Annotated in this window: 108 protein-coding genes (2 of these 108 cut by a window edge); 58 read left to right on the top strand and 50 right to left on the bottom strand. The window is 49.3% G+C overall.

All coding sequences use genetic code 11. The features are described 5' to 3' along the window. From Pan54_RS18465 to Pan54_RS18335, 27 genes are all read left to right on the top strand, one after another. Positions 1-546: the 3' portion of a DUF6807 domain-containing protein gene (locus Pan54_RS18465; protein WP_165441848.1), read on the top strand. Its footprint begins 381 nt before the window's first position; the window shows 546 of its 927 coding nt (coding positions 382-927); the start codon falls outside the window, past its left edge; its stop codon occupies positions 544-546. Between the two features lie 328 nt (positions 547-874). Beyond that, positions 875-1198: a 30S ribosomal protein S10 gene (gene rpsJ / locus Pan54_RS18460; protein ID WP_146504883.1), complete on the top strand. Its 324-nt coding sequence runs from the start codon at positions 875-877 to the stop codon at positions 1196-1198. A gap of 175 nt (positions 1199-1373) precedes the next feature. Further along, positions 1374-2069 carry a 50S ribosomal protein L3 gene (rplC, locus tag Pan54_RS18455; protein ID WP_146504882.1) on the top strand — a complete coding sequence of 232 codons (696 nt, stop codon included), beginning with the start codon at positions 1374-1376 and terminating at the stop codon, positions 2067-2069. Between the two features lie 68 nt (positions 2070-2137). Beyond that, positions 2138-2770 carry a 50S ribosomal protein L4 gene (rplD, locus tag Pan54_RS18450; RefSeq protein WP_146504881.1) on the top strand — a complete coding sequence of 211 codons (633 nt, stop codon included), beginning with the start codon at positions 2138-2140 and terminating at the stop codon, positions 2768-2770. 74 nt (positions 2771-2844) lie between these two features. Continuing rightward, on the top strand, positions 2845-3153 hold the full coding sequence (gene rplW, locus Pan54_RS18445) for a 50S ribosomal protein L23 (RefSeq protein ID WP_146504880.1): 309 nt from the start codon (positions 2845-2847) through the stop codon (positions 3151-3153). A gap of 62 nt (positions 3154-3215) precedes the next feature. Then, positions 3216-4070, top strand: coding sequence for a 50S ribosomal protein L2 (gene rplB / locus Pan54_RS18440; RefSeq protein WP_146504879.1), 855 nt, complete (start codon positions 3216-3218; stop codon positions 4068-4070). 61 nt (positions 4071-4131) lie between these two features. Beyond that, the gene (gene rpsS, locus Pan54_RS18435; protein ID WP_146504878.1) at positions 4132-4401 is read left to right on the top strand and encodes a 30S ribosomal protein S19; all 270 of its coding nucleotides are present in this window, start codon (positions 4132-4134) and stop codon (positions 4399-4401) included. Between the two features lie 88 nt (positions 4402-4489). After that, complete coding sequence (gene rplV / locus Pan54_RS18430) at positions 4490-4834, top strand: 50S ribosomal protein L22 (protein WP_146504877.1); 345 nt, start codon at positions 4490-4492, stop codon at positions 4832-4834. Between the two features lie 52 nt (positions 4835-4886). Next, the gene (rpsC, locus tag Pan54_RS18425) at positions 4887-5588 is read left to right on the top strand and encodes a 30S ribosomal protein S3 (RefSeq protein WP_146504876.1); all 702 of its coding nucleotides are present in this window, start codon (positions 4887-4889) and stop codon (positions 5586-5588) included. Continuing rightward, complete coding sequence (rplP, locus tag Pan54_RS18420; RefSeq protein WP_146504875.1) at positions 5527-5949, top strand: 50S ribosomal protein L16; 423 nt, start codon at positions 5527-5529, stop codon at positions 5947-5949. The genes rpsC and rplP overlap by 62 nt, the downstream gene beginning before the upstream one ends. 58 nt (positions 5950-6007) lie before the next feature. After that, a complete protein-coding gene (gene rpmC / locus Pan54_RS18415; RefSeq protein WP_146504874.1) occupies positions 6008-6220 on the top strand; it encodes a 50S ribosomal protein L29 in 213 nt (70 codons plus the stop codon). Positions 6221-6277: 57 nt separating this feature from the next. Further along, positions 6278-6577 (top strand): 30S ribosomal protein S17, encoded by a 300-nt coding sequence (gene rpsQ / locus Pan54_RS18410; protein WP_146504873.1) that lies wholly within the window; start codon positions 6278-6280, stop codon positions 6575-6577. Positions 6578-6632: 55 nt separating this feature from the next. Continuing rightward, complete coding sequence (gene rplN / locus Pan54_RS18405; protein WP_146504872.1) at positions 6633-7001, top strand: 50S ribosomal protein L14; 369 nt, start codon at positions 6633-6635, stop codon at positions 6999-7001. Positions 7002-7155: 154 nt separating this feature from the next. Beyond that, positions 7156-7512, top strand: coding sequence for a 50S ribosomal protein L24 (gene rplX / locus Pan54_RS18400; RefSeq protein ID WP_146504871.1), 357 nt, complete (start codon positions 7156-7158; stop codon positions 7510-7512). Positions 7513-7563: 51 nt separating this feature from the next. Further along, positions 7564-8121, top strand: a complete 558-nt coding sequence (gene rplE, locus Pan54_RS18395) for a 50S ribosomal protein L5 (protein ID WP_165441994.1) — start codon at positions 7564-7566, stop codon at positions 8119-8121. Positions 8122-8238: 117 nt separating this feature from the next. Further along, the gene (gene rpsH, locus Pan54_RS18390) at positions 8239-8634 is read left to right on the top strand and encodes a 30S ribosomal protein S8 (RefSeq protein WP_146504869.1); all 396 of its coding nucleotides are present in this window, start codon (positions 8239-8241) and stop codon (positions 8632-8634) included. A 51-nt stretch (positions 8635-8685) separates the two neighbouring features. Then, positions 8686-9231 carry a 50S ribosomal protein L6 gene (gene rplF / locus Pan54_RS18385; protein ID WP_146504868.1) on the top strand — a complete coding sequence of 182 codons (546 nt, stop codon included), beginning with the start codon at positions 8686-8688 and terminating at the stop codon, positions 9229-9231. Between the two features lie 201 nt (positions 9232-9432). Next, complete coding sequence (rplR, locus tag Pan54_RS18380; RefSeq protein ID WP_146504867.1) at positions 9433-9798, top strand: 50S ribosomal protein L18; 366 nt, start codon at positions 9433-9435, stop codon at positions 9796-9798. A gap of 78 nt (positions 9799-9876) precedes the next feature. Further along, positions 9877-10356: a 30S ribosomal protein S5 gene (gene rpsE / locus Pan54_RS18375; RefSeq protein ID WP_146504866.1), complete on the top strand. Its 480-nt coding sequence runs from the start codon at positions 9877-9879 to the stop codon at positions 10354-10356. A gap of 145 nt (positions 10357-10501) precedes the next feature. Further along, positions 10502-10951 carry a 50S ribosomal protein L15 gene (rplO, locus tag Pan54_RS18370; protein ID WP_146506490.1) on the top strand — a complete coding sequence of 150 codons (450 nt, stop codon included), beginning with the start codon at positions 10502-10504 and terminating at the stop codon, positions 10949-10951. Positions 10952-11311: 360 nt separating this feature from the next. Continuing rightward, positions 11312-12679, top strand: a complete 1368-nt coding sequence (secY, locus tag Pan54_RS18365) for a preprotein translocase subunit SecY (protein ID WP_146504865.1) — start codon at positions 11312-11314, stop codon at positions 12677-12679. A gap of 196 nt (positions 12680-12875) precedes the next feature. After that, positions 12876-13652, top strand: a complete 777-nt coding sequence (gene map, locus Pan54_RS18360; RefSeq protein WP_146504864.1) for a type I methionyl aminopeptidase — start codon at positions 12876-12878, stop codon at positions 13650-13652. Between the two features lie 984 nt (positions 13653-14636). Further along, entirely contained in the window at positions 14637-14753 is a 117-nt protein-coding gene (rpmJ, locus tag Pan54_RS18355; RefSeq protein WP_146504863.1) for a 50S ribosomal protein L36, read from the top strand. 96 nt (positions 14754-14849) lie between these two features. Further along, on the top strand, positions 14850-15236 hold the full coding sequence (gene rpsM, locus Pan54_RS18350; RefSeq protein WP_146504862.1) for a 30S ribosomal protein S13: 387 nt from the start codon (positions 14850-14852) through the stop codon (positions 15234-15236). A gap of 168 nt (positions 15237-15404) precedes the next feature. Then, entirely contained in the window at positions 15405-15785 is a 381-nt protein-coding gene (gene rpsK, locus Pan54_RS18345) for a 30S ribosomal protein S11 (RefSeq protein ID WP_146504861.1), read from the top strand. Between the two features lie 130 nt (positions 15786-15915). Beyond that, complete coding sequence (locus tag Pan54_RS18340) at positions 15916-16935, top strand: DNA-directed RNA polymerase subunit alpha (protein WP_146504860.1); 1020 nt, start codon at positions 15916-15918, stop codon at positions 16933-16935. 94 nt (positions 16936-17029) lie between these two features. After that, entirely contained in the window at positions 17030-17719 is a 690-nt protein-coding gene (locus tag Pan54_RS18335; RefSeq protein ID WP_146504859.1) for a bL17 family ribosomal protein, read from the top strand. Between the two features lie 59 nt (positions 17720-17778). Here the strand turns inward: Pan54_RS18335 and cobA are convergent, their stop codons facing one another. Beyond that, entirely contained in the window at positions 17779-19302 is a 1524-nt protein-coding gene (gene cobA / locus Pan54_RS18330; RefSeq protein WP_146504858.1) for a uroporphyrinogen-III C-methyltransferase, read from the bottom strand. Positions 19303-19677: 375 nt separating this feature from the next. Between cobA and ilvB the strand changes: the two genes are divergently transcribed. Beyond that, positions 19678-21465 (top strand): biosynthetic-type acetolactate synthase large subunit, encoded by a 1788-nt coding sequence (gene ilvB / locus Pan54_RS18325; RefSeq protein ID WP_207310176.1) that lies wholly within the window; start codon positions 19678-19680, stop codon positions 21463-21465. A 558-nt stretch (positions 21466-22023) separates the two neighbouring features. Here the strand turns inward: ilvB and Pan54_RS18320 are convergent. Further along, the gene (locus Pan54_RS18320) at positions 22024-22368 is read right to left on the bottom strand and encodes a hypothetical protein (protein WP_146504857.1); all 345 of its coding nucleotides are present in this window, start codon (positions 22366-22368) and stop codon (positions 22024-22026) included. 276 nt (positions 22369-22644) lie between these two features. Between Pan54_RS18320 and Pan54_RS26135 the strand changes: the two genes are divergently transcribed. Then, on the top strand, positions 22645-23637 hold the full coding sequence (locus tag Pan54_RS26135) for a hypothetical protein (protein WP_207310175.1): 993 nt from the start codon (positions 22645-22647) through the stop codon (positions 23635-23637). Positions 23638-24175: 538 nt separating this feature from the next. Next, positions 24176-24379 (top strand): carbon storage regulator, encoded by a 204-nt coding sequence (locus Pan54_RS18310; protein ID WP_146504856.1) that lies wholly within the window; start codon positions 24176-24178, stop codon positions 24377-24379. A 372-nt stretch (positions 24380-24751) separates the two neighbouring features. Here the strand turns inward: Pan54_RS18310 and Pan54_RS18305 are convergent, their stop codons facing one another. Together Pan54_RS18305 and Pan54_RS18300 are read right to left on the bottom strand one after the other, a co-directional pair. Beyond that, positions 24752-26722, bottom strand: coding sequence for a tetratricopeptide repeat protein (locus Pan54_RS18305; protein WP_165441846.1), 1971 nt, complete (start codon positions 26720-26722; stop codon positions 24752-24754). Positions 26723-26919: 197 nt separating this feature from the next. Further along, a complete protein-coding gene (locus tag Pan54_RS18300; protein ID WP_146504854.1) occupies positions 26920-28209 on the bottom strand; it encodes a DUF1559 family PulG-like putative transporter in 1290 nt (429 codons plus the stop codon). Between the two features lie 960 nt (positions 28210-29169). Between Pan54_RS18300 and Pan54_RS18295 the strand changes: the two genes are divergently transcribed. Then, positions 29170-30429 (top strand): NAD(P)/FAD-dependent oxidoreductase, encoded by a 1260-nt coding sequence (locus Pan54_RS18295; protein WP_261343205.1) that lies wholly within the window; start codon positions 29170-29172, stop codon positions 30427-30429. A gap of 72 nt (positions 30430-30501) precedes the next feature. Beyond that, positions 30502-31245, top strand: coding sequence for a DUF1365 domain-containing protein (locus Pan54_RS18290; RefSeq protein WP_165441845.1), 744 nt, complete (start codon positions 30502-30504; stop codon positions 31243-31245). Positions 31246-31342: 97 nt separating this feature from the next. On the opposite strand, the gene Pan54_RS18285 is transcribed toward Pan54_RS18290, so the two are convergent. The 11 genes from Pan54_RS18285 to Pan54_RS18235 all read right to left on the bottom strand — a co-directional run bounded on the left by Pan54_RS18285 (position 31343) and on the right by Pan54_RS18235 (position 42252). Further along, on the bottom strand, positions 31343-31795 hold the full coding sequence (locus Pan54_RS18285) for a FoF1 ATP synthase subunit delta/epsilon (RefSeq protein ID WP_165441844.1): 453 nt from the start codon (positions 31793-31795) through the stop codon (positions 31343-31345). Positions 31796-31880: 85 nt separating this feature from the next. Further along, positions 31881-33329, bottom strand: a complete 1449-nt coding sequence (gene atpD / locus Pan54_RS18280) for a F0F1 ATP synthase subunit beta (protein ID WP_146504850.1) — start codon at positions 33327-33329, stop codon at positions 31881-31883. Between the two features lie 101 nt (positions 33330-33430). Then, entirely contained in the window at positions 33431-34309 is an 879-nt protein-coding gene (gene atpG / locus Pan54_RS18275) for an ATP synthase F1 subunit gamma (protein ID WP_146504849.1), read from the bottom strand. 180 nt (positions 34310-34489) lie between these two features. After that, positions 34490-36040 (bottom strand): F0F1 ATP synthase subunit alpha, encoded by a 1551-nt coding sequence (gene atpA, locus Pan54_RS18270; RefSeq protein ID WP_146504848.1) that lies wholly within the window; start codon positions 36038-36040, stop codon positions 34490-34492. Beyond that, positions 35991-36635: an ATP synthase F1 subunit delta gene (gene atpH, locus Pan54_RS18265; protein ID WP_146504847.1), complete on the bottom strand. Its 645-nt coding sequence runs from the start codon at positions 36633-36635 to the stop codon at positions 35991-35993. The genes atpA and atpH overlap by 50 nt, the downstream gene beginning before the upstream one ends. A 69-nt stretch (positions 36636-36704) precedes the next feature. Beyond that, positions 36705-37403, bottom strand: coding sequence for a F0F1 ATP synthase subunit B (gene atpF, locus Pan54_RS18260; RefSeq protein ID WP_165441843.1), 699 nt, complete (start codon positions 37401-37403; stop codon positions 36705-36707). 78 nt (positions 37404-37481) lie between these two features. Beyond that, a complete protein-coding gene (gene atpE / locus Pan54_RS18255) occupies positions 37482-37673 on the bottom strand; it encodes an ATP synthase F0 subunit C (protein ID WP_146506488.1) in 192 nt (63 codons plus the stop codon). Positions 37674-37861: 188 nt separating this feature from the next. Then, entirely contained in the window at positions 37862-38794 is a 933-nt protein-coding gene (gene atpB / locus Pan54_RS18250) for a F0F1 ATP synthase subunit A (protein ID WP_146504845.1), read from the bottom strand. 64 nt (positions 38795-38858) lie between these two features. Beyond that, entirely contained in the window at positions 38859-39257 is a 399-nt protein-coding gene (locus Pan54_RS18245) for a hypothetical protein (protein ID WP_146504844.1), read from the bottom strand. 172 nt (positions 39258-39429) lie between these two features. Beyond that, complete coding sequence (locus Pan54_RS18240; RefSeq protein WP_146504843.1) at positions 39430-40524, bottom strand: hypothetical protein; 1095 nt, start codon at positions 40522-40524, stop codon at positions 39430-39432. Between the two features lie 6 nt (positions 40525-40530). Then, positions 40531-42252: a sigma-70 family RNA polymerase sigma factor gene (locus Pan54_RS18235; RefSeq protein ID WP_207310174.1), complete on the bottom strand. Its 1722-nt coding sequence runs from the start codon at positions 42250-42252 to the stop codon at positions 40531-40533. 1066 nt (positions 42253-43318) lie between these two features. On the opposite strand from Pan54_RS18235, the gene rpsP reads away from it, so the two are divergent. The 6 genes from rpsP to Pan54_RS18205 all read left to right on the top strand — a co-directional run bounded on the left by rpsP (position 43319) and on the right by Pan54_RS18205 (position 47215). Further along, the gene (rpsP, locus tag Pan54_RS18230) at positions 43319-43690 is read left to right on the top strand and encodes a 30S ribosomal protein S16 (protein WP_146504842.1); all 372 of its coding nucleotides are present in this window, start codon (positions 43319-43321) and stop codon (positions 43688-43690) included. Positions 43691-43744: 54 nt separating this feature from the next. Further along, on the top strand, positions 43745-44431 hold the full coding sequence (gene trmD / locus Pan54_RS18225; RefSeq protein ID WP_146504841.1) for a tRNA (guanosine(37)-N1)-methyltransferase TrmD: 687 nt from the start codon (positions 43745-43747) through the stop codon (positions 44429-44431). An 87-nt stretch (positions 44432-44518) separates the two neighbouring features. Continuing rightward, positions 44519-44908, top strand: coding sequence for a 50S ribosomal protein L19 (gene rplS / locus Pan54_RS18220; protein ID WP_146504840.1), 390 nt, complete (start codon positions 44519-44521; stop codon positions 44906-44908). A gap of 16 nt (positions 44909-44924) precedes the next feature. Beyond that, positions 44925-45326, top strand: coding sequence for a YraN family protein (locus tag Pan54_RS18215; protein ID WP_207310173.1), 402 nt, complete (start codon positions 44925-44927; stop codon positions 45324-45326). A 185-nt stretch (positions 45327-45511) separates the two neighbouring features. Beyond that, on the top strand, positions 45512-45970 hold the full coding sequence (gene hisI / locus Pan54_RS18210; RefSeq protein WP_146504839.1) for a phosphoribosyl-AMP cyclohydrolase: 459 nt from the start codon (positions 45512-45514) through the stop codon (positions 45968-45970). Positions 45971-46105: 135 nt separating this feature from the next. After that, the gene (locus tag Pan54_RS18205; protein ID WP_146504838.1) at positions 46106-47215 is read left to right on the top strand and encodes a hypothetical protein; all 1110 of its coding nucleotides are present in this window, start codon (positions 46106-46108) and stop codon (positions 47213-47215) included. Position 47216: 1 nt separating this feature from the next. Here the strand turns inward: Pan54_RS18205 and Pan54_RS18200 are convergent, their stop codons facing one another. Beyond that, a complete protein-coding gene (locus Pan54_RS18200) occupies positions 47217-48665 on the bottom strand; it encodes a sulfatase-like hydrolase/transferase (RefSeq protein ID WP_146506485.1) in 1449 nt (482 codons plus the stop codon). A 289-nt stretch (positions 48666-48954) separates the two neighbouring features. On the opposite strand from Pan54_RS18200, the gene Pan54_RS18195 reads away from it, so the two are divergent. Next, on the top strand, positions 48955-49533 hold the full coding sequence (locus Pan54_RS18195) for a Uma2 family endonuclease (protein ID WP_146504837.1): 579 nt from the start codon (positions 48955-48957) through the stop codon (positions 49531-49533). A gap of 238 nt (positions 49534-49771) precedes the next feature. Here the strand turns inward: Pan54_RS18195 and Pan54_RS18190 are convergent, their stop codons facing one another. After that, a complete protein-coding gene (locus Pan54_RS18190; RefSeq protein ID WP_146504836.1) occupies positions 49772-51310 on the bottom strand; it encodes a hypothetical protein in 1539 nt (512 codons plus the stop codon). A gap of 352 nt (positions 51311-51662) precedes the next feature. Between Pan54_RS18190 and Pan54_RS18185 the strand changes: the two genes are divergently transcribed. Beyond that, positions 51663-54764, top strand: coding sequence for a DUF1553 domain-containing protein (locus Pan54_RS18185; RefSeq protein ID WP_146504835.1), 3102 nt, complete (start codon positions 51663-51665; stop codon positions 54762-54764). Between the two features lie 122 nt (positions 54765-54886). Here the strand turns inward: Pan54_RS18185 and Pan54_RS18180 are convergent, their stop codons facing one another. The 3 genes from Pan54_RS18180 to Pan54_RS18170 form a co-directional block, all read right to left on the bottom strand. Then, the gene (locus tag Pan54_RS18180; RefSeq protein WP_390621952.1) at positions 54887-55975 is read right to left on the bottom strand and encodes an aldose epimerase family protein; all 1089 of its coding nucleotides are present in this window, start codon (positions 55973-55975) and stop codon (positions 54887-54889) included. A 43-nt stretch (positions 55976-56018) separates the two neighbouring features. Next, positions 56019-57659 (bottom strand): solute:sodium symporter family transporter, encoded by a 1641-nt coding sequence (locus Pan54_RS18175; protein ID WP_146504833.1) that lies wholly within the window; start codon positions 57657-57659, stop codon positions 56019-56021. Between the two features lie 231 nt (positions 57660-57890). After that, positions 57891-58844, bottom strand: a complete 954-nt coding sequence (locus tag Pan54_RS18170; protein ID WP_146504832.1) for a universal stress protein — start codon at positions 58842-58844, stop codon at positions 57891-57893. A 672-nt stretch (positions 58845-59516) separates the two neighbouring features. Here Pan54_RS18170 and Pan54_RS18165 point away from each other — a divergent pair. Beyond that, positions 59517-60905: a sigma-54-dependent transcriptional regulator gene (locus Pan54_RS18165; RefSeq protein ID WP_146504831.1), complete on the top strand. Its 1389-nt coding sequence runs from the start codon at positions 59517-59519 to the stop codon at positions 60903-60905. A 294-nt stretch (positions 60906-61199) separates the two neighbouring features. Here the strand turns inward: Pan54_RS18165 and Pan54_RS18160 are convergent, their stop codons facing one another. After that, positions 61200-61592, bottom strand: a complete 393-nt coding sequence (locus Pan54_RS18160; RefSeq protein WP_146504830.1) for a hypothetical protein — start codon at positions 61590-61592, stop codon at positions 61200-61202. Between the two features lie 288 nt (positions 61593-61880). Between Pan54_RS18160 and Pan54_RS18155 the strand changes: the two genes are divergently transcribed. After that, the gene (locus Pan54_RS18155) at positions 61881-62948 is read left to right on the top strand and encodes a hypothetical protein (RefSeq protein ID WP_146504829.1); all 1068 of its coding nucleotides are present in this window, start codon (positions 61881-61883) and stop codon (positions 62946-62948) included. 275 nt (positions 62949-63223) lie between these two features. Here the strand turns inward: Pan54_RS18155 and Pan54_RS18150 are convergent, their stop codons facing one another. The 6 genes from Pan54_RS18150 to Pan54_RS18125 form a co-directional block, all read right to left on the bottom strand. Further along, positions 63224-64210: an IS30 family transposase gene (locus tag Pan54_RS18150; protein WP_165441826.1), complete on the bottom strand. Its 987-nt coding sequence runs from the start codon at positions 64208-64210 to the stop codon at positions 63224-63226. 75 nt (positions 64211-64285) lie between these two features. Continuing rightward, positions 64286-65236 carry an HD domain-containing protein gene (locus tag Pan54_RS18145; RefSeq protein ID WP_146504828.1) on the bottom strand — a complete coding sequence of 317 codons (951 nt, stop codon included), beginning with the start codon at positions 65234-65236 and terminating at the stop codon, positions 64286-64288. An 18-nt stretch (positions 65237-65254) separates the two neighbouring features. Then, positions 65255-65770, bottom strand: coding sequence for a hypothetical protein (locus tag Pan54_RS18140; RefSeq protein ID WP_146504827.1), 516 nt, complete (start codon positions 65768-65770; stop codon positions 65255-65257). A 307-nt stretch (positions 65771-66077) separates the two neighbouring features. Next, positions 66078-66287, bottom strand: coding sequence for a hypothetical protein (locus Pan54_RS26925; RefSeq protein WP_146504826.1), 210 nt, complete (start codon positions 66285-66287; stop codon positions 66078-66080). Positions 66288-66425: 138 nt separating this feature from the next. Continuing rightward, a complete protein-coding gene (locus Pan54_RS18130; RefSeq protein ID WP_207310172.1) occupies positions 66426-66842 on the bottom strand; it encodes a hypothetical protein in 417 nt (138 codons plus the stop codon). Between the two features lie 117 nt (positions 66843-66959). After that, positions 66960-67892: a DUF1559 domain-containing protein gene (locus tag Pan54_RS18125; RefSeq protein ID WP_146504824.1), complete on the bottom strand. Its 933-nt coding sequence runs from the start codon at positions 67890-67892 to the stop codon at positions 66960-66962. Between the two features lie 536 nt (positions 67893-68428). Between Pan54_RS18125 and Pan54_RS18120 the strand changes: the two genes are divergently transcribed. Then, on the top strand, positions 68429-70258 hold the full coding sequence (locus tag Pan54_RS18120; RefSeq protein WP_165441842.1) for an arylsulfatase: 1830 nt from the start codon (positions 68429-68431) through the stop codon (positions 70256-70258). Between the two features lie 201 nt (positions 70259-70459). After that, positions 70460-71494 (top strand): DUF1559 domain-containing protein, encoded by a 1035-nt coding sequence (locus tag Pan54_RS18115; RefSeq protein ID WP_146504822.1) that lies wholly within the window; start codon positions 70460-70462, stop codon positions 71492-71494. 72 nt (positions 71495-71566) lie between these two features. On the opposite strand, the gene Pan54_RS18110 is transcribed toward Pan54_RS18115, so the two are convergent. Then, entirely contained in the window at positions 71567-72004 is a 438-nt protein-coding gene (locus Pan54_RS18110) for a carboxypeptidase-like regulatory domain-containing protein (protein WP_146504821.1), read from the bottom strand. A 347-nt stretch (positions 72005-72351) separates the two neighbouring features. Beyond that, positions 72352-73839 (bottom strand): hypothetical protein, encoded by a 1488-nt coding sequence (locus Pan54_RS18105; protein ID WP_146504820.1) that lies wholly within the window; start codon positions 73837-73839, stop codon positions 72352-72354. 410 nt (positions 73840-74249) lie between these two features. Between Pan54_RS18105 and Pan54_RS18100 the strand changes: the two genes are divergently transcribed. Next, positions 74250-75413 carry a hypothetical protein gene (locus tag Pan54_RS18100; protein ID WP_146504819.1) on the top strand — a complete coding sequence of 388 codons (1164 nt, stop codon included), beginning with the start codon at positions 74250-74252 and terminating at the stop codon, positions 75411-75413. A 19-nt stretch (positions 75414-75432) separates the two neighbouring features. Here Pan54_RS18100 and Pan54_RS18095 read toward each other — a convergent pair whose 3' ends face one another. From Pan54_RS18095 to Pan54_RS18080, 4 genes are all read right to left on the bottom strand, one after another. Continuing rightward, positions 75433-77043 (bottom strand): hypothetical protein, encoded by a 1611-nt coding sequence (locus Pan54_RS18095; protein WP_146504818.1) that lies wholly within the window; start codon positions 77041-77043, stop codon positions 75433-75435. A 62-nt stretch (positions 77044-77105) separates the two neighbouring features. Further along, positions 77106-77420, bottom strand: a complete 315-nt coding sequence (locus Pan54_RS18090; RefSeq protein ID WP_146504817.1) for a hypothetical protein — start codon at positions 77418-77420, stop codon at positions 77106-77108. A 212-nt stretch (positions 77421-77632) separates the two neighbouring features. After that, positions 77633-79126 (bottom strand): sulfatase family protein, encoded by a 1494-nt coding sequence (locus Pan54_RS18085; protein ID WP_146504816.1) that lies wholly within the window; start codon positions 79124-79126, stop codon positions 77633-77635. Positions 79127-79263: 137 nt separating this feature from the next. Beyond that, positions 79264-80223 (bottom strand): FAD:protein FMN transferase, encoded by a 960-nt coding sequence (locus tag Pan54_RS18080; protein ID WP_165441841.1) that lies wholly within the window; start codon positions 80221-80223, stop codon positions 79264-79266. A gap of 183 nt (positions 80224-80406) precedes the next feature. On the opposite strand from Pan54_RS18080, the gene Pan54_RS18075 reads away from it, so the two are divergent. The 4 genes from Pan54_RS18075 to Pan54_RS18060 all read left to right on the top strand — a co-directional run bounded on the left by Pan54_RS18075 (position 80407) and on the right by Pan54_RS18060 (position 85068). Further along, the gene (locus Pan54_RS18075) at positions 80407-81453 is read left to right on the top strand and encodes a formylglycine-generating enzyme family protein (RefSeq protein ID WP_146504814.1); all 1047 of its coding nucleotides are present in this window, start codon (positions 80407-80409) and stop codon (positions 81451-81453) included. A gap of 602 nt (positions 81454-82055) precedes the next feature. Next, positions 82056-82694 (top strand): OmpH family outer membrane protein, encoded by a 639-nt coding sequence (locus Pan54_RS18070; RefSeq protein ID WP_165441840.1) that lies wholly within the window; start codon positions 82056-82058, stop codon positions 82692-82694. 345 nt (positions 82695-83039) lie between these two features. Beyond that, complete coding sequence (lpxC, locus tag Pan54_RS18065; RefSeq protein ID WP_146504812.1) at positions 83040-83915, top strand: UDP-3-O-acyl-N-acetylglucosamine deacetylase; 876 nt, start codon at positions 83040-83042, stop codon at positions 83913-83915. 97 nt (positions 83916-84012) lie between these two features. After that, positions 84013-85068 (top strand): Gfo/Idh/MocA family protein, encoded by a 1056-nt coding sequence (locus tag Pan54_RS18060; RefSeq protein WP_146504811.1) that lies wholly within the window; start codon positions 84013-84015, stop codon positions 85066-85068. 128 nt (positions 85069-85196) lie between these two features. On the opposite strand, the gene Pan54_RS18055 is transcribed toward Pan54_RS18060, so the two are convergent. Then, positions 85197-86332 (bottom strand): IS630 family transposase gene (locus tag Pan54_RS18055; RefSeq protein ID WP_449314306.1). Its coding sequence is split into 2 segments (ribosomal slippage): positions 85197-85894 and positions 85894-86332, totalling 1137 coding nucleotides; the frame shifts between segments, so codons are not numbered across the junction. 459 nt (positions 86333-86791) lie between these two features. Between Pan54_RS18055 and Pan54_RS18050 the strand changes: the two genes are divergently transcribed. Both Pan54_RS18050 and Pan54_RS18045 read left to right on the top strand, forming a co-directional pair. Then, positions 86792-87313 (top strand): RNA polymerase sigma factor, encoded by a 522-nt coding sequence (locus tag Pan54_RS18050; RefSeq protein WP_146504810.1) that lies wholly within the window; start codon positions 86792-86794, stop codon positions 87311-87313. Then, a complete protein-coding gene (locus Pan54_RS18045; RefSeq protein ID WP_146504809.1) occupies positions 87303-88481 on the top strand; it encodes a hypothetical protein in 1179 nt (392 codons plus the stop codon). Before Pan54_RS18050 ends, Pan54_RS18045 begins: the two co-directional genes overlap by 11 nt. 13 nt (positions 88482-88494) lie before the next feature. Here the strand turns inward: Pan54_RS18045 and Pan54_RS18040 are convergent, their stop codons facing one another. After that, the gene (locus tag Pan54_RS18040) at positions 88495-88767 is read right to left on the bottom strand and encodes a hypothetical protein (RefSeq protein ID WP_146504808.1); all 273 of its coding nucleotides are present in this window, start codon (positions 88765-88767) and stop codon (positions 88495-88497) included. Here Pan54_RS18040 and Pan54_RS18035 point away from each other — a divergent pair. Both Pan54_RS18035 and Pan54_RS18030 read left to right on the top strand, forming a co-directional pair. Continuing rightward, positions 88766-90766 (top strand): prolyl oligopeptidase family serine peptidase, encoded by a 2001-nt coding sequence (locus tag Pan54_RS18035; protein ID WP_146504807.1) that lies wholly within the window; start codon positions 88766-88768, stop codon positions 90764-90766. The two genes, Pan54_RS18040 and Pan54_RS18035, sit on opposite strands and share 2 nt — an antisense overlap. Before the next feature lie 161 nt (positions 90767-90927). After that, positions 90928-92085 carry a hypothetical protein gene (locus tag Pan54_RS18030; RefSeq protein ID WP_146504806.1) on the top strand — a complete coding sequence of 386 codons (1158 nt, stop codon included), beginning with the start codon at positions 90928-90930 and terminating at the stop codon, positions 92083-92085. A 20-nt stretch (positions 92086-92105) separates the two neighbouring features. Here Pan54_RS18030 and Pan54_RS18025 read toward each other — a convergent pair whose 3' ends face one another. Further along, positions 92106-92642 carry a PspA/IM30 family protein gene (locus Pan54_RS18025; RefSeq protein ID WP_146504805.1) on the bottom strand — a complete coding sequence of 179 codons (537 nt, stop codon included), beginning with the start codon at positions 92640-92642 and terminating at the stop codon, positions 92106-92108. 274 nt (positions 92643-92916) lie between these two features. Between Pan54_RS18025 and Pan54_RS18020 the strand changes: the two genes are divergently transcribed. Then, entirely contained in the window at positions 92917-93591 is a 675-nt protein-coding gene (locus Pan54_RS18020) for an HAD family hydrolase (protein WP_165441839.1), read from the top strand. Positions 93592-93812: 221 nt separating this feature from the next. Here the strand turns inward: Pan54_RS18020 and Pan54_RS18015 are convergent, their stop codons facing one another. Both Pan54_RS18015 and bfr read right to left on the bottom strand, forming a co-directional pair. After that, positions 93813-95600: an ABC-F family ATP-binding cassette domain-containing protein gene (locus Pan54_RS18015; protein ID WP_146504803.1), complete on the bottom strand. Its 1788-nt coding sequence runs from the start codon at positions 95598-95600 to the stop codon at positions 93813-93815. Between the two features lie 160 nt (positions 95601-95760). Then, complete coding sequence (gene bfr, locus Pan54_RS18010; RefSeq protein ID WP_146504802.1) at positions 95761-96249, bottom strand: bacterioferritin; 489 nt, start codon at positions 96247-96249, stop codon at positions 95761-95763. A gap of 665 nt (positions 96250-96914) precedes the next feature. Here bfr and Pan54_RS18005 point away from each other — a divergent pair. Next, positions 96915-97757, top strand: coding sequence for an OmpA/MotB family protein (locus Pan54_RS18005; protein WP_146504801.1), 843 nt, complete (start codon positions 96915-96917; stop codon positions 97755-97757). 173 nt (positions 97758-97930) lie between these two features. On the opposite strand, the gene Pan54_RS18000 is transcribed toward Pan54_RS18005, so the two are convergent. The 9 genes from Pan54_RS18000 to Pan54_RS17960 all read right to left on the bottom strand — a co-directional run bounded on the left by Pan54_RS18000 (position 97931) and on the right by Pan54_RS17960 (position 109046). Then, on the bottom strand, positions 97931-100066 hold the full coding sequence (locus Pan54_RS18000; RefSeq protein ID WP_146504800.1) for an ABC transporter permease subunit/CPBP intramembrane protease: 2136 nt from the start codon (positions 100064-100066) through the stop codon (positions 97931-97933). Further along, positions 100063-100806, bottom strand: coding sequence for an ABC transporter ATP-binding protein (locus tag Pan54_RS17995; protein ID WP_146504799.1), 744 nt, complete (start codon positions 100804-100806; stop codon positions 100063-100065). Before Pan54_RS17995 ends, Pan54_RS18000 begins: the two co-directional genes overlap by 4 nt. A 727-nt stretch (positions 100807-101533) precedes the next feature. Next, a complete protein-coding gene (locus Pan54_RS17990; RefSeq protein WP_146504798.1) occupies positions 101534-102184 on the bottom strand; it encodes a hypothetical protein in 651 nt (216 codons plus the stop codon). Beyond that, complete coding sequence (locus tag Pan54_RS17985; protein ID WP_146504797.1) at positions 102181-102570, bottom strand: hypothetical protein; 390 nt, start codon at positions 102568-102570, stop codon at positions 102181-102183. The genes Pan54_RS17990 and Pan54_RS17985 overlap by 4 nt, the downstream gene beginning before the upstream one ends. Next, positions 102563-103339 carry a TIGR04255 family protein gene (locus Pan54_RS17980; RefSeq protein WP_146504796.1) on the bottom strand — a complete coding sequence of 259 codons (777 nt, stop codon included), beginning with the start codon at positions 103337-103339 and terminating at the stop codon, positions 102563-102565. Before Pan54_RS17980 ends, Pan54_RS17985 begins: the two co-directional genes overlap by 8 nt. Positions 103340-103668: 329 nt before the next feature. Further along, the gene (locus Pan54_RS17975; protein WP_146504795.1) at positions 103669-106185 is read right to left on the bottom strand and encodes a tetratricopeptide repeat protein; all 2517 of its coding nucleotides are present in this window, start codon (positions 106183-106185) and stop codon (positions 103669-103671) included. Between the two features lie 26 nt (positions 106186-106211). Next, complete coding sequence (locus Pan54_RS17970; RefSeq protein ID WP_146504794.1) at positions 106212-107450, bottom strand: aminotransferase class I/II-fold pyridoxal phosphate-dependent enzyme; 1239 nt, start codon at positions 107448-107450, stop codon at positions 106212-106214. 201 nt (positions 107451-107651) lie between these two features. After that, entirely contained in the window at positions 107652-108326 is a 675-nt protein-coding gene (locus Pan54_RS17965) for a hypothetical protein (RefSeq protein WP_146504793.1), read from the bottom strand. A 132-nt stretch (positions 108327-108458) separates the two neighbouring features. Then, complete coding sequence (locus tag Pan54_RS17960) at positions 108459-109046, bottom strand: thioredoxin family protein (protein WP_146504792.1); 588 nt, start codon at positions 109044-109046, stop codon at positions 108459-108461. Positions 109047-109733: 687 nt separating this feature from the next. On the opposite strand from Pan54_RS17960, the gene recO reads away from it, so the two are divergent. The 3 genes from recO to lptE all read left to right on the top strand — a co-directional run bounded on the left by recO (position 109734) and on the right by lptE (position 112884). Then, positions 109734-110486 (top strand): DNA repair protein RecO, encoded by a 753-nt coding sequence (recO, locus tag Pan54_RS17955; RefSeq protein ID WP_146504791.1) that lies wholly within the window; start codon positions 109734-109736, stop codon positions 110484-110486. Between the two features lie 178 nt (positions 110487-110664). After that, entirely contained in the window at positions 110665-112260 is a 1596-nt protein-coding gene (locus Pan54_RS17950; protein WP_146504790.1) for a tetratricopeptide repeat protein, read from the top strand. Continuing rightward, entirely contained in the window at positions 112261-112884 is a 624-nt protein-coding gene (gene lptE / locus Pan54_RS17945) for an LPS assembly lipoprotein LptE (protein ID WP_146504789.1), read from the top strand. A 7-nt stretch (positions 112885-112891) separates the two neighbouring features. On the opposite strand, the gene Pan54_RS17940 is transcribed toward lptE, so the two are convergent. The 3 genes from Pan54_RS17940 to Pan54_RS17930 form a co-directional block, all read right to left on the bottom strand. Continuing rightward, the gene (locus Pan54_RS17940; protein ID WP_146504788.1) at positions 112892-113416 is read right to left on the bottom strand and encodes a hypothetical protein; all 525 of its coding nucleotides are present in this window, start codon (positions 113414-113416) and stop codon (positions 112892-112894) included. A gap of 180 nt (positions 113417-113596) precedes the next feature. Continuing rightward, positions 113597-114646 carry a hypothetical protein gene (locus Pan54_RS17935; protein WP_146504787.1) on the bottom strand — a complete coding sequence of 350 codons (1050 nt, stop codon included), beginning with the start codon at positions 114644-114646 and terminating at the stop codon, positions 113597-113599. Between the two features lie 96 nt (positions 114647-114742). Then, positions 114743-115343, bottom strand: the 3' portion of a protein-coding gene (locus Pan54_RS17930) for a cytochrome-c peroxidase (protein WP_146504786.1). The gene runs 473 nt beyond the window's last position; the window shows 601 of its 1074 coding nt (coding positions 474-1074); the start codon falls outside the window, past its right edge; it ends in the stop codon at positions 114743-114745.

The following is a 115343-nucleotide window of genomic DNA, read 5'->3' as shown; positions in this document are numbered from 1 at the left end:
GGATTTCGATTGCATGAGTCGGGTGGGACAATTCTCGAACTGCAATCGACATTCACCCCGACCTCAAAAGAATTGGAACTGGGGCAGACGAACTTCGGGTTTCTCGCCATCAGGCTGGCGAAAACCATCTCGGCTTACTTTGGGAATGGTTTAATCACGGATAATCAGGGCCGCTCAGGCGAGCCAGCCATATTTGGGCAGTCGAATCAGTGGGTCGACTATTCCGGGAGTGTTTTAACGGGACTCGGAAAAAGTCGTCGAGAAATTCAAGAAGGGATCACCTGTATCAATCATCAAGCCAATCCCAACTCGCCACCTGGCTGGCATGTTCGGGAAGATGGCTGGATGGGGCCATCGGCCTGTCGAGAGCAATCGTTACTCATTTCCCAGGAAAAGCCGTTACGGCTGAGATACTTGTTGTTCGGGCATGCCGGTCTGGTTGACATTTCCGTGAATAATGAATTGGCAGATAAATTTAATCGTCTTCCTGACTGGATTGTGAGGCGTTCGTCTGTTAAACATCAGGAATGGGAAGTGTTCCGTTAAACATTTTGAGGGTCGTGCAGCCGATAGTGTTGTGTACTTGACTCGCAAAACCGCTTTGAATTCAATAACGGACTGGGTCATAAACGTCGAAAAGTGTTTTTGAAGTTTGATCTAAGATTTGTTTAAGAAAAAACAGGCCTGTTTCGTTGACAAGGTTTAGCGAGACTAGTACTATCCCCGCTTCCCCATTCGGGAAGACGTGGGAAACTGCTTAAGTTGATCGATTTTTCGATGGACAGCGGTAGCGTTCCCTCCGCACGGCATCTGGTTGCTCGTGTGTTGATATGATTTTTTACATTCGCGTTCATGGCAAAAAAGGGGTGGCGGAGTGTCCGCAGGATCTCAGGAAAAAATCCGTATTCGGATGGAGGCTTACGATCATTCAGTGCTGGATCAGTCCGCATCGGATATTGTAGATACAGCCAAGCGTACAGGTGCGATCGTTCACGGTCCAATTCCATTGCCAACGCGAATTGAGCGGTATACGGTCTTGCGTAGCCCGCACATCGATAAAAAGTCTCGTGAGCAGTTCGAGATTCGAACTCACAAGCGAGTGATTGATATCGTGCAGCCGACGGGTAAAACTATTGACGCTTTGAATAAGTTGTCGTTGCCTGCTGGCGTGGATATCAAGATTAAAGCGACTGCCTAGTGGCAAGGGCCCTTTCGGGTTGTGTTGCCCGGGAAAAGTGGGGTTGGCGAATCTGTTTTCGTTAATTTCTATTGGCTCGCAGTGGCCGTGCAGGTCATCGAACTATTTGTTGGTAATTATTGTGATTTCGGTTCGCGCTCGTTTTTCGGGCGTACTGATTCGGGGAAGATGAGACATGCCAGTAGGGCTGCTCGGACGAAAAATCGGAATGACTCAGGTCTATATAGAGGCTGGCGTGGTTGTGCCTGTCACTGTGTTGGAGTTGGGTCCATGTCCTGTGATGCAGGTTCGTACTGTTGAGCGGGATGGTTATGAGGCAGTGCAACTTGGCTTTGGCGATAAGCCTCGTCGCTTGGCGACGAAAGCTGAGCGTGGTCATGTTGCGGAGATTAACAGCAAGCGTCGTCGGTCTCGGACAGAGGCTGGTGTTGAGTTGTTGGCCAAGGCGGATTGCGAGCCTCAGCGGTATGTTCGCGAGTTTCGCACAGAGGGTGAAGATCACGGGTTGGATGTTGGTCAGGTTTTGACAGTATCTCATTTCGCAGAGATTTCGCACGTAGATGTCATTGGTACATCAAAGGGTCGCGGTACTGCGGGTGTGATGAAGCGTCATAACTTTGCTGGTCAGCGAGCTACTCACGGGGTGAAAAAGGTTCACCGTCATGGTGGGTCCATTGGTCAGAGTGCTGATCCAAGTCGAGTTCTTAAGGGGACGAAGATGGCTGGTCAGTATGGTAACTGCCAGATCACAATGCGAAATTTGAAAGTGGTTCGTGTTATTGAGGAAGAGGGCTTGCTGCTCGTTAAGGGTGCGGTGCCTGGTGTGACGGGCGGTTATGTGATTGTTCGCCAAACAAACAAGATGGGTTAATTCTGGGCTTTGTTCTCGGAAGTTATTAATACAGCGGTGCTGCCGTAGGGTGGTCGGAGTTAGTGGAAATGATTTCATTACCAATTTATAATCAGCAAGGTTCAGAGGTTGGGACTTACGAGTTCGATCCTGCAGAGCTTGCTGCCGGTGTGAATAAGCAATTGCTTCACGATGTTGTCGTGATGTATGAGGCAAATCGCCGCGTCGGAACTTCCGCTACGAAATCTCGCGGGATGGTCAGCGGCTCGACGAAGAAAATGTATCGCCAGAAGGGGACTGGTAATGCCCGTGCGGGTAGCAAGCGGTCTCCAATTCGGCGAGGTGGTGGGCACACATTTGCCAAGACAACTCGCGACTGGAGCTATCGTCTTCCTAAGAAGGCGATACGTCTGGCGACTCGAATGGCACTGTTGAGTAAATTTGAAGACGAGCAGGTTCGTCTGGTTGATGATATTCAGTTTGATTCTCCGAAGACGAAGTCGGTCGTGACGATGCTCTCCGGATTAGGTCTGGATCCATCGAAAACACTTGTGACGACACAGGATTACAATGTGAATTTCTGGAAGTCGGCTCGGAATATTGCTGGTCTTCGGGTCAGTCCGGCTGCGGGGTTGAATGCCTATGATTTGCTGCATCAGCGTATGTTGGTGGTGACGAAGTCGGCGTTGGATTCCTTGCGAAGTGTAGAGTCAGAGAAGTAGTTAACGAGTCAGGTTGAGTCCTTTCGTTGTTTTGTATCGAGTTTTAGATTGTTTGTGAGTTTAAGGGGTTGGGTATGTCTGTGGAGTCAGGTTCGGGCTTGAATCTCGAGCCCTATCAGATTGTTCTCAAGCCGTTGGTGACGGAAAAAAGTACGCACTTTGCGGAGCGAGACAATGTCTACGCCTTCAAGGTTCATGCACAGTCCAATAAAACTCAGATCCGCAAGGCGGTTGAGTCGCTTTGGGATGTTAAAGTGACTAAGGTTCGAACTCAGAATCGTAAGGGCAAGCCTCGTCGAACAAAATCGGGGATGGTTCATACGCAAAACTGGAAGAAGGCGATTGTTGAGCTCGATTCAGAGCATCGAATTTCTTTCTTCTAGGTAAGCCTTCCATTTTGTTTGTTCAGCTGTGTGTTTGAGATATTGAATTCAGAAAGTCGATCATGGGTATTCGACAATATAAACCGACAAGTCCAGGCCGCCGAAATGCGTCCGTTAGTGACTTTGCGGATATTACGGACAAAAAGAAGAAGCCAGAGAAGTCTCTGCTCAAGCGGCTGAAAAAGCACTCGGGTCGAAACAATCAGGGCAAAATTACAGTTCGTCACCGTGGTGGCGGGCATCGTAAGATGTATCGTGTGATTGACTTCAAGCGACGCACTGATGGTGTGACTGCTGAAGTGATTTCAGTCGAGTATGATCCCAATCGAACCTGCCGTATTGCGTTATTGCAGTATGAGGGCGGAGAAAAGGCATATATTCTGGCTCCTGTTGGCCTTAAGGCTGGTGATAAGCTGGAAAACGGCCCAAAGGCTGATCCTAAGATGGGAAACTGTCTGCCATTGGCAAACATTCCTGCGGGTTCAGAAATTCATGCTATCGAGATGCAGCCAGGTCGCGGGGCACAATTATGCCGAAGTGCTGGTGGTGTTGCGGTGATGAATGCGACTGAAGGCGGATGGGCACAGATTACTTTGCCATCCGGTGAAGTTCGTCGCTTACCAAGTTCCTGCCGTGCAACAATTGGTCAACTTGGCAATACAGAGCACAGTAAGGTCAGGTTGGGGAAAGCTGGTCGTAAGCGTTGGAAGGGGCGTCGTCCTCATGTTCGCGGTACGGTCATGAATCCAGTTGCTCACCCGATGGGTGGTGGTGAAGGTCGAAACTCTGGAGGACGTCATCCTTGTAGTCCAACTGGAAAGTTGGCAAAGGGAGGTCGTACCAGGAAGCGTAAAAAGGCATCAACGAAGGCGATTATTCGTCGGCGTAAGTCAAGACGTTATGGTCAGCTGAAGTAAGCAATCGGTCGTTGGGACTGGTTATTGAAGTTAAGAGATTATTCGGAGTTAGGGTTAAGTTATGGGGCGTTCCCTCAAAAAGGGTCCTTATGTGGATCATAACCTGTTGGACAAAATTGCACGTCTGGATGAGGCCGGCAAGAAGACGCCGATCAAAACCTGGGCGCGTAATTCAACGATTGCTCCCGAGTTTATCGGTCATACTTTTCTCGTCCATAATGGTCGTGCCCATCTGAATGTCTATGTGACAGAAGAGATGGTTGGTCACAAATTGGGTGAGTTTTCATTGACGCGAACGTTCCGAGGCCATGGGGCTAAGGGTAAGCGATAATTTCAACTTCCACTGCGGTCGTTGAAGGTTATGAAAGACATTATTTGGCTGGCGCTCTGAGTGAGTGCAACAGGTATTGAGAATAGTTATGTCTAAAGTCAAAGCATCACATATGTACGCTCGGATCTCGCCGACCAAGGTCCGACATTTTACGGCCTTAGTCAAAGGGATGACGGCTAGCCAGGGTTTGGAGCAACTGCGTTTCCTTCCGAATCGTGGCGCTAAAATGCTGGAAAAAGTCCTGCAGAGTGCTGTCGCCAACGCAGAAGATCGTGGGGCACGCAGCCCGGCTACTTTGAAGATTACAGAAGCTCGTGTCGATATGGGGCCTAGTTTTAAGCGAGTCTGGCCTCGTGGTCGCGGTCGGGCAGATATGTTGCAGAAGAAGTTTGCCCACATTCATGTGGCATTGGATGCACCTGAATTATCATAAATAGAAGCCGACTGAACATCGGCTAGAGACGTATTCAAGACAGGTCACAGTTATGGGACAAAAAACACGGCCAACAGGATTTCGAGTCGGTATTGTGGAAGACTGGCGTAGTCGCTGGTATGCTTCCAAGCGAGAATTCGGTACTCTGCTGGTGGAAGATGTTAAAATTCGCAACTTTGTGAAAACCCGCTATGGATTTGCCGGGATCGCAAAGGTTGAAATTGAACGTACACGAGATCATGTGAACGTCAATCTGCACTCGGCTCGGCCAGGTGTAATCATTGGGCGTAAAGGCCAGGAAATCGATCGCCTTAAGGCGGAGCTCGAAGAGTTGACCGGTCGCCGGATGGAAATCAAGATTGTCGAAGTGAATAATGCCTCCAAGAGCGCCATCCTCGTTGCAGAAGATATTGCTCAGCAATTGCAAAAGCGAGGAAGCTTCCGCAGAGCCCTCAAGCGTCAGCTTGATCAGGTGATGGAAGCAGGAGCTTACGGAGTAAAAATCGAACTAGCTGGTCGCTTGGGCGGCGCAGAAATGTCACGTAAGGAAAAAGGAATCCGCGGATCGATTCCACTTTCCACTCTCCAGCGGCACGTTGATTACGGTCATACGACTGCTAAGACTGCCCAGGGGATTATTGGCATTAAGGTATGGGTTGACCGCGGTAACTATTCAGACGAGGAGTCTAACAATGGCGCTGATGCCCAAGCGGGTCAAGCATCGAAAAAGCCAAAGAGGTCGCATAAAAGGTAATGCGACTCGCGGCAATACACTGGCATTCGGTGACTGGGGATTACAGTCACTTGAGCCAGGGACGATCACCGGAAAAACAATTGAAGCGTGCCGAATTGCGGCTATGCAGTACATTCGCGGTGAAGGAAAGCTCTACATTCGAGTCTTCCCTCACAAGCCAGTCACCGCCCGCCCACTCGAAACGCGAATGGGTAAGGGTAAAGGGGAACCGGATCGCTGGGTTGCTGTGATTAAGCCAGGTACGGTTTTATTTGAAATTGCAGGAGCATCTCACGATGCTGCCCGAGACTGTTTTGCACGTGTTGCACATAAACTGCCAATGAAGGTTCGTTTATTGCAGCGTACGCATGGAACACATTAATAACCGAATATGTCAGCGGAGGTGGTCGAATTGTTGGCCACTGTAGAGAGATTTGACAATGTCAAAAGCTTCTGAATTACGCGAACAGAACGATGAGCAATTAGGCTTTTCGTTGAAAGAAACGCAGAAAGAGTTTTTTCAATTACAGTTTAAGGCTGTAACTGAGAAGCTCGATACTCCTAGCCGTAAAAAAGAGTTACGCCGTGAGATTGCACGGATCAAAACGATTCAAAACGAGCGACTCGCTGCAGTCGAATCAAGTGATTCATAATTGTTGAGAACAACCAAAGCGGCTAAATCCGCTACCCTGTGACGGACAGAATCTGGAATGAAGAAGAAACTGATCGGCATTGTTGCCAGTGACAAAATGAACAAGACGCGCCGCGTCGAAGTGAAACGACTGTTTCAGCATCCACGATATGGCAAAATTGTCAGTCGAAAGACAGTCTGTCATGTTCACGATGAGAACAACGAATCTAAAGAAGGGGATAAGGTTGAGATTATTGAATCTCGCCCTCTCTCCCGCTTGAAGCGTTGGGATCTGGTGCGGATTGTTGAAGTCATGACTGATCCCATGGCTGCTCGTATTGATGATCCCGTAACTGCGGAAAATGTGTCGGACGAGTAAGTATTCTCCGCGTTAGTATTCAAATAAGCTGCGAATTGATTGAAGAGTCGATCCCATGATTCAGATGCAAACCGTTGTGGAAGTCGCTGATAATACCGGTGCAAAAATTGCCCGTTGTATTCGCGTCTTAGGTGGCACAGGCCGACGTACTGCTAAAATTGGTGATGTGATCATCGTCAGTATTCAAAAGACACTGCCCGGTAGCCCTGTCAAAAAAGGCCAGGTTGCCCGAGCAGTTATTGTCCGAACACGACAGAAAACTCGCCGTGATGATGGCAGTTATGTTCGTTTCGATAAAAATGCAGTCGTTCTTGTTGACAAGGATGGCAATCCACGAGGCACTCGTATCTTCGGAGCAGTTGCTCGTGAGTTGCGGGAAGCTCGTTTTATGAAAATTGTTTCCCTGGCTCGAGACGTATTTTAGCCAGTCGAGGCTAATTCCATTGGAGGCGAGTGGGTCTCAAAGATATTACAAATATTGTCACAGTAATGTGATTTCAGATACTGGATGTGCATCGTCTTCCCTGGTGAAGATGATCAACTGCGAAGACTATTAGTTGTAAGACTGTGCAGAAGCCATGAAAATAAAAAAGGGTGACCAAGTCGTTGTAATCACTGGAGAGAATGCCTCAAGCACTCCTCATCTGGTTACACAAGTGCTCAAAGGCGGCCAGAAAATGGTTGTTCAGGGAGTCAATCAGGTCTATAAGCATGTCAAGCGGGGACACCCCAAGTCACCTTCGGGTGGACGACTCCAGATGGAAATGCCCATCCAGAGCAGTAATGTGATGTACTATTGCGAGTCCTGTTCAAAGCCTGCTCGGCTGGGGCTTCGATATACAGAAGAGGGTTCGAAAGAGCGGTTCTGCAAAAAGTGCGGGACTGCCTGTGGGACGATCAGCCCACCACGTGAAAAATACGCGACAAGCAAATAATCCAATTCAATACCGTGATCCTGACAGTATGGTCAGAATGAGGAGTGGTCAATCGTGACCCGGTTATTAGAGAAATACAACACTGAAATTGTTCCTGCGATGCAGGAAGAGTTTGGACGTAAGAATGTTCACTCACTTCCCAAGCTTCAGAAAATTGTTCTGAATATGGGACTTGGAAAAGCGATTCAAGATCGGAAACGTCTTGAAGAAGCTGTGCAGCATTTGACCGTTATTGCAGGGCAGAAGCCACAAATTACTCGTGCGAAAAAGTCGGTTGCCGGCTTTAAGTTGCGTGAGGGGATGGAAATCGGCTGCTGTGTGACATTGCGTGGACAACGCATGTACGAATTCCTGGATCGTCTGATTACGTTGGCTTTACCACGAGTTCGTGACTTTCGCGGAGTCAAAGCCAATGCATTTGACGGCAATGGAAATTATTCTCTCGGACTTTCTGAGCAGATGGTTTTTCCAGAAGTTGATGCCGACAATGCCAAGTACATTCAAGGTTTGAATGTTACTATTGTCACCTCTGCGACAAACAATGATGAAGCGAAAGTCATGCTGACTAAGTTTGGATTTCCATTCCGTAAGCCTGGCACAAATAACTAAAAATAAGTTTCGAGTCATAGAATACCTTCATGGTAGACTGTGGCTCACCAAATCGTGAGAACACGATTTGCGTATTTACGATCCCTGTTAAGATTCAGTTTTGGGAACAATGCAACCATGATGACCGACCCGGTTGCCGATATGTTGACACGAATTCGCAATTCCGTTGCGATCGAACGTCCAATTGTTGATATTCCAGATTCTAAGCTCAAGCGAGGCATAGCCGACGTTTTGAAGCGTGAAGGATATATCTGGAATTACGAAATCATCGAGCAGGTTCCTCAAGGAATCTTGCGCGTTCAACTCAAGTATGGTCCGAATGGCGAACAAGTCATTCAGAAAATTGTGCGATCCAGCAAGCCAGGACGCCGTCGCTATTCAGGAGTCAAAGAGACTCCTGAGGTGATGCAGGGCATGGGGATTTGCATCCTGACTACGAGCCAGGGCGTGTTGAGTAATCGAGAAGCCAAAGCCAAGGGTATTGGCGGCGAAATTCTCTGCACAGTATGGTAACATTTCGAGCTGACATGGTTTCATGCAGCTTCAGTTGAAAGTTTTGGCAGAATGTCTCGAATTGGCAGAAAACCTGTTCCAATCCCGGCCAACGTGGAAGTGAGCCTCTCCGGTCGCACTTTGACGGTTAAAGGCCCTGTGGGTACTTTAACCCTGGAACATCATCCGGGCGTTTCCATTGAAATCGGAACTGATCCGGCTCAAATTGTTGTAAATCGTCCAGATGATGCCCGTCAAAGTCGTGCTCTGCATGGTCTGACACGCAGTCTGGTCAACAACATGGCTCTGGGTGTTGTGACTCCATTCGAAAAACGCCTGGAAGTGGTTGGTGTTGGATATCAAGCCTCCATGAATGGGAAAGAGCTTTCTCTTCAGGTTGGATTTGCGAATACGATTAAATTGAAAATTCCCGATGGAGTGACTTGCGAGTTGCCATCTGGTACTCTGATTATTCTTAAGAGTGCGGACAAGCATGCCGTGGGGCAGTTTGCCGCAAATATTCGCCAGGTACGACCACCAGAGCCTTATAAAGGTAAGGGTGTGCGTTATCAGGGTGAGCAAATTCGCCGTAAAGCTGGTAAAGCTTTCGCGAAATAACGGGATTAAATTCGGCTTAAGCCGATTATTTCGAGCCGTGTCCTAATGCCTGAAGTCATTAGGTTCACATGCTTTGGAAAATAAATGAATTTCTCTGGCTTCCAGCAAGAAATCATTCAGCAATCACGATACTATCTGGCGTCACTGGCACAGATATTTTGGCACAGTTAATATAAGCTTTGAGGAAGTTGGCGATCGGCCATGAAAGTTCAAAAACGAGTCACAAATCGACGGAATCGTCGTGCTTTCCGCGTCCGTAATCGAGTTCGCTCAATTGGGAAACTGCGATTGTCAGTCTTTCGCAGCAACTGCCATATGTACGCTCAGATCATTGATGATGCCGCAGGGAACACTGTTGTTTCTGCAAGTACCATCGAGCCTGCAATTGCAGGCCCCAGCAAGTATGCCGGTAATGTTGAAGGCGCTACAAAAGTGGGACAACTGCTTGCAGAACGAGCAAAAGAAAAAGGGATCGACGCGGTTGCGTTTGATCGCGGCAGTTATAAGTACCATGGTCGCGTAAAAGCACTTGCTGATGCGGCCCGTGAAGGCGGATTGAACTTCTAAGGTATTTCTGCTCGTCGATAACAAGATGGGCTTTTGAAGACAACTAATTGATCATATTGAAGAATTGGGAGTGAAGCGTTGGCTACGGAAACCAAATCAGACTCACAGGAACAAGTCGTACAAATCCGACGTTGTGCCTGCGTAGTCAAAGGAGGACGGCGGTTCAGCTTTGCAGCCATGGTCGTTGTCGGAAATCATAAAGGCGAGGTTGGCTGGGGATACGGTAAAGGGAACGAAGTTCCTACCTCCGTAGAAAAAGCGGTCAAGGATTGCAATCACCATAAGATTCGCGTGAATCTGAATGGCGATACGATTCCTCATCAGATTGAAGGTCGATTCGGTTCTGCCCGTGTTCTGCTCCTGCCTGCCAATCCTGGTACAGGTATTATTGCGGGAGCCAGTGTGCGTGCGGTTGTTGAATCCGTCGGTATTAAAGACATCCTGACCAAGGTTCGCGGATCCACCAATCCGATCAATGTGGTTAAGGCAACTTTTGATGCTTTGTCTAAGTTGCGTAACCGGGATGATTTTGCTCGCTTACGTGGTGTAGACGTTTAATTTTGTCAGAGACTCCGGTATTGGATTTCGTTACCGGTTATAAATGAGCCAAATGTTTCGCAGTTTTTGCGATTGAAGATAAATAGACACTGAGAGACGAGACCGTATGTTACGAGTCGTCTCGACATACGGGAAAGTTACTCCCATGATTATCGATGATGTCCATCGCGGCATACATAAGCGTAAAAAACGTAAACGAATTGGTCGTGGCGTAGGTTCAGGACATGGCAAGACTTCAGGTCGTGGCCATAAAGGTTATGGATCTCGTGCTGGCTCCAGTACTCGCCGTGGGTTTGAAGGTGGTCAGACGCCAATCTTCATGCGAGTTGCCAAACGTGGTTTTAACAACCGCGCCTTTGCCGATGTCGTCGCGATTATCAATCTTTACGATCTGGAGAAGCATTTCCAGGACGGCGAAGATGTGACACCTGAAGCATTGAAGAAAAAAGGTTTGGTTCACGGCAATTTCGATGCTGTGAAACTGCTGGGGAATGGTGAGTTGACGAAGAAGTTGAACGTCAAATTACACCGGTTCTCTGCCTCAGCGGAAGATAAAGTGACTTCGATTGGCGGAAAAGTGGAACCGATTGTTTAGTCACAATCAGTATGAGATTAAGTACATGCCTTTCCAGTTCGGGAAGGCATTTTTTTTGAACTGATAACGTTCGATTTCGTTTTGATGGCTTAAGACAGGCCCGTTTTGGGCCTATTCGGCGCTACTTTTAGAAAGAGCATTCGTTTCATCCCATTTCTTTAGGTGATGGGCTTGCGAAAATAGCAAAGATGAACGAAAACTCTCATACCCATAATTAGCGGGACTTGCTAAAACTCCCAATTGGAGTCTTCAGCAATCAGGCCGATCTGATTTAAAATGAATACTATGCGTGGATTGGATCCACGTGAAGTTCCTACTCTCAATTTGTATAAGCTCTCGTAAGACTCAGGATTATCGTCGATGTTTGGAAAGCTGATCACGATGTTTCGCATTCCCGAATTGCGAAACAAAATTTTGCTGACTGTCGGATTGCTGGCGGTTTACCGGCTTGGTTTTTGGATTCCACTGCCGTTCATCGATCAGGAATTATTCCGCATGCAGATGGAAAAGCTGCAGCAGGGTGGTTCCGGGTTTGGCCAAGTGATTCAAATGGTTTCTCTGTTCTCAGCATCTAACCTGGGGAACTCGACCATCTTCGGTCTGGGAATCATGCCATACATTTCTGCCTCGATTATCTTCCAGCTGATGGGGTCGGTGTATCCGCCGCTTGAGGCACTTCAGAAAGAAGGGGAGTCTGGTCGTAAGAAAATCAATGAATACACCCGTTACGCGACGGTCGTGATTTGTCTGCTGCAAAGTTTCTTCTGGATTCGGGCGATCTCGGCCGGTTTTGGAGCAGACGAAGCGGGCTTGATTATGAAAGAGTATGACTGGTGGCTCGTGCACATCATGGGTGCTCTGATTATGACTGCAGGGACAATTTTCCTGATGTGGCTGGGTGAGCAGATTGATGAATACGGAATTGGTAACGGGATCAGTTTGCTGATCATGGCGGGGATTCTGGCACAGATGCCGACCTCGATGTGGGAGTTTCTGCAGCCAGCCTTTGAGAATGGGATTCGAGCCGGTTCCGAGACGGGAATCGATCGTTTGATTCTGTTGCTGGCCTTGTTCATTGGTGTCGTTGTCGGAGTGATTGCGATGACGCAGGGGCAGCGTAAAATTCCGATTCAAAGTGCGAAGCATGTGCGTGGCCGCCGTGTGATGGGTGGGCAGCGACAGTATCTGCCACTCAAAGTGAATCAGGCTGGTGTGATGCCCATCATTTTCGCATCGAGCCTGCTGATGTTCCCTTACTTCCTGTTTTCGCAGGCGGCGAATATCTTTACGGATTCGCTGACATTGAAAACTCTGGCCAATGCATTCGGGCAGGGTCGCGGTTTCCTTTATAATCTGTGCTATGTCGCTCTGATTTACTTCTTCTGTTACTTCTGGACCGCCATTACGTTCAACCCGAAAGATATGGCCAATAACCTGAAAGATTACGGCAGCTTCATTCCTGGGTATCGTCCGGGCACACGAACGGCGACTTATCTTGAGCAGGTGATGGTGCGAATCACTTTTGTCGGAGCTGGATTCCTGGCAGTTGTGGCGATCATCCCGACGATTGTTGCTCGCTGGATGAATATCCCGTTTATGCTGGCCAGCTTCTACGGGGGGACAGGTCTGTTGATTGTGGTTTCAGTTGCCCTGGATCTGGTTCAGAAAATTGACAGTCATCTGGTCATGAGAAACTACACCGGGATGCTGGAGTCAGACGATAATTAGGCTTTGAGTCTGCGTAAGTATTACTTTGAATGGGTGAGGGCTATTATTGGCCTTCACCCTTTTCTTATTTGTGTGAAATGAAACAATGGGCCTGAGGCAAGTCTTCATGATATTGTAGGTTGGGTTACGCTTCGCTATCCCAACCTGCTTTGATGAGTTCAATAATTTTGTGCTGTTTGTTAGCGGGATAGTCTGAGTGATAATATTAAAAAGTCGTCGTGAAATTGAGAAAATGCGAGAAGCGGGGCACCTCGTTTCTGAAGCTCATCAGTTAATTTCTTCTATGATCATGCCGGGAATCAGCACCGCTGAGATCGACCAGGCGGTTGAGCAGTTGTTTGCTGAGCGAGATGCCATCCCCCTGTTCAAAGGTGTTCCCGGGCCGGTTCCGTTTCCGTCCGTGTGCTGCATGTCCGTTAATGAAGAAATCGTCCATGGAATTCCCAGCACCAGGAAACTGGTGGAGGGGGATATCATCAGCGTCGATACCGGTTGCAAAGTTAAAGGCTGGTGCGGTGACTCGGCCTGGACTTATGCAGTTGGTCAAGTTGATGAGCAAAAACAGTTGTTATTGCAGGTTGGCGAGCAGACACTCGATTTAGCGGTCGAGCAAATGGGCAAATGCCGCTGGTGGAGCGAAGTGGCGCGCCAGATGGAAGAGTTTGTTGATCAGCACGGATTCAGTTCTGTTGAGGACTTTGTTGGCCACGGCATTGGCCGGGATATGCATGAGGATCCTCAGGTGCCGCATTATGTCGATAAAGAAACCCTCGAAAAAGATTTTGAATTGAAGCCAGGTCTGGTGATTGCCGTCGAGCCGATGGTCAATGCAGGCACAAATCAATTGTATATACGGAATGATCACTGGACAGTCTCGACGAAAGATGGTTTACCAAGTGTTCACTTTGAGCACACCATTGCAATGACGAAAGACGGTCCGGAAATTCTCACTCCCAGGCTTGAAAAAGTCTGAAGCAAGCGATTGATACCGCGTTCCTAATGAAAACCGGGATATCATCAGACCCGGTTGGCTGGGTCGCCCCGGAAGAAAAGCCCCCGGATCGTTGAACTTCCGGGGGCTTCCGTTAAAGCGGAACACCCCCCCCCGCCACCCAGAAGCGGAGTGCCACCCGAAGTGGAGAAACATCTCTCGTTCCGCCTCGCTGACCAGTTTTTTGCATAAAATGGCATAGAAGATTTGACGATGAGAGTTTAACCAAATTGCTAATCGTTAGTCGTCCCCTCGCTGACGTTTCGGGTTAAGATGCGGAGGCGATGGCGCACTGTCGAGCATATCCAAAAATTACCTGCAGCGTTCAGCAGGAGCAAATGCATCGTTTCTAGGATATTTGATGTCCATGCGACTGCAGAGACCATTTAAAAATGGTCTAGTAATTGCTATTTTTGTATCTGGCGTTATGCAAAACTTCAGATTTAACTCAAAATGACAGCAGGTCGCCCGGAAATTGTCTTGATTGGAGTGATTCGGCACAGCAAATTTCGATTTTCCTGATCTCAGTCCGCTGTTTGGGTTGTCAGAGTGAAACTCAGATGTCTATAATTCGCGATTCAAACTTCAACGGTCTGCCGAATCAGGGCTTCAGGGTCACGGTTTGCTCGCAGTTAACGGACAAGCTGTTCGTTCATGAGGGGTTCAGTGCAATAAAATAAGCCTGAAATCACTCATGCAAACCGGCAGGTGTAAAATCGGTGCGTGTTTTTTGGAAGCTAATCACTGGCAAGAGCTTTCAATTTCCAGTAAGCCCCTTAGAAGGGTTACAGGCAGACGGCATTAATTGATTTGAACAGGTGGTTTGAGCTTTGGGATCACACTTCAAGGGGCTCCAGTGGGGTTCGGTGATTTCGGAGGTTTTTAGGTGTCAAGAGAACTGCAGCCAGTAGAGCGATCTACCCGGTTGTATTTAGTGTGGAATATCAGGTCGAAAGTGTTGGAATCATGAAGGTCAGGGCGAGCGTTAAGAGAATTTGCGAGAACTGCAAGGTCGTCCGTCGTAAAGGGCGTGTGTATGTGATTTGTTCTTCGAATCCGAAGCACAAGCAGCGCCAGGGTTAAAGCGGGCCGGAGTTGAGGTGGGTTTTGGCCACATTTGACAATCAGAGACAATTTCTCCGCATGATCTGCGGGTTTCCAAATGGAAGTGAGTGAGTTATGCCACGTGTTCAGGGTGTTGATATTCCGAACAACAAAGCGTTTTATATCTCGTTGACCTATCTTTACGGGATTGGTCGACATACTGCGATTGAAATTTGCCGTCGTATGGGTGTGGAGCCCACGACTAAGGCAAAAGACTTGAGCGATGATGATATTGCTCAGTTGAACAATCTGCTCGATACCGATTATGTGATCGAAGGTCAATTGCGACGTCAGACTCAGCAGCACATTGCCCGTTTGCGGGAGATTCAGTGCTATCGTGGGTCCCGTCACCGTCGCGGGCTGCCTGTGCGTGGTCAACGAACCAGTACCAATGCTCGTACTCGCAAAGGTGTACGTAAGACGGTTGCCGGTAAAAAGGGTGTTAAGGATATGCGACACTAAAATCGTCTGGCTTTGCAGCAGATTGTCTGTTGCTGAGGACTGGCGTTGGGAATGCCTAAAGAGAAAAGCACTGGTTGTCTGTCATTGGGCAGGGCCGGTTGGAGATAATTCTGGCAGCCGCGGAATGGGGCGGGTGTCAAGTTCAGTCAAATCTGTCGGGAGAAGTTCGTGGCGAAGCAGAAGAAGAAAAAGATCCGTCGTAATGTGACTAAGGCGATTGCCCACATTAAGGCGACATTCAATAACACATTGGTGACGATTACCGACACTAATGGTGAAGTCCTTTGCTGGGCCGCGGCTGGCACAGTCGGGTTCAAGGGCAGTCGAAAAAGTACACCTTTTGCTGCTCAGCGAGCGGCAGAAGTCTGTGCAGACCGCGCCAAAAAGTTTGGCGTCCGAGAAATGGAAGTCCGTGTGAAGGGGCCAGGTTCAGGCCGTGAAAGTGCAATCACTGGTTTGCAGACGCCGGGCATTGCTGTTCGTCTGATTGAAGATGTTACCCCATTGCCACATAATGGTTGCCGCCCTCCGAAGAAGCGACGCGTCTGATTGATGCGTCAGTCTGACTTTTTTGGGGCTGACATTTTTTTTGAGCTGACTTCCTACATTCCGCTATGGTTTCTCTGCATGATACCAGCGGTTTTGAGAACTGATAAAATCGAGATCGGGAGAGATTTGAATGCGAATTCGATGGCGCGGACTGGAATTGCCGAATCGACTGGTTATTGACCGGGCGACCGCGACACCCACTTACGGTAAATTTACCGCTGAGCCGTTCGAGCGAGGTTTTGGCTCGACAATTGGTAACAGCTTACGACGAATTCTGCTTTCTTCTTTGGAAGGAAGTTCAGTTACACGAGTGAAAATTCAAGGGGCTCAGCACGAGTTTACGACCATTCCGGGTGTCGTGGAAGACGTGACTGATATCTGTCTGAACTTGAAGTCACTGATCGTGAAAAGCCATGCTGCTGGTCCGAAAATTATTCGGATTGAAAAGCATACTCGCGGAGTTGTGACCGGTGCTGACATCATCACGGACGATCAAGTTGAGGTATACAACAAGGACCTCATCATTGCGACGATGACAGACGACGTTCCGTTGTCAATGGAATTGACGATTGAAAACGGACGAGGTTACATTCCGGCTAACGAGCACTTCGAGCGTGATCCGGAAGTAGGAGTCATCCCTTTGGATGCTTTGTACTCACCTGTTGAACGCGTTCGATTTTCCGTTGAAGAAACTCGTGTTGGTCAGCGTACCAACTACGACAAGCTGATTCTGGAAATTTGGTCGAATGGGACCGTTTCACCGGAAATGGCATTGGTTGAGTCTTCAAAGATTATGCGAAAGCATCTCAACCCGTTCATTACCTATCGCGAACCGGGTCCAGAAGTTTCTCCAGAAGGCGGCCTGCATGGCATGTCCGAAGTGACTGGCCATTCGCCAATCGATCTGGAACTTGAAGAAAAATTGAATCAGTCACTGGCCGAACTGAATCTGTCTGTCCGAGCAACCAATTGCCTGGAATCAGAAGGGATTGTGACGGTTCGCGATCTGGTGACAAAGAACGAAGATCAACTGCTGCAGGTTCGCAACTTTGGTGAAACGACACTCGTCGAAGTCCGTGAACGTCTCAGCAGCATTAATCTGCGAATGGGCATGAAACTGCCTCGTCGTCAGACTTCTCCACAAGATTAGAGCCTCTGGCTCAGTGGATTTTGTGTCACAATCTTGTGAACTATCAATTTCAAGCCCATTAGGGCATCAGTCAGTTTTTTTGAATTAAATTATCATGAGACATCGCGTACGTGGACGCCATTTGGGGCGAACTTCATCTCATCGCAAGGCTATGTTCCGTAATATGGCATGCAGCCTGATCCGATCTGTCCGTGCCGATCCGGAAGAATATGGTTCACCAAAAGTTGCAGGTCGTATTATTACGACTGTTGCCAAGGCAAAAGAACTTCGCCCGCAGGTTGAAAAGCTGATCACATTGGCTCGTAAGTCTTTGCCGATACAGCGTAAAGCAGACGAGCTGGGAACTTCAGCAGAACGCAATTCCGAACAATGGCGCAACTGGCGGAAGTCTGAAGGCTGGCAGGAATGGAACCAGGCACAGGCGCCTGTCCTGGCCATGCGGCGTAAAGCTTATTCGGTTCTGCGAGACAACGAAGCTGTCGATATTCTGTTCAGCGATCTGGCTGAAACATTTGAAGAACGACAAGGCGGATACACCCGCATCGTCAAGCTGGCCAAACCTCGTCTGGGTGACGCTGGTCCACAGGCGTTGATTGAGTTTGTTGGCGTTCGCGATCGGGTTTCCACAAAAGGTTCAGCTCCTGTAGTCGTGACAGATGACGAAGAAGCTGTTGCAGAAGAGCAGACCGAAGAACCAGCCAGCGAGGAAGCAGTGGCTGAAGAAACGGCGACAGCTGAATCCGAAGAGTCAACCGAAGAAAGTTCGGAAGAGAAGCCCGAGTAGTCGGCTCGATTTCGGATGAAGATACAAAAGCTCCTGTTTTGCAGGAGCTTTTTTTACGTCTATTGTCTTTCTGCAATTTGAATTGCATCGAAGATGCCATCCCAGGTGAACTTGGTGGCTATGGCATTTATCGGCAGGCCAGCTCCTTCTGCTGCTTGAGCAGTGATGGGGCTGATGGCGGCGAGTTTGATTTTCTTTCCGAGATGCTCCCGTGCTTTTTCTGGTATCAATTTTGCCAGTTGGCGGGCAATAGCCGGGCTGCTCAGGCCGATCCAGTCGAGTTGGCCAGTTTCGATCAGTAGCTGAGTTTGTTCTGAAAACGCTGTTGTATCCTGATGGTGGTAAGCGACGACTTCATCAAGTTGAATCCCCGCTGATTTGAGTTCTTCAGAGATGACGTCCCGCCCGCGATTGGCCCGAGCCCATAAGACGGGCTTCTCAGGAGTTGTCTGGATTAATGCTTTTGCTAGCGATTCTGAGCAATAATCGTCAGGAATGAGGTCGGCTCGTAGTCGGTAGGCCCCTAAGGATTCTGCAGTTGATGAGCCGATGCAGGCAATTTTAGTCCGGTAGAGCAGTCGGGAGTCTAACCCGAGTTCCCAGACGCGTTCAAAAAAGTGCTGCACGCCGTTTGCGGAAGTGAAAAGAATCCATTCGTAGTGATTCAGCGACTGGATTTTTTGATCCAGTTCGGCATTGCTTTCCGGTTTTGTGATTTCAATGAGAGGCATTAAAACAGGATCGGCACCAAGAGAAACCGTCTTTTGAATTTGTGGCTCGGCTTGTCCTGAGGGGCGGGTAATACCGATCCGTTTTCCGAGTAATGGCTTGTTTTCAAACCAGTGAATCCGTTCTCGCATCCGAACGCATTCCCCAACAATAATCAGAGAAGGGGGGCTCAATTCTTCTTCGAGTACACGTTGGGGGAGCTTGGTTAGTTCATCGGTTACGACTCTCTGAAACGGAGTCGAGGCTTTGGTAATAATCGCAGCGGGAATACTGGCTGACATTCCTTCGCGAATCAATGCCTCTGCGATTTCCGGCAGGCGATGAAGACCCATGTAAAAAACGAGTGTGCCGGGAAACTTTGCGAGTAGATTGTAATCCAGTGCAGTCGATGGCTTTGTGGGGTCTTCGTGCCCGGTAATCAGACAGACTGCTGAGGCGTAATCGCGATGTGTCAGCGAAAAACCGGCATACTCAGCAGCTGCAGTTGCCGCTGTGATTCCGGGGACAACTTCAAACTCTATGTTCTCGGCTGCCAACGCTTCGGCTTCTTCGCTACCTCGACCAAAGATATAGGGATCGCCCCCTTTGAGGCGGACAACGATTTTGCCGAGTTTGGCCTCTTCGATGAGTCGCTGATTAATCTGTTCCTGTTGGAGTGTCCGTTTTCCCGAGCTATCGGCTCGAGCCGTTCGCTCGGCTTGAGCAGAGGTGTGCCTGAGGAGCAGTGGATTGACGAGTCCATCATAAAGTATGAAATCCGCTTTTCGCAGACATTCCAATCCTTTGAGCGAAATCAATCCGGGATCCCCTGGTCCTCCTCCAACTAAATAGACCTTTCCTGTCTTTGGTGGCATGAGCGAAAACATCCTGTCGGCGATAGCTGGGATTGAGTCAATAAAAGGCAAGAAATATCGATTGTAAAGGTTGTGCAGTTCGATCGAAACAGATTGGAGTCGAATAGAAAATAGATTTGATAATGAAATGGAGATCAATTTCAGGGTCAGATAGGAATTGATGGTCTGGATAATTTTAACTGAGATTTCCACGCCAGTTTTCTGGATTATTGCCTCGATAGTTGAACCTTTTCCGGGTACAATTGCTCTACCATTTGCAGGGCACACCGATCGCGGTGCGCACGCTTATCCAACCGCACATAAGTGTTCGGCGTTCCATTTCTTTTTGTGGGAATGAACGGGCGAATAGAGTTCAATGATCGAAAGTTAAAGATCGTGGCAATTGCAGAAGAAAAATCGACCAAACAGGCCCAGATGAATGGGGCCGAAATCATGATTCAGGCATTGATTCACCAGCAGACCAAATACGTATTCGCCTATCCGGGCGGGGCCAGCATGCCCTTGCATCAGGCTTTACGGAAGTATCGCGATGAAATTCGCACGATTCTTCCCCGCCACGAACAGGGTGGGGCTTTTGCGGCTCAAGGTGTGTCCCGTTCGACCGATAACGAGATCGGCGTTTGCATGGCAACCAGTGGTCCCGGGGCAACAAACCTCGTGACGTCCATTGCCGATGCCAAGCTCGATAGCGTCCCGCTGATCGCAATTACGGGTCAGGTTCCTCAAAGCGTCATCGGGAGCGATGCGTTCCAGGAAACGCCGATGGTGGAGGTTTGTCGGGCGATCACGAAGCATCATTATATGATTACGAACATCAATGATGTGGCTCGCATCGTCAAAGAAGCTTTTCACGTGGCCAGTACCGGCCGGCCCGGTCCTGTACTGATTGACTTCCCGAAAGATGTTCAGCTCGATTCGATTCCAGCTGATGAAGTTGATTTCGATCCGCCAATGAATTTGCCTGGTTACAAACCGGAAGTGCCCGATGTGGCGACCGAGCAGATCAATCAGATCATTGCCGCGATTCGCCGCTCTAAGAAGCCAATCCTGTATGTTGGTGGTGGCTGTATTCTATCTGGAGCAGCCGACGAGTTGCTGAAATTTGCCGAGAAGGCACAAATTCCTGTCACTATGACTGTTATGGGCCTGGGAACATTTCCGGGAACTCACGATCTTTCCCTGCACATGCTCGGAATGCACGGCACCGTGTATGCCAATCTGGCCATCGATGAAGCCGACTTGTTACTGGCGTTCGGCGTTCGGTTTGATGATCGCGTGACCGGGAAACTCGACGAGTTTGCCAAGCACGGTAAAATCGTGCATGTCGATGTCGACCCTTCCGAGATCCACAAAAACAAAGAAGCTCACATTCCTGTTGTTGGCGATGTTAAGCAGGTCCTGCACAGCCTGAATGCTTCGTTGAAGGATTCGGATATTCCAGACACTGCGGAATGGCACAAAAAGATTAAGGGCTGGAAAGAACAGTACCCACTAGCCTATGCCGATTACGATACCGAAATTCCGCAGCAGTATGCGATTGAAACATTGTGGAAGATGACTCGGGATCGAAGCCCTTATCTGAGCGTTGGTGTTGGCCAGCATCAGATGTGGTCTGCTCAATACTTCAAGTTCGACAAGCCTAAGCACTGGCTCTGCTCCTCAGGATTGGGAACGATGGGTTTCGGCCTGCCTTCAGCCATGGGGGTTGCTGCTGCTCATCCGGATGAACTTGTTATCGATATTGATGGCGATGGCTCCTTCCAAATGAATATCCAGGAACTCGCGACCCTGGTATGTGAAGATCTGCCTGTCAAAATGCTGTTGCTCAATAATCAGCATCTCGGCATGGTGGTGCAGTGGGAGGACCGCTTTATGGAAGGGCGTCGAGCTCACACCTATCTGGGGCCAGTCCACAAGCCCGAAGCACTGGGTGATGGTGATGGAATTGTCGGCGAAGAAATCTATCCCGACTTCATTACTATTGCCAAAGGTTACGGCATAGCCGGGCAACGCGTTCGTGAAAAGAAAGATCTCGAAGCCGCGATTACTGAGATGATCAATTACGATGGTCCTTATCTCCTCGAAGTCATTTGTCCTTACCAGGAACATGTACTGCCAATGATTCCGGGCGGAAAAACTGTTCGCGATATTATTATCAAGTAGTCCAGGGTCGTGAGGCTTGAGTCCAGAGCTGAAGGTTTTGGATTTCGCTTCAAGACAATTGAAATCGTTAATGTCCCGGCCAGTTTTGGTCGGGGCTTTTTTTGTGAATCATCCTGGCCAGAAGCGTCGACGAGGGGACGGCTATCGATTAACAATACGGTTAAACACTGGTCTCAAAAACGCATATGCTTTATTGCAAAGCACATAGCGCGTAGAACACGAGCCAATGAAAAAATATTGGCTGGTTTGAAGTGAAAGTATTGCAACTCAGTATTGACTCAATTTCAGATGCGAAGTCGTCCCCACACCGACGCTTCGGGTTAAGATCTCTTGATCAATGCAACCTCGCATGTGCCTACAACCTTCAAATAAAAAACGCCCCGCGTAAAACCGCGGGGCGTTTGTGTGCGAGCTTCAACAGGTTTGCGAAGGATGAAGCTTGCGGTTGGATTTAGTCCATTGCCGATTTGATATCAGGCAATGACATTCGTGTCATCAGTTAAAGAGTGTTCTGTCGGAAAGGCTTCGCATTTTCCTTTCAGCAGTATTCTCTCGGGTTCAACCGAGATAGAGCTCTGTGTGTACTTTCTGAGGCGTGCTCTGGTAAAACTTAGGGCCTTTGAGTTCGGTGTGCCTTGGGTCCCGTCGATAACGTCCAGTTTCTGTTGGGGGAAGCGGGACATATCGAATTTGCTGCTGCAGGCCTGCATCCAGCTCCGTCATGCAGTGAATCCCCAGATATTCTCTTGTGGTGCTGTTCTCGTCTGTCGTGAAATCTTTCATAGCGATTTCCTCCAACACAATTGGATGCCAGTTCAGATAGCGTGGAGCGAAGCTACGTTCGTATCGTTCGCTCCAGAGTTCTGAATTAATGCTTGCTTCAATAATCGCATCCAGAATCATCGTAAGCACCGGTCCCTTGGTTTACAGGTTTCCCTTCTTCTCTAATTGACAGGATCGGCAAGGTTGTGGTTCATGCGCCAACGGAACGTACAAGTTTTCACTTTCGCTTCTGAATAATCAACGCGTTACCGCTGCGAATGACAGGATTGATTCGACTGAAATAATATTGCTGGACGTTATAATCGGATTAATGAGATCGCCATTGAAGAAGGTGGCCAGTTCCGGCAAGGCTTTTGTAGCGATGAATGAATCAGATCTGCGTATGAGGAGAACGATATGGTATTAAACCAGGCTGGTTCTTCGAGGCGAATCATTATCGGCATGGATGAAGCCGGCTACGGTCCCAAGTTAGGTCCACTTGTCATCGCGGTCTCAGTCTGGTCGATGCCTGAAACATTGACCGTTGAGGATCTGTGGTCCCAGTTAGATGGTGTACTAACAAATGCTCCGGTCAGTCGAGATAAAAGACTGCATGTTGCGGACTCCAAGCAGGTGTATTCATCGACGAAAGGTATTGCTTCGCTGGAGCGATCTGTGCTTTCGCTGATGGCCGCCTGCCAGGGGAGTTCTCTCAATCTGACTGATTCTGCAGACTTCCTGGCTCTGCTTCTCAAGTTACTGGGTGAGGGGTTGCCGGCTTCATTTTCAAGGCAACCCTGGTACAACTCCTGTTTGCTTTCACTCCCCTTGAAGGCCAGGCTGGATGAGTGTTCAGAAGTTCTGAAAAAGGTAGACCGTTCGTTTCAGAAGTGTGAACTCCAGCTCGAACAGTTGCAGGTTGATGTGGTTTGTCCTGAGCGATTCAACGCTCTCATTAAAGAGTACGATAACAAAGGGGAAGTGTTGACCCGTCTCTCGTTGGCATTGGTCAAGGATTTTATTCCCCTGAACTCTGTTGCCTGTCAGGTTCTGGCTGACAAGCATGGGGGCCGCAGTCGCTATCTTCCGTATTTGATGGATGCTTTCCCGGATCGCTTTTTCCTGACGGAGAAAGAATCCCAGGAGCAAAGTCGTTATTGGAGCGACTCTCTTTCGCTGGCATTTTCCGTCAAAAGCGAGCGATATCTGCCTGTCGCAGTCGCTTCCATGGCCGCCAAGTATATACGTGAACTTTGTATGGAGGCATTCAATCGATACTGGAAAGAGCGTTGTCCAGCGGTGAAGCCAACCAAGGGTTATCCGGTTGATGCCGCGAGATTCCGTAAGCAAATTGATCGTTCCTGGGAAGAACTGCAGCTCCCGGAATCAATTTTGTGGCGAAATCGATAGCTTCCGCAGCGATTAGAATTCGAATCGATCAGGCTAGATGGCATGAAATAATCCAGCCTCCCGGAATGACTTGGAAGCCGGAATACTGCTTCATTACATAATTCTCCTGAGTCTCAAAATAAACGTCATATTCAGCTGCCTAAACCGTAGGCAGCTGAATTCCCGGCAACATGTGCCTGCTTCCTGTGCATTGACGAGCCACTGCAGGCCGTGGAAGCCGTGCGCGGCGGCGTTTTTGTGCAATATCTTCCCTTGGCGGCTATTTTGCTGATAATGCAAGCTGTCCATGGTGTTTGTGCACTATTATTGCGCAGTGTTCCGGTTATTCCATGCATGCGAATTAACACGGTTTTCCCATTCTTCTGCTGGATTCTTCATCTGGGATTCTGTAATCTAATTGATGATATCATCATGTTGATCTCGTGTGGCGATAAATATCTTACGGTACGTTCACGAAATTGATGATATTGAACGAGCGGAGACAGCCGTTCCATTCGACCATTCATAGCCATATCAGGCGTTAGCTGGAGGAAGAGCAATGCTAGTACTCTCAAGGAAGTCAGGCGAGAAAATCCGTATTGGTGACGATGTTGCAATCACTGTTGTTCGCATCGGTCCCAACACAGTTCGCCTCGGGATTGAAGCACCACGTGACATGAGCATCCTGCGCGAAGAACTCTGCGAAGCCGACGCTCAAAAGCGAGATGATGAACAGAAAGACTCGTCCGCTATTGCCGGTTAATTCGAATCGGAATAACAACGTGGAGAAGTTCTGGTGAGACTTATTTCAACCAGGAATTGCATAGGCTTCTGAGACGCAATTCCTGGGACGCACAATCAAGCACTATGTCTCAATCTGCTAAGGTGCCATTCTCAGAGCGAGTCCTCTGAGATCTTGCCTTACCACTAATCGTCGGGTGCTATATCCATACATGTCGTGGACTTGCTTAATGCAACATAAGAAAAAAATACCAGCATTGACTTCTATTCAATTCAGCTGACTTATGCTTGTCCAACCCCTCGAAATCAAGACTTCCAAATTGAATATCAACACACTTTGCATACTCACACAAGCATGAGCATGGCGGCCCGGTTCTGAGCTCTACTCAGATTGCTAAGGATTCGGCTGGGTCAACTTCTGTTGACAGAATTTGATCAGCTCGATTGCTGACTGGTGCGTTGGGTTGATGATTAGAACCTTTTCTCCCCAGCCAATTCCTTCGCGATACCGGCCCTGATTGGCATAATACAAGCCGAGGTTGAGCCGAGAGTCGATATGCGTGGGGCGACTGCCTGCAAGATCAATCAGCATTTGTTCTGCTTTCGCGACCTCTACGTTGTTAAACAACATGGTCGTTGCGTAATTCGTCTGCACGGCTGGGTCGTCTGGGGCCAGCTTCATTGCTTCCGTATAATAGTCCAGAGCTTTTTGGGGATCGGTTTTGCTGTAAATATTGCCCAGATTCAGATACGGATGCATCAGCTTAGGCTCCAGGGCGATCGCTTTCTGATAAGGCTCGATCGCTTTTTCTGCTTGTCCTGTCCGCTGTAGAGCCAGGCCATAAATATTAAACGCCTTCCCCGAACCAGAGTTTAATCGAATCGCTTTTTCTCCGATGGAAACCGCTTTAAGCTCATCCTCCGGTTGATGAGTCAGTAGCAACGCCCGCGTCAAATTTGTGTAGGCCCGACCACATTCAGGAGCCTTGGCAACGGTATCGCTCCAGAGCAAAACAGGGTCCGAAAAAATCCTGTTCCTCAAGTGTGTCACTGCCATCAATGGGACTGCAGTCACTACCAGGAAAAGTGACAATATTGTTCCTCGGGAAAGATTTCGGTTTTGAAGTTTTCCCGCCAGACAAAACAGCCCAAGTGCCAGTGGGATAAGTATTGACAATATTGGCAGATACATCCGGTATTCAAAATAAGGATTCTCCAAGGCAATGAAACTGCTGCGCGGTCCCAGATTGATATAGAACCAGGCTCCCAGAAATCCCCAGATCGGGGCTTTGAAGATCGCAACTAAAAACAGCAGAAAGACCACGGTCAGTACTCCTGCACAACTCCAGAAAATCCAGGGCGCAGGCGGCTGAAGATGTCCGCGGTCAAAACAAAGATCACTCGGCCAAAAAACGAGCCTGACATAGGTGAGGATTATTGGAGGCTGGGTTTGGAAATATTCCCAGCGACTCAGGCGGGCTCCTCTTTGCACGAACAGATCCTGGCTGGAATCGCCTGAGGAGTTTGCCACTGAGATTGAGTTTTCGGAACTCTCTGCCGAACTGCTGGTCGCTTGTGAAAATTGGGTTGTCGGTGAATCCAGAGAGGGCAGCATCGCTTGCCAGCTGCTATTGAAAATTAAGGTTGACCACAGGATGGCATAATAAAAGCCATGGCTTTTGCAGAGAGATTTCCAGTTATCATTCAGAAAAATCCGGTCGTACCACAGCACGAGCAAAGGAGCCACGACCATTGCTTCTTTGGATCGCATGCCGAGCAGGCAGCAGAGGAGCGAAAGGGTGAGCCAGAACCATTTCCATTCAATCTGATCGCGACTTTGATAGGCTTGAATCAAAGTCGCGATTGTCCCCAGAAACAGCAAGCCCATCAGTGCTTCGCTACGTTGAGAAAGATAAGTGACAGCCTGGATGTGAATGGGATGTACTGCGAATAGTACCGAGGCAATCAATGCCGTCCAGGCTGATTTCTCCTCCACCTTTGCAGTCGAGGTTGGGTCAGCAGTTTTGGAATTTTTTCGCGCACAGTAAAGAGTCATGCTCTGGCGAACGACCCAATAAACCAGCAGGCTGCTCAGAAGGTGGATGAGCACATTTCCGATGTGAAAACTGAAAGCGGTTGAGCCAGACAGGGCATCATTGACGGCAAACGTCCACATGGTGAAGCCGCGGGTATTGAGATTGTCTGTAAAAACATTGCTCGGCGGCCAGAGATAGAGGTGAAGTGAGTAGTCCCCCAGAAGCGTGTGGAAGTCATCCTGGAAAAACTCACCGGAAAAGGCATTTGCGTAAACGATGAGTGTGCAGGTCGTGATGAACAAAATTGCCAGAAGCGAAGAGCGAATCATGGAAGGTTTCCGCATGTCTCAGGTTGAATCAACTGATTCTCAGATTGGAGAGGGCATGGATACTCTCAAAAAAAGTTATTTGAGTAATCAGGCCCCAGGCAGACGATGCAGGATGCCAGCCTTTAAACTACAAAAACCCGAGAGAGTAAGATACTCTCCCGGGCTGTTTCGTCACAGTCAGCTAAGATCAGATTCGATTACTCGAATTTGGTTTTATTGACAAAGCTTGTGTACAGAGAAGCTCCATTGAAGCATTCGAAGTGAGGCAATTCGATCTGGTTTGAAGTGTAACCATCAGCTTCTTCTGTTCCACCAATCATGCCGAAACCTGGGTTGAAGAAGTGGTCATTATCCAGGTCTTTGAATGTTTTGACAGAACCATCAGCCATCAGGAGGTTAACACTTCCGCTGTGAATGGCGTACCAGTCACGAGTGTCTTGCAACCAGAGCAGGCCATCGTCTCCACCATAAGTGGTGTTCCAGACCGCTGGAGTAGTATTTCCGTCAATCAGTGATCCGAAATCGTTTGGTGAAGGGTAAGTGTCGCCGCCCAAAGCAGTTGTTCCGTTCTGACCATACCAGTTGACAGCTGCAGATGCTTTAACAACATTGTCGAGGTAGTCAACATCTGGACCAGAATCATCAATTTTAGCAGGACCATCGTTGGCTGCTTCGCAGAGGCGATCGCCAGAGGAAACGAATCCTGGGAGTTCGACAGTCAGGATCGCTTCACCAGAGTCACCAGGAGAAGAATCTCCGAGCAGGGGAATGTTGCTTGATGGAGGATCAGCAGAGTCCATTTTTGCGATTGTCAGAGGGCCAATCGCATTGCCCAGGCCTTTGCAGGTCCCATCAGCTGGGAACCAGGTGTTTGTTCCACCAGAGCCAGTTGTAATCACAGCTGTTCCGTCACCGGGAACACCAGCGATGTCAGTACGTCCGAGGTACCAAGATGCGGCGTAGTTTGTGGCGTATCCCTTTTCAATGAAGTTGCGCACGATGTATTCACCGCGAGCAGCAGAGAAAGAAGCTCCACCAGTACCGGAAGTTGTGAATTCGACACAGGCACCTTCAGACAGTCGGTAGGCGAGAGTTGTTCCGAGTTTACCAGTTCCTGAAGTGTCTCCACCGAGCAGTTCATTGAACTTTTCAGAAACGCCGAATGGGCTGGAAGGACAACGCAAAGCAGTACCAGAACCGGAACCCTGGTTAACAAGGTCGGCGACGAAACCGTAAGTATCGGGGCAGCCATCTCGGTTGTAGTCGAAGGTACCTGTGCAGAGTCGACCTTTCGGGTCAGCATCAGCGAAGGTGTACATAGAAATTCCGAACTGACGCAAGTTGTTTTTGCACTGTGTGCTACGAGCCGCTTCGCGGGCACGTTGAACCGCTGGAAGCAGCAGAGCTGCCAGGATGGCGATGATCGCGATGACGACCAACAGTTCGATCAGGGTGAAGCCGGCACGCTTCATGGAACGAGTCTTCATTAAGTTTCTCCAACAATTAGAGAGTGACAATGTGTGCTACCGTGACCCTCACGGCAACGTATAAGAATAGAGCTGAGCGCTGGACCTCTGCACCGGTTTCTATAACCTGCAATCATCCATAACACTCGGGCGTAAATCGAAAATATTTCGACTCACAAAATTTTCCAACATGAAGCAACCGATGAGCGTAATCCTTACTACACGAGTTGTTCGATGTTGATGTGAGCAGTTGCCTGCTCGGCATTGAAACAGGCAGTAAACTGCCTCGTACTCAAATGGGCAACGGATGCCTGGTGCGTCCCTGCAAACTAATATTCTCAGAAGAAGGCTTAGAGAATGAATTGTGAAGATTGTCCAAATTTTTGAACTGACCTGTGCACAATTTTGATTCAAGCCTTAATCGCTGACAGAGATTTCTTATTCAGTTTTCTGTCGGCTGGTCCTCTTCCTGTCTTGCATGATTCCAATTCAATGCAACCAGGACTGCTATGCACATTTGATGGCGGTGTGCTAACCGCTCGTTTTCAGTCGGCTATTCGAGGGTGAATTCTTATAGCCGCCTGCTGACCGTCTGAGATGTTTTGTTTATAAATTCCGTATGTTTATGCTTTGTGAAGTCATCGAGAAGATCTCAAAAAACTGAAAAAAGATCAGTTGGGATGCTTCCTGTTGAATGTTGTGGGATAGGAGAATCTCTACGAGTTCCCGAACAATTCCTAAGTATCGTATCCCGAAATAGGAACAAGGCATCAACGGTACGTTAAGATCCTGTTAATCTCCCGCGATTCTGCCTCGTTGAAGTAAGGAGCCTGTCAGATCTAACAGTTCAGAATGATTGGTATGTCCGTTTTCCTGAATCAGAACGGTTTCGTGCTTTCGAGTGATGTGAAATTTATTGAGTGGTCTACAATAAAATGGACTCGAAACTGGTAAGGGACTGGACTATTGAATATTGCGATTGTGGGCTCTGGAATCTCGGGATTGACTTGCGCAAAGATTCTACAGCCGCATCATCAAATTACGGTTTTTGAAGCTGCAGACTACGTGGGAGGTCATACTCACACGATTGATGTCGAGACGTCTCGGGGAACCGTTGGGATCGATACGGGATTCATCGTTTATAACGAACGGACTTATCCCAATTTTATCAGATTGATTGAATCACTGAATGTAGAGACGCAGGAGACGCGGATGGGTTTCAGTGTCCGCTGTCACGAGACGGACTTTGAGTATAATGGGGAATCCCTTGGTGGTTTGATTGCAGACAAGCGAAATCTAATTCGTCCCCGGTTTTATCGTATGCTTTGGGATCTAACCCGGTTTTATCGAGATGCCGCGGAGTATTTGCAGAGTACGGTAAAGTCTGATCATACAAGTAGCGAGTTGACCGTCGCCGAATTCGCCCGACAACATCGATACTCGCAGTCGTTTATCAAGTATCATCTGCTTCCGATGGGGGCAGCGATCTGGTCCTGTAATGTGAAATCATTTGGCGAGTTTCCGTTTCGATTTGTCGCAGAGTTTTATCAGAATCACGGCTTGATTCAGGTGTCCAATCGTCCGATGTGGCGGGTTATTCGGGGAGGCTCCTATCGATATGTGGAGAAACTCACTGAAGCATTTATGGATCGCATCCGCTTGAAGACTCCAGTTCAGTCTGTGGTTCGCAATCCGGGTCATCTTCTGGTGACGACTTCCGAGGGAGTTGAGAAGTATGACCATGTCATACTGGCATGCCACAGTGATACGGCATTGAAAATCGTTCAGGAACCTGATGAGATTGAACGTGAAATTCTGTCCGATTTGCCTTACACCGCAAACACGGCTGTGTTGCATACAGATATTTCCATTCTTCCAAGACGACGTAAAAACTGGGCGAGCTGGAATTATGCTCTGTATCCTGACTATGACGATGTGCCGACCCTGACGTACAATATGAATATCTTGCAGTCGCTGAACCTGGAAGAAACATACTGCGTAACACTCAACTCGAGTGACAAAATTGATCCAGATCTCATCCTGGGTACATATCAATACGACCACCCCGTTTTCACTACGAAACGTGAACGGGCTCAAAAACGGCATGGAGAAATGATTGGCCGAAATGGACTTTCATATTGCGGCGCTTACTGGCGGAATGGGTTTCATGAAGATGGCGTTATCAGTGGAATGGCGGTCTGTCAACAATGGGGCTTGAATCCTGGCTGGATCCTTCCTTAGTGAAAAGCGGTGATGGAAATCAATCAACCTGATGTTTGCGAATCCAAAATGCACATAGGACAGAAACCCGCAATGCCTGCGAGTTGTCTGTATGTTGGTCAGGTTTCACATGTTCGCAAACGACCGGTGCGGAATGCGTTTCGATATCGATTGTTCATGTTGTATCTCGATCTTGAAGAAATACCCAAGGTGTTCGATCGCTACTGGCTTTGGTCGACTGAGCGGAGAAATGTGGCTTCCTTTTATTGTCAGGATCATCTGCGGACATCGCGTGGAAGTTTGCTTGAAGACGCGAGAGAACTGGTCGAAGAGAGGCTTGGCTTTCGACCGGAGGGGCCTGTCCGGTTGCTGACTCATTTGCGGTACTACGGATTTATGATGAATCCGGTCAGCTTCTATTTCTGCTACAATCTGCAACAGCAACCTGTGGCGATGATTGCCGAAGTGAATAACACGCCCTGGGGTGAGCAGCATTGTTATGTGATGAAGTGGGATTCATCGACTGAGCAGGGAATCCAGAAATGGGAGGCCGAAAAAGAATTCCACGTTTCGCCGTTTATGGAAATGCAGATGCGATATCGCTGGGAAGTTCGGGAGCCTGGCGAGAAGCTACTCGTGAACATCGCAAATCACGATTCCGAAGGGCTATTGTTTTCAGCGGGAATGAATTTGCAGCGGGAAGAAATCAATGCGGGAAATCTGGCGAAGTGTCTGATCAAATACCCGGCCATGACAGCCAAGGTTTATGCCGCAATTCACTGGCAGGCATTGAAGTTGTGGTCGAAAGGCGTGAAGTATGTGCCTCATCCGGAGTGAGATGTTCATGTTGGCACAATAATTTTAATCAAGCATAAAAAAAGATCGACAAGAATTCATTCTTGCCGATCTTTAAATAATTGATCATCACACTCAACTATCGCTTCAAAATTGCCAGCAGGCGGCGATTGCGTTCAATGTCGTGTTGCTTGGCAGCTTGTGCTGTCGTTGTTGTCGCAGGTCGTTCGAGAGCTTCATTGAAAGCCGCTTCGACTTCTTTGACTTTCAGATTGATCACCGGCTCGGCATGATTGGTCAGCAGAGTCACCGCTCCACCTTTCACCTGCACGAAACCGCCGTCGATGAAATAGCTCGTTTTTTCAGAACCGTTAATGACAACCAGTTCGCCAATTCCTAGTCGCCCAACCACCGGAGCACGGCCAGGCAGGATTCCGATCTGTCCATCTTCCAGAGGAAACTGCAACGAAGTCGCATCCTGAGTGAGCAAGGTCTTCTCAGGGGTGACGACCACAAGTTGTACGGTATTGGCGGCGATCATAATGAGAGACTTTCGGGCTAACAGGACCCGTGGTGTTGAAAAAATAAACACACATCCTTTGAGATGGATTTCCGCTCAAAGTCAGTTGATCAATAATCTCTCTGGATGTGTGCTTGAGTCAATTAATGTTTGTTGGTTACGCTTTTTCCTGCATTTTCTTAGCCTGCTCGGCTGCTTCCTGAACACCACCGACATACAGGAAGGCCTGTTCTGGCAGGTGATCCCATTTGCCGTCGCAGATTTCTTCGAAACTGTCCAGGGTTTCCTGCAGCGGAGTGATTTTACCAGGCTTGCCAGTAAACGGTTCGGCCACAAGGAACGGCTGAGACAGGAAGCGTTCGATACGGCGAGCACGGTGCACGATCAGTTTGTCTTCTTCGCTCAATTCTTCGACACCCAGAATCGCGATGATGTCCTGCAGTTCGCGGTAACGTTGCAGAATCTGTTGAACACGTTGAGCGATGGTGTAATGTCGCTCTCCAACATATTGTGGATCCAGAATTCGGCTCGAAGAGGCGAGAGGATCGATAGCGGGGTAAATCCCCTTTTCTGAAATCTTTCGTTCCAGGTAAATGAACGCATCCAAGTGAGAGAACGCGGTCGCTGGAGCAGGGTCGGTTGGGTCGTCTGCAGGCACGTAAACGGCTTGCACGGAGGTGATCGCCCCGCGTTTTGTGGAAGTAATTCGCTCCTGCAGAGCACCCAGTTCGGTACTCAAGGTTGGCTGATAACCCACAGCTGATGGCATACGTCCGAGAAGAGCGGACACTTCAGAACCAGCCTGAGAGAAGCGGAAAATGTTATCGACGAACAACAGGGTGTCTGTACCAGTCGTATCTCGGAACCACTCGGCCATTGTCAGTGCAGAAAGAGCGACACGCAGACGGGCTCCCGGTGGCTCGTTCATCTGCCCGAAGACCATACAGGTTTGCTCGATAACGGAACGGCCCGTGTTACCGATTTCGGCTTCCTGCATTTCCAGCCAGAGATCGTTTCCTTCACGAGTTCGCTCGCCCACACCTGCGAACACAGAGTAACCCCCGTGAGCGGAAGCGATACGGGCAATCATCTCTGTCAGAATAACGGTTTTGCCGAGCCCGGCTCCTCCGAACAGTCCGGCTTTACCACCACGCACGAACGGGGTGAGCAGGTCGACCACTTTGATTCCGGTTTCGAAGAGTTCTGTTTTTGAACTCAAATCTTCCAGTGGTGGAGCCTGACGGTGAATTGGCCAGCGTTCTTCTGTTTCGACGGCTCCACGACCATCAATTTCTTCACCCAGCAGGTTGAAAACTCGTCCCAGAGTCCCCTTTCCGACGGGAACAGAAACGGGGCTACCTGTGTCGGCGACATCCATGCCGCGAACCATGCCCTCGGTCGATCCGAGAGCAACACAGCGAACGCGACCGCCACCCAGGTGCTGCTGAACTTCGCCGGTCACTTTGACGTGCACACCTTTGACGTTCTGATCGATTTTCAGGGCGTTGTAAATATCGGGGAGACCCTCGTTAGAAAACTCGGCATCGAATGTCGATCCGATAATCTGTGTCACCTTGCCGATATTCTGTGCAGTTGCAGTGGACATGGAAAAACCTCGGTCTCTTGATATCAAACAGTTTGAACGTATTTATTGTGATGTCCGATTCGCGGACAGTATCTGATCTTGTAAAATCCATTCCCGAATTCCTATTCGAGAGCGGCTGCTCCACCGATGATCTCGCTCAACTCAGAAGTAATCTGAGACTGTCGGGCACGGTTGTAACGTGTCGACAGGCTGCGAATCATTTCGTCGGCATTCTCGGTGGCGCCCTTCATGGCGACCATGCGGGCAATCTGTTCGCTGACAGCCGCATCGAGAAAACATTTGAACAATTTGGCTTTGAAGGCCGCAGGGACAATTTCTTCCAGAATCGCTTCAGCACTCGGGAGGAATTCATAGTCCACTGAATGCTTCTGATCAGACTCGGCCTCGGGAGTCGAGAGATTCTGGATCGGCAACAGTGTTTCCCGGATTGCGACTTGTCGAGAGATCGAATGAAATTCGGAGTAAACCACTTCAATTCGATCAACCGCTCCACTGGTGTAGAGTTCTGCAAAGCGATTGGCTAAGTCTTCGACTTCATCGAAGGTCGGCTTGTCTTCGAAATTCGTATAAGTTGCATCGATCTGCTGTCCTTCAAAGTTGAAGTAAGACAGACCACGTTTCCCCGAGACTTCGAGGATCTGATTGATGCGGCCCTTGGAGAGAGCCTTCAATCGTTGATCGGCTATTCGCAGCACACCCGAGTTGTATCCGCCGCACAATCCACGATTGGAAGTCAACACGAGGAGAAGAACACGTTCTTCCTGTTCTCGTTGTTCCAGAAGTGGATGCGTGAATGAAAGTTCGGCAGAGGCTAAGTCGCCGACAATTTCTGCGATTTTCTGCGTATAGGCTTTGGCTTCGGCGGCTCGATCCATTGCTTTTTTGAAACGGGCCGTGGCAATCAGTTCCATTGTCCGCGTAATCTTGCGGATGTTCTTGACTGCCTTGAGTCGTTTAATAATCGCGCGTGCTTTGGCCATGGATTGAAAGTCTTTCGCTGACCGAGGAGCTGACATCGCTCACTAGGTCAAAACCGGAATTGTCGCTGAACTTCTCTTACTGTAAGACAGGCTTCCAGCCTGTCAGCCTTTATTCACTTCATCACTCTTAAAATTCACAAGCAAGACAGGCTGGAAGCCTGTCCTACTTATGTTTATTGCTTAGGAAGCGGAGACGAGCCCGGCTTCTTCGGCGTTTTCAAATTGCTTATGAACCTGAACCCACCATTCTTCCAGAGCATTTTTCAACATTTCAATGCCTTCGTCATCTAAGGCCTGAGTCTCGACGATTCGATCCCGGACTTCAGACTTCTGATCGGACATGAACTGCAACATGTTCTTCTCGGCTTCGGGAACACGAGAGACCGGGACTTTATCGAAGTAGCCGTTACTACCGGCGTAAATCGACATGACCTGATCTTCGACTTCCATCGGCTGATACTGAGGCTGCTTAAGCAGTTCGACCATGCGATAACCGCGATCGAGTTGCTGTTGCGTGGCCTTATCCAGCTCGGTTCCTAGTTGAGCAAATGCTTCCAGTTCACGGAAGGCGGCAAGATCCAGTTTCAAACTCCCGGAAACTTTCTTCATCGCCTTGATCTGTGCATTACCACCCACGCGGGACACACTGATCCCGACGTTGACGGCTGGTCGAACACCGGAGAAGAACAAGTCTGGCTCCAGATAGATCTGACCATCGGTAATCGAAATCACGTTGGTTGGGATGTAGGCCGAAACTTCCCCTTCGAGTGTTTCGATGATCGGCAGAGCGGTCATCGATCCCCCGCCGAGTTCGTCAGACAATTTGGCGGATCGTTCGAGCAGTCGACTGTGACAGTAGAATACGTCCCCGGGATAAGCTTCACGACCAGGGGGGCGTCGCATCAACAGAGACAGTTCACGATAGGCAACAGCCTGCTTGGAAAGGTCATCGTAAACGATGAGTGTGTGCTTGCCATTGTACATGAAGTACTCGGCCATCGAGGCTCCTGCATAGGGAGCGATGTACTGCATGGAGGCAGGATCGGACGAGGTCGCCGCGACGACAATCGTGTAATCCATCGCTCCGTGCTCGGTGAGTGTTTCCACAACTCCGGCAATCGAAGAGGCTCGCACACCACAGCCGACATAGACGCAGATGACGTCTTTGCCTTTTTGATTCAAAATCGCATCAATGGCGATGGCCGTCTTACCAGTTTTTCGGTCGCCGATGATCAACTCGCGTTGACCGCGTCCGACTGGAGTCATGGCATCAATCGCTTTGATTCCGGTCTGCATTGGCTGCTTGACGGGTTGTCGTCCGACAACGCCGGGAGCGGCGGTTTCGAGAGGCCGTCGGTCTCCGGATACGATTGGGCCTTTGCCATCGAGTGGGTTTCCGAGAGGATCGACAACACGACCGACCATCGCATCCCCAACGGGAACCGAGAGCAGGGTGCCGAGTGATTTGACTTCGTCAGCTTCGTTAATTGTCAGGTAATCCCCGAGGACAACGACTCCGACGGAGTTCTCTTCGAGGTTAAACACGAAGCCTTGAACACCACTGGAGAATTCGACCATTTCGCCGGCCATTGCACCAGCCAGGCCATAGCAACGGGCAATGCCGTCGCCGACCTCGGTGACAATACCGACTTCACGGGTTTCAAGCTGGGAGCCGAAGCTCTCAACTTCCTTCTGGATAACTGAAGCGATCTCGTCCGCTTTGAATTTCATGGACATACCTCTGTCGAAGTTGACTCTTAAGTTGTGCGAGTCGGTTTCTGAGGGAACTATCGTAAACGGTATCACCGACCTGAATCACGAGGCCTCCCAACAGAGAAGGCTCGATCTCGACATTAATCACCGGGTCGGCGGAAAGTAATTGTGCTAATTGTTGACGAATCTGCTCGAGCTTTTCATCGCTGATGGCAGATGCAGAGCGAACGATGACCGGCACGCGGCCAGCACGCTTTTGATTCACTTCTGCACAGACATCGTAAATGACCCGGATCAGATCCAGTCGTTCATGGGCGGCGGCGACTTTCAGGAAATTGCCAAACACCTTCGAGGCATAGGGCATGACCGTACGGTCGAGAATCGCCTGCTTATCTTCAACTGAGACAAGCGGGGAAACGAGTTTGCGTTCCATGGCGGGGTAGGCATCAAGCACATCCGTCAGAAACGACCAGAACTCTTCCACTCGTTCATCACCGGAGGGCTCGCCATCCGAGTTGAGATAACCTTCTGCGTAAACCTGTGCAATTGCCTTGAGACTGGGGTCTTCCAGTACATTAGGAACTCGTACAGATTGTTCGAATTGATCGATCATGAGGTTCTTATACCCGAGGTCTCAACAAGCCGCAGAAACAAAATATCTATCACTATTTAGAACGTAATATTAAATCTTCGAGAGCTGAGCCAGCGACTCATCAATCAAACGATTGCGATCATCATCACTCAACGCCCGACCAATGACATGCTCGGTCGCATCTGTGACCTGAGCTGACATTGTCCGGAACAATTCATCCAGAGCCTGATCACGAGCCCGATCGATTTCTTCAATCGCTCGGTTTTTTGTTATCTCGGCTTCTTTTTGTGCAGATGCGACAATTTCCGACTTCGTGTGCTCTGCATCCCGACGAGCTTCTGCGAGAATTTCGCGAACCTCATCCTGAACCGAATCAAGCTTGGCAGCATGAGCAGCCAGCATTTCTTCGGCTCGAATTCGAGCAACTTCCGCATCTTCGATGTTCTTACGGATGTTTTCTTCACGCTCATCAAGAGCAGTGACGATTGGCCCCCAGGCGAATTTCGTCAGGGCAGCCAGCAACAGCAGGAAGACGACGAAGCTGTAAATCGAAAGATCGAGACGCCAGTCTTTGGGCTCGAAGGCCTTCGGCTCGACGGGTGGATCACCAATGTGTCCATGATCGGCATGCGCCTCATGGTCATCACCAGTATGATCACTTTCGTGATCGTCCGGTGAAGACGTTGCATGCGGATCAGCAGGTGCCGTCTCCGGCTGATATGCCGAAACCGAACCTGACGTCAGGCAAAACAGTGCGGCTAAAACCGCGAATGTAGACACAAGCTTCACGAAATCACCTCGACCTCGACGCCAACATTGAACCAGACCAAGCCAGTCCCAGAATCCTGAGACGGACTTCGCAACAGATTAACCGAGCAGCAGAGCTGCGAAACCAAGACCTTCGATAAGAGCGGCAGCAATAATCATTGCAACCTGAATCTTACCGGCCAACTCAGGTTGACGAGCCATGCTCTCAACGGCTGAGCCACCAATGCGACCAATACCAAGTCCGGCACCAATCACAATGAGACCAGCTCCAACTGAAGAAGGAATTGACATTCCGCCATCTTGAGCCAATACGGGGGTTGCCATGATCATGACACCCAGGACCATCATTACAGTTCGGGCAGCTTTAAACACAGCCGTCTCCTCAAATACCTAAACACGAACAGTTACAGGGAATTCAGTCTCGACACGCGAGCCAATTACAAACTTATTGTTTCCGCAAACTTATTGATTCCAAAAAATCAATGCTTATGGATCGACATTCCAATAAACAATGCAGAAAGCATCGTAAACACATACGCTTGAATGAAGGCCACAAGGATTTCCAGTGCACTCAAAACCGTTGCACCCAGAATACCGAAGAAGGCAGCTGTTCCCCACCAGTTGGTACTGGCCGTAGCCACAACCGCACTGAGAACTCCTGCCAGCACCAAGTGGCCAGCAATCATATTTCCAAAAAGTCGAATTGCAAGCACTGCATGCTTGATCACGACCCCAAGAATTTCAATCAGAAAAATCAATAGACGAATCGGCTGCATCAAAATGCTGTCACCAAGATCCGGAGCAAAGTTCAACAAGTACCCACCTGGACCCAGATGCTTAACACCGGAAACCAGTCCGATTACAAAGGTGACCAAAGCCAGGCCAGAGGTCACTTCAATGGAACTGGTGACTGTTCCCAAACCGGGAATCATCCCAATTAAGTTACAGGCCAATATGAAGAAAAACGCGGTCAATAAATAAGGCAGGAAGTGATCGGCGTCTTTATTACCGATTGCCGGCTTGGCAATTTCATCCCGCACATAACTAACAAATGCCTCAAGAATATTATGACGTCGACCTGTCGGGCGACTGATGGTTGCACCACGCTTTGCCAGCCAGATAAATACGCCGCCAACGAGCAAGGCAATGAAGAGTTCAACAACCATCAACTTTGAAATACAGAATCCTGACTCAGCCTGATAGAGATTCTTAAGCTCCCCAAACGGCTGAGGGATAAGAATTTTCCCGGAGAGGTCGTAATTGAATTCCTCAATCGACGCTTCAGGATGAGCCTCGTGCAGAAACTGCATCGATTCCGGCACATCATCAAATGATTGATAATCTCGAGGCCAAAGAGATTTTGGCACCTCGAAATAATAAGCATCTTTTACGTGCAGGACCGGACTGGCCATGAATCACTCGCTCAACATTGTGCCTGCCGGGATACCCCAGCAGCGGAATCATGCGGATTGAAAACTATTTTGCAGACTTTGCAGATGAACGCTCAGCTCGCCGTTTATCCCAACGGTTCACCAGACGAACAGACAATATAGTCTCTGACAATAACGTCAACAGATAACAACAGACAAAAGCGGGAAAAATCTGAGGCTCGTGCAAAAACTTGCTGATTACTGCAACTGTCAGCAGCGGCCCCATTGTCCGAATCAGAATGGAACCCAGACTTCCCACAAAATCGGCACCCATTCGGAAGCACGACTCCTGCACCAGCAGGGCCGTCACTCCAAATCCGATGCAGACACCAGCAGCCAGAGCATAAGGCCCCGTTGCCGCTTCACCAAACGCCTGCCGCCATGCCACCCCGACGCATCCGAGTAGCAAGACCAGCCAGATTGTGAGAGTGAGCGCTTCTCGCATTCCACGCTTCAGGCGAAAGAAAACTGTTCAGTAAAGGCAGGCACGATATCATCATCGACTTGCCAAGGATACCTATCATGACAAGTGCAACCCCAAATGTCGCCCCTGGCAATGCGGCAACTTGTCGCAAGCAGTAATCAGACGCGCCCATAGCATTTCGCAAAGGAAATGCTTATGTGCAAAGAGGATGCTCGGCGACTGGCTGTACTGGAAAAACTCCTTGCCAATTTTTGAAGGGTGTTAATGGCAAGTGATTTAATGCTGGCAAGTCTTTATCAGCATCTTCTGGTTTGGAATTTCCATTACGAGGTGAGAGAAGTGGGCTGTCAATTAGCTTCCAGCAGCATCCCCCCGGTGAGGAGATCAAATCACTTCGATGTACTATAAACCACATTTCCCACAAGGTCATGAGGTTTGCGTTTTGCTTGGTAGGCTCCGATAGGTTCTCTGGGATCAGGTCTTCCCGGCCAGTTGCAACACAGAGGAGAAGAAAGTTCCGGAGATACCATAAATATGCATCCGTGTCATAAAAGTGGTACTTACTTTCTGCCTGCTCACCGTAAACAAGCTCCCGATAGGAAAAAGTGCCGCTTCTGATCAGTCGATCTTGCCTTGTGAGAAATACACTTCGCCAGGCAGCAATCCGATAAATCTCTGCAAGCAGATTGGGATTTGACTTTATAAATTCAAGCTCAACTTTTGCGGCGGCAATCTGGAATCGATAAGCAATTCGATTCTGCTTGTCTCTGTTATTGTCGTAAGGGGCGAAATTTGCGAGAGGCATCACGATGTCTTCTGAGGCCATCAGCAGGCGGATAGAATCTTGGGATGTGGAATTCATCATCTCTCGAATATAGATCTTCATCGCTGCATCCTCATTCCCCTCCATTTCCTGCATCATATTCCTGAAGAGCGGATAGCCTTCCGAGAGCACTTTAGACCAATGCTCCTGCAGTGCATCCGGCACAGTTTTACTAGAATTGACAGGCTCAGCCTTATAGTCTTTTCTTATACTGGAAATTCTCCGGCAGTACTCAAGTACAATCACCTCAACCTTTTCAGTATTCTTCGGCTTGGCACTAATCTCCCGACCCTTTGAGTAAAAAGCGTTCATGCAGATGATGGCTAAGCACAGGCATATCATTAGTGGGACTCGATAAATCACTCGAAAAACTCCTGCTTCAATGAATCTAATTTGATTATCCGAGGCATCATAAAAAAAGGGACAACCCTTCCGGGTCGTCCCTTTTTTTGTTTCAGTATTCACAAATGCTTAAGCCGTGGCTACCGCTTCCTCTTCAACGATTGGCGTTTCGATTTCGCCATCGAGGAGAGGATACATCGCATCGACAAAGCCTTTGAGGTGGTTGCTGCGGGTTTGGTGCTGCAGTTTTCTCAGGGCTTTGGATTCGATCTGACGAATACGTTCGCGGGTCACTTTAAAGATGCGGCCGGTTTCTTCGAGCGTGTAGCTGTAGCCATCGCCCAGGCCGTATCGCAGTTTGATGATTTCGCGTTCGCGATAAGTCAGGCTCTTGAGCACGTGGTTGATCTTGTCCCGCAGCATCTGCTGCATGGCGGTGTCAGCTGGCGTGCTTTCGGATTCATCCTGCAGGAAGTCACCAAAGCTGCTGTCCTCAGATTCGCCAACCGGCGTATCGAGACTGACAGGGTGTTTCCAGGTTTTCATGATCCGTTCAGTCTCTTCGACTGACATATCAATCGCCGCGGCCAGTTCTTCCATCGTTGGTTCGCGTCCGGTTTCCTGGCGAATCTGCTCAGCTTTCGCCTTGAGTGTTGAAATACTCTGGAACATGTGGACGGGAATACGAATGGTTCTCGCGTGATCGGCTACCGCTCGCGTGATCGCCTGGCGAATCCACCAGGTCGCGTAAGTCGAGAACTTGTAGCCACGACGATATTCGTACTTCTCGACACCTCGCATCAGGCCGGCATTGCCTTCCTGGATCAGGTCGAGGAAGCTCAAGCCACGATTACGGTATTTTTTAGCAATCGAAACAACGAGACGCAGATTTCCGCCGGAGAGTTTCTGCTTGGCATCGGTCCAGAAAGCGAAGCGACGGCGGATTTCACGGGATCGCTGTACGAATTCATCGGGTGTTTCGAGCACCTCATAGACGATCTCGGAAAGTTCATTCTGCATCAGCTCGAGATCGTGAGCAGCAGAAGGAATTCGCTTGAGTCGCTTAATATCACGCTGCAATTGCAGAACACGCTCTGCGACTTGCTCCATCCGCTTAATGACAGGTTGGAGTCGCTGGGTTCGCAGGCTCAGCTCTTCTGCCAGACAAGTCATTTTTCGGCGACGGACGATCATCCGTTCGTGAGCTTCTTTGCGCTCTTCTTTAGTGGCGGACTCTGACATGCGAATCTGGAAATCTTCGCGGTTACGAGCCATCAGATGCCGCAATGTTTGCAGATTTGGTTCCATACGTCCGAGGATCTGCTCTTTCTGAGCATTCTCAGTTTCGGAAGTCCGCAGAGTCCGTTCAAAGGGTAGCTCGCCGGAGTGAACTTTTTCGAACATCTCGACAATGATGCCGAGCGTGTAGTCGGATTCGACAGCTGTTCTACGGAATCGCTTCCGAGTCACTTCGATTTGCTTGGCCAGGAAAATTTCGTCGGCTCGTGTCAGCAGGGGAATATTCCCCATCTGGCTTAAGTACATACGAATCGGGTCCCGTGAAGAAACTGGTGTTTCCGGGCCGATCAGAGAACGAGCGACATCGTCACCGGTTTCGCTGTCTTTCTTTGATTCTTTCTGACCCTTCTCCGGCTTCAGCGGCATCCGGGCAGCCGGATCGTCGTACATGTCGAGGCCGAGTTCGTCGAGAGCCAGAACGATTTGATCGATCAGCGTCGGGTCGCCTCCCTCATCGGGAAGATACTCGTCCATTTTCTGATAGCTGAGTCGTGTGTTCTGAACCGTGATATCCATCAACGGCTGAATCGATTCGCTGAATCGAGGCACCATAAACTCCCTCACTTGGGTAAAAAAGGAATAAAAATCGCGTTTCTCCATCACGCGGCCAATTCCTGTCGATCGTGGTTTTCAGTGTCTCTCTGAAAGCAGGAATGAAGTCTCCCACCATGCCAACGATTGATCAGGATTACAAGTCTCGCTCAATGCCACTCGAAGAAAATCGCCAAAATGCAAATCATGAAATACAAATGTAATTTGCATGAGGCCTCTTTCCTCGCGGGGCTGACTTTCAATAGTCCGTTCAACAGCCTCAATTGTGCTGCGAACTGTTTATCTGCGTACGTCCAAATTGGCAGGCAGATTATGTTGTGAAGCCAACTGTTAAGAAAGTACTGGCTGGGAAGCGGGCCGGAACTGGCTCGGCTGACTGACAATCCATGTCGTTTCGTATCACGGGAAAATCCTTTTCAATGAGACGTGCTCAAAGAGACGTTTCGCCCGGGCTTTCTCAGCGATATTGTAGAGTCCCTTGGAGGCTCTACTTTTGCCGGGCCCGTAGCAGTAACACATGCATCCTTGCGATGGTTTGAGTTTGTGAATCGACTCCAATTCACAAATGAGTATGTACAAGAGGTGTAATGTTTACCAGCCGATAAAATTTTTGAACTGGCCTTGCCTCTCTCTGTTTGCCATGCTACCACCAAATGAAAAGTCGTCTACGAAAAAAACAGAGAATCCTCAAAAAACTATCAATTGGCTAGTGACGCATTCATGGCGATTGATGAGTTGACCATCTGGTCAGGTGGCGAGCGGGGTTTCTCCATGAATTTTAGCTTGACAGACTTTCAAATCCGCTCGGAGTTGCTACACTTGCAGCTTGCTCGCGAGATAATAGAGACGCCTCTGCCGAGACAATATTGTAGTTGCAGAGGGCGTGAATGCGGAAATATGCCTATTTTTACGGTGTATTGACTGAGCCCCCGCAGTTCTCATCGCCTGCCAGAAGACATTCCCTTCGTTCCCGGTACGGTCTGTTGCAGACTTAATTACTGAGGCGAAGTTGAGTATAAGTAGAAGAAATTCCCGTAAAATACCTGTTATCGCTGAGGAGAGCAGAGTGTCTGTTCGAATTCGAATGAAAAAGATGGGGCGAACCCATCGCCCGTTCTATCGCATTTGTGTGATGGATTCGCGTAAGCCACGAGATGGCAAGTCCATCGAAGAGATTGGGACCTATGATCCCATGGTCCGTGAGAAATCACAACGTGTTGCGATAAAAATGGATCGAATTGACTACTGGCTATCTGTCGGTGCTCAGCCTACTGAAAAAGTGGGAGTCCTGATCCGTAAGGTTCGGGAAGGGGATTGGGGAGTGACTAAAGAGCCGCCTCCGATGACCGCTCCCAAAGCTCCTGAGCCGGAAGCTGCTCCAGAAGCAGAAGCCTCTGCTGAGGAAGCTCCTGCCGCTGAAGAAGCGACCGAAGGCTAAGCTGGCAGACCGTTTCGGTCCGGCTGGATAAAGATATTTGTTGGGGCTGGTTTCGTGCGGTTTGATGTTTTGACATTATTTCCGGGGCTTTTTGAAGGATTCCTTCACGAAAGCCTGCTTAGCAAAGCCTTGCAGCGAGAATTACTGGAGATTCATCTCTGGGATTTTCGGGAATGGGCCTTGGATAAGCATAAGTCAGTCGATGACCGTCCCTACGGGGGTGGTCCTGGAATGCTGCTCAGCTGCGATCCAATTTTTCGCTGTTACGAGCATGTCCAGACTCAAGCGGAAGTTCCAGGGGAATTGATCATGCTTACGCCGTATGGGCAAAGGCTGGATCAGTCTCTGGTGGAAGAATTAGCGGAAAAACCTCGACTCATCTTCCTGTGTGGACGATACGAAGGATTTGACGAGCGAATTTCTCTGGGGCTCAAGCCTCGGGAAATTTCGATTGGTGATTTTATTTGCAATGGCGGCGAAGTGCCGACCATGGTTATGATTGAAGCCGTCATGCGACTGATTCCGGGTTTGCTCGGAGATGAGGAAAGTGCCCGAAAAGATTCCTTTTCGCAGGAAGGCTTGTTAGAGTACCCTCAATATACAAGGCCTCAAACTTATCGGGGCATGTCTGTTCCAGATATTCTCCTGAGTGGCGATCACGAAAAAGTGGATCGCTGGAGAGAGGAAATGAGTCGGGAACGGACTCAAAAACGAAATGAATCATCTCGCAAATGTGATTAGTAAACACTGCGGGATTTTATATACTGTTGCCATTATTTTGATGATTAAACCAGGCCCTGGCGGGCATCCGATTGAGGATAGAGTGCGATGAGAAATCGACAGGAACTTCTAAAATCTGTAGAGCAGTCCAGTTTGCGGGAAACGCCGCTCAAATTCGAAGTGGGCGATACCGTCGACGTTCACACCCGAATTCTGGAAGGTGATAAAGAACGCATCCAGGTCTTCAATGGTGTTATCATTGGAACCTGTGGTGGTGGAACCCGTGAAAGCTTCACAGTTCGCCGAATTGTCGCTGGCCAGGGAGTCGAGCGATCGTTCCCGGTTCACTCACCTAAAGTCGCTGAAGTGGTTGTCTTACGACATGCTCGCGTCCGTCGTGCGAAACTGTTCTACCTGCGTGACCGCGTTGGTAAGGCGACTCGTCTGCGTGAACGCCGTGCGAAAGTCGGTGAAGTCGAAGCCGCAGTCAAGAAGTAATTCGTGAGCAACCCCGGTGGATCTGCTCAGATGGCTAAAGCAACATTTTCATCCTCGTTTGACCACTGGTCAGCGAGGAGAAAATGAAGCCGCTCGATATCTCAAGCATCGCGGCTTCAAAATTCTGCACCGCAACTATAAAAATACGTTCGGTGAAATCGATCTGATTGCTCAAGACGGTTCGCAACTCGTCTTCATCGAAGTCCGCACTCGCTCAGCAGAGAAGCAGGGCCATCCCGCGGAAACAATTGGCTTAGTTAAACAGCGAAAAATTTCGCGTACTGCTCTCGGATACCTCAAATATCACAACCCCGCCGGGTTGTCTGCTCGCTTTGATGTCGTCACAATCCTGTGGAACGAAAACGCAGGTATCGACAAAATCGACTATTTCCCCAATGCATTTCTCGTAACGGAGTAATACAAGCACGAATCGCGAGCGAGTGAGTCAGAGCTTGGTTAAACACACTCGCTCGCGCTTCGTGCTTGTAGGATGAAATCATCTCTTTGTTTCCTAAGCGAACTTTGTGTTTTCAATTCCTGTCCATGATATGGTACGATCCGCTATTGGTTGATCAGAGTATTCTATTAATGTATGAGTGAGTAATGTCAGAACAGATTCAATTTGCAGACCGTGGTGAAAAACAACAGATCGAGCAGGGGCTCGAACTGGCTCCCAAGTTTGATGCCAATGGTTTGATTCCCGCTATCGCCACCGATTACGAAACCGGCACACTACTGATGGTAGCATATATGAACGAGGAAGCCCTTAAGCAAACCGTCGCTCTGGGCGAAGCGGTTTATTATAGCCGTTCCCGTCAGGAACTCTGGCACAAGGGAGCAACCAGCGGCCACGTTCAAATTGTCAAGGAAATCCGCGTGGATTGCGATCAAGATGCAATCTGGCTGCGGGTCGATCAACAGGGCAAAGGCGCCTGTCACGTCGGTTATCAGAGCTGTTTCTATCGAGCGGTTGATCGCGAGAATCTGTCGGATAATCAACCTGTGCCGCTCGTGATTACGGAAACTGAAAAGTCGTTTGATCCGAAATCGGTTTATAAATAGTGAATAGTCGCTAGTTAATAGTGATTAGTATTTGTCAATCGGCCAGTCTAAATTCGGATATTGTCACGATCGTCTTTTGAACTTCACATAATTCATTCTCTATACTCATCTGCAGCTACTGTTGCAGAACCTGCCATGGCTCGTCGACGGATTTCGACTGAAGAAACTCAACAATTACGTCAGCGGATAGCCAGGGAAGCGGCTCGCTTAATTGCCCGGGGTAAAGTCCGCAACTTTCACACGGCTCGGATGCGAGCGATGCGCTGGCTCAGTCAACAAAAGTTGACTTCGGCTCAGGTTCCGACTCAGGAAGAGGTGATGCAGGAGCTCGATCGGATCACGTCCGTCAGTGATGCCTACCGCGATGAAGGGCTGCAGTATCTGATTGACGAAGTCGCCAGCCTGCTCAAACTCTTCAAGCCATTGCTTTACATCGATGGTCAGGCGATGCAGTCTCGTGACACTCCGCTTTGCCACTGGATTGTCTCCGGATATAAGCACAACGCGCAAGCGAGTGAGCCAACCGATCCTGCAATACACTCGCTTGCGCTTCGTGCTTGTCTGGATTCGTCTCATAGTAAGCTGGAACCAATTGAACCTCCTGACTGGGCCACGGACTCGTATCAATTCAGCAATGGAATCGGGCATCAAATTTATCTCGATCCGACTCTGGAAAGCACGGATCAAATCACTCGGGAATTGAAAGGCCAGAATGTGACCTTTCACGAACGCAACGTACAGACTGCTTCAGAACTGGATGAGACCTCTGAGGAACTCAGTTGGTCGGATACTTTTAGGCCGCTGCTTGAGCGTCTTGAAAGTTTTCACTGGGATTATGCCGAGCACCCCGAAGGCGATGCCCTGTACCATTCGCTGCAGGTTTATGATCTCGGACGAAACCTGCACCCTTACGATGTCGAATTTCAATGGGCTTGTCTGCTGCACGACGTCGGCTTTGTTGTCGATCCCCGCTTGCCGGAAGAAGCGGCTTTGCGTGTTCTTTCGGGGCGTGTCACCGAACGAGTCGAGTTTCTCGTGGGTAATCTTTCCTCTGCTCACCGCTTTTTGAAACACGAAACGCAGGCGAAATCGTTGCGGAAATCCGAAAGTTTCGAAGAACTCCTGGACCTCGCCCGCTGCGATCGCGATGGCCGTCAGCCCGGAAAGGTCGTTCCGACCCTCGAAGAAGCTTTGGAACAACTCGAATCGCTTGAAGAAGACTGGTCCGATGAGCCAGCAGAATGATTCAAGGCTTCTTCTTCTTCTTCTTCTTCTTCCTGGATTCTTCCTTCCAGTTTTCACCATTGTCACTAGGCATCGACTCCTGCCATTCAACCACCCGCTTTTTCAGCCGATTGACAATTTCCGGATTAGCAGCCGCAACATTCTTCGTTTCACCCCGATCATTCTTCAGATCGTACAATTCTGCCTGACTGCCATCATATTCACACAGAAGTTTCCAGTCCCCATCCCTGACTGCCAGATCCGGCAGATCCTCAACGCCGTAAAAAGAATCTCGATCAGGTGGACGCCGGAAATAAATCGGCTGCTGGCGTGACTTATCAGATTGACCAAGTAAGACGTCAGCCAGATTCTCCCCATCAAAATCAACATTCTTCGCCGGCTCGGTTCCTGTAATCTCCAGCAGGCTGGGAACCAGATCGATTGCGGCAAAAACGGATGTTTGGTTCACGCGACCATGAACGGACTCGTCCATTAAACCGGGCCCCCATGCAATTAGGGGCGAGCGAATTCCCCCCTCATACAACATTGTTTTGTGACCACGAAATGGACCAGCGGAACCTGCTCCCGGTTCGGGGCCGTTGTCTGAACAGATCAAAATCAATGTGTTCTGTTTCAGCTGCGGGTCGCTTTGGATGACATCAAACAACTCGCCGAGTTGCTCATCCATTGTTTCGAGAACTCCGAGATATAACTCCCGTTTTGAGCCATCACCGCGACGAGCTTCCGGGGGATACCAGGGGCCGTGTACATCATCGGGCCAGAGGTTGATATAAAACGGTTTGTCCCGCCGCTGGCTTTGCCGAATGAATTCGATAGCGGCCTGCGTGAAAGACTGCGTGACGAGTGAGCGATCGACCCATTCGATTGTGCCGCGACCCAATGTATCAGACCCCAGGGCATGTCTTTTAATCGGTTTGCCATTATGAGCATCGCATAAGGCCAGCACGCGGGGACCAAGACCCTCGAAGTTAGTGAGCGATTTGTCGAAGCCGTAGTCAGTAATCAGCGGAGCTTCGCCAACATCCCGCTGCCCACCCAGATGCCATTTCCCGAAATGCCCCGTCGCATAACCTGCTTTGTGCAGCATGTTTCCCAGCACCGGAGCATCCAGATCCAGCCAGTTCGCCACTCCTCTGCTTTTATTCAAAGCTCGGGAAGCCAGATACGAATTGATTTGCCATCGCTGCGGATATTGGCCTGTTGTGATCGCGGCTCGCGAAGGAGAGCAGATGGGGGAATTCACATAGAATTGCTCAAACCGGATCCCCTCCTCGGCGATCCGATCGATATGCTCGGTGGTTGCATCTCGATTCCCAAAACAGGAAAAGTCTTCCCAGCCCATGTCGTCAATAAAAATCAGCACAACGTTTGGCTGTGATTCTGCAATGCTCGAATTGAGTGGTATCAGCAAAAAAGCGACTAAAACTACACAATTCAATAAGCGTGGCATCATTTTCTCCTGAAAAACTCTTGAACGCATCAATTAAAACTTATCAAGTTTAGGGGGAAAATTCACCGACAGCTCTGACATTTCTCAGAAGAGTTGACAATAATCCGGAGTCGGTCATCCTGAGGAAATCGTATTCGTGTATTCGTTATCAATTGCAAGAGTTAGAGCATATTCAAAAATGAACTGCAGCGTCCGGCGGGAGCAAACAGAGCGTTTTCCGGGCATAGGCGTCCAGGCGACTGCAGGAACCATTTGAAAATGGTCTTATTGCAAAGATGTGAGAAAAACCATGCTCAGCGGTCCCCTCTTAACTGCCGAAGAATTCCTGGATCGCCGTTTCTCCCTGCCGGAAAGTGGGCAATGGGCAGAGTTGCACGCGGGGGAAGTGCATTTGTTTCAGCCGCCCGATCTTGATTTTGGCAACGCGGTGCTGAATCTCTCGAAACTCTTTGCCGACTATGTTCAGAAGTATCAGCACGGCTATCCCTGTTTCGATTTGGGACTGCTGATGGAAACCGCACCCGATACCATTTTCTTTCCCGCAGCCAGCTATTTTCTGGATGGAAAGCGATTCACCGAAACCGATAAAGCGATCACAGAAACCATTCCGTCTCTGGTGATCGAACTTGCCTCGACGGGCGATCGCAAGCAGGTCATGTTGCGGCGAATCGAAAACTATCTGGCCTGGGGAGTGCAGGAAGTCTGGGTGCTTGAACCAAAAGCTCAGCAGGTGACTGCCGTCAATCCGCAAACCGGCGAAGTCACTTTTCAAGAAGGAGATCGGCTGATCTCCAATCAACTTCTCCCCAATTTTCAATGTGACGTCGAAAAACTCTTCGTCGAACCAAGCTGGTGGAATGCGATGTGAATCATCGAAGTGAGATTATGGGTAGCGGGGGCGCTCCGCCTTAGCCGAAGCCCCCGATATTCGACACTTCGGGGGCTTCTCATCGAGAGCGTCCCCGCCACCCAGAACGAATTCTCTCGTTTAGTGAGCTTTGTTTTAGGCAATTTTCAAATAGTTTCTGCAGTCGCTTGGACTCCAAATGACCATAAAACACTGAGTTTGCTCCTGCCGGACGCTGCAGGCAATTTTTGAATATGCGCTAGGTTACAGCCGTGGCAATCTCTGAGGCGGGAGCTTCAACAGGTTTTTTTTGGGGGCGATCCGGTGCAAGGATTTCCATCACGCTGCGAATCATGGCAGGGACATTCAAGACGATCGCCACGATTGCCGCAACCATCAGAATACCGATCGCACCTCCCGCATAGGATCCACTGCCAATGGCGTTGATGGTGGAAATCGGATCGGTGATCTGCAGCAGGCTGTACGGGGGATTGTAGTTGTCGTAATAATCCATCGCCGAGAGGATCATGTGGGGCATGATCGAGGCAATTGCAAAGATGATGATCAGCAAGGTACGTGCGTGCATCGGTTTGAGTTCGTTCGAAATCTTGAGCAGTCTTCGCGAAATCATGCTGCCCATGCACATGTAGATCACCATGTAAGCTACGATTGCAAAGCTGACCTGCAGAAATTCGGGATCAATCCGCGTCACAAATGGCTGAATTCCCAGCATAATTCCCATCAGAATTAACAGATTCATCAGCACGAGAATCAAGCCGCGTGTTCCGCCCGGCATGAAGGGAACGAGGAACAGTCTGAGAATGCCGCGTTGAGGCAGGTCCCGACGGATTCGCCGCGAGAGATAATCGCGTTCCATCGTAATGAAGAACCCGAATATTCCCCAGTGGATGAGTGTTAATATCACGATGATCGCAAAGACTTCGTCATCAATTGAAGTTCCCATAAACCAGGCGTAGCCCACTGTCACCGCCCACACCAGCAGCATTTGAGCCGTTGCCACCAGTCGGACACCAGTCGATTTATTGCCGGACTCATACATCAATTGCGAGATGGTAATCTGCAGGAACAGAAAGAAGTACGAAATCCCGATCAGTAAGAAACAAATCAATACGGCAAAGAACTCGGGCTCAGCTGTAATTTCTCCCTGCAGCATGGCGAATGAAAATCCCATCATCGAACTGAACGCCATCACCAGGCCACCGACAATAAATAGCGAACTGAGTGTCTGAATCTGGCGATTTTGTCCTACCGTGCTTAGCATCAGTGTGAACGTGCAAAGCAGTATCGAAACGCCCAGCAACACGAGCAGTAAAACGCTTGTCCCGAACAGGTCAAACCCCTGCAGCAACGACGTAAAGGCTATAAACGGAGCGATTGCCGAGTAGTAAACGAGAATCTGCACGACCGAATTGGATAGTTTGCCCAACACAATCTGTCGAGGTGTTAACGAAGTGATGCTCAGTAATTCATAGGTTTGCGAGTCCTGCTCCGTCAGTAAGCTGCGAAAGGCTCCAAAGGGGACAATCACAAGCACGGCTGCACTCAGAACGAAAAAGAACGCTTGAAAGAATTCCCGGCTCGGTGTGCCATATTCAAGCGACATTCCGGCCATCGCGACCCCGAACATGCAGATCAGCCAGGAGGCGATCAACAGCAGCATGAATGTCGCCACAAATGACCGACTCTTCAACGCCTGACGAGTTTCCTTCACCAGAATCGGATTCATCCAGTCGCTAAATCGCTCAATCGGCGAATCTGTCATCTGCAGTACACTCATCTAGCCTACCCGATCAAAAAACAGCTGAGGTTGTCGTAAAAACGAATTGAAACAAATCAATGTGGTTGGCACGTCCCAGAACGAAGTGATGGGCGTGGCGATTACAAACGACCACACTCTTCGCTTTACTCATGGTCGTGCCACCCTGATCTGCAACTCATTGAACAATACAATGTTGAAGACATCAATAAAGATTATGCCCAATTTGACCAGACAATGCACCAGAGTAGAATAATATGATATAATCAATCTCAGATGTTAATACGGAAATCAGCGTGCGTCGATCAATATTTCTGCCGTGATTTCCTGAATAACAAAGAAAATCCTCCCACCTTACGATCGTTGTTTTCCCATGAAATCTCTCCTCCGAATTTCAACAATCATGCTCACTTTCGCAGTACTTGCGGTGCAAGTAAAGGCTGCTGAACCAGCAAAGATCAGTTTCAATCAGGATGTCCGTCCTATTCTTTCGGACCGCTGTTATTTCTGTCACGGGCCCGATCCGGCTCATCGTGAAGCCGACCTCCGGCTCGATGACCGCGATGTCGCTCTCGAATTTCTAGCGATTGTGCCGGGCAAGCCGGACGAAAGTGAACTGATCCGCCGCATCGAATCGCACGATCCCGACGAACAAATGCCGCCGCCGGCTTCCAAGCGAATGATTTCAGCTGAGGAAATCGACACCCTGCGAAGCTGGATTACTCAGGGAGCCGAGTATCAGCAGCACTGGTCGTTCCGCCGCATTGAAGAAACGGCTGTTCCAGAAATTGCAGATTCGACCTGGCCGACGAATGAAATCGATCATTTCATTTTGCAGGCATTGAAAGAGCGTCAACTCCAACCCAATCAGCCCGCGAACCGAGAAACCCTGCTTCGCCGAGTGACATTCGACTTAACAGGATTACCTCCGACGCTTGAGGAACTCGATGCGTTTCTGCTGGATGAATCGCCAAAGGCTTACGAAAAAGTTGTCGACCGCTTACTCGCTTCTCCTGCCTACGGCGAGCGGATGACGTCTGAATGGCTCGATGTTGCACGTTACAGCGACACCTATGGCTATCAGGTTGACCGCGACAGATTCGTCTGGCCTTGGCGGGATTGGGTCATCAACTCTTTTAATCAGAATCTGCCTTACGACCAGTTCATCACCGAACAACTGGCAGGCGACCTGCTGCCGAATCCGACGCAGGATCAGATTCTCGCCACGACGTTCAATCGACTGCATCCCCAGAAAGTGGAAGGGGGCAGTGTGCCGGAGGAATTCCGGATTGAATATGTCGCAGACCGAACACAAACATTCGCGACGGCATTCCTCGGCCTGACAATGGAATGTGCCCGCTGTCATTCCCACAAGTACGATCCGCTCACGCAAACCGAGTACTATCAAATCTCCTCCTTCTTCGACAATATTGATGAAGCGGGACTGTATTCGTTTTTCACTTCCGCAATCCCGACACCGACGCTGCTGTTAACTAACGATCAACAGAAGCAGCAGATTGCCGATTTGCAGAAAGCGATTACAGAAAAAGTCTCTGAGGAAGCACAATTGAGGCAAGAGGCTCATTCCCGGTATGAAGAGTGGCGAGTTGGTGATCACTCGGAATTGATCAAAGACCAGCAAAAACTGATTCCTGATCAAATTGCTCATCTGGATTTTGAATCGGGTTCTTTCGGAAATAACACATCAGTTCCCGGTGTTCATGGGCAAGCCGTAAAACTGACGGGCGATGATGCGATCAATCTCGAAGTTGGCAATTTCCGACGGTTTCAACCTTTCTCTGTCAGTCTCTGGATGCAGACTCCCGATGTGAAAGAACGCGCGGTCATCTTCCATCGTTCCCGTGCCTGGACCGATGCCGCCAGTCGTGGGTATGAAATGCTGATCGAAGAGGGGCGCCTTTCGGCTTCGCTGATTCACTTCTGGCCCGGCAACGCGATCAGCATTCGGACAAAAGACAAGATTCCTACATCCGAATGGCTGCATGTGGCAATGACTTATGATGGTTCGAGCCGAGCAGGGGGGATTGGACTGTGGATCAACGGAGTAAAAGCTGAGACGGAAATCATTAGAAATCAGCTTCAGAAAAATATCACCGGTGGTGGGGGCGATAACATTGCGATTGGCGAACGTTTTCGGGATCGCGGCTTTAAAAACGGACTCGTCGATGATTTCAAAGTGTATCAACGTGAGTTGACTCTGGTCGAAGTTGCAGACCTCGCCGAACGACAGTCTCTCGAATCCATTCTGGCGATGACCACTGAAGAACGGACTCCCGAACAACTTTTTCGGATCAAGACCTATTACCTGTCCAACTTCGACGAGGCTTATCGAAAGCATCTCGAAGAATTGCGATCGATGCGGGAAAAACTTTGTAACCTGCTCGATCCCGTTTCGGAAATCATGGTGATGCGGGAGCGGGAAGAGCCTCGACCAACTTATCTGCTGAATCGGGGAGATTACACGCAGCCGGCTGATGAAGTTCGTGATGAAATCCCAGCCGTGCTGAATCCATTTCCTGAGGGAGCCCCGCGAAATCGACTCGGTCTCGCAAAATGGTTGATTGACCGAGACAATCCGCTGACGGCTCGGGTGACCGTCAATCGTTACTGGCAGATGTTGTTCAGTCAGGGACTCGTCCGCACGCCGGAAGATTTCGGTAGTCAGGGCGTCCCTCCGACTCATCCGGAATTGCTCGACTGGCTGGCACTCGACTTCATGACACACAACTGGGATGTCAAACGACTGCTCAAACAGATCGTCATGTCGAACACTTATCAGCAGTCCTCGCAGGTAAAGCCAGAAGACCTTAAACGTGATCCCGAAAATCGCTGGCTTGCCCGCTTTCCCGCTCGGCGTCTGCCAGCCGAGATGCTGCGGGACAATGCGTTGGCAGTCAGCGGACTGCTCGTGGAAAAAGTCGGCGGAGCTCCTGTCAAACCGTACGAAGTCGAAGACTCCTTCAAGCCGACTCCCCGCAGCAAGGGCGAAGGTTTGTATCGCCGCAGCCTCTACACCTACTGGAAACGAACAGGACCCGCTCCTGCGATGATGACCTTCGATGCCTCCAAGCGAGATGTCTGTCAGGTCAAACGCGAAAAAACATCCTCACCACTGCAAGCCTTCATCATGATGAATGGCCCCCAATTCGTCGAAGCGGCTCGCAATCTGGCCGAAGAAAGTTTGCGGCTACATCCTGAAGATTCAACCGCAGCGATAACGCGAATGTTTCGCCAGCTAACCTCGCGGGCTCCTTCCGATCAGGAAATGAGCGTGCTCAATAATCTATACCAGCAGAATCGGACTCACTTTCAGACAAACCCCGAAGCCGCTCTGAGCTACTTGAAGATCGGCGATAAAACTCGCGATGAATCTCTCGAACCCGCTCAATGCGCTGCACTGACTGTCGTAGCGAATACACTACTAAATTACGACGAAACCATGATGCAGAGGTAAACCAGCAGCATAATAGCAATCAACACAAGCACGAAGCGCAAGCGAGTGTGTTGAAAGACACATGGACACACTCGCTTGCGCTTCGTGCTTGTATGCTGCCACCCGGGATTGATGGTTATGATTTACTTCTTGGTGCTGAACCGAAACACTGTCGTTGTCTCGTACTCTTCACCGGGCTTTAACAAGGTACTCGGGAAGTTTGGTTGATTGGGGCTATCGGGATAATGCTGCGTTTCCAGGCAGAAACCGCCTCGTTTCACATACGGTTTACCCGACTTTCCTTTCAGGCGTCCATCCAGAAAGTTGCCGCAATAAAATTGAATGCCCGGTTCTGTCGTTTCAATTTCCATCACTCGGCCTGTGGTCGGTTCATGAACACGAGCGGCTAAAGTCAGGCCCTCTTCGTCTTCACGATCAATCACCCAGTTGTGATCATACCCAAGCCCATAGATCAGTTGCTGATGGTCCTCGTCGATCTCTTTGCCGATTGTTTTCGCTTTGGTGAAATCGAAAGGAGTCTCTTTGACCTCTGCCAATTCGCCAGTGGGGATTGCTCCAGAGTCAGTCGGAGTGTACTTGCTCGCGTTGAGCATTAATTCGTGATCGAGAATCGTCCCTTCGCCTTCTCCCTTGAGGTTGAAGTAGGTGTGCTGAGTCAGGTTGATGTGCGTCGCTTTATCGGTGGTTGCGAGATAATCGACCTTTAACTCGTTCTTGTTGTTGAGCGTATAAGTGACACTGACTTCCAGATTTCCGGGATAACCTTCTTCCATATCCTTAGCCAGATAAGTCAACTTGAGCGCCTGCCAGCCATTGCCTTCCATCGGCTCAGCATTCCAAACAACCTTATCAAATCCGATCGTTCCACCATGCAAATGATTCTCGCCATTATTCACTGCCAGCGAATAGGTTTCACCATCGATCTCAAATTGGCCCTTGGCAATCCGGTTGCCGTAACGTCCGACAATCGCCCCAAAATAAGGTTTATCGACCGCATTGATATAGTCTTCAACCCGGTTGTAACCCAAAGCAATATCACCCGCTTTGCCGTTCTTATCGGGCACGATTATCGAGGTAATAATCGCTCCGTAATTGGTGATTTTCACCGTCATGCCGGAGTTGTTTTTGAGCGTATAAAGTTTGATGCTGTCAAAGTCTTCGGTTTTAATCGCAGCCGAACTCATTTGGGGAACTCCCAGAAAGATCATCATCAGGAACAGGATCTGTAATTTCATCAGGTGTCTCCTCAGAGAATTATGGAGTAGGAACCAGCACACTGAAGTCGGCGAAACTGGCGTAAATCGTGAAGACGATCGCGATCAAAATCAACCCGACAGGCTTGGCAAATTTCCAGGGTGTCATGTCGACGGCGCCAACATCTTCCTGAATAAACTCGGTTTCACGGGGATAGATTTCCCCGATGACAAGCATCAGAATGATCAACCAGCTGAAGACGATCCCGAGGAAATTGAACTCGTGCATCGATGCGACAATCTTGTCGAAAGGAGACACAAAATAGCCGGTCGCGATCAGGCCAAAGCCAACGATCAAAGCTAATTTTGCAGCAAAAGCCGGCACTCTTTTCGTCAGCATACCAACCAGCACAACGGCAAAAATGGGGATGAAATACATCCCGTTCATTTTCTGAAGATAGCCAAAAATGCTTGAGGTATTAGCGAGTAGCGGGGCAATCGACATGGCAGCGACGGCAACTATCCAACCAAAAAGTTTCCCGCTGCGAACCACCTGTTCTTCGGTGGCTTCTGGCACGAACACGTTCTTATAGAGACCGAGGCTGAACAGAGTACAGGCGCTGTTAAGAGCCGAGTTGAAACTGGAGAGAATCGCACCGATCATGGCCGCCGCGAAAAAGCCTGTCAGGGGAGCCGGCAGTACTTTATTCACGAGCAATCCATAAGCATGGTCAGCCTTAATGTCTTGCCCTGCGAAAATGGAAAAGGCGATCATACCGGGAATTACCAGATACAGTGGCCCTAACAGCTTCAAAGCCCCTGTTAACAAAACTCCCTTCTGACCTTCAGCCAGGCTGCTCGCGCCAAATGTCCGTTGAATAATTTGTTGATTAGTCGTCCAATAAAATAGATTCAGCAGAAAAATACCTGAAAAAATTGTCGCAAAGGGAACTGAGGATTCCGGGCCACCAACGGAGTTGAATCGAGAACGTTGTTCCTCAACCAGCGTGTTGAATCCAGCCGAGATCCCTCCATCTCCACCCATGCTTGCCAATGCAAAACCAGTAATCAGAAAACCGCCGATCAGAAGTCCAATCCCATTGATGGTATCAGAGACTGCGACGGTTCTGAGTCCTCCGAACAAGGCGTAAATCGAACCGATAATCCCAACGGCCCAGACAATCAGCCACAATGCCATTGTGCCGGGAGCCATTCCCATTTGCTCAGGAAAGGTCCCAAGCATCGAAGGAATATCGAGAATACCTATCATTCCCGTCGCACCTGAGTAAAGAATGATCGGCAATAGAATTCCGACGTAAGCGAGCAGGAATATGAGATTCGTAATCAGTTGGGTCTGATGATCAAAGCGGATCTCCAGATATTGAGGCACGGTCGCGACACCACTTTTGAGAAAGCGTGGCAGGAAAAACCAGGCCATGAAGACCAGGGCGACCACGCAAACCACTTCCCAAACCATCACACAAAGACCATCGTTGAAGGCGGCTCCATTCAATCCCACCATCTGCTCGGTCGAGAGATTTGTCAGCAGGAGCGAGCCGGCAATCAGGGGAAAACTGAGAGATCGTCCTGCCAGGAAATATCCCTGCGTGCTTTCATGGTCATCTTTCCGCGTGATGATCCAAGTGAGTAAACCGACCAGTCCGGTAAAAAACAGGAATGAAATGATAGTGACAATATCCAAGTGACTCAGCCTCTCGAAGCAGGTAGAAACCAATGCGGAGTGAATTTGACAAGCACGAACCGCTTAAACCGCCGAACGGCGAAATCAAGAAAATCCATCATGCTTGCGGCATGTGCATCATAATGAGCACAGCGTTCAGTTTCACGCGCAAGCATGTCTGGATCAATGAGAGAAGACGTAAAAGTCCTGAGATATCTTGTCAGCAGCTCGATCCGTCAGTACGGATCGTTCTCAGACTTTGACAGAACACTGAAAATCTCGGGGCTTGATGGCCAGCAGAGAGCAATCCGATTCTGCCAGTAATCGCTCGGCTGTGTTCCCCATCATCATGGCGGAAAACCCAGTGCGACCGTTGGTTCCCATGATTAACAGATCGACTTTCTCATCTTCCAGGATTTTGCTGATGACTTTCTCAGCCGTCCCTTTTTCGATGTGCACCATCGTTCCTTGAGGTATCGTTCGGGCATCGGTTCGCGAAAGGCGATCAGCGGCAATCGTGTTAGCCTGCTCGAGTTCTTCATTGTGCAATTTGTCGAGATCTTCCCGGGCAATCCCGCTGCCAGCCAGTTTGTAGTCATCTCCCGATTCGACCACATGCACGACATGCAGTCGAGTATCGAGTGCTTTGGCAAACTGAACGCCCGCATCGAGCAGGTCTTCACCAATTTCAGCGAAGTCATCGGCAACCAGTATACTTTCGACGGGTCGAACAGGATCCGGCTTGGCCACATAAACGGGAACCGGGCATTTTCGAAGCAGTTTGACAGCGGTACGACCAAAGAAGAAATTCGAAATTGTCGTCTTAGACTTCCGGCCAATTACAACCAAAGTGTGATTGTTCTTAAGAACTTCCTGGATTGTCTTTTCCCAACTGGCCCCAAAGGCAATACAGAATCCAGCTTTCACGCCAGCTTCGGACGCTCTTGCTACGAACTGGCCAAGGACTTCCTCGGCTTCGACTTCAACAGTCGATTTTTTGCCACTGTCATCATCGGTTTCAATCAGATGCAGTGCCTGTTCCGAGATATCGATCGCCGCAAAGAATGTCAGTTCTCCATCGCCAGCTTTGGCCAGTTCAATTGCCTTTTTGACGGCTTGCTCGCATTGATCTGACAAATCGTGACTGATCAGTCGATCTGCGTGAGACAAATCCACACCTACCAGAATTTTTGCCAATGAGATCATGAGTCTGCGTCCTTCGATGTCGAGCGTTTGAAGTTTTTAAGAGTGTTAGTGTCTAGAGGCCAGTGTTCAGAGGGCTTCGGGAATTTTCATCGGGAATAGCCGTGATTTTTTTTAAGGTTAGTTTTCCAGGAATGTAACCATGATTCCATAGTAATCAATACCGAGGCAATGATGAAGCATCAATTGAGAACTGGACAAACTTCGCCCCCGCTTGAGGGAAATTGCTGAAGTTTCGCCAGTAATCGGCTTTCCCTGTTCCAGTTATAGCGATTCTAACAGTCCGGCGAAAAAAACGGTTGTTGAAACTCAACGATTCTGATCAATTTTGATGCCGACCGGCAACGTGTGTCCTAGATTTGAATACCCTCTTAACGCTCTCAGCAGCAGGCAATCCGAGATTACCTGTCGCAACCATTCAATACCAAACCGCACTGGCGGCTGAAATCGATTGATAGGAATTTAGATTCGCATCAGCGAACTGTCGTGACTACAGATTAACGGCAACCCTGATCGACGCAAATCTGCAGATCGAGAGATTCCAGTCTCACTGGTCAGAGCATTTCAAAATGCAATGAGCCATCGCAAGAGCGATGATTGCCTTGAAATGCGGTGTTTGCTCCGGCAATACGCGGAACATTTAATTTGGAATGTTATAGAGAGCTGAGAGAGACTATGAAGAATTCACTGGGATCGTTACTGATCGTTGATGATGATCGTCACATACTCGAAGCGATGGCAGACTACTTACGTCGCCTCGGCTATCGCACGGAAACCGCTGGCAATTGCCACTCGGCTATCGAACGGATGCAGGAATATCCGTTCGAATGTGTTGTGTGCGATGTCAATCTGCCGGACCAGGATGGATTTCATCTGCTCGAATGGGCCTCCAAAAACCAGCCGGAAACGGCCATCATCATGCTCACCGGTTACGGCACCATTGAAAGTGCCGTCGAAGCGATTCGTATCGGTGCGTTTGACTATTTGACCAAGCCAGTCATCGATGACGAACTGAATCTCTCGATTCAACGCGCTCTTGGTCAACGAAAAATTGTCGAAGAAAACAAGCAGCTCAAAGCTCAACTCGATCAGAAGTACGGTCTCGGTAATATCATTGGCCGCGACTACAAAATGTCGAAGATGTTCGACCTGATCGAAAGTGTAGCCGAGACGCGCACAACGGTCCTCATTCTTGGCGAGAACGGTACCGGAAAAACAATGACCGCCCGCTCGATACATCACCTGAGTGATCGCCGCGACAAACCTTTCGTTGAAGTCGCCTGCGGAGCCCTGCCGGATTCCCTACTCGAAAGTGAACTGTTCGGACACGTCCAGGGAGCATTCACAGGAGCCTCTCACGACAAAATGGGAAAATTCCTGCAAGCCGATGGTGGCACGATTTTCCTCGACGAAATCGCAACCGCATCTCAGCAACTTCAGGTGAAACTGCTGCGAGTTTTGCAGGATCGAGAATTTGAACCGGTCGGCGGCACAAAAACTCACAAGGTCGATTGTCGTCTCGTGCTTGCCACGAACGAAAATCTCGAACAGATGGTCGCTGAAGGAAAATTCCGTCAGGATCTTTATTACCGAATCAATGTCATCTCACTGACTCAACCCCCGTTGAGGGAGCGCGTCGGAGATATCCCCCTGCTGGCTGAGCACTACCTGCAACATTTTATTGAACAGGTAGGCAAGCAGATGGAGGGCATCGACGACGAAGCGATTCAACTGATGCAACGTTATTCCTGGCCAGGCAACGTCCGTGAACTCGTCAATGTGATTGAACGTGCGGTCGTCCTCTCCAACAGCAAACGCATTACTGTCAACGATTTACCCGATTCGATCCACAAGCAGATCGACGCTGGCAACGTCGCCGCTCACTTTGCAGGCAACAATCTGAAATCGGCCCTGGCCAATCCGGAACGTCAAATCCTGATTGAAGCCCTCGAAGCCCACGGCTGGAACCGACAGCAAACCGCCAAAATGCTCGGCGTGAATCGCACCACGCTGTACAAGAAAATGAAGAAATTCGAAATCACTTTCGAAAAATGTAACAGCTAAACCAAGTTCAAATTGTAAACCGACACCCGGAAATTACTATTCAATAAGTTATTGAAAATCCGGTTTCCATTTTGAACTGGGGTTACCACACCACCTCGCCCGAAAACCTGACCGCCAAAAACCGGATGTCGCTCTTCACTCTCGAAGACGGCATCCGGTTTTTTTGTTTTGTGTGACAGCGAAGTGCCTCTATGAATGAGTATGGGTGGCACGGCCCAGAACGAAGTGATGAGCGTGGTGAGCGCAGCCAGATAGGTTGGGTTAACGACCGTAACTCAACAACCGCTGACTCCATCAGAACCAGGAGCCCTGAAACCTGATATGGCAGTTCGGGAATTCTTTCTTCATCGCGGCTACCCCTTCTGGCGAGAGGGATGTCTCGTTGAGTTCGATGTACTGCAATCCCTCAACGCGATGAATGATGGGGTACAGTAGCGAGACATTTTCATCATTCAACTCCGGGCAGGTAAACCGCGCACGAGAGTCGTAGTGATACCACGCTGGATAACCGTTCCACTCCTGTTCTGCAAAGACCGCTTCAGAACGCGATTGAGCCTCTGCGTAAACCCGAACTGGCTCGAACCAGATCATTTGGAGGAATACATACACAATAACAGGCATCACCAGCACGAACGAAATCGTAATCACAGCAAGGATCAAATTGCGACGATTGTGAACGAATTTCATTGGAAGTCATTTTCAGAAATAACGGGAATATAGGAGATCGTCCTTCATATCGTACCATGCATCACAACTTTAGGTGCCATGCTTGTATCGCGAAGCAGGACAAGCATTCAATGCGGGTGAAGGAGCCAGAAAACGCCATTTCACCCCGCCTGAATCATTCTCCCGAAAAATTTCGGAAAATCGTGATCTCTCTGTCATTATTCTCGTTCTGAATCAACTATCAAACTGTTTTCTCACCAAGTTGTTAGGGAACAGATCCACTTGTCATCGCTCAAGCCGGAGAAATTCATGACGAAGTTGATGCAGCAGCCGGTCGTCTCACAAATGCAGCGAAAATCAAGCGGGACGCAGGAAATGCCGCCGATTGTGGCAGATGTCAGTTGGGAAGAGGAAGCTTCCCCGTACGGATTACAGGGACTGGCCCGGGAGTGGATTACGATCGTGAAAGCCGACTGCGTCACCCGGTTGGCGATTGCCCTGGCGTTGCGGGGGACATCAAAACAGATTCGCGATCCCGAATTCGTCTCCCGCATCTTTCTGCATCATCCAGAATGGCTGGAAGAATATCATGTGGTGCACCTGATCGAAAAATCCCTCTGGATTCAGGGACGCAGCGATCTCGTAATGACGCTCACGAAGAACCCCAGTCAAATCCCGGACAATCCCCCGCCAGTTGTGAAGAAGACCTTAACCGCAGCGTATGCACTGCATCCTCAGGCGACAGTCTGGTATGGGGTGCCTTTGTTTGGCGAAGAAAAAACGGCAGAGGGGCTGCCCATTCCGGTCACGGCTCAGGAACTTCAGGCAGAAGCCGACCGTCGCCTCCGCACTGCCCAGCAACATGCACTCCGCTGGGGCTGGTTATATCGTATGTTCGCCTTAGGAGTCAGCCTTCCAACTCTGGTCGTCAATGAGTTTGTGAAAACAGGAGTCAGTCTGAGAAATCGTTATCGACGCTTTCGGCTCTGGACACAACGCTTGCGGAGCTCAGCCCGGCGGAAGAATCGAGCAGAGTTTCAGGCACGGCTCGATTATTGCAGGACGGGAGAATACAGTCCTGTCGTTGCCTATCAAAACATGCCCTGGCTGGATCGCACGATGCTTAACGGGCTGGATAAAGCAGCTGATGTGGCCAGTGTATCTGGACAAATCCTGGCACTCTCAGTTCCCACGGCTGCCGGCGGCTGGTTAGCCTTTATGATCCATCTCTCCCTCTTCGCCCCGGCAACGTTAGTCTCCTGCGACCCATTCCTGTTTATCGAACTCCCCGAAGAACCCGGAAAACTCCGGCACCTGGCTCACTGGTACTGGCAGGAACACAAAAATGGGAAACGGACTTTGCATTTGCATTCTTGAGTTTGTTGGTGTTTTTTTAGAGTGTCTTGACCACATTGAGTGATTGCATACACGATTGACTTAGAGCTTCACATAATGAAGCAATCGAAGTCAGTTAAGATAAATAAAGTTAGTACCAGTGCAGTCCTATAAATCAATTGAGATTATGTTTTTTTAACAATAAATCAACATCATGAATTATTAATTTTTAATACCTCGTTTTTGACATCTGCCGGCACATAATATTTCACGGCATCTTGCATTGGCTTTGTTACGGCTTGCAATCTGGGGTGGATTCAATTTTGAAATGCACGGGTTTTGGGTTCGAACAGTTCGTGTGGTGATTTGAATTGGTACTTTTTGCGAGGCCGGTTGTTCAACTCCATCACAGCCGCTTGAATATCCTCGGCTTTCAGTTTACGGAAATCGCTCCCCTTCAGGAAGTATTGCCGCAGAAGCCCGTTGGTGTTCTCATTCTGGCCGCGTTGCCACGGCTGGCGAGCCGGAGCAAAATAGATCGCACAATGCAGGGCTTGCTCCAACTCTCGATGACCCGAAAACTCACTCCCGTTGTCCGTCGTCAAAGTTCGAATCAATGACGATGGCAACCCCTCAAACGCAAACACCGAAGCCGCGTTCAACGTCGATGCTTTCTTGTCCGGCAGATAGCTCGCCACAAGATAGCCGGTCTTGCGTTCGACATGCGTGACAATGTAGCCGGTCCCCTTTTGACCCTCGATGGTATCCGATTCCCAGTGCCCGATCCGCGAACGATTGCGTGCAGAAACCGGTCGCTGATCCATTGGCTTTTTGGTCGGGTCGCATCGTCTGGAGATCCCTGTGCCGTAGCGTTTGCGGCGTTTCTTTCTCGATTGACGCAGCTGCCTGTAGATGTTGCCGCCCTGCTTTTTGTTTGCTTTGATCCAGGCGTAAATCGTCTCAATGGATATTCGCATTCTGGCCTCCCGAGGATGCAGTCGCAAGAGTTGACCTGCAATCTGTTCCGGCGACCACTTGAGAGACAACTTATCGAGCAGGAATTCTTTGAGCGGAGCGTGGTTGAGTTTCCAGGGGAGTTTGCAGAGTTGTCGACGCCGTCGCGCTTTGCGGTCGGCTTTCCCGGCGAAATACTTCCCGGTCGCATCCGAATTCCGCCGCAGTTCTCGGGAGATCGTGCTGGGGTCTCGGGATAACTCGCGCGCAATTTCTATTCGAGAGTGTCCCAGGGCGTGCATGTGCGCTATGGAATCACGTTCCTCAGCAGTAAGATGCGTGTGTGACATTCGTGATTTCTTCTTAGTAGGATTGATGGTCGTTTGGTCAAAACAAACCATCTCACGAATGTCACTCTTTTTCCATCAACCCGTGCATTTCAAAATTGAATCCACCTGGTCACTATGATTCTTCCATATTTGAATCTGAGAGAGTACAGTAAATTCCTCAATATTCAAGTATTGATTGGGACTTGCATTCTTTGAGTTCCAGAATTCATCAAGCACCGGAACTGCATTGATATCGACTCCATCGTTTCTTAATCTGTCTGCTCGCTTCCACATTGCCACTAATAACTTTTCAAGGCCTCGAGTAGTTTTGTGCAAATAGACATTCTGATACATATAGTATCTGGCAAATATATATTCTTCGATAGCCATGGCTGATTTTTCCGGCCAGACAATATCATAGCTTTCTTTATTGTTTTCCATTAGATGGATTGTGTTTAATATCCGATACCAATCAAAATGGCCGTATCCAGCTCCAGTAAATAAACTATCCCTTCGAAGATAATCCATCCTATCAACGTCAAGCTGACTAGATAATAAAGATTTTTGCCAGGTTGGGCAGCCTGGGTCATTTTCTTGGATTAAAGATGCGACTTGTTTCGGCAAGTATTGGTCTTCTTGAAGTAGAATCTTGTTTATATTAGTTCTTGGATTTAATATGACTTCAATTGACCAATATTCATGATTAATTCCAAGACAGGGCTCAAATAAATGGGAGTATGGTCCATGACCAACATCATGAAGTAGGGCAGCGGCTAAAAGCGGTTGACGAGCTCTTTTGATTCTCTCAGCGTCATTTGTCTTTTCCAAGGAGTCTAAGACTCGCTGCATTAAATACACAACACCAAGGGAATGTGCTAAGCGGTTATGATCTGCTCCCGGATATGTGATGTTGCTAACACCAAGCTGATGTATTCGTCGTATTCGTTGGACTTCAGGAGTATCTATGAGCTTTAATAACCAACCATCTCTTTTACGATCAATTGCAATGTAATTGTAAAGTGGGTCGCGAAATACTTTGTCGCTCACAACAATCCTCAAGCGTAGTCATACAGGTTGAAATGAATGTATTTTTTCTGCAATTCTTTTCGCTTCGATTACAGAATCAGAGCCATCTGCAACATTCTTGAATTTGCAGGCAAGGGTTACAGCATTATCAACATCTTCGCCTTCTTGCATAAAGAACGCAATCGTGGCTCCAAGTTCAAGGTACCACAGATTTTCTTTGACGAGTTCATTTGCCAACGATTGAAATTTGAGCATTTCTTCAATCTGAGGTGATTGGGTATTTTGGAGCAACTGATTTCCACGATCTGTTAGCTTGTAGCAAAATCCATTACCTATCGGTGGAGCCCCACCTGACTCTTCAATAACATTTATTTCTACCAATGCGTCTGATGTTTGAGCAACATCTCGCGAATATGGGCCGTAATGATGCAAAATGAATTCTGCATTAGTGGGGAATTTCGCACAATGAAGCAAGAAAACTACTTTTTGAAGTCTCTTACGTCCTTGAAGTGGACCTGTCCATGACAACAATGTTGCCAATGCCAGCTTATCCATTTGTCCTCCTTATCAAATAATTGGATGAGAAAGGAGTATGGTACAAAATGTATCTTTAAGTCAATCGTACCAACTTTAATTACATTATTGCAATTACTTAATGTACGTTTAGATGGAAAAAGAATGCAATTTCAATGTGCAAATTGCGGCAGGCAGGCCCGACCGACTTTGTCGATTGGATGCTGCAAGCAAATGATGCTTTGCCGTTCGCGTGTATGGATCTTTCGGGGCCACCCATGGAACAGGCCGGCTCTCGAGAAATGCTCATTGCGAAGTATAGACAGGCTGGAAGCCTGTCCTACGGGTTTTATCCCAACAACAATTCCGCGACTCGTGCGGCATCGCTCATATCGGTTAGTGTCACATCGGGTTCGCTCGCTTCGAGTTCTTCAGGGAATAGTGTCCGGTGGCAACCGCCAGGACTTTGGCGCCGATGGCCCGGCCGCATTGGACGTCGGCTGGGGTATCGGCGATAAATTTGCTGTTCAATAGACATCAAGAGCGAGGGGTGAAGCATTTTGTTCATTAAGCAGCCGATCGACATAGTCGGTCGGGACACCCTGCGAATCACTGACCGAGAATACGTAAGAGTACATGCCACTGGTGCTGCCGGTGTTGTGTATTTCTGTTCCGAATTATGGGCAGAAATGAGCGATCAGAGTTTTTTGCGTTTTGTCTTTTCCACTTCGAGTGGAAAGTTAATCGTGTTTTCGCCTGCTACTACATTGGCTGTCAAACCTGAGTTTTGATCGCTGCTGTATTTGGAAGGGATCAACAGTTCGACAGGCGCTTCTGGTCCCATGTCTTTCATGGCACTGATCATGATTTTGTGGTTTCCGATCGGGACGCCGTTGCCATATTCAGGCGTTTTGGCGTAGTAGGTGCCATCGCCTTGAATTGTTGCGTAGGCATAGGGAATATCTTCTCCCTGCGGAACAAAAGTGATTGTGCCAGTTGGGAGAGGTTCTCCATCAAATGTGACAATTCCAGAAACTTCAGCAAGAGGAGGTCCTGCGTCGCCGCAGCCAATGAACAAGGCGACAAGCAGGAAAGAGAGCTCTTTTTTTATCATCTCGATTGAATCTAATTAGAATTGATGACCATTACTCAGAATGGTTTGGCTTGAACAGACCATTTGCAAATGATTTCTGCAGCAATTGGTCTCCCGGAATAAAACGCTGGGTAGGTTTTAGAATTCACCAACGACTTCGCCGGCATTGCGCGTAGCTAATGCTTTCAGAATATCCAATGACATATTATTGCTGAGGAATGTGACGCTTCCATCGCACATGGCAAACTGAGCACCTCCCTGATGGTAGCTGGTGAATGGAGTCATATTCGTCAGGAATGTGCCGTGGTAATTGATGGGATATTGAACGACTTTATGGTCAATCAGAAGAAAATCGCCATCTGAGTAATCATAGAATCCCCAAGTCCACGGTTTAATTCCACCAAAACCTGTAATCATCGAACTACTCCAGCCAGCAGACTTTGAGGTTTCACCAAACATGATGGTATTCGTCGTTCCATCTTTAATGTCATTGAGGCGAATTTTACTTTCGGGAAACATGATGCCCGATCGAGCATGGTCTCGTGCTGAAGTCACTCCCGCGACGAAATCAACGTCAATCGATCCCGCATTGGCTCGGTAGTGCAATGCCCCTTGTTGATCTGCATAGGGAAAGTTTCCGGAAGTGGTGTGGTCCGAAGCGGTATCTCCAAGAGCAGAGGAGGGGCAGGTCAAAACCGTAATTGGAGTTGTGAAAACCTGATTCTGCTGGTCATGAGAACGATACGGACTTCGAAGTGTTGTGTAGTCTTTTTGTATCGCTTCCATAGCATCGTTTCGGGCTCCCTGCTCAATATAGGGAAGAAGCCGAGGCACCCAGCCTAACGGGTAATTCACCTGCGGTGTACGAAATGCACCAGGAGGTAACTTGGTGACAACATCGTGATAGTTATGCATCGCCAGAGCCAATTGCTTCAAATTATTTTTACAACTGGAGCGGCGTGCAGCTTCGCGGGCCTGCTGAACAGCTGGGAGCAACAAAGCAACAAGTATGGCAATTATGGCGATAACAACCAAGAGTTCAATCAGTGTAAAGCCGTGACGTGTCTTCATCTGGCAGGCCCCATTCAAGCTTTCTTGTTAGCCTTAAGTTTAGGCATCACCAAGAATTAATTAGGAAGAAAAATAATTTGTACTGTCGATCCAATTTGGATGTGACAGAATCATGGAGAATAACAATAATATCAATGTGCAAAATCTATGCCGATGTGGATTAATTATGTCTGGTTGTGTTAAGTCTATTCTGTGAAAAGACTTATGGATATCCATCGCCGGGCTGAACGCACGTTTTCAATGCATGAAGTTTCTACTCAAATGCAACTCTTTTAATCACTCGGCGGGGTCGCTCAGAGGATATCCCAGCCCGGTTGGCTTGATCAGTTCGCCTCAGGTGCTGGATACGATGGGATGAGATCGACAGGTTTGAGTAGTGGGTTAAGGGGTATAGACCTGACGCCAACATGTTCAGAGGAGTTTGGTTTACTCAACTCACATCCGATACCCTTGTTCTTACAATCCCTGGTATGCATGATAAACCCATCGAATATTCCGAACTCATCAAAATGCAGATCTATTCAGAAGATATTCTCATGAAATCCACACCTGTTGAATGTGCTTGGTCACTGGCTGGCTCACGACTTTTGATCCTCCTTTGCCTGGCAGCAAACGGCATGACGGCGAAGGCGGCAGAAGCGCCTCGCCCAAACGTCCTGCTGATCCTGACGGACGATCAGGGCTACGGAGATATCGGATCGCATGGAAACCCTTATCTGAAGACGCCAGTGCTCGATCGCTTAGCAGAGTCTGGAGCCAGATTCGATCGGTTTTATGTCTCGCCTGTTTGTGCTCCCACAAGAGCCAGTCTTTTGACTGGCCGCTACCATCTGCGAACAGGAGTGACAGGGGTGACACGAGGGTATGAAAATATGAACGCAGACGAAATCACACTGGCTGAATGCTTTGAGCAGGGGGGCTATCGTACGGGGTGTTTTGGGAAGTGGCATAACGGACGGCACATGCCCATGCATCCCAACGGGCAGGGATTCGAAGAGTTTTTCGGGTTTTGTGGAGGCCACTGGAATACTTACTTCGATAGCCCGCTTGAACACAATGGAAAGTCTGTTTCCACGGAAGGATACATCATTGATGTCCTGACGGATCACGCCATTGACTTCATGGAAGAGAATGACAGAGAACCGTGGTTTTGTTATGTCCCGTTCAATACGCCACATTCTCCCTGGCGTGTGCCGGATGCATACTGGCAGAAATACGAAGGTCTTGGACTGGACGCAAAGGCTCAATGTGCATATGCCATGGTCGAAAACATCGACGACAATGTCGGTCGTCTGCTTGAATCACTTGAAAAAACGGAACAGAGCAAACGGACAATCGTTCTTTTTATTACAGATAACGGCATCAATAGCGACCGCTTCAACGCCGGAATGTTGGGGCGCAAAGGCTCTCACAACGAAGGTGGCGTGAGAGTTCCCTGCTTCATTCGTTATCCCGGCATCATCCCCGCAAACACAACCATTAAAGAGATCTCTGCCCATATCGATATACTACCAACCCTCGCGGAACTCTGTTATCTCGAACGTCCAGCGGAGCCTCCTTTAGATGGAGTCAGTCTTGTGCCATTGCTGAGACAGCAAAATCCAGACTGGCCAGAACGAATGATCTTCACCGATACTTTCCGCTCACGTTCCGGCCTGGAAAAAATGAACGGTGCCGTCCGCACGCAGCAATGGCGGGCGACGACTTCTCGCGGTCAATGGCAGTTGTTCGATATGCAGGACGATCCGGGGCAGACAAAGAATCTCTCAGCCGAGCATTCTGAGTTGGTGGCTGATTTTGCTCAAGCATTCGAAGACTGGTTTGCCAGCACCGGGGCAACGGAAATTGGAGAGCGTCCGATTCCGATTGGCCACGCCTCGCGACAGCAATTCGAGTTGTATCCCTGTGAATCGAAACTGATTCCGGGCCATGGCGAGGGAATCAGTTATACGGGCGATACGACAAACGGATTTGCGAACTGCTGGATTCATGAATGGACTGACCCTGCTGCCTATCCGGAATGGAAATTAGAGGTCCTCGGTGCTGGCGAGTATGAAATCGAGATGGAGTACACATGTCATCGCAATGATGTTGGCGTGGAAATGGAAGTGTGCATTGGCGATCAAAAGTCATCAGTCGTCATTCCCAAAGCTTACGACCCGCCTCTCGTCAACAAACCCGATCACGTTTTCTCCTACAACTATCAAACCAAAGCCAGTTGGGCAAAAATAAAAACGGGTCACATGAAATTAACTGCAGGCATGCATACGGCCCAAGTGAAAATCAAGCATTTCGCTCGCAAAGGAATCTCGCGACCGGCTCAGGGAATCGACCTGCGTGTCGTTCGGCTGAAACGCGTGGACTAGCCAATCATGATTGCTCGATCCATCAATGGAAACTGCTGGAGCACTGCAAAATAATAGACTGTTCATGCGGTCATTTGCTTTGGCCTAAATATAAAATACTGTTGATTTATGCCAGTTCAAGATGTTAAATTAAAAATTCCATTCACGATTTGGTTTCTCTCACCAAATTTATTATCTATTCCTTTCTTGAAAGGCGGACTAATGCGATCTGTCCAGAGGCATTTTACGAACAAGGGCTTTACGTTAATCGAGTTGCTCGTGGTCATCGCGATCATTGCAATTCTGGTCGCATTATTGCTTCCAGCTGTTCAGCAGGCCCGTGAAGCCGCCCGGCGATCCAGTTGCAAAAACAATCTCAAGCAACTCGGACTGGCAATGCACAATTATCATGATGTCTACAAGGCTTTTCCTCCGGGATATGTTGATGAACGTGGCAATGGAAAGACAATTGCTGATAACGATGGTCACTGGGCCTGGTCGGCATTTATTTTGCCGATGGTGGAACTCTCCCCACTGTACGACCAGTTGCAGGTTGGAAATGTCTCGGCTTCTCAAAACATGTCGCTCAATAAGAATAGTATGCAGCAATCACAGCCCGCATTTACGTGTCCCTCGGATGCCGGTGCTCCCAAATTCCATAGCACGAGTACAGCTCCGGGATATGCAATTGAAACGAATCCCGGCAACGCAAACAGCGGACTCCCTGTCGCCAATTACATCGCTTGCAACAATACAACGAATGTCAGAATCAATCCGAATACCGGGGCAGGAAATGATGGAACCAAGGGAGCCGTCGGGGTGTTTTATCGAGACAGCAGCACGAGATTTCGAGATATCTCCGATGGAACCAGTAATACCCTGCTCATTGGGGAGCGTCCTTATAAGCACAGCGGACAAGTCATGAAAGCAGGAACCTTACTTGCAGTTCGCGATGCCAACGGCAATGGTCCTTCTGCACAGGATAACGGTCCGTCCTGGAACCAGGGGGCTATTACCATCATGGGACATGTCAGAGATGGAATCAATCCCATTTTGACAACCGCAAACAGTTCCAGAAACGGGAACTTTGGCTCCAAGCATCAGGGGGGAGCACAGTTCGTCATGTGCGATGGCTCTGTCCGCTTTATCAGCGAGAACATCGACAACGATCAGGAATCGGCTGCCCCTTATCTCATTGACAGCACGCTGGAGGCGTTGATGGGAATTGCAGACAATCAGGTTGTCGGAGAATTTTAGAGCAATTCAAAATAAAAAAGAGGAGTGCAACACCTTGCACTTCTCTTTTTTTTATGCATACCTATTACTGAATTAATTCGAAGTCAATTCAAAGTTGATGGTGTTATTTCCTGCAGTTACGGTTTCTTTCAACTCTGACTTTGCATGATACTTTTCTGGCAGCAATTCTTCCCGGCCTTCGACCCATTCTCCTTCATCGCCCCCTTCAGCGGGCATTGCTTGTCCTTCAGTTGCGGTCGTTATAAATACCTGATGCTCACCTGGCAATGCTCCATTTTCCTCAGCCGTATAGCGTAATGTGTAATTCCCATTTTCATCAGTAACGGCTTCGGAGGATCGACCTGAAGTCGGTTGAAATCGAATTTGAGCATCGGCAAGCGGTTTTCCATCCAGGGTCACCAGTCCACTCACGGAGCCTAGTTCTGGTGCATCGCTGCCCCCACACCCAGTCATTAATAGAACAACAAACAAACTGATGATAGATTTGAATTTCGGTGCCATGGATTTCATAGTGATATCATTTCCTGAGAGACCTAACAGTGATTTCATTTAAATATGCCATGTTACTGATGTTAACTCTTCGACAAATCTTATGCACCTGAATCATGCCTAAAACAGAGCCAGATGAAAAATCATGGGACACACTCCGAATGTGATTCAAAATTCTCCGAACGCTTCGATTAACCTTCGAAATAAATCGCTTTATGCAAACTGAGTCAGTGTGTGAATCATCTCATCCAATCGAGTGTTAGACCATTTTCAAATGGTCTAACAAATGTCTGTTTTGAAAAGAAGCCCTCATTGATTTTCAATGAAGGCTTTCTTCTTATCCATGACTGGTTGTTATAACTCGCAGACTATTTTGTCGCAGCTTCCGTAATTTGATCCATCAAAGCGGAAATTTCCTGATGGGCTCCGCGGGATTGAGAGATGATCAACATGTTGGGCAACGTTTCGATAGTTCCAGTTGGCGGATCGCCATAGTGTAGCATTTCAGTTGTGGAGAGCATTCCGTGTGCAAATGCTTTGGTTCCCGTAGAAAAGAGCGAACACATCGCTTTCATCGCCGCCCAGGAAACGGAAGGATCCGGACTGGAAGACGTTGCATCACTCGCCACGTTTTCTCCTTCGTTGTCTTTTTTGACCGAAACCAGGTCCCCGTCTCCTGAGAGATCGACTTTCAGGTTCGAAGCTGACAAATCTGGAAACTGAAAGTTATCGGGTAGATCAAACTCAACGATGTCGACAATATTGTCGATGTTGTCCCGCCAACTCCACGGACGAATTGACTTCTGAATACAGGCCGCAAGTTCTTCCGAGGTGAAATTTCCTTCTTGAGGGGTCTTATAAACTCGCACAATTTTATGCAGGTTTGACTGCAGCTTCGTGGTGATAAAAACGGTTTCATCCTTCACCATCAAATCCCAGTCGTAAACGTGTGTGTAAGAGGAAGGGATTCCATCGAGTTCACCCGAAACATCCAGCATCGTTCCGATTTGAGCAATCGCTGCTCGAATCACCTGCTCAACTGTCATCGTGTCATCAAAATAACGGGTTGGAATCTCGCAATGTTCAAAGATCGTTTCATGAAGGCCAATCTGAATCGTCTTCGCTTCCAAAACTTCAGGAACCTCTTCAACAGGAGCAGACGGCAACGGATCAACGACTTCGTCATTGGGAATTGCCGGAGCAGGACTGACCACTTCCTCTACTGGAGTTGAAGGGGCCGACTCACTCGCTTTTTCTATGGGCACGACTGGAGTAATTCGAACAGCGTTAGCATCTGGCTCATTGGGGTTCGGTACGGAAGCCTCCTGAACGCTCCCGTTAACGGGTGCTGGCTGGACCACTTTTTCAACAGTTGGTGTTGAGGCAACGGGCACGCTTACAGAGGGCACCGCATAATTATTCGTGTATTGCGGCGTCGCTGGATAAGCAACTGGACTTCCGCCAACCGGGGTCATGGGCTGTGTCGAAGGACTGGTTTGACATGTTGGACAGGCAGAATGATATCCAGATGCTGTTAATTGGATGCCTGGAATTTGATAACCTGGCGTTTGTGGATAAGTCGCGACCTGATCACTTTGAAAGACGACCGGATCGCTTTCAGAGGAAATCGACTCGACCATCAGATTGCTGACTGCGCGATCCAATCGAATACGAATCTGGTAGTCCTCATGAATCTGCTCAAACAATTCCGCCAGGGTAATCGTTTCGGGGATCGCTAATACAGTCTGATCCCAATGAAATCGCGATTCCAGTCGCGATTCTAAAGAGGCAGGTTCTTCGGCTACTGCCAGCGAACACAGGCTCAACGTCACCAATCCGTACAATAAAGTCTTCATCATCATTCCTTCCTTGAATCGTTGCCATCTCCTTACGAAACGTCTGTTCACAATACGTGTCAGAGTTCATTACTGCAACTCAAAAAAGGTTTTTCGGAAAACTTGCTCGAAGAGTAATTAATACCGAAGTGATCCATGGAGTTGAGCGCATCAAGAGAATCGAGCCGACTCTGCTTTATCGATGAATTCATCATGATGTTCCAAGTCGGAGAGTGATAATTGGTAACACTGTAAATTCCATATCTAACTTTTCTTGAATTATGACAAGCCTGAGTCCAGTCCGAGTGTGAATTTCTGGTGAGTCTTTTCAACGATGCTCGACAATGACTGCCCAAATAGAAAAGATACGACTTTGATAAGGATGTCATTTGAGTTGGGGAATCTCATCTTGCTGGTTAGGAATTGTAGCCGTGAATGACACATCAGATTCCAGAGAAGAACTGCTTGACCAGACACGGCAACAATTGCAACTCGTTTCCGACCGAATGGAGGGAAGTTCACTAAGTCAAATTCGCAAAGCGATCCGGGCAAACCGGTTCAATCGCTTTGTGCCGGACTGGGCGCGACCGGTTGCATTTCCAGTTGCGATTCTCACGCTCTTCGGCTCGGCAATTTTTATCATTGCCATGCTCATTAAGCATACGTCCGTCCCCATGCCCTGGGAGTTTAATAACGCAACGTGGTACTACTGGAATTTCATTCTGGTGGGTCAGGTTGTTGTGACAGGTCTGTTGTATGCATACGAAGAGAAACAGTTCGGGAAGCTCCCCGGCATCCCGCGGGGCTCGCTTTACAGCATTCTGATTCTCTCGGCCATTCTGCCGATTCTGATTCTGTCCCTGGTCGCCACTTCGGTGATCTTCGCCCGGCTGCAAATTCGGAAATCACAGTCAGGAGTCTGGCTCCAAAGCCTGGGTGGGTGGAACCGAACAACAATCTGTATTGGAGCCGTCGAAATTGTTCTGTTCTGGCTCGCAATCATGCTGCTGGGAAAAGTCCAGTATCCGGGAACGATTTCCGTGGTGACCGCGACTGCAGTTGTCTCGTTTTACGACCAGATTTTCGGCTGGGTCAATTCCGATCTGCTCTATCTCCTAGTCGTCGGCCTGGCGGTTTTGGGACTGATCCAGACGCTAATGGCCGCTGTAGGGATCATTTGCGAAGCAACGATTGATGAAGATGCGATCGATGTCACCCCGTTACTTGGATCGCTGGCTCCACTGATTGTCATTAGTCCGCTGTGTCTGTATTTGGGTGTTACCTATTTCCAGGTCCACAAAGTGCATGAACTCTGGCTATTAATTTTTCAGGTCCTGTGCGGGTTCTGGTTACTGCTGGTTATCGTAGGAGCCGTTTATCTGACACGACGCTGGGAAGTCGTTCATCAACCCCTCTTAATTATGGTGATGGGTTATCTGTTGATGCTCCCGTTTTTCTTCGATCTGGCTTTTCGCCCGCAAAATAACACCGCCGAGGCCCTGCCTCCTCCCCAGGAATTACGAGGCCGACTTTACGACATGAAAAAACACAACGGCCACAGTCCCCGAGCCATCGATATCCTCCGCGATCTTTAATCTTGAAACTCTCAGCAAGCTACTCCACTTCCAGCAAATAGACATTCTCAACTATCTGCTGAATTGTCCGTTCGCTGGCAAGTTTTTCAATTTCACTGAGCTCGACATTAATGAACAGGATCGGCAACGGTTGATCGAGAAACTGAGTCGGATCTTCCTGAAATGTGGTTGGGAAAATTTTGACACCACCCCACTCCAGAGCTTTGGAATGATCCTGAAAGTGTGTATTTGCATCAAGATCAACATCCGGTGGTTCGCGATTAATGACTTTGTTTGAGTATTCCACGCCGCGGTCAAATGTGAGCATGGTTCGTTCTGGAGTCTTCACGAGCTCGTATCTGGCAACCAGCGGATTGAGGCCTTGACCAACAACAATTTGACACTGCTGCGGAATGAATGGCTGAATGGTATGGAGAATTTCCGCATTCCCTCTGCGACTGTCCCAGCCATCTCCCTTATTGATTCGTCTCGATAATTTTCCGCAGCCAACCGCGACAATCAGCCCCACCACTACCCAGGTGACAATTCCAGGCAGCGGTTGAATCCCTGCAACGCGCCGAAACAAAACCAGAATCCCACAGATGCCCAGCCACAAGATCACGATATAAGTGATATAGATGAACGCGGGATTGAAAAATACGTGCGAAATATGAAACAAAAAGATCGCGACTGCCGAGAGTAGAGGGAATGTCAAACCGGCTGGCCAGTCACTTTTCTGGAGAGAGACTCTCAAGAGGGACAGCATTCCAATTCCGGCAAAAAGTAGAATCAGAACCGAAAGGAAAATCATGGTCTGAGAATTTCCATAAGGGAACAGATAACCCCAAGCATTTTTTGCCAGAAACTCAGGATCCCAGTTGAATAGCAAAAAACCAAAATCGTAGGGAACCGAACAATGATAACTGTATCCGGTTCGAAGCCAGCCTCCGAATTCCATTTTATTGAAGGCTAACAGTGCAATCACGAAGGGAACCGACCCCAAAGCAAGCCAGACAAGTTGCTTCACCGAATCTCTCCAGCGAATTCCATTGGCGAGCACAATCGCCAAACCAGCTGTCAGGCCAAGCAGCAGACCGGCTGGGCGCACCGTGACACCAATGCCCAAGAAGACTCCCGCCAGAAAAATACGAAATCGATCTTGCGAATTCAGTCCCCACCAGGCTGCCATGAACAACAGCAGAGCCGGGCAATGGCTCAGCAACTCTCGCGCATTGAGTTGTAAATCCGGCAGAAACAGGCAACCAACAGCAAATGGCACCGCGACACGCCGACCGCCATCCTTCAAACCGATCCGAAAGGCAAACAGAGCCGTGGCGATGATGCAGAATTCAGTCACTGAGAATAATGCGGCATTTGGCAACCCGATCCACTTGAGTGGAAGGAGAAAGAAAACGGTGAATCCAAATGGGTACCGCGGACGAAGGAATTCGCCTGCCGGATTCGGTTGAATGAAATATCCCTTCCCCTGAGCCAAATTCAAAGTCGCGTAATAAGGCTCTGCCGAATCTGGAATGATTCCCGGCAACCAGAGAGGATCGGGAATCGAAAGATAATAGCACGCACCCAGGCATGCGATCGCAATCGAGAATGCGAGGTTCTGAGCTCGTTTTGAACTAATGTTATTTTTCATAAACCGCATGTGAATTCAATATTCAGTCTGCCTGGAATCCAGCCGGGGTATGGCATCTGGCATTATCCTGCTGTCTCCCAACATTCCCGTTCCCGTGGAGGATCACGAAAGACTTTTGCTTTCCAGCCTGGGTCACATCCATAGTCTTTATAGCACAGGCATCCAGGAGACCAGTCGGGGAACATTCTGATCAGAAGCAGCAAAATCAATTGCGCGTCGATCTGCTCGTGAATTCCGCAAACCTCGATCCCAAAATCATCATGAATCGGATCGACTGAAGAATAGTGACTCAACCACTCGAAACCTTCTTCACTCAGTCGCTCCATGACCTCTGTACGAATTTCAAATAATTCTGGAGCAAATCGGAATGGATCCATAATACAACCTCGCAGGAAAGCAGGACAGATTGTTCTTGAAAGTCAACATTCTAAACCTTCAGTCAATGTCACGCTCGGAGGGACTATCTTTTGTTGATACATTTACAGTACAGTCAATTTTGGAAATCATCACGATTTAATTCGGAATTCCACTTCCGTATTCTTCATTTTTTCATTCGGCCTGTTGAGGTCTCAGCGACCAGTTCTGTTATTCAATTAGGCTTTGCAGCCCAGTCTGGTGTGCCGAACCAGTCTTGCATTTCCTTTTCAAAAGGGGCGATCACATCAGCAGGTTCGGGAAGATGACCACGATCTCCAGATTCGATCATCCACGTGTCGAGCGCGGCTCGCAGGCGAACCAGAGCCGCCTGATGTTCAGGAACTGCGGACTTGGCCAGGTTTTTTATTTCGTGAGGATCGGCCTGAACATCGAACAGCATTTCCTCAGGAAAGGGTTGCATCAACTCCAATGGAGGACCGGTCAGCTTGCCTTCTGCTTTCAGTTTACGCATCAGTGGTTTGACGAGAAAACATTTTTCCTTGTAACGATTTAACGTCTCGAAACCGGCTCCGGGAGTAAAGTTGCGAATGTAGTGATAACGGTTATCGTGAACCGATCGCATTCGAATAACCGTTTCGTCAATGCGGTCCCGAGCCGCAAACGCATAGGTTCGCGGTGGATCGGCATTCGGCCCGAGAAAGATGCGGCTTTGCATACCCAGTGGCGGTGAAATGCCAGCAATGGAAAGTGTTGTCGCCGTCATATCAAGCAGGCTGATCACGCGATCGTTGACAGTGCCGGGCGACTCCTGACTGGTAAGAAAGGGATATTTGGGGGCATCTCGAATAATGACCGGAACTCGTAAACCTTGATCGAACGGCCAATGAATGCCTCTCGCGGTAAGCCTTCCATTATCGGAAAAGAAGATGACAACCGTGTTGTCATCGAGTCCATCCGCTTTGAGTTGCTGAAGAATTTTTCCGATGCGGATATCGGTCCCGCTAATCGAATTTAAATACCGCGCCCATTCCTCTCGCACAATTTGATGATCAGGATAATAAGGGGGTGGAGTGACATTTTCAGGAGTTGCGATTTGAGGATGCCACTCTTCACCGACCCATTTCACGCGATCCTTCTCGGCTGATTTGCGATCATAGATATCATACTCCGCTTCGGGCATATTGACCTGTGCAAAAAACGGTTGATGAGATTTCAAATCGTCCCATTGTGCCGTGTCGTAAAGTTGGCCTTCGTTAACGAAATTCAAATCGAGCTTGCCAGTTCCAACTTCGACATCCCCCAAATGGGTAATGTTAGCGGTGTAGTAGCCAACGTCTTTTAAACGATGCGTTAATGGTCGTATACCAGGTGGCAGTTTGAAATCATCATCGCGATGCGACCGCATGTTGTGTGTGTCGGTTGTCGTTTGATACATCCCGAGCATAAAGCAGGAACGACTCGGCGCACAAACTGGCGATGTCGAAAAGGCATTCGTGTAACGAATTCCAGACTCTGCCAAAGCATCGAGATTGGGTGTAGAAACATTTGCCTGCCCATAACACCCCAGATCATTCGAAAAGTTCTCGCCCACTATCCACAAAATATTCGGATGAGTTTGCTCGGCATTCGCACTATCATGTATAGCTGCAATAGATAAAAAAGAGAACGCAAAACAGAGTGTCTGGTGTGCAACGGATTTAAACATGACTTTTGATTCTCGAATGCAATGACAAGTCGATGAGATGGAAATGAGGTGTTAGATTTTGCATAGCATAGTGGCTACTTCAATTGAATTTTGCCAATATAAGATGACTCCACGATGTCTTTCTGCAAAATCATTGCTCAATATTCAGGAAATCCCTCAGTCTGGAAAACTTCCGGCTTCTCCTTCCCGCCTATCACAACATAGGCTTCTGCATGTTCTTTCTTCAGTACGCAGAATCCGGTTTTTGGCCCCATGACGGAAATTGCGGAAGCGAGAGCGTCGGCAGTGATGCCGGTTTGGGCGATGATCGTGACACTGCTCGGAGTAGTCAGGCCGAGGCCGGTTACTGGGTTCACGATGTGGGAATAACGGACGCCATCAATTTCAACATAACGACTCGCATCCCCCGAGGTCGCGACCGAGCAGTTGACGAGTTTGAGATAGACTTCGGGATCGTTATCTGATTTTCGCAGTGGCGCAATTGCAATAATCCAGGCTTCTTTTTCCGGCGGAGCGTTGGAGACGACAATATCGCCAGAGGCGTCGATCAAGGCGGACTTAATGCCGTGAGTTTTCAGAACACTCATCGCTTCATCAGCTGCGTAACCTTTGGCGATGCCTCCCAGGTCGAGTTGCAAATCGTTCTTTAAAAACGTAACTGTCCACTCTGCCTCGTTCAATTCATAGAGACGATAATCAGTTTTTTCCAGGGCGGCCCGCAAAGCTTCTGCAACCGGCAAACTCTGCTTACGGTACGCGCGTCTCCATAAATCGGTCAGATGTCCGACCGTCACATCAAATGCTCCGCCAGTTTTATGGGAAATCTGCTGTGAAGCCTGCAGAACCTTGAACAGATCCTCACTGATCGAAACCGCCTGTCCGGCAATGGCTTGCGAACAGAGTCGATTCAGTTCGCTGTCGGGATCGTAATCGGATAGGATGAGATCGAGCTTTTTGACGCGGGCAAAGGCGGCCTTTTGTGCATCGATAGCGATTTGTTCAGAATCGGCATAAAACTCAATTCGCCACGGTACACCCATCCGTATTTGTTGAAATTGGAATCGAATTGGTGCAGAAACCGGCTTTTCGGCAGCCAATGCTTGACAGTTTCCCGTCAACATGGAAATTATAAATAACAAACAGGCCGATATCAGAAGCCGTTGGAGAGAGTGGGGAGTGCGCGTGGGATTCGTTTTCCCCGACGATGGACTTTGTTCGGACCCCTTCCCCCAATCCCGCCTTCCCTCAAGCTTAAAATATTTCGCGGAAAGAATTGACGTATGCACCATAGGAATCGATTTCTAAGTTCGGGGCTTTCTCTTGGACTGGCCCTTCTCATTGTTTCACCTCTACAGGCTGAGGACAAGACACCCGCAGCTGATAAGGTGAAGTTCGATGCTTATACGGTCGAACTTCCCTACACCGAAGTCGCTTTCGAAATGCTGCCCATTCCCGGCGGCACCTTCGAAATGGGTAGCCCGGAAGATGAAGCCGACCGTCAGGAAGACGAAGGCCCTCAGCATCCTGTCACGGTCGAACCCTTCTGGATGGGCAAATGCGAAGTGACCTGGGACGAGTACGATACCTTCCGCTACAAACTCGATGTTCAACGCCGGGAACTGGCCGGTCTGGATGCGAATGAGAAAGACACGAAAGCCGATGCGATGACGCGTCCAACCAAAGAGTATCGTGATATGACCTTCGGTATGGGACACGATGGCTATCCTGCCATTTGCATGACTCAACTGGCAGCCAAAGCTTACTGCGAATGGCTGACGGAAATCACGGGCGACTATTATCGCTTACCAACCGAAGCCGAATGGGAATACGCATGTCGCGCTGGCACCACCACTGCGTATTCTTTTGGCGATGATCCCGAGATGCTCGACGAGTACGCCTGGTACTACGACAATGTCGACGAAGTCTATCAGAAAGTCGGACAGAAAAAGCCGAACCCCTGGGGCCTGCACGATATGCACGGCAATGTTGCCGAGTGGACTCAGGATCAATACATCTCCGATTTCTATTCGACATTCCCGACCGATAAACCAACTCTCAACCCGGTCGCTGTCGTAAAGACACTCTATCCCCGTGTTGTCCGCGGCGGTTCCTGGTACGACGATCCCGATTTCCTCCGCAGTGCCTCACGACAAAAGTCCGATCCGCTCTGGAAAGTCCGCGATCCACAACTTCCCAAAAGTATGTGGTATCATACCGATGCGCTGCATGTTGGCTTCCGTGTCATCCGTCCTGTTCGGCGTCCGCTGGCTGATGAAATCAAAAGAAACATCTTCCTGTCAGACCCTCCGCCTGAGTTGATGAAGTAATGTTGGGTTGAAGGTTGATGGTTTACAGTTGAAGGTGTAGTGATTTTACATTGCTACGCCTTTTTTCGTTTATCAGGAATTTCTGGTGAATTGTTCCATTTAAACGTTGGGTTGTGTGCCACTGGCTTTGCCAGTGCAAGTAGATCGTGGGTTGGGTTACGCGTTCCGCTAACCCAACCCACAACTGCAGGGTGGCGGGGGCGCTCCGCTTCAGCGGAAGCCCCCGGAAGCTCGACGATTCGGGGGCTTCTCTTCGAGAGCGCCCCCGCCACCCAGATATGATTGTTTTCCGTTCTACTTTTGGAACACGGTATAGGCTCAGTCTGCAATTGGCGAAACGTTCCTGTACGTTTGGTTGCGAGCAATCCTATTTTCTGGCGAAAATGTCATATCTGCAAATATTGATTCTTCAAACACTCGTCTTGACTCCAATGGCTGAACTTGCGAAAGTTCGCCTCATCGCACGTGATGAATGTCTTGGATGACATTGATGCGGGCGGTGAATGATCCGAAATGATTTGTGCATGGAGCACATATTCGAACAAAATTGAGGACCGAATTCACGGTCTGACGTTACGACGACTAGCAAAGGAGTGCCTGACGTGAAACGATTGACTCTCTTGACCCTGTGTCTGGGGTTCATTGTATCCCTGACCGCCAACGTTTCGACCACGCAGGCCCAGCAGCCTGGTGCCGATCAACCCAAGCGAAATGTGGGTCTGATTGATATGGCGACGTTGTTCAAGGATTACCGCAAATTTTCTGACATGCGTGATCAGCTGCGAAACGACATCAAAGCCAGTGATGAAAAAGCCAAGTCGATGAGCGAACAGCTGCAGGCTCTGCAGAAGACTCTCAAAGATGGAACCTACACAGAAGGTACTCCTGAGTACCAGAAGCTGGAATCTCAGTTGATTTCACAATCAACTCAGTTCGAAGCATTCCGCAAAACTCAACAGCGTGATTTCCTGCGTCGTGAATCTAAGATTTACAAAGACGTTTACATGGAAGTTGTCGCCGCTGTTGGACAGTATGCCTCTTACTACAACTACGATGTCATCATTCGTTTCAGCCGTGATGGTGTCGACGAAACCGACAATGCACAGGAACTGATTCAGAACATGAATCGTCAGGTGATCTGGCACAACAGCAAGATCGACATTACCGATGCCGTCTTGAAGTACCTCAACCAGAAGTACGGTCCTGCCACTGCAGAAGCTCCTGGCAATCCTGTTAAATAATTAAGTTGATTTCATTTCCAGTGAAATGATAATCAAATCCCCCCTGGGAGTTCTCAGGCTATGAACAAAACGAGTCGATGCCATCGTGCGTATCGGCTCGTTTTTTTATATAAACAAAACCCCGAAGCGTCAGCGAGGGGACAGCGTTGCGTACATCGTTCAGGCACGACCTGACGAATTTTGACACCCGTACAAGCAAGAAGCGCAAGCGAGTGTGTCAGAGAGGTGTGCCACAGCTGGCCTGCCCAGCAGTGCTTGTTTGAATGATGAACTCAACCAGTAGGCTACGGCCTGACAATTTATTACAGATTGTCATTAATGATCAACATCGTCAAGGAGTGACGAATGAAACAAGATCGATATCAGCAGACGATTTCAAAGACGACCTCCGTCCAGGGATTCGGGCTGTTCACGAATGCCGATGTCACCGTGACCTTTCTCCCGGCTGAGGAGAATACAGGAATCGTTTTCGAGCGAATCGATTTGCCAGGTCATCCTCAGATTCCAGCCGATATCGATTTTATTGCAGCCGAAGAACGTCGCACTAAACTCGTCAATGGGACGGCTTCGGTGGAAATGATTGAACATGTGATGGCTGCTCTGGCTGGATTACAGATTGATAATTGCAGGATTCAGGTAAACAGCCCCGAGCTTCCCGGTTGTGATGGTTCCGCCCTACCCTATGCGGCTGCATTACTCGATGGCCAGCCGATTTCTCAATCCGCAAAACGGAACATTATTGTCATCAATGAAGAAAATACAGTTGAAGAAGGGGATGCGATCATTTCGACAGCCCCCTACTTCAGTGGACTTCGAATCAGTTACGATTTGAATTATGGTCTCAACTCCTGCATTCTTCCACAGCTGGCTGATTTCAGTATTACACCCGAGACCTTTGTGACAAAAATTGCTGCGGCACGCACATTTGTGCTCGAACAGGAAATTGAGTATCTGCAGCGACAGGGTTATGGTCAGAAGGTGACTACCGCTGACTTACTCGTCTACGGCGAGAATGGCCCTGTTGGAAATTCATTAAGGGCACACAACGAATGTGCCCGACACAAACTTCTGGATTGCCTGGGAGACCTCGCACTTTGCGGATGTGATGTTCAAGGACACATTCGCGCGTTTCGCAGCGGACATCGACACAATCATCAGCTGGCCAGACGACTGAAACAAATGGTTCCGTATCAAAGTCAACAAACGATTAAAGCTGCTTGAAATTATAGAATTAGACTCGTTTCCAAAGTCCCCTTTGGGAACAGGTAGTAAAAAGACAAATCTAACTTGTAAGTATTTTGAGTTGAGAGGAATTGAGATGAGTCAATTACATAAAATTCGCATGGCTGTCATCGGTGTCGGCGCATTGGGGCGTCATCATGCACGAATTCTGGCAAATATGGAGGGGGTCGATTTAATCGCGGTTGCCGATCCCAATGCCGCTCAAGCTCAGGCGGTTGCCGAACAACATCAAACCGACTGGGTGACCGAGTATTCTGAAATCATCGATCAATGCGATGCCGTCACCCTGGTCGCACCAACGTTCCTGCATCATGAAATTGCCTCGAACTGTTTGAAGCAGGGCAAGCATATCCTGGTTGAAAAACCGCTCACTGCCGATGTCGCTCAGGCTCAGGAGCTGATTGAGCTGGCCCTCGATCACGATTGTGTTTTGCAGGTTGGTCACATCGAACGCTTCAACCCGGCTTTCGAATTGCTGTGTGATTCCCTCACATCGGTTCCACGCTATCTACGGGCAGAACGGCTCAGTCCGTTTCCATTCCGCTCCCTCGACATCGGCGTGATTCACGATTTGATGATTCACGATATCGAATTGATTCTCCACTTAACGGGCACCATGCCAACCAAAGTCGAAGCGTTTGGCTCGCAAATCATGGGCGCTCATGAAGATACCGTCCAGGCACGCTTGCAGTTTCCCGGTGGCAGCATTGCCGACATCACAGCCAGCCGAGTGAATCCGGAACCGCGCCGGAGTTTGAGTGTCTGGACAAGCACTGAAAACCTCACCGCCGATTTACACACGCGTCAGGTTTCCATCCAGCGGCCTACTCATTCAATGTTGACCGGTCCAGCCATGGAAGACCGCATGCGAGCCGGAGAAGATGTCGCAGAATTGCGGACCCGTGTGTTTGGAGAATTCATCGAAACCGAAACCATTCAGGCTTCAGAGGAAGATGCCCTCACCGCAGAACTCCTCGAATTCACCAACTGCGTCCGCAACAACACACAACCCCGCGTCGATGGTAAAGCCGGTTTGCAGGCGGTTCAGGTAGCCGATCGTGTGCTGGAATCTCTGCAAAACAATTGCATTAATGCTCGTCTTCAAGCAGTCAAACAAAAACGCGTTGCATAATTGACTGTTCGCGTTTTTAGACCATTTTCAAATGGTATCTGCAGTCGCATGGACATCAAATGTCCTAAAAACGATGTGTTTGCCCCTGCAGAACGCTGAAGGTAATTTTGTAAATATGCTCTAGTACCTCAATTCATTTGATATTGTGGGTACAAGCGTTTGAGTTTGATACGAGCCTCGCTGGTTGTAAAGTGCCAGTCGACACCCGATTGGCTTTCGTTGCGATGGTTCATCCAAGCTGTCACTTCGCGGCTCAATGTTTCAATATCTCGGATGCGTCGCGTTAAACATTGTTTGGTCAACACGCTCAATTCGATCTCGGCGACATTCAGCCAACTCCCATGTTTGGGCGTGTATCGGATGTCGATCCTGTCGGCCAGGCGCTTCGCCTCAGCCGGTTCAAATGTTTCATACAACGCCCCCACGGTGTGAGTATTCAGATTGTCGCAAACCAGAATCACCATTTCCGCATTCGGATACTCTTCATCGAGCAACGCTTTGATCTCGGTGGCCCAGTCGCGACGCGTCTTGGTCGGACGCACGCTCACTTTTCGCCAGCCCGCTTTCGGTTCGGTAAACAGAAAGTGGTTGGCGGTTCCGTTTCGTTCGTACTCGTAGTCATATCGGGCAGGCTTCCCCGGTTCACAGGGAAGCGGCTGCCGGGTTTCTTTGATCAGTTGCATCGGTTGCTCGTCCATACACACCACCGGATATTCTTCGTCGTACTCCCACTGATAAATGTCCAGCACATCTTCCATCCGAGCAACAAACTCGCCATTCTCTTTGGCAGGAATCACCCAGCATTTGCGGCGATGAGGCTGCAACTCGTTTTTTTCAGCGTCCGACCAACTGTTGTCGGTGACACGCTCTCCACAATTTCCAACTCGACCATCCGATCGGCCAGTAACTCCAACGTCCAGGCCGCACGGCCTTCCGGCGCCTGGCTACAGGATGTTGCGATCAACCGAGCTTCTTTCTCGCCATCAAAAATGGGCTGACGGGAGGGACGCTCCTGTTTCTTTCGCTCCAGGGCCGTTTCCAGCCCTCCTTCCACAAGTCGCTGCCGGACATTCTTGACCGTGTTGAGATGACACCCGAATGCTTCGGCTGTTTTCTCATCCGACCAGCCAGGTCCCTCGGCATCCACCTTGAGCAGGATATGAGCATGCTTAATTTTGTAAGCCGCCGCCTTCCCCTTGAGAACGATGGCCTCCAGTAAATCCCGCTCTGCCGAATCCAACCGCACCACATACTTCTTATTCATCGCGATTCCTCCCTGAATCAAAACAGACATGCGAGGAATAATTCATTACTCAAAATTGATCAACAGACAAAATCAAATGAATCGAGGTACTAGAGGTTTGGGATGCTTTACTTCTTTCTCCCTGGGTAGAAGTTGGCCGCAGGTCAGATGAATGGGGCTCCTTGCACTCAATCCCTTCAAGTCGATGTGGTAAATTATTTCCCGTGTGATCCAGGGGAAATTGAGACGCAAGAATATTGCGTTATGAGTCTCTCTTGCTTCGTCATTGACTGAACTTGCGATGGGATTACTTCGTTCTCCTTCATGTCAGCAAAAAGAGTTCCGCCGATGGTCATTTGATGCGTTGTCTCTCTTTGCACTTCGCAGGAAATCTGCCGGGCAGTTCTGCTTAAATTATTTGCTTTTCCTGTAAGTTTCAGCTGATTCAAGTTACCAATACCTTTGAAAGAAGGTTTTGCATTGCTTGATGACGATCAAAAATCACTGTTCATGGCCTGGCTGCAGGAGCATAGCTCTGCGGTGATGAAGGTCGCGCGGGCTTACACGTTGACCAGTGAAGAGTGTCAGGATCTGGCTCAGGAAATTCTTTTGCAGGCGTGGCAATCACTGGCGAAGTTTGAGCGGAAGTCGGCTCCAGCGACCTGGTTTTATCGAGTCGCTTTGCAAACGGCCATGAACTGGCAGCGCAAAGATAAGCCACGTCGATCGTTACAGAAGCCTTTGCTGGAAGTCCAGATAATCTCTGATAGCAATTTCGGAATTCAACAGGTTCAACAGCAGGAAGTCGTGGACCAGCTTTATAAGGCGATCTCTCAACTCCCCAAGGGCGATGCGGCTCTGGTGCTGCTTTATCTCGATGAGATGAGTTATCGCGAGATGTCAGAAGTGCTGGGCATCTCAGAAAGTAATGTCGGCGTGAAGTTGAACCGAGCGAAAAAAGCCTTGAATGATTTGATGAAAGGCACAAACGATGAACACTGAACAACCTCAAGTGCCGGATGACTTTCAGCAGGCCTGGCAAGCTCAGTCCTCAAAAACACGCTTGACGATTGATGCGGATTTGCTGATCCGGGAATTTCTTCGTAACCAAAGTGGATTCCAGAATACGATCTTTTGGCGAGACTTTCGTGAAGTCGCTATCGCACTGATCATGATTCCGGTGTGGATCTATCTGGGGATTGCAAATGCACTTCCCTGGACCTGGTACTTGACGATCCCTGTGCTGATTTGGATCGCGGGTTTCATGATCGTCTACCGCATGAGGTACATGCAGAAGCCGAGCGAGATTGACGAACCGCTGATAAAATGCGTTCAGCGATCATTGATTGAACAGGAAAATCAAATCTGGTTATTGCGAAACCTTGTGTGGTGGTATCTGCTGCCGCCAACACTTTCCATAATGGCGTTTTTTGCACAGGTAATCTTTACTCCTGATATTCCGCTGGTCGATGCGGGAGGCTGGTCAGATTTTCTGGCCCGCCTGATCGTATTCCTGAGTATGTCGCTGTTAGTGATTGTGATTTATTATTTTGTCTATCTCATCAATCAACAGGCGGTAAAGACCCAGTTAGAACCTCGTCGGCTGGAATTGCTGGAACTTTTGAAAAGTCTGGAAGATGAGTCCAATGGCGGCATCAACGGGGAATATCCGCTGTTAACAGGACCGAATTCTTTTACGGTATCACCTCGCAGATCATTCGCTTCTTATTTACTCGCTGCCATCATCACACTGCTGGGAATGTCAGGAATTCTTTATGTGGCCTATCACTTGGATGACATGATTCTCCATGAGATTAATGAAGAGTATCCGAAACTTTCTCCCTTCGCGGCTGTACGATGGGAAGAAGATCAGCCGGAAGTGAAAGTCGATAAAGAGTGGTATCGACTGATTTCGATCAATGACATTCCCTCTGAAGAGATCGTGACTTATAGCCAGGAAACTTTTGGGGATCTGTGGCAAAAGAGATTCGAAGAAGATCTGGTCGAGTTGTTAACTCGAATGGGACATGAGCCGGGAAATAATGTAACGCTGGTCGTAGAGTCACCCAGAACATCTGAGAAACAGGTTCTGAAAGATGTCTTGATGACGAGAGAAAACCGGCGGGCGATTCGGAATACGGCTCAGGCTCAAGAGCAGAAGTTGCCCTGAGAATGCACCTTGCTCAAAGTTGTCCATCCTGCCTGTGGAGGAGGAAACCACAAATACTCATCGTGGTGACAAGAGACGTCAACTCCTGCAAGAGTGCAATCATTGAGATCAGGAATTTCATTGAAGCGTGAAGAATCTCTGCTCGTGGGGCATTTGATGCCTGCAGATTGATTTTGAATCCTGAAGCGTAATGGCTTGGCATTTGACTCGCCACTGCATTGCATTTCTCGTTAAACTGAAGATGGACATTGTCTTCAATATTCACATCTGCAGGATTTTCCATCATGCGCTCACTTATCCGGTTTTCCCTGATAGTAATATTCACTCTCGTCTACACGCAGCCGCTTACTGCACAGGCTCCCTCTGCTGAAGAACTGGAGACGCTCAAAAGCCAAACGAAGATCATGCGGACGAAGTTAGAAGAGATTGGTGAGGTGTGGAAAAAAGGAGGCCGGCGTCACGGCGTCTCCTATGTGATCGACGGCGAGCAATTCATGAGTGACTATGCCGATCTTTCGGTACATGTGAAAGCACTCGAATGGATTGTTAAGCATGATGAGTTCAGCAAAAAGGCGACCATCAAACAGGCAAATGCTGTCGTGCAGCAAGCCGATGCATTATTGAGAGAGATTCAGGGTAAAAGTGAACGGCAGTATCGAGCAGGTCGACAGATTTGTGGTTATATTTCGGAAGTCGATCACTCGGTTCAACCTTATGCGTTAACCCTCCCGCAGAATTTTGACCCCGACCGCTCACGTGCAAAACGGATGCCCCTTTACGTCGTCCTGCATGGTCGCGGAGGGCAGAACGAAGTTGGCTTCATCTCAAAGAATGCAGGCAAAGCTCCCGATGAGAAACAAACCTGGATTCAAATTGATGTCTTCGGTCGCATCGACAATGCTTACCGCTGGGCCGGTGAGACCGATGTGTTCGAAGCGATTTCCGATGTCTCCCGACGTTTCTCGATTGATGACAAACACATTACTCTCTGGGGCTTCTCGATGGGAGGAGCGGGAGCCTGGCATCTGGGCGTGCATCATCCCGATAAATGGGCCTCTGCTGGAGCCGGAGCCGGGTTTGTCGATTTCTATATCTACCAGAAAAAAGATGAGAAACTGCCGAGCTATCAGGACAAACCTCTGCGAATTTACGATGCGATTAACTATGCCATCAATCTGGGTGAAGTCCCGTTTGTAGGATACGGAGGCGATCAGGACTCGCAGTTAAAGTCTGGTCAGTTGATGCTGGAACAGGCTGAGAAGAATGATGTTCCACTCAAGTTGATCATTGGAAAAGACATCGGCCATAAATTCACGCCAGAAGCCGAGGCTGAGTTCCAGGCATTTCTGGCAGAGCATAATCGGGAAGGCTTGCCAGCTTACCCGGGGCCTAAGAAAATCCGCTTCGTCACTTACACGCCGAAATACAATAAGTGTCACTGGCTGGAAATTGAAGAACTGGACGAAACGTATCAGGAAAGTCTGGTCGAATCCGAATATGATGGCACCGATGGAACATTGAATCTGGAAACAAAAAACCTACGGGTGATAAGCATCAGTCGGGATATTGCCGATCAGATTTCTATTGATGGCGAACCCCCATTGCCCTTACGGGATGCCGCCGACGATTTGCTGCCTTCAGTCTATTACGAAAAACTCGATGCCGGTTGGGAAGTTCTTGACTACGATGAATCCCGCGACTATCAGGAAAACGGCAGCGGCCGCAAACGGCACAATGTTCAAGGTCCAATTGACGATGCCTTCATGAGTTCGTTCGTCTGTGTTCGAGGCACGGGAGTTCCCTGGTCGAAGGAGCATCAAGCCTGGGCAGACTGGACTTTAAAACGCTTTGATAACGAATTCGACAAATGGATGCGTGGCGAAGTACGCATCATTGATGACAATGCTGTCACCCTCGATACCATGCTGCAATCCAACCTGATCCTCTTCGGCGATCCCGGTTCCAACTCGATGATCAATCGCATCTTCAGAGAGTTACCAGTCGAATGGACAAAAGATTCGATCACGATCAACGGAAAAACATGGCCAATGTCGCAGCATGGATTGGCGATGATCTTTCCGAATCCACTCAATCCTCATAAATATGTTGTCATCAACTCCGGCATGACTACCCATGAAGCTGACTTCAAAGCCAGCAACTCCTGGCTATTCCCCAAACTGGGCGATGTCGCAGTCCTCAAATTCAAGAAGGCCGACAAGGGTTATGAAGAAACCACCGAATGGGCAGACATCTTTAACGACGACTGGGAGTTAGACGAGAAATAGCAGGTCGAGTGTTGAAGAAACTCTTGAACCGCCAAGACGCCAAGGTTCAATGAGAATTGATCGTTCACCCAACGTCGATAGTAAGACAAATGTTTTTACCACATTACGATACTCCCGTTCTTTAAGCTCTCTTTCAACTTGGCGTCTTGGCGGTTCATCTCATGATTAAGACGAGTAATCTCTACTGGATTGTGCTCTTCCTGTTCAGTTCTGTGATTGATATCCAGGCTCAGCCGATGGGATTGTTGTCCGGCTCTGAACTCGAAAAGAAACTTGACGAATGGACGTCGGTGACGTTTCTGGAAGAGGATGAGACGTTTGCCGATCTCTGTCAGCAGATCAGTTCCAGTCAGTCGATCTCGATTGTGCTGGACCGGCGATTGGATCCAGGTAGACAGGTGAATCTCCAGTTACCCATCTCCGGTTCACTTCGTGAAGTTCTGCAAAAAGTGGCGAGCGATCAGCAGGCGGTCGTCGATCAATTGGGCGATGCATTTGTGATTGTGCCGGAGTATCGGGCTCAGATCCTGCGAACTCTAGCGGCAATGCATGAAGAGAACCTTAAAGAGTTCGTACGGAAGAGTCCCTCACAGGCACGGTCGCAGTGGTTGACTCGTCTGCTGCGTCGTAAAGAATATTCGTGGCGACGATTGAGCGAACCGCGTCAGTTGATTGAATCACTGGCTGAGGAAGCCGAGTTTGCCATCAATAATCCTGAACAGATTCCACACGACTTATGGCGAGCCAATCGAATCCCCGCTACTAATCCAATCGAACTGATATCTCTGTTTCTGTTTCAATATGACATGAGTTTCCAGTGGGAAGAGGATGGCTCCATGACCATCATTCCCTTACCTGAACAGATTGCAGTAACGAAAAAATACCGATTACCTTCTGCTCAAATTAAAACGGTGGAAGAACGATTTCAGAAAGATTTCCCAGCTGCCAAATACACTGCTCGTGGAAGTGGGAATATCGAAATCACAGGCTCTGCTGAACTTCACGATGCCATAAACGCCTGGCAATCGGGGAAGACTGAGAAAGAATCAATGGGAGACATCGCGTGGAAAGATAAGCGTTACACCCTGAAAGTCGAACGCAAAGCGCTTTCAGTTGTGCTGGCCTATCTCAAAGAGGCAGGGCTGCCGGTCGTGTATGATCTTGAAGCAATGAAAGCTCGTGGTGTGGAGGTCGATCGTCTGGTGACATTCGAAACGACCCAGGCCGATGCTCAGGAATTGTTCGAGAAAATCTGTGGGCCGTTTCGACTGCCATTTCGCGTGACCGACGAAGCGATACTTGTCGATCCACAGGATTGAAAAAGTAAAACCGCCGATCCTCAAGATTGATTGAGTCGCTCTTTCATAGCCGCCAGTTCGAGTTCGACTTCGCTGTGCCTCATGTTTTGTGCGGTTTCACTGAGAGAGCCGTATTGGGAGTCAGCCGATTCACTGCCACCCAGATCATTCAACTTACGGCGAGCCTCTGCCAATCTCGCTTCGAGAGCCCGGTAAGTTGTCATCAAGGCTTCGTATGTCGAGTTGGCAACGCTGACCTGCTGTTCGAGACCAGCCATCAAATCGCTGGCTTCTTTTTTGCGATACAGGGCCATGCGAGCCCCGTTTTCATCGTTGGCTTGCAGCAATTGAATCGCCTGCTGATCGAAATGTTCAGATTGTTCCCGCGATTCATCCAGCTCCGCAACCAGACGTTGCCGACTCTGCTGAGCGGATTGCACAGAACGCTGTGCTCCTCCCAGACCTTCTTCCATTTCACGAATCACATCCCGCAACGTCCCCTGCGGATCGTCGGAATCCTTGAGCAGAGCGGTCAAACTACAGGTGACAATATCGGTTAAACGACTGAAATAGGGCATTCTCGTACTTATCCTGAAGGAGCCGGGATCGTCGGATTGTTCGCAGTGTAATCATTATTGCCTGGCCCTGCACGTAACGCGAATCATTCCAGAAGAATTTGAACGGAATGAGCCTGTCAACTTCTCAGACAGGTTTTCATTCCAGACAAACGTCCTAAACTGTGAAAATGAGAAACGCAGTTAAATTTCTGCGGGATCATTGAAATTATTAAAAATAACATTTTTATGATCAACTTTTCTAAACATCTGTTTAACCCGAAGAATGCCTGTCGTTATGTCGAGTCTTTATTTGTTTGATGTGGATGGAACACTCCTGAATTCCGGCCGGGCTGGTCAGGCGGCAATGGAGGAAGCTCTGCAGATCGAGTTTGGTGTCACCGAGACCGATTGCGATATCCCATATGCCGGGCGGACCGATCGGGCGATTATTGATGATCTGCTCAAATGGCACAAAATCGAGGATACGCCGGAAAACTTTCAGACCTTTCAAACCCGTTATTTCGAACTACTGCCCAAGCATCTCGGCAGCCGTGGTGGACGTGTGCTGCCCGGCGTGACTGAAGTGCTCGACATCATCACGAAAGAATCGAACGACTGGACCGGCTTACTGACCGGCAACTTCGAACGCAGCGGCTGGATGAAAGTGCAGCATTTCAACATCGATCATCACTTCAGCTTCGGCGCCTTCGGCGACGTCCACGCCAACCGCGACGACGTCGCCCGCCTCGCCTCCCAAACCGCGACCGACCGACACGGCGATGCGATCAAGACCATGTGGGTCATTGGCGACACCCCAGCCGACGTTCAATGCGGCCGAGCCATCGGCGCGAAAGTCCTCGCCGTTGCCACCGGACACTATTCCCTGGAAGAACTCGAAGCAAGCAAACCAGATGCAACGCTGAGTGACATGAGCGACGCGGCTCGGGTTGCAGAATTGCTGTTGGGATAAACTCCACAGGACAGGCTTCCAGTCTGCCTGCATTTGACATGCAAGATTTTCACGGGTGACCCCGAAAGAGCTCTCACCCGTGTACGGTGAAGCCTCTTGTGCTTACTGCGCTCAACCGACAAAGTCGGCCAAGCCATACACGAACACTTTGAGTTTCTCAGTGTTAACCAGGCTATTAAATGACACACTCGCTTGCGCATCGTGCTTGTCGTTCATCCCCACTACCCCCACTCATCACTCATCTCTTCATTCAGCTCAAGCCACTCTTCTTCCAGAGTGGCGATTTCGGCTTTGAGGGATTCTAAGTGTTCGTGCGTTTTCTGGGCTTCGGTGGGATCAGTCATGGTGACGAACTTTTTCTGAATGGCCTGGCGTTCGTCGTCGAGGGTGGCGATTTTCTTTTCGATTTTGTTGAGCTGTTTGCGAGGGTCTTTCGAGCCCCGTTTCTTTTTGGCTTTGCCGGATTTCGGAGCCGGATCGTTGCTTGCAGCTGCGGAACCGCCGGCTCGTTCGGCTTCGTGATCGTCAATTTCTTTTTCGACGCGATACAGATACGAATCATAATCACCTGGATAATAGGCGACCCGACCATCCTGCACTTCAATCACCTGCGTACAAACCCGCTTCACAAAGTGACGATCGTGACTCACGAAGATGACGGTGCCGTTGTAGTTCTGTAGAGCATCAGCCAACGCTTCGAGAGTTTCGACGTCCAAATGGTTCCCCGGTTCGTCGAGAATCAGCACGTTGCAACCGGTGAGCAGTAAACCCGCCATACATAGCCGGGCACGTTCTCCCCCGCTCAGCACTTTGACCGGCTTTTCAATCAGCGGGCCACGAAACAGGAAACTGCCTGCCACTTCGAGCAGCTGTTGAGTCGTCACCCCGAGAGCAGCTTCGCTTTCAAGGTATTGCTTAACCGTCCAGTCCTGCGGAAGAGACGTATAAACGTGCTGTGCATAGACACCAAGTTCGCAGTTGTAGCCCCACTTTGGCTCGCCTTCGATGGTCGGCAGGGAGCCGACGAGTGTACGGAGTAATGTCGTTTTACCCTGACCGTTATCACCCACAACCGCAGTGCGGGTGCCGTGATCGATTTCGAAGCAGACATTCTCAGCGACCATATGATCGGGATATCCAATCGTCACCCCCTCACATCGCAGCGCCACCCCTTTGCGTTGTTCAACATTCGGCACCCGAATGCGGACATTCGACTCGGATTGTTCAAGTTCAATCAGTTCGAGCCGATCGAGTTGTTTCGCTTTGTTGCGGGCCTGGGCAGCTGTATTGGCATTGGCCCGATTCTTATTGATGAAGCGTTCGAGCTGCTTCATTTTCGCCTGAGTCGCTTCATTCACGCGCTCATCGTGTTCGCGTTGAACCTGCTTGGCTTCGAGAAATTTTTCGACATGGCCGGTGAACATCGTCAACTGACCACGAGCCACTTCGAGTGTGTGCGTACACGTCGCTTTGAGGAAGCCACGATCGTGAGAGACGATGAGGGCACCCCCTTTGAAGTGCCTCAGAAAGTGTTCGAGAAGAATCTGCGTACGCAGGTCGAGGAAGTTGGTCGGTTCGTCGAGCACCAGCAGATTCGGGTCTTGGAGCAGCAAAGCCGCCAACTTAACACGGGTCTGCCATCCGCCGGAAAGTTCTTTTACGGGACCTTCGAGATAGTCCCCTTTGATTTCGAACTCCGCAGCCACTTCCCCACATTTCCAGTCGGGTTCGCCGGTATCCCGCATCAGAAAATCGAGAGCAGATTCGCCAGGCTCAAACGGATCGTGCTGTTGCAAATAGCCTATGCGTAAGGACGGATGCCGAATAATTTCGCCACGATCGAGCTCTTCATTTTCTAGAAGAATCCGACAGAGCGTCGATTTCCCGGCTCCGTTGCGGCCGATGATGCCAACTTTTTCGTTCGACTTGAACGCGACTTCGGCGTGGTCAAGCAGGGCCTGAGAGCCGTAACTTTTGCAGGCATCTTGTACCTGGAGAATGATTGCCATGATTTTTGAAGGTGGAAGGTAGAGGGAGGAAGGAGGAATGTCATTACATCGATATACACATCGAATATTCAGTTATCCATGCGTTCGAGATATTTTAATAGTGAAGTTTGTTCTTTGTAATTGACCATTCCGCCTTCAACCTTCCGGCTTTCGCCTTCAATCAGTGGGCATCTTCCACATGTGGGCCCATTTGCGACATAAGGTAATTCTGGATGCCGATTTTTTCGATCAACTCGAGTTGAGATTCGAGCCAGTCGACATGTTCTTCGGATTGGACCAGAATTTTTTCCAGCAAATCGCGGGTGCCGGGATCGTTTTCGTCGTAGCAGACTTTGATCCCTTCGCGGTAAGTGTCGCAGCCCTTCATTTCGAGTGTCAGATCGTACTCGAACTGCGATTTGACATCGTCGCCGACACGAATGACATCGTAACGGGCAATTTCGGGAACCCCTTCGAGGAAGAGGATGCGATCGATCAGCCACTCGGCATGTTTCATTTCGCCCATCGATTCGCCGTAGTGCTTATCGCCCAGAATATGCAGTGCCCAGTTGTGGCACATTTTCGCCTGACAGAAATACTGGTTAATGGCAGTCAACTCGATGGTTAAACCGGCGTTCAACGCATCGACAACCTTGGAACTCCCCTTCATCACGCTCTCCTAATGGATTTATTGTTCAATTTGAGAGGTATTATAAGACTTCCGCAGACCTCCGCCAACTCTCGCAGGCGGATTGGATGAAATGAGATTAAATCCATTGAAGGGCGACGCATTCAGAAATTTGTACCACGGATGAACACGGATAAACACAGGTTTTTGAGTATCTCGAAAAATGAATATCGATAATCCGAATACAAGCACGACGCGCAATCGCATGTGTCATTGCAGCACCGGACATACGCGATTGCGCGTCGTGCTTGTAGGTTTTCAGAAATTAACCGTGCGGTGAATTTTCAAAATGTTTCACAGAATGATTAAAATCGGCTCAAGTTCTCAAGTCGCCAATCCGGGCTAAGTCCATGACTCACAACGGGTTGTTGCAGCCGTCTCTGCTGAACTTGATGTAAACTTTGCAATGAGAACAATTTTTTGAAATTCTCTTCTCAGAGATCCCAGAGTGCGGTAGAGTTCCTGTCCTACACGACTGATCCACGAAAACCCTTCTGTCAGTTGTTCGAAAAAATCTCAATGAGTGTTCTTCGATTCCTGAAGACCTCATCCCATCCCTGAAAACACTTCCAATTGCCCCAACTTCCAATTGAAATCGTCGCGCGTCCCCCGGACTGCTCGTGGTTTCAGGCGAAGGAGCCCTTCCCATGAACTGGATCCGTTTTTCTTTTTTCTGTTCCTGCTGTGCACTGGCACTGACACAGGTCGCCTGCAATGGCATGCCGCGGCGTCAACTCCGGATGAGTCAGCAGCGGGCGATGCGTCTGTATGCTGAGAATCAGGAACTGTTGAACGAAAGTTCCAACCTGGCGATGCAGTCCCATCAATACGAACAATCCATGAACGCGATGGCTCAACAGCAACACCTGATGGAACAACAACTCGCCAACATGAAAAACAATCTGGATATTGCCAACAATCGTCTGGTCAATCTGCAGAGCGAACGGGGTGAACTTCATAACCGTTACAAGAATCTGCTTATCCGATCCCGAGCAGGCGACAGTCCCCTTTCCGAAGAAGCAACCCGTCGCTTCCAGGAACTGGCCCGAAGATATCCCGACTTCGAATTCGATCCGATCACCGGCGTCAGTAAGTTTCATGCCGATATCCTCTTCTCATCCGGCAAAGCGAACCTGCGGGAATCAGCCGTGCCATTGCTGAGAGATTTGGCCGCGATTATGAATGATGGCTCTGCCCGCAGCTTGAACATGCTGATTGTCGGTCATACCGATGACCAGCCGATTCACAACGCAGGAGCCAATCATCCCACCAACTGGCACCTCTCCACGAACCGAGCCAACTCCGTATTACTCACATTGAAAGAAGCGGGCATAGCCGACCATCGCATGGGAGCAGCTGGCTATGGCGACACCCAGCCGATCGTCACCAATGCGAGCAGCCATGCCCGTCAAAGAAATCGTCGCGTCGAAATCTTCGTCCTCGCCCCCGATGCCGTCATCGCTGGCTGGGACCCCCGACACGTCCGCTAACAAGCGTTCCGCTTGACCGGGGCAGTCGCATGGATGCCGGGAAAGCGGAGAGTGTCCAGTTTGCTCCTGCAGAACGTGGATTGATCAACTGAAAACTCAAGGCACACAGATGGAAATGTCTGTGTGCTTTTTCTTGTTATTGAATCCAGAAACGAATGGGGCGAATGAATTGTTTAGTCTGATGATATTTCTGTAATTGACCGGGTGGTAGAGCCGACCCAGATAATTCCAATGATAATGCCTGTGGCCGAAGCGGCTAACCACGTAATCGGCAGATGAGATTGTTCGACGGTGCCAATATTCCACCCTGCGAGTTCTTCTCGAAAGCGGGCGAGTGTGAGTAACGTCGAATTATGAATGACGTGTAATAGTGCAGGAGCGAGGATCGAATTTGTGCGGACCGAAACCCAGCCGAGTAGCAGTCCCATCATTGTACTCGGGACCACTCTTTCTGGAGCAATCCCTCCCGCCAGGACGACATGGAAGAGTCCAAACGCGAGAGCAGTTCCACAGATCGTCGCCACCCGTCCGGCTGAACTCCTCCAACCGGAGAACAAAAACCCTCGAAAGAAGAACTCTTCGCATAACCCAGGAATCACTCCGAGGGCGACAATGATCACCCATAACGGAATCTGCTGCCACGTTTCCAATAACGACTTCACATTCTCGATTTTGGAGGCATCAAGCGTCTGTAAACCCATTGCTTCCAGAAGCACAACCACTTCAAATATCCAGGGCCAGGTGGAAAGACCAAGCAGAATCACCCCCGGCCAGACAAGCCCGTTCGGACGATTGATGCGGAAGGTCGATTTCAATTTCAGTCGCTGCCAGCATGCAAAAGCAATCGGAAGCACAACGAAGAGCAGAGCAGTCAGTCCAGCAGAGGCGAGCAGTCGCTGACTCATCGAGACTTCACTCACCCGCTGCAATAACCCCGAACAGACAAAATAAAATGGGAACAACATCGCCAGGATAAAGGTGCTGTTTCCGAACGTAGGCTTGTCGACTATGTGATCGGGTCGAATAAACAATTCGGCCCATTGCCCTCGACTACCCGTTGAAACGGCATCCGTCCCAAACATTCTTGCGGCAGCTGCCAGGAGTGAAAACGAATAAAGAAGTGTTGTCAGGAAAGCGATCACCGAAGGCAGCCATCTGGCCTGACCGTCAAATAGATCCCGAGCCAGCAGCAGCATGTTGACCATTGGCACGAAAGCGGTCATCTGATTCAACTCTGCCCCGGGCAACATAATCACAAACCCGGGAGCAATCGCCACCAGCAATAACGGAATCAAGTAAGCTTGAGCCTCCTTGAAACTGCGAGCCGAACTGGTCACCATCAATAAGGCAGCCGAGAAGAAAACCGCAAACGCCGCCAGGACTGCAAACAGTTTGAGCAGCAGCAGAAAAGTCAGTCCCTCTGCCCCGAACAAAGTCCCTTCAATCTGTAGGACATACGCGGTGATAGTCATCGCGGTCAGGTTCATCAGTCCGGTCAATAACGTGACTGTGATCACTGCGACATACTTGGCGATCAATATCCGAAACTTCGGCACCGGCAACGCCATCAATGTTTCCATCGTATCGCGTTCACGTTCGCCAGCGGTCAGGTCGATAGCCGGATACACACCTCCCGTTACCGTCATCATTAACAGGACCAGTGGAAAAAGTTGCAGAATCGCATTCGGAGTTTCAACCGGCGCGACGAACGATTTTGACTGACGAATTGGAATATCGAGTGTCGAATTATTTTCCAGCGACCAATGCTCAATTCGAGCGATATTCAACGCATTGAGCCGCGAGGCGACATAACTGGCGGCGGTTTCACTGGCGGGGGAACCGCTTCGCTGAATCAGTTGGATAGAGACTTTGGAATAAGGGTTTGCCCCTTCTTCACCAAGAGGTTGAATTTTGATTCCCAGATCGGCTTGCGTATTGGAGATGGAATTCTCCAGAGAATGTTCTCCATCATTATCCTGCGGGATGAGGTACTCAAATTCGAGATCAGGAGCCTCGGTGGAATCCTGGAATTGTTCAAGAATCGTTCCACCTGTTTTGAGAGCCTGCTGCAACCATAATGCTTCCGTTTCGGAGTTCAGCGTAAGCCTCAATGGAGCGGATGCCGTCTGGTTGGCATTCACGGCCATAAACCGAAAACACATTCCCAGCAGCGGATAAAGTAGAATCGGCATCGCCAGCAGTGTGATGATCGTCCGCCGATCCCGCAGCGTTTCCCGCAGCTCCTTACGGATGAAGGCGACCATCTGCTGACGAGCCGTGGTCTTATCAGAGGGCGAATCCGAATTCATACAGCCGCCTCCCGAACACCATCTTCAATCAACAGCTCCAGGAACATGTCCACCAGGGTGGACTTCCCGGTACTGTCTCGAAGTTCATCAATCGTTCCTTCGTGTCTCAGTTGTCCGTGATAGAGTAACCCAAACCGATCACACAATCGCTCAGCTTCTTCCAGCTTATGAGTGCAGACGATAATCGCTTTCTTCTGCTCCCGCAGCGTATTGACATAATCGAAAATCACATGGGCACCGACAACATCCAGCCCGCGAGTCGGTTCATCGAGCAGGACGACAGGGGGATCGTGAATCAAGGCTCTTGCCAGATTCACTCTCTGTTTCTGCCCCGTACTTAACGTGGCACAGCGTTGATCGAGAAATTCACCCAAGTTCATGATCTCCGTCAAAGCCTGAGTACGCGTTCGGATTTGACTCGGTGAAAGCGAGTAGGCCATCGCAAAATACTCGAGCACTTCCCGCGGCGTTAACCATTGATACAAACCGGCAGAAGCCGACACGAGACCAATATGACGTTTCACTTCTTCCGGATTCTTCTTGATCGAAAACTCATCAATCGTCGCATTCCCACTCGTCGGTTCGAGCAGACCGAGCAACATACGAAGCGTCGTCGTTTTCCCCGCTCCATTCGGGCCGAGCAAGCCATACACTTCGCCGTGGGAGACCGAGAGCGACAACGCATCCACCGCCAGCTTTTCCGCAGAGAAACGCTTCGTCAACTGATTCAACACAATCACCGAATCGTCTCCGATGGAGTAAATGGACAGATTGAGAGATGAGAAAAGAACTCAGCAAGAAAGGATTGGCTGAGCTTTGGATCAGTGATAACGTAGCATATTTGAGCCAGAAAGTCTCATCACGATTACAAGCACGAAGCGCAAGCGAGTAGGGTCCGCTGTCAGGTTGTGAATTTTTTATTCATCTAAATAATTGCCCCGTCAGATTTTGATTTCATTACATTTTTTCGCATTCAGTTGTTATTTGAAGAGCGAAAAGGGCAAATTCAAAACAGTGTAAACACACTGGACATTGGTGATGGTTAAAAAATTCACAACTTCTGAGCGGATCGTTTTACGCCGGTGGCCCGGCAGGGTGCCAGGGTCAGAAGCGCCAGCGGATGGCCCTGATTACGGTTGCATTCACTCTTAAGCATCCAAGGCACCGGGTGGCCTGGATAGCTACGCAATCTGGGTGAACGAAGTCCATAAATGGCTTTCAGAATGAAAGTGAATTATCCAAAAAAAACCCTACGGCTGCGCCGCCCCGAAAGAATCTTTCGGGACCACACGGCGATCAGTTGAAATCCCCATAAACTGGGGCGAATGTGACTAACCTCTAGTGGCGATACCACACCGGTAGCTGCTACGCATCAACCGGTGCTACCCGCTGGTTGAAAGTTCTGATTAAATCATTGGCTGCGATTGAAAACCAGTCGTTAAGACCACAAATGCAAATCTATCCCAATTACTGAGACTCTGTCGATTGATCGGGCTTTTGCCACGGATATGGCTCCGCCTCGCTGTACTGACTGCGATAGTATTCAAGCTCGGTCTCGTTGAGAGCATACCACTCATCGTACGGATACCTCCGAAAGAACTCCGCTAATCGCTCTCGAAAGTGTTCATCAGCCACGGGGTTCAATCTTCCCCTACGAAACTTACGCAATGCTTCCAGACCCAATCGAGGCACCCGTATTGTAACAGCAAATTCGACTGCCATCTTGCCGGTAAAGCCGACATTATCGTCTGGAGGCAGATAGAACCACTTCAGATTTGTACGCGCTTGTTGTGTGATTATGCTGACCCACGCTTTAGTTTTGCTTGCATCCTTTGCTTTGCCTTCTACGTCCGCGAAGGGTTTGATTTCACAAAGCGTGATGTCAGGGCTACGAACATTGTCGCAATCCTGCGAAGCCACTATTGCATAGACTGGACGAACCGGTAGGATAACGGTCAACTGATCGGGCTCGTTGACGATGTCACTCCACTGCGCCTCCTCAGTGCCAGTATCTCGCACTAGCGCAAGACTCCCAAGTGAAATCTCGGTTCGGGGAATGTGTGCGAAGATGTCTCCCTGCCGAATTGGCTCGTCTTCCCTAGGAAACTCGTAGATCACTCCTGAATCTCCAATTGGCGGGCCAGTTCATATTCAGCGGTAACAGCGTCTTTCCTAGCTCGTTCAGCCTGTTCCAGAATTTGAAGTGCGAGAATTCGAGCTTCGTTCAACTGTAGACGTCTCCGTTTTCTCTCCGGCCATGTTATGACATGGGCAGTCCTTGCAGTAGCATCGTACCGCCATGGATCAGCGACGGCGGTTAGTGGTGTGAAAGCTAGAAACACACTGAGCCCCAAAGGGCGTAGACACTTGACAGGCGATCGCGTCGAGCGACTTGCAATCGGAATCTCCGGTACGAACCATGGCCCCGTAGCGCTTCCCACCGACTCTACATCATTGGGGTTGCGATCATCGAATAATTGCGACAATGCGAGTGTTTTATTCACCTTTGAACCTCCGATGTAGTTCTCCATCGATCATTTTGAAGAACCAATCGTTTACCAGCTTATGTGAATCTTCAAGCCAAAGCTCGAACTCTTTAAGCATCTTGGGTACATCTTCACCGCTCGATTGCATAATGGTTTCCCAGATTAGCGCCGGGCTTTCGTTCTTCTGTCCGATCGCAACTCGAAGTTGCAGGCTACCAGGTGGAGTTGAACATCGAAAGGCTTGATGCAATTGAAAGTGAACTGGAGAGGACTCCACGCCAGTGTCGCCAAAGAACGCTGGAGGCAATTCGACAGACACTTTCAACATGTCTCTAAGATAGGAGCAAAAATCAGAGTCGTCGGACGGCAAATCGATGGCATCGATATATCGCAGCAAGAGCGACTCCACCTTCAGTGATTCAACCTTTGGGTAACTTTCAAACAGATGTTGCGTGGCTTCTAAAGCGCGTTTGCGAAAGTCAGGCCAATTGTACTTCGCCGTATCGTTGACGGTGAACACACCAGGCCCCAACTGCACCAATGGCCATTCACCCTCTGCCACGCGAAAACGGTGTTGGACTGTGTGGCCAGCCATTTCATCAGGAATATTGGCCGTTTCCAGCTGCTCATGCACCGGATATTCCTTGTTCAAACGATCAAACAACCTTCCCAGCAGCAGTCTGTAGTGCGGGTCAGTGGCAAAGCCGGGGGCTTTTTGCTGCAAAGACCAGCGAACCTCAAGAATTGCCTCTACCAGTGGCTTGTTCTTCAACTCTCTCGAACTCATTCGCGTGCCTTGCAATCTCGCATCTCGAAGTTATGTATATGTAGTGGCCTTTAATGGTGCGCAACATAACTAAAACTATTGGACTGCAGACCATTCATCGGCTTCAGTGTGTCACAATCTAAAGTATAACAGTTGTAAACGGCTGCAGCAATGCGACTGGGTGGCAGGGGCGAGAGCGTCAGCGGATGGCCTTGGTTACGGTTACATTCGTAGTTAAACCTCCAAATCGTTGGATGGCTGAAGTCACGGATAACCTCGAAAGAATCTTTCGGGGCCACTCGCGGCCACAGAACTGTGGCACACACTCGCTTGCGCTTCATGCCTGTCTGTTATTTTGCATTCTTCAATTGCCGTGAAAGTTCCGCATATCCCTGCTTCAATACCGGGCTGCCGGCGTCGGGATAGAGGAGTGTAGTCACCGAGACAATCTTTTTCGCTTCTTCGATGCGTCCCGTTCTCAGGCAGGCGTTGGCCAGTTCGTAGCGGGCGCGATGCCAGTCGAGTTCTCCTTGACGAGTCGTCGCGGCTTTCTTTTTCCAGAGTGTGTATAACGCTTCGAGACATTCCTGATTATTGCATTCAATCAGCAAGGCTGTCAGGCGGGCAATCAGTGGATCGTTGACGGGTAAGCCCTCGACCAGGTCCTGATAAATCGGAATCGCCTTACTGAGCCGGCCGATTTTGTAGTACGCTTCGGCTTCATAGCGTTTCAGAGCATTGGCCTGTTGAGGAGTCAAACTCGTTGTCATCAATTTCAATCGAGCAATCACGCGCAGGCTGATCGAGCCGAGGATCTGTTCGGTTTGAGAATCGGCCGATTCGATCTCTGCAAGTTGTTCGAGCAGAAACATCGCTTCCTGCTGAGTGTTCGTAAGGGAATCTGCTCCGTCGAACAGTTGATAGGCTTCCTGAGAGCGTCCCAGTTGAATCAGTAGAATTCCACGATCGATCGTGAGTGATCGATTCCACTTCGCCAGTAATTCGGGCTCCACCTGAAATCGTGCATCGTTATTCTTGAGGTCTGTGAAGAGAGCTTGTAACTCGCGAAATGTCTCCGGAAGACTTTGATGCAATCCGGTTTCAAAGTTGAGCAATAACTGACACACTTGCAGAATTGCTTCGACCTGGGAAGCGGTTTCGACTCTCTGCCATTCGACGGAAGTGAGAAAACGATTGGCCAGACTGACGACATCACTCAGCAATTCCCGATTGGCAGCCTCCTGAGTTTTCAGCAAATAATCGTAACACTGAAAGATACGATTCTGGGCGTCAAAATAACGAGTGTGAGTCGTGGGGATCTGTCGATATTCAACAATCGCAGCAGCAAACTGACGCCGGGCAAAAGTCAACTCGGCCAGTCGCCAGCGGGCATCGAGGGCTGTTTCCCGTTGAGGGTATCTTTGTAAATGATCAGCCAGGGCATTTGCATAGGCATTCAATTTATCCAGACTCGGCTGAGCCGAGTAGACTTTTTCCAGACTCGTAATCCACAGCAGATGGATCTGATCCATCCCCGGGAAATTTGGTGAACTCATCCAGATCGAATTCAACTGGGCAGCGGCTTCAGTAAAATGTTGTCCACGGAAGTAGACATCGGCCACTTCCCGGGCGAGCTGGATCAGTTGTTCCCAGCGTCCGGAATTTTGTGCGGAGAGAATAGCCGCTTCGTAAGTTTGACGGGCAGTTGCAAATTCACCATCTCGCACTGCGGTTCGAGCCTGATTTACCAGAGCGGCTAACTCCGGACCAAAGGTCTGCACCGCGACGGCATCGCTCAAGTATCGGGAAGCCAGCTGAGCTTCAAACGCCTGCCCTTCGGCGGCCAGTTGAGAGGTTCGCAACCGAACTTCCTCGACCAGTTTATTCGCCAACTCTTCATCCCCTTTGAGCCGGACCTGCACGGATAATTCTGCCAAAGCTTTCAAACGTAAGCCCCGCAAGCGAGTGGATAAGGGGTTCTGTTTTTTTGCGAGTTCATTAATCAGCGTCACCGCTTCGGAATACAGGGCCTGATCAATCAGGTAGCGAACGCGTTCTTCCGCGACCCGTTGTTCCAGAATCGGACTCGTTGAGCCGGAGAGAATCGTAGCGGCTGTTTTATTGAACTCTTCCGATTGCCTGCCCAGCCTGTAATCTGACAGCAGCAGAAGTTGAGCATCCAGATAATACTCCTGCGAAAGAATTGAGCGATGAACTTCTTTCAGAGAAGCTTTGCTCAGGCTCAGGTATTGAGTGCGCAGTGAGGCATTGGCGGATTTCCAGTCTGCGATCCGCAGAAAACATCTGCCAAGTGCCAGTTGAATCTCATCCGTTGTCACTTCAGGTGCGATAGTTTCCGCACCGGATAAGGCATCGCTTTCCGCGAGAGCTTTCTGAAGTTGTTGAATCGCCGAGGCTGATAACCTCTCGAATTGCAGACGCAGTTCGGTGTTCGCCGGGTTGAGTTGGAGAACCCAGAATAACTGTTCGACGCGAGAAGCTTCCAGCAACGCCGATTCCGCCTGATAGCGATCGGCATTTAACTTGTCGATATTGACCGCTTGGAACGCCTGCTCCCACAAACTTTTTGAATCATTCAAGGGAACGGTTTGAGCATGATCGCGAAACGTACGAGCCAGTTCGATGCGATACAGCAACTCAAACGGAGGACGGATCGCCGGATCATTCAACGCGCGTTGACACAGAAGTTCTGCCAGTGCAAACAGACGTCTTTGACGGAGAGATTCGAAGTAGCGGTGTTCGGAATCGTTCTGATTGACGATCACAAATTCCCGTTCCTGAGCCGGGGATTCCGGAATGATCGACAAGCAGCCGATCATCAGAATCACCCAACACACGAATTTCATGATTACTCCTGTTTTGAGTCTCGACTTTAACTCTCGGCTGTCACTGCTGATTTATTCAGGCAGCGATCAATCTGCCGGACGGCTTGTCGCAGTCGTTGGACATTCTCGACGATAGCCAATCGCAGGTAACCTTCGCCATCTTCACCGAAACCACGGCCCGGGCTGACGGCGACACCACCTTCATCAAGCAGTTTCATCGCGAAGTCGATCGAGCCCATTTTGGCCCACGGTTCTGGAATTTTTGCCCAGACGAACATCGTTCCTTTCGGACGCTCTAGTTCCCAACCGATTCTTTCGAGACCATCACATAAAACATCGCGGCGGACCTGATATTCATCGGCGACGCTTTCGACGGCGGCTTCGCAATGACGCATCGCGACAATCGCAGCAATCTGCGTCGGCTGGAACAAACCGTAATCGTAGTAACCTTTGATGGTCGCCAATGCCCGGACCATCTCCTGATTTCCGGCACAGAATCCGACACGCCAACCGGCCATACTGTAGCCTTTGCTCATAGTCGTAAATTCGACACCGACATCGCTCGCCCCTTTCGAGGAGAGGAAGCTGGGAGCTTTGTAGCCGTCGAAACAGATGTCTGCGTAGGCGAAATCGGAAATGACGAGGAATTCGTAACGCTTGGCCAGTTTGACCAGCTCATCGTAAAAATCCTGTTCAACACATGTCGTGCTGGGGTTATGTGGGAAGTTGACAATGACTAGCTTCGGTTTTGGGTACAGATGCTGACAGGTGTAGGCAATATTCGAGAGAAACTTGTCCGGCTCACGACAGTCGAGCGAAATCACATTTCCGGCTGCTAGAGCGACGGCGTAAACATGTATCGGGAAATATGGAGCTGGGACAATTGCCGTATCGCCAGGGCCCATTAAGGCCAGACACAGGTGGCTGAACCCTTCTTTGGAACCGATACAGGTGACGATTTCGCTATCGGGATCGAGCCTCACACCGTACTTTTTGAAGTAACGTGTGGCGACTTCTTTCCGCAAATTGGCGATGCCGTTTGAAACCGAATAGCGATGGTTTTTCGGATCGCTGAGCGCTTCGGTCATTTTCTCAATGATGAGCGGATCGGGAGGATCGGTCGGATTCCCCATCCCCAGGTCGATGACATCGACACCGGCAACTCGCTTTTCATATTTGAGCTTATTGATCTTCCCAAACAGATACGGCGGCAACCGTTTGACACGGTCGGCAATCGGAATGGAAAAGGGATTGTCACTAAACGGAACTTCAGATTCACTTCGCATAACGGCGGATTCACTCTGGGGGATTTCGATCAAATATGCCGACTCACACGGCTATTTCATATCATACTCACTTGATTGTGAATAGGACAGTATTGAATCAATCCAGGTTCGAGGAATCGATGCCATCAAAAATTATGGATGCGTAGCGAAGTGAAATTCAGGGTCATGCCTGATTAGTAAATTGAATTCCATTGTTTCGGTTTATTGAACTGGGCCATTGATAATAGATGGGGATATTTCCTCTTTATATTCTTTCTCCAGAAGGAATACGGCTAATTCAACTTTGGTTTTTCCTGACTGTTGTACTATTTTTGCAAGCGATTTTTCTGCAACTTGCATAAGTGGAATCATTTCGAATTTCCACTCTCCATTTTGTTTAGTGAAATCCAGAGTGATTTCATCAGAGGGTTGGCCTTTGAACAAGATAGTCGATATCGCTCTATCTCCCTCGATTAGTGTTTTATTTATCTCCATATCAATCACCGTGTTTTCGTCGATCATGCCTTCATCGACACCCCAAGTGAACAGTGAAGCCCCATCCATTTTCGATAGTTCTGATTCCTTCAGACGATATCTTAAATGGAAAATCATGATGACATCTAAAGTTTGAAGAGAGTCAAAATCGACATCTTCTGTGCCCAGTGCCCATTTCCGACATAATTCATAGTACAAAATGGTTTCTGCTGTCACATATTGAACTGCTAAGGCACCATCCTTATTGCTCAATGCCGTTTTAAATTTGTTAAAAACTTCTTTAGGATTATCACTCTCTTGGGATTCAGCTTCATTAATAGTGCTCTTACTTTCTTTGTCCGAAGCTGAATCGGAGCATCCAAAAAGAAAAAGCAGGCTGCAAATCAAGAAGAATTTACTCATTAGTAGTTATATTCTTTAGATCAAGGCACAAATGTTTGTGAACAAAAAATGACACAAAATCAGTTCTTGAATTTATTCCCGAAACCAAATTGTGCCATAGTCAAAATTTAAAAACCTAACGGTTTCAAACCCTTAAACCGCAGGCTTTCCGGTGAAATACTCCGGAGCTTCTTTCCATTTGATATTACAGCCGATGCTCGGTTTTTGTTGTTCGGGAATATCTTTGCCAGCCAGTGCGGCATCGCAGGCGGCTCGGAGGTCGGCTCCGGTGATGGGCAGGCCGTTGCTCGGGCGGCTGTCGTCGAACTGGCCGCGATAGACGAGTTGGCGGTCCTTGTCGAAGAGGAAGAAGTCGGGCGTGCAGGCTGCTTTGTAGGCTTTGGCGACATCCTGGGTTTCATCGTACAGATACGGGAAATTCCAGCCGCTTTTCTCGGCCATGGCTTTCATTTTGTCCGGGCCGTCATCGGGATGTGTATTCACATCGTTCGAGCTGATGCCAACGACCGTCAGTTTTTTTGCCTGGTATTCGTTTGAGAACTGAGCCAGATCTTTCTGCAAATGTAATACAAACGGGCAGTGATTGCAGATGAACATGACCAGAATCGGCTGATCTTTCGGCAGGCCAGAGAGTGAAACCGTTTTGCCATCGATGTTCGGTAAAGAAAAGTCGGGAGCCTGAGAGCCGAGCGGCAACATTGTGGAGGCGGTCATCACCATGGGGAATCTCCTTCAGTCTTTCATTTCGATATTCAGATCAAGACCGGCTCATCATCGATTCGGAGCCGGCGGATGTTGGAGTTCATTATCCAGTCACTTTGATCTTACCAATTCCCGGTTCGATAACACCACCGGCAGAGAAAATTGAGTCGATGATTCCTGAAAATCGATGGGAAAGAGTTGCTTTATTTTTTGAACCACGGATGGACACAGATGTTCTCGAAGAGAATTGATGGACGGGTTGGGATAATCCATCACTCAAACCGAGGTTGTACTTTCGGGGGCTTCCGCTTTGAGCGGAGCGCCCCCGCCACCCAAATTTTTTAGCTAACTGAACGATAATGTCTGTTCATTATTTATAGGGGAATACCAGCTGTAGGTCAGGCATAGCCTGACGTAATGTGTGTGCCATCTCGTTTGTCGTCATTCACAGCCTGACCTACATCTTTATAAATCATCCGTGAAAATCCGTGATTCAAAATTTCTTTACCAAGTTTGATTGATAATTCGCCTGAATTTGCTATCGATTTCATTCACAAAAAACAGAAATCTTGGGGATTCTGTAAATTCTCTCTCAAGTTTCTAGAATGCTGGTTGATCGTTGAATATTTAGACAGTTCTTCAGAGTCCGGTAAACAGGCGGGACCGTGAGGGATTTATCAAAATGGAAATGGCGTAACTGGTTGTATGTCAACAGATAGCAGAAAAACCGAAGGGCTCGTCATTAGGCAGGTCGACTTCAGTGAAACCAGTCGCGTAGTCACAATGTTCACTCGGGACTTCGGTAAGATTTCCGTACTCGCCAAGGGAGCCAAGCGGCTCAAGAGCTCATTTGAGGCTGCTATTGACCTTTTGACCCGTTGTCAGATAGTTTTCCTGCACAAACCTACCTCCAGTCTTGATATTCTGACCGAAGCCAGGCTCGTCGAGCGGTTCCGTGCGTCTGCACATGATGTGAATGTGTATTACGCAGGGCTGTATGTGGCGGAACTGCTTGGGTCCTGTTCCGAGGAGTTCGATCCTTATCCCCGCTGGTACGATGCGGCAGTCACGACGTTAAGTCGATTGCAATCCGAAGCCGATTTTCGGCTCACCTTATTGCGATTTGAACTGCTGACTCTGGCGGAAATGGGGTTACTTCCGGAGTTTGAAGCGTGTCAATGTGGTCGTCCTGTGATGGATAATCAGGACCGCTGGTCGTTGTGGGTTCAACAAGGAGTGTTGTTGTGTTCGCAGTGTCGTCAAAGCGAAATGTCAACGCGTCCGCTCACCGGCGGCGTGATCACGCTGCTGCGCCGGCTGAGTCAAACCGACATCGCCGACGACTTCACTCCTGTTCCAACAATTCAACAACTCAAAAGCATTCGTCATCTCATGACGGCTCTCATTTCTCAGACACTCGACCATCGTCCCAAGATGCTCGCGTATCTGAAATATTAAAGCATATTATTTGCACCTCCCCTTCGAGCCAATCTCCTCGGCTCAACCATCGTTCGTTCAAGTTGGCCACCTCCCCGTGCCGAATTGAAAGAACACACCTCCTCTCCTCCCCCCATTGGTCAATTTCCAATGACCTCCCTTCCCATCCCTCGAATTCTCTGAGGGCAAGGTCGAATTTATGAATAATTATTTTAATCCTCAGCAGCCACCGCGGCTCTTACTAAAATCGTGTGCACTCGGTTTGATGATGTGCTGCGCGGTGGGATGTCAGACGTTTGGCGGCAGCGGAAAGGGTTTGTCGAGCTTAAATCCGTTCGGCAGTCCGAGCGATGCCACGGCTAGTATCGATGATGTTAAAGGACCGATGGAACGCACAATTCTGGCGTCCAATTCTCAGTCCATTGTCTCAACGGCTTCACTGGCAAATACCCCTGAATTCCAGCAGTATCAGGCGGCAAAAGCATTGTACGACTCAGGCGATTATGCTGCCGCAGAAAAAGCATTCGATACGATTGCAAAAGAGTATGCCCTCGATGAAACCGGGCAGTATCGTCGACGCAGCCTCGGCAACTTCTTTAAAGCTCCCTCGACACGAAAAGCCAAGTATTCCGATGGGCCGCTGCGGGAAGATGCATTATTCATGCTGGCCGAAAGCCGTTACAAGCAGGATGAATTTCCTGGTGCGGAAGATGTCTATCTCGGCCTGCTGAAAGATTACCCGAACACACGCCATCTCGAAGCCGCCTCCAAGCGGTTGTACGATATCGCCTTGACCTGGATGGATTTCAAGCAAACCACCAACAGCGAAGTTCAAATGGCGGCATACGAAGAAAACGGACGCTCCGGCAGACCGAAAATTGTTGCCAATACCGAATACAATCGTCCCGGATTCTTCAACTTCTTCGATAAGAAACGACCAGCAACAGATACCGAAGGACGCGCGCTCGAAGCGTTGAAAGCGATCTGGTTAAACGACCCGACAGGTCCACTTGCTGATGATGCATTGATGTTGACCGCCAGTCACTACCTGCGGATTGGCAGTCATGCCGAGGCGGCAGAGACGTATCAGTTGTTACGTGAAGAGTTTCCCGACAGCCCTCATGCCAAGGATGCCTACATCCTCGGGTCTTACGTGACACAGGCTTCCTATCAGGGAGCCGCCTACGATGAAAAAAGTCTGGAGCAATCTCGACAGCTCAAATCGATTGCTTTGGCTTCGTTCCAGGACTTATCACTTGAAGAACGGGAGCGTCTGGAAGCCGAGCTAAAAGAAGTTGAGGAAGCCAAAATCGCTCGGGAATTTGAAAATGCCCTCTTCTGGTTAGGGAAAGGAAATTTCACCGCAGTCGAGATGGTTTGCCATCAAATCATCAATACTCACCCAGGTTCGTTCTATGCGGGCAAGGCTCGAGGGCTCCTCTCGAAATTGCCAGAATATCAGAAGCGAAACACACTGATGCTGGCCATGGAAGGGGTGACGGTTGCAGACATTCCTTCGATTGATGCGACTCAAACGGCGATGATTCCGGAGTATCAACCCAACTCGGCTCCAGCAAAAACACAACCACCCGTAGCTGAACCTGAGGTTGAAGAAGAAAAGAAACCACGCTTCTTCCCATCCTGGGGAATGCCAAAGTTGAGGCCTGTCCCCAAAGATCCGGAAGAAGATGAAGGCTCGAACGCTCCACCATTTAACCCGAATCCGGGATATGATGAAGCTCAGCCGGGCAAAGCCACACTGACACTGGGGCAGGAACCAGCAACGACGAGGTAAATGTTGTTTCACCGATTAACAGACAACTTGAGATGCTGGGGACGAGTACAACTTGCCCCCGGCATCGCTAATTTCGGAAGCTCGTATTGTACGATCTCAGCGGATCGATGTTGTCCGTTCATCGTCTGGCTCATTTTGCCTGTTCTGACTCTGATGGCCGGCTGTGGATATCACATCGGGGCTCCTTACGATCCTGAAATCCGCTCGGTCCATGTGCCGATTTTTACTTCCGATTTGTTTCGACGAGATATCAATATCGAACTCACAGAAGCTGTCCAGAAGGAAATCCGTTCTCGAACTCCTTACCAGTTATCGACTGCAGATCGGGCTGATACACGATTGATCGGACATGTTGTCGAAGTCAATAAGTCCGTCCTGGGTGAAACGAGTTTCGATGATCCTCGTCAATTACAACTCGCAATTGGCGTCGAAATTCTTTGGGAAGAAACCTCCGGCGGACAATTGCTCGCTCGGCAGACATTGCCCATCGACCCCCAAACTCGACAATTGCTCACTCAGTCGAATTTTGCTCCCGAAGTCGGGCAGTCTTTCGCCACCGCCAAGCACGAAGCGATTACGCGTTTAGCACGCCGGATTGTCGACATGATGGAATCGCCGTGGTGAGTTCGAGCTAAGACTGACCCCGCTCGTCCTGACTATTCACCGAGGCGTCAAAGCATTTTTGCATCACTTCCAGCAAGCCATCAGGTTCCATGCCCGCCATCGATGGCAGCGAGATATGAAACCCGCTGGCGGACTTCATGTAATTCGGAACGCGTTCCGGCCCGGGATATTTGGCATTCAGGTCGACACCGATTCTGCGAATGATGCCCACTTCAAAAATCCCAATGCGTTCGACTTGATCCCAGCGATACACTTTGCGGCGGAAGCTGGAGGAAATCGTAATCTCTTCAGCATCTATTTCGACAAAACAAGCACCGGGGAGAATGACACTTAAACAGGCGACAATTGCCAGGCTGAATAAAACCACCAGCAGAAGCCCCTCAAGCACGCCATCCTTAACCAACTCAATACCGATGGCCAGAAACAGCACAGAAAAAACCAGCACGGCAATCGAACGGGTTAAATCGGGAGTGAACCGGAGTGTCGGAATCTCTGGAAGATCTTCTATCGTATTTTCAGCACTAGCAGACACAGAGATTCCTTCCGTTTTAAGACAGGTATTGAATTACAAATCGCACTGCCGGGCCAATCAGCAGTGGCACCCGATACCGTGTGTTTGACCGTTATATAAAAATAGGGTCATGGAACACTCGTTCCACAACCCTATTGTATCTCATCAGTGTTTGTCCTCAAGGACAAATTCCCTTTACGCTTACAGTCCTGCAGGAACCATCAGCAACTGCCCTGGATTTGCTTCACTTCCTTCTTCGGCAGACCCGAAGACGGTGATGTAAAGTCGTCCTCGTTTGTCGAAGGCCAAAGCGGTCGGTTTATCCAGAGACATAATTTTCTTGACGGTGACATCTTTACCGTCAGTCGTCAGTTCGAAAAGTCCGCCATCCTCAGGCTTGGCCCAGGAGAAGTCGGTTGCGTAAAGTTTTCCCGTTTTGGGAGAGAATGCCAGGCCAGCAATATCGCTCAGTCCGGTTTCATAACTGCTGAGCAGTTCTCCCGTTTTGGCATTGTAGACGGTCAGTAAGCTGTCGCCGGGAACATTCATCTCACCCATCTGACCAACAACAATTTCGCCGTTCTCGCCATTGGTAATTGCAACAGGAGCATCGACACCCGTTGCGACTTTGGTCGCGATGAACGCTTTCAACGCTTTCGGTTTTCCACCTTTGACATCGGCTTTCAGGATCCAGCCTTTGGTATCATCTCCATTAGCGGTGATGAAAATCCCTGCTTTATTTACGGCAACTCCATAAAAGTTACCTTCACCTTTGGCGGAATCTTCACCTTGTTCAATTGGCCCTAATGTGAATTCTGCGGAGTCTTCAGCAACAGGTTGAGTCGCAGGATTGGCTGAAATTTTGTAAACGCGAACGAGTTCTTCACCATCAGGCCGGCTGCCATCACCGACGACAATATGGTCGTTTCCAAGAAAACCTACGCCCAGAGGTCCAATATTGTATTTTGGGCCTTTCCCATAAACATCAGTCGGATAGCTGGAGATTTCATCGTAAACTTTGCCGGTTTTCCCAGGCACGAGCCGATGCACTCCATCACGAGATGCAAAGAAGACATGGCCTGTTTTCGGGTGAACGGCGACTCCGGACGGGTTATCGAGTTGGTCGGCAACCACCCGCGATTTCATCGATTTTTCTTTTGCATCGGCTGCGTTGGCATTCGGATTCGGCATTAATAAGGTCAAGCCGAACAGTGCGACTGCGGCAAATGTGATTGTCTTAAGCTCAGTCATTTTCATCGTTCCTCTTAGAGTTTGTGGTTTTATGAATTCAATTTCGAGTTCTCATGGGAAGTCAGTTGTGAATTCCTGCCAGAGAGGGCTAACTAACTATTCCGGCAATTCGGGCGTTTCAACATGGGGATAAGATTCGCTCGTTAAACCTTCCTTCATGAAGGTGACCAGGTCATTCACTTCCTCTTCAGAGAGATTCATCTCAAAGATTTCTTCATCAAGATATTCGTTGGCAATACCCCCCTTATTATAGTGCTCAACGACTTCTTTCAACGTTTTCAGGCTGCCATCATGCATATAAGGAGCGGTGCGGGCAATTTCTCGAAGCGTAGGAGTTTTGAATGCGCCGGTGTCGCCTCCGAGTTTACTGATGGCAAAACGACCTTCATCAGGTTTTTCCTGATCCATGCCGATGCCAATGTTATGAAAACTGTTATCTGTGAAATTTCCTCCGCTGTGGCAGGCAGTGCAATTTGCCTTTCCGAAGAACAGGTCTTTCCCACGTTGAGCAGATTCGGACAACGCGGTTTTATCGCCCGCCTCAAATCGATCATAAGGGGCATCGCCTGAGAGTAAAGTCCTTTCGAAGGCTGCCAGCGCTTTTGCCAGGGTTTCGTCAGAAGCGGGTTCACCGAATTCTTCCTCGAACCGACGACGGTATTCGGGAATTCCATTGATTCGTTCGAGTGCCAGGTCC

It is taken from the genome of Rubinisphaera italica, assembly GCF_007859715.1.
Taxonomy (GTDB): Bacteria; Planctomycetota; Planctomycetia; order Planctomycetales; family Planctomycetaceae; genus Rubinisphaera; species Rubinisphaera italica.
This window is presented reverse-complemented; position numbering and strand designations above follow the sequence as displayed.

What these genes read in the sequence shown, in the direction of transcription:
- atpE (WP_146506488.1), bottom strand. Translation starts at nt 37,673, where the DNA reads ATGTCAATTCCTTCTTCAGTTGGAGCTGGTCTCATTGTGATTGGTGCC.
- Pan54_RS18090 (WP_146504817.1), bottom strand. Translation starts at nt 77,420, where the DNA reads ATGGATCCATTCCGATTTGCTCCAGAATTATTTGAAATTCGTACAGAG.
- atpD (WP_146504850.1), bottom strand. Translation starts at nt 33,329, where the DNA reads ATGTCCACTGCAACTGCACAGAATATCGGCAAGGTGACACAGATTATC.
- rplB (WP_146504879.1), top strand. Translation starts at nt 3,216, where the DNA reads ATGGGTATTCGACAATATAAACCGACAAGTCCAGGCCGCCGAAATGCG.
- secY (WP_146504865.1), top strand. Translation starts at nt 11,312, where the DNA reads ATGTTTGGAAAGCTGATCACGATGTTTCGCATTCCCGAATTGCGAAAC.
- Pan54_RS18160 (WP_146504830.1), bottom strand. Translation starts at nt 61,592, where the DNA reads ATGAAATTCGTTCACAATCGTCGCAATTTGATCCTTGCTGTGATTACG.
- Pan54_RS18150 (WP_165441826.1), bottom strand. Translation starts at nt 64,210, where the DNA reads ATGTCACACACGCATCTTACTGCTGAGGAACGTGATTCCATAGCGCAC.
- rplF (WP_146504868.1), top strand. Translation starts at nt 8,686, where the DNA reads ATGTCTCGAATTGGCAGAAAACCTGTTCCAATCCCGGCCAACGTGGAA.
- Pan54_RS18185 (WP_146504835.1), top strand. Translation starts at nt 51,663, where the DNA reads ATGAAATCTCTCCTCCGAATTTCAACAATCATGCTCACTTTCGCAGTA.
- rpmJ (WP_146504863.1), top strand. Translation starts at nt 14,637, where the DNA reads ATGAAGGTCAGGGCGAGCGTTAAGAGAATTTGCGAGAACTGCAAGGTC.
- Pan54_RS18200 (WP_146506485.1), bottom strand. Translation starts at nt 48,665, where the DNA reads ATGCCACGCTTATTGAATTGTGTAGTTTTAGTCGCTTTTTTGCTGATA.
- atpG (WP_146504849.1), bottom strand. Translation starts at nt 34,309, where the DNA reads ATGGCCAAAGCACGCGCGATTATTAAACGACTCAAGGCAGTCAAGAAC.
- Pan54_RS18180 (WP_390621952.1), bottom strand. Translation starts at nt 55,975, where the DNA reads ATGATGATCTTTCTGGGAGTTCCCCAAATGAGTTCGGCTGCGATTAAA.
- hisI (WP_146504839.1), top strand. Translation starts at nt 45,512, where the DNA reads ATGTCAGAACAGATTCAATTTGCAGACCGTGGTGAAAAACAACAGATC.
- Pan54_RS18005 (WP_146504801.1), top strand. Translation starts at nt 96,915, where the DNA reads ATGAACTGGATCCGTTTTTCTTTTTTCTGTTCCTGCTGTGCACTGGCA.
- rpsC (WP_146504876.1), top strand. Translation starts at nt 4,887, where the DNA reads ATGGGACAAAAAACACGGCCAACAGGATTTCGAGTCGGTATTGTGGAA.
- Pan54_RS17960 (WP_146504792.1), bottom strand. Translation starts at nt 109,046, where the DNA reads ATGGTGATGACCGCCTCCACAATGTTGCCGCTCGGCTCTCAGGCTCCC.
- rplP (WP_146504875.1), top strand. Translation starts at nt 5,527, where the DNA reads ATGGCGCTGATGCCCAAGCGGGTCAAGCATCGAAAAAGCCAAAGAGGT.
- rplS (WP_146504840.1), top strand. Translation starts at nt 44,519, where the DNA reads ATGAGAAATCGACAGGAACTTCTAAAATCTGTAGAGCAGTCCAGTTTG.
- bfr (WP_146504802.1), bottom strand. Translation starts at nt 96,249, where the DNA reads ATGAAGGGGAGTTCCAAGGTTGTCGATGCGTTGAACGCCGGTTTAACC.
- rplN (WP_146504872.1), top strand. Translation starts at nt 6,633, where the DNA reads ATGATTCAGATGCAAACCGTTGTGGAAGTCGCTGATAATACCGGTGCA.
- Pan54_RS18045 (WP_146504809.1), top strand. Translation starts at nt 87,303, where the DNA reads ATGAACACTGAACAACCTCAAGTGCCGGATGACTTTCAGCAGGCCTGG.
- Pan54_RS17935 (WP_146504787.1), bottom strand. Translation starts at nt 114,646, where the DNA reads ATGACTGAGCTTAAGACAATCACATTTGCCGCAGTCGCACTGTTCGGC.
- atpH (WP_146504847.1), bottom strand. Translation starts at nt 36,635, where the DNA reads ATGATCGATCAATTCGAACAATCTGTACGAGTTCCTAATGTACTGGAA.
- Pan54_RS26925 (WP_146504826.1), bottom strand. Translation starts at nt 66,287, where the DNA reads ATGCTTCACCCCTCGCTCTTGATGTCTATTGAACAGCAAATTTATCGC.
- Pan54_RS18305 (WP_165441846.1), bottom strand. Translation starts at nt 26,722, where the DNA reads ATGATTCGCTCTTCGCTTCTGGCAATTTTGTTCATCACGACCTGCACA.
- rplR (WP_146504867.1), top strand. Translation starts at nt 9,433, where the DNA reads ATGAAAGTTCAAAAACGAGTCACAAATCGACGGAATCGTCGTGCTTTC.
- rplO (WP_146506490.1), top strand. Translation starts at nt 10,502, where the DNA reads ATGATTATCGATGATGTCCATCGCGGCATACATAAGCGTAAAAAACGT.
- rplD (WP_146504881.1), top strand. Translation starts at nt 2,138, where the DNA reads ATGATTTCATTACCAATTTATAATCAGCAAGGTTCAGAGGTTGGGACT.
- lpxC (WP_146504812.1), top strand. Translation starts at nt 83,040, where the DNA reads ATGAAACAAGATCGATATCAGCAGACGATTTCAAAGACGACCTCCGTC.
- Pan54_RS18165 (WP_146504831.1), top strand. Translation starts at nt 59,517, where the DNA reads ATGAAGAATTCACTGGGATCGTTACTGATCGTTGATGATGATCGTCAC.
- Pan54_RS26135 (WP_207310175.1), top strand. Translation starts at nt 22,645, where the DNA reads ATGGTATTAAACCAGGCTGGTTCTTCGAGGCGAATCATTATCGGCATG.
- Pan54_RS18235 (WP_207310174.1), bottom strand. Translation starts at nt 42,252, where the DNA reads ATGGTGCCTCGATTCAGCGAATCGATTCAGCCGTTGATGGATATCACG.
- Pan54_RS18125 (WP_146504824.1), bottom strand. Translation starts at nt 67,892, where the DNA reads ATGAAGACACGTCACGGCTTTACACTGATTGAACTCTTGGTTGTTATC.
- Pan54_RS18030 (WP_146504806.1), top strand. Translation starts at nt 90,928, where the DNA reads ATGATTAAGACGAGTAATCTCTACTGGATTGTGCTCTTCCTGTTCAGT.
- Pan54_RS18110 (WP_146504821.1), bottom strand. Translation starts at nt 72,004, where the DNA reads ATGAAATCCATGGCACCGAAATTCAAATCTATCATCAGTTTGTTTGTT.
- rplX (WP_146504871.1), top strand. Translation starts at nt 7,156, where the DNA reads ATGAAAATAAAAAAGGGTGACCAAGTCGTTGTAATCACTGGAGAGAAT.
- rpsS (WP_146504878.1), top strand. Translation starts at nt 4,132, where the DNA reads ATGGGGCGTTCCCTCAAAAAGGGTCCTTATGTGGATCATAACCTGTTG.
- Pan54_RS18025 (WP_146504805.1), bottom strand. Translation starts at nt 92,642, where the DNA reads ATGCCCTATTTCAGTCGTTTAACCGATATTGTCACCTGTAGTTTGACC.
- lptE (WP_146504789.1), top strand. Translation starts at nt 112,261, where the DNA reads ATGTTGTTTCACCGATTAACAGACAACTTGAGATGCTGGGGACGAGTA.
- Pan54_RS17965 (WP_146504793.1), bottom strand. Translation starts at nt 108,326, where the DNA reads ATGAGTAAATTCTTCTTGATTTGCAGCCTGCTTTTTCTTTTTGGATGC.
- recO (WP_146504791.1), top strand. Translation starts at nt 109,734, where the DNA reads ATGTCAACAGATAGCAGAAAAACCGAAGGGCTCGTCATTAGGCAGGTC.
- Pan54_RS18155 (WP_146504829.1), top strand. Translation starts at nt 61,881, where the DNA reads ATGACGAAGTTGATGCAGCAGCCGGTCGTCTCACAAATGCAGCGAAAA.
- atpB (WP_146504845.1), bottom strand. Translation starts at nt 38,794, where the DNA reads ATGGCCAGTCCGGTCCTGCACGTAAAAGATGCTTATTATTTCGAGGTG.
- Pan54_RS18085 (WP_146504816.1), bottom strand. Translation starts at nt 79,126, where the DNA reads ATGTTTAAATCCGTTGCACACCAGACACTCTGTTTTGCGTTCTCTTTT.
- rpmC (WP_146504874.1), top strand. Translation starts at nt 6,008, where the DNA reads ATGTCAAAAGCTTCTGAATTACGCGAACAGAACGATGAGCAATTAGGC.
- rpsM (WP_146504862.1), top strand. Translation starts at nt 14,850, where the DNA reads ATGCCACGTGTTCAGGGTGTTGATATTCCGAACAACAAAGCGTTTTAT.
- Pan54_RS18115 (WP_146504822.1), top strand. Translation starts at nt 70,460, where the DNA reads ATGCGATCTGTCCAGAGGCATTTTACGAACAAGGGCTTTACGTTAATC.
- Pan54_RS17975 (WP_146504795.1), bottom strand. Translation starts at nt 106,185, where the DNA reads ATGAAATTCGTGTGTTGGGTGATTCTGATGATCGGCTGCTTGTCGATC.
- rpsH (WP_146504869.1), top strand. Translation starts at nt 8,239, where the DNA reads ATGATGACCGACCCGGTTGCCGATATGTTGACACGAATTCGCAATTCC.
- Pan54_RS18000 (WP_146504800.1), bottom strand. Translation starts at nt 100,066, where the DNA reads ATGAATTCGGATTCGCCCTCTGATAAGACCACGGCTCGTCAGCAGATG.
- Pan54_RS17980 (WP_146504796.1), bottom strand. Translation starts at nt 103,339, where the DNA reads ATGAGTTCGAGAGAGTTGAAGAACAAGCCACTGGTAGAGGCAATTCTT.
- Pan54_RS18205 (WP_146504838.1), top strand. Translation starts at nt 46,106, where the DNA reads ATGGCTCGTCGACGGATTTCGACTGAAGAAACTCAACAATTACGTCAG.
- Pan54_RS18075 (WP_146504814.1), top strand. Translation starts at nt 80,407, where the DNA reads ATGCACCATAGGAATCGATTTCTAAGTTCGGGGCTTTCTCTTGGACTG.
- Pan54_RS18015 (WP_146504803.1), bottom strand. Translation starts at nt 95,600, where the DNA reads ATGGCAATCATTCTCCAGGTACAAGATGCCTGCAAAAGTTACGGCTCT.
- Pan54_RS18190 (WP_146504836.1), bottom strand. Translation starts at nt 51,310, where the DNA reads ATGAGTGTACTGCAGATGACAGATTCGCCGATTGAGCGATTTAGCGAC.
- rplC (WP_146504882.1), top strand. Translation starts at nt 1,374, where the DNA reads ATGCCAGTAGGGCTGCTCGGACGAAAAATCGGAATGACTCAGGTCTAT.
- rplW (WP_146504880.1), top strand. Translation starts at nt 2,845, where the DNA reads ATGTCTGTGGAGTCAGGTTCGGGCTTGAATCTCGAGCCCTATCAGATT.
- Pan54_RS18060 (WP_146504811.1), top strand. Translation starts at nt 84,013, where the DNA reads ATGAGTCAATTACATAAAATTCGCATGGCTGTCATCGGTGTCGGCGCA.
- rplV (WP_146504877.1), top strand. Translation starts at nt 4,490, where the DNA reads ATGTCTAAAGTCAAAGCATCACATATGTACGCTCGGATCTCGCCGACC.
- Pan54_RS18140 (WP_146504827.1), bottom strand. Translation starts at nt 65,770, where the DNA reads ATGGATAAGCTGGCATTGGCAACATTGTTGTCATGGACAGGTCCACTT.
- Pan54_RS18340 (WP_146504860.1), top strand. Translation starts at nt 15,916, where the DNA reads ATGCGAATTCGATGGCGCGGACTGGAATTGCCGAATCGACTGGTTATT.
- Pan54_RS18035 (WP_146504807.1), top strand. Translation starts at nt 88,766, where the DNA reads ATGCGCTCACTTATCCGGTTTTCCCTGATAGTAATATTCACTCTCGTC.
- rpsQ (WP_146504873.1), top strand. Translation starts at nt 6,278, where the DNA reads ATGAAGAAGAAACTGATCGGCATTGTTGCCAGTGACAAAATGAACAAG.
- Pan54_RS18290 (WP_165441845.1), top strand. Translation starts at nt 30,502, where the DNA reads ATGCCTGCGAGTTGTCTGTATGTTGGTCAGGTTTCACATGTTCGCAAA.
- Pan54_RS18310 (WP_146504856.1), top strand. Translation starts at nt 24,176, where the DNA reads ATGCTAGTACTCTCAAGGAAGTCAGGCGAGAAAATCCGTATTGGTGAC.
- Pan54_RS18195 (WP_146504837.1), top strand. Translation starts at nt 48,955, where the DNA reads ATGCTCAGCGGTCCCCTCTTAACTGCCGAAGAATTCCTGGATCGCCGT.
- Pan54_RS18040 (WP_146504808.1), bottom strand. Translation starts at nt 88,767, where the DNA reads ATGATGGAAAATCCTGCAGATGTGAATATTGAAGACAATGTCCATCTT.
- Pan54_RS18300 (WP_146504854.1), bottom strand. Translation starts at nt 28,209, where the DNA reads ATGAAGACTCGTTCCATGAAGCGTGCCGGCTTCACCCTGATCGAACTG.
- Pan54_RS18320 (WP_146504857.1), bottom strand. Translation starts at nt 22,368, where the DNA reads ATGATTCTGGATGCGATTATTGAAGCAAGCATTAATTCAGAACTCTGG.
- Pan54_RS18120 (WP_165441842.1), top strand. Translation starts at nt 68,429, where the DNA reads ATGAAATCCACACCTGTTGAATGTGCTTGGTCACTGGCTGGCTCACGA.
- Pan54_RS18245 (WP_146504844.1), bottom strand. Translation starts at nt 39,257, where the DNA reads ATGCGAGAAGCGCTCACTCTCACAATCTGGCTGGTCTTGCTACTCGGA.
- Pan54_RS18335 (WP_146504859.1), top strand. Translation starts at nt 17,030, where the DNA reads ATGAGACATCGCGTACGTGGACGCCATTTGGGGCGAACTTCATCTCAT.
- atpA (WP_146504848.1), bottom strand. Translation starts at nt 36,040, where the DNA reads ATGAAATTCAAAGCGGACGAGATCGCTTCAGTTATCCAGAAGGAAGTT.
- Pan54_RS18170 (WP_146504832.1), bottom strand. Translation starts at nt 58,844, where the DNA reads ATGATCTCATTGGCAAAAATTCTGGTAGGTGTGGATTTGTCTCACGCA.
- Pan54_RS18105 (WP_146504820.1), bottom strand. Translation starts at nt 73,839, where the DNA reads ATGAAGACTTTATTGTACGGATTGGTGACGTTGAGCCTGTGTTCGCTG.
- Pan54_RS18095 (WP_146504818.1), bottom strand. Translation starts at nt 77,043, where the DNA reads ATGAAAAATAACATTAGTTCAAAACGAGCTCAGAACCTCGCATTCTCG.
- cobA (WP_146504858.1), bottom strand. Translation starts at nt 19,302, where the DNA reads ATGCCACCAAAGACAGGAAAGGTCTATTTAGTTGGAGGAGGACCAGGG.
- Pan54_RS18130 (WP_207310172.1), bottom strand. Translation starts at nt 66,842, where the DNA reads ATGATAAAAAAAGAGCTCTCTTTCCTGCTTGTCGCCTTGTTCATTGGC.
- Pan54_RS17970 (WP_146504794.1), bottom strand. Translation starts at nt 107,450, where the DNA reads ATGCGAAGTGAATCTGAAGTTCCGTTTAGTGACAATCCCTTTTCCATT.
- Pan54_RS18020 (WP_165441839.1), top strand. Translation starts at nt 92,917, where the DNA reads ATGTCGAGTCTTTATTTGTTTGATGTGGATGGAACACTCCTGAATTCC.
- Pan54_RS17950 (WP_146504790.1), top strand. Translation starts at nt 110,665, where the DNA reads ATGAATAATTATTTTAATCCTCAGCAGCCACCGCGGCTCTTACTAAAA.